The following is a 112406-nucleotide window of genomic DNA, read 5'->3' as shown; positions in this document are numbered from 1 at the left end:
CCCGCACTCGACGGGTGCGCGCCCCGAGGCGGCCCGCGTGCACCTGAACCTGCGGCCGGGGCTGGTGACGGTGGAGCAGGTGCTCGAGGTCCTGCTCGACGCCGTGCCGCTGGAGAGTGCGGCGGTCATGGTCCCGGGCGGGGTCGCGGGCGACGTCGTCGCGGCGGACGAGGAGATCCCGGTGCACGCGGTCTACCGGGCCGCCCTGGGGGACGGCGTGGCCTGGGAGGCGATGGACCGGTTCGCCTTCTACGCGGCGGCCCGCGCCGACGACGTCGCGCTGGTCGTCGCCACCGGTGAGCAGCGGGTGTACGCCAACCTGCTGCTGACGATCGGGGTGCGGCAGGCCGTGGGAGTCATCTGATCTATCATCGCCGGACGGCGGCCGGGCGGCACTGTTCGGTGACGATGTGGCCCTAGATCTTGAGATGCATCCGATGTCTGCGGTATGAATGCGACTACACGGAGGCAAGGGAGCATCACGTGTCGGAGAGCCCAGCCCTACTGAGCGCCACGGGGGTCAGCAAGTCCTTCCCCGGCGTGCTCGCGCTCGACGACGTCCACCTCGACCTGCGGCACGGTGAGGTGCTGGCGCTCGTCGGCGAGAACGGGGCGGGCAAGTCGACCTTCATGAACCTGTTCTCCGGCGTCCTCCAGCCGGACGCGGGGACGATGGAGCTCGAGGGGGTGCCGATGAGCCCCGCCGGCCCCCGACAGGCGAACGAGCTCGGCATCAGCGTGATCCACCAGGAGTTCCACCTGATGCCCGACCTGACGGTCGCGCAGAACATCTTCATCGGCCGCGAGCCCCGGCGGGCCGCCCTCATCCGGGACGACGTGCTCGAACGCCGGGCGGCCGTCCTCTTCGACCGGCTCGGGATCCCGCTGGACCCGCGGCAGCCGGTGTCGCACCTGAGCGTGGCCGGCCAGCAGATGGTCGAGATCGCCAAGGCGCTCTCGTTCGACGCGCGGGTGCTCATCATGGACGAGCCGACGGCGGCGCTGACGGAGACCGAGGTCGCCACGCTGTTCCGGATCGTCCGCGACTTCGTCTCCCCGCGCACCGGCGTCATCTACGTCTCGCACCGCATGGACGAGGTCAAGGAGATCTCCGACCGGATCACCGTCCTGCGGGACGGCCGCTACGTGGACACACTGCCCACCGCGCAGACCGCCACCCGGGAGGTCATCGCGGCGATGGTGGGCCGGCAGCTCGAGACCGACGTGCGGCCCGAACCCGTCGCGCCCGACGCCGCGGAGCGCGACGTCGTGCTCTCCGTACGCGGGCTGAGCACCCGGAAGCTCCTCAAGGACGTGTCCTTCGACCTGCACCGTGGCGAGATCCTCGGCTTCGCGGGCCTCATGGGCGCCGGGCGCACGGAGGTGGCTCGGGCCATCATCGGGGCGGACAGGTCGACCGGCGTCGTCGAGGTGAACGGGCGGCCCGTCTCGGTGCGCAACCCCGCCGATGCGGTGCGGCACGGCATCGGCTACCTCTCGGAGGACCGCAAGCGCTACGGCCTGCTCCTGGACCAGGACGTGGTGCGCAACGTCATGCTGTCCTCGCTGCCCGGCATGACCCGTGCGGGCTTCGTCCGCGACACCGACGGGCACCGGGTGGCCACCGAGATGGTGGACCGGCTGGCGATCAGAACGCCGTCGGTCACCCAGACGACCAAGAACCTCTCGGGCGGCAACCAGCAGAAAGTGGTCCTCGCCAAGTGGCTCGTGCGCGACTGCGACGTGCTGATCGTCGACGAGCCGACGCGCGGGATCGACGTCGGTGCGAAGGACGAGATCTACGGCCTGCTCACGAGCCTGGCCGCGCAGGGCAAGTCGATCATCGTGATCTCGTCCGAGCTGCCCGAGGTGCTGCGGCTGGCCGACCGGATAGTCGTCATGTGCGAGGGCCGGGTCACCGGGACCCTCGCCAATGCCGACGCCACCCAGCACGACATCATGGAGCTCGCGACGCGGTTCGGTGCCGACCACCTCATTACGACCGGAGACGCAGAATGACGACGACGAAGCGGACCGCCAAAGGGACGAACCCGAAGCGCCCCACACGGTTCGGCAACCGGCAGCAGCTGCAGCAGCTCCTCGCCTTCGCGGGGCTGGTGGTCATCTTCGGGTTCTTCTCGCTCGCCAGCCCGTACTTCCTCGACTGGGCCAACGTGAAGGGCATCCTGCTCGCCACCGCGGTCACCGGGATCATGGCGCTGGGCGCGACGTTCGTCATCGCGACGGGCGGCATCGACCTGTCGGTGGGCACCGGCATGACCCTGTGCTCGGTGATGACCGGCGTCTTCCTCGCGAACCTGGGCCTGCCGCTCGTCGTCGGCGTGCTGGGCGGCCTTGCCGTCGGCGCCCTGATCGGCCTCCTGAACGGCCTGAACGTCTCGTACCTGCGGCTGCCACCGTTCATCGCGACGCTCGCGATGATGATGGTGGCGCAGGGGCTCTCGCTCGTGATCTCCGGGACCAAGCCCATCTACTTCAGCGACGTCGCCGGGTTCGACCAGCTCGCCGCCGGGGAGCTGATCCCCGGGCTGCCCAACGCCGTGCTGATCTTCTTCGTCGCCGCCGCGATCGCGGCCGTCGTGCTGAGCAAGACGCTCACCGGCCGCTACGCGCTCTCGATCGGCTCCAACGAGGAGGCGACGGCGATCTCCGGCGTCGACGTGCGGCGGTGGAAGGTGGTCATCTACGTCGTCGCCGGGCTGTTCACCGGCCTGGCCGGCGTCGTCATGGCCTCCCGGCTCAACTCGGCGCAGCCCGGCCTCGGGCTCGGGTACGAGCTGGAGGCCATCGCCGCCGTCGTCATCGGGGGCACCTCCCTGCGGGGCGGCAAGGCGACGATCCTCGGCACCGTGATCGGCGCGCTGATCATGGCGACGCTCACCAACGGCCTGCGGATCATGTCGATCCCGCAGGAGTGGCAGAAGGTCGCCGTCGGCATCGTGATCGTGCTCGCCGTCTACGCCGACATCCTGCGCCGCGGCAAGGACGCCTGACCCGACCACGCCTGACCCGACGACACCTGAACTGACCAGGCCTGACCCGACCATCGAAGGAGCTGGACCGGTATGAACGTCAACAGCACCAAGCGCAGGCGGTTCGCCGCGGTAGCGGCGGCCACAACATCCGTCGTCGCGATGCTCGCGCTCGCGGCGTGCGGCTCGGGCGGCTCGGGCGGCGGCGAGACAGGGGCAGGGGACAAGCCCTACGTCGCCCTGGTCTCCAAGGGCTTCCAGCACCAGTTCTGGCAGGCCGTCAAGCAGGGGGCCGACGACGCCGCGGCCGAGCTCGACGTCGAGGTCACGTTCGAGGGGCCCGAGACGGAGACCGAGGTCGAGAAGCAGCTCACCATGCTCCAGACGGCCCTGGACAAGAACCCGGACGCCATCGGCTACGCGGCCCTCGACTCCGAGGCGTCCATCCCGATGATGACCGACGCCGAGTCGCGCGGGATCCCCGTCATCGCCTTCGACTCCGGCGTCGACTCGGAGGTGCCGGTGACCACCGTGTCCACCGACAACCTGGCCGCGTCGGCCGAGGCGGCCAAGCACATGGCCGAGCTCGTCGGCAGCGGCAAGATCGCGATCGTCGGGCACGACCAGACGTCGCAGACCGGGCAGCAGCGGGTCGAGGGGTTCACCCAGTACATCCTGGAGAACGCGCCGGACATCGAGATCGTTGACACGCAGTACGCCGCGGGCGACCAGCTCAAGTCCGCCGACGCCGCGAAGGCGATCCTGCAGGCCCACCCCGACCTCAAGGGCATCTACGGCACCAACGAGGGCTCCGCCATCGGCGTGGTCAAGGCGGTGCAGGAGACCGGCAAGTCGGGCAAGCTCACGGTGATCGGCTTCGACTCCGGCAAGGCGCAGACCGACGCGATCCGCGACGGGCTCATGGCCGGGGCGATCACCCAGGACCCGATCAAGATGGGCTACGAGACCGTCAAGGCGGCAGTGGCGGCCATCAACGGCGAGGAGCTCGAGCCGGTCATCGACTCGGGCTTCTACTGGTACGACAAGACCAACATCGACGACGAGGACATCGCCGCGGTCCTCTACGAGTAGGCCTCTTGGTTGTGGGCGCGATCGTTGCGCCTAAGACGGACGCGTAGTCGCAACGATCGCGCCCACAACCAAGGCCTGCCGGGGGTTATGCGTCTTCGTCCAGGATCTCCGGGCGGGGGAGTGAGTCCTCGACGCCCAGGAGGTGGCTCGCCATCCGGATCCGGGCCGCCTCGGGGTCGTGCGCGGCGAGCGCGCGCCAGATGGCCTCGTGCTCGCCGTGCGTGCGCTGCTCGATGCCCTCGGTGTGCAGGACACGCCACAGGCGCGCCCGGACGGTGCGGCCGGCGAACGACTCGATGAGGGCCTCCAGCACCGGGTTGCCGGTGTGCGCCGCGATGACGCGGTGGAACGCGATGTCGATCTCGATGAACCTGTCGTGGTCCACGGGCGTGCCGTGCAGGACCTTGGTGACCTCGTCCAGGATGGTCCGCGCCTCGGCCACGGCGGCATCGGGCATCCGGCTGGCGGCGAGCCCGGCGGCCTCGGTCTCGAGCACGCGGCGCACGCTGTGGAACGCGGGCATGGCGCCGTCGTCCTGCAGGTCCAGGACCAGGGCCATGGGGGAGAGCAGCCGGGCCGGATCGAGGCTGGTGACGTAGGTGCCGTCACCCTGGCGGGTATGGACGACGCCGAGGATCGACAGGGCACGCACCCCCTCCCGCAGCGAGCCGCGGGAGACCTGGAGCGTGTCGGCCAGATCCTTCTCGACCGGCAGGCGGTCACCGGGCCGGAGCTGTCCGTCGAGGATCATCCTGCGGATGCCGTCGACGACCTCGTCAGTGCGGGACATGGACCGCAGTATCGCTCACCCAGTACGTCCCGTGCGGAAACCTGAACCGGTCGATGGACTCCTCGTACATCTGCGTGGAGTACCCCGGCCGGGACGGCAGCACGTACGCGGTGCCCGCGCCCCGGTCCGCGACGACGCACGGGTCGGTGAAGTGCTCGTGCAGGTGGTCCACGTACTCGGTCACGCGGCCCGTGAGGTCGCCGCCGATCGCCACGTAGTCGAGCACCGAGACGTGCTGCACCATCTCGCACAGGCCGACGCCGCCCGCGTGCGGGCACACCGGCACGCCGAACTTCGCCGCGAGCAGCAGGACGGCGACTATCTCGTTGATGCTCGCGAGCCGCCCGGTGTCGAGCTGGCAGTAGTCGATCGCCTCGGCCTGGAAGAGCTGTTTGAACATCACCCGGTTGTGGCAGTGCTCGCCCGTCGCCACCCCGACCGGTGCGACGGCGCGGCGGATGGCCGCGTGTCCCAGGATGTCGTCGGGCGACGTGGGCTCCTCGATCCACAGCGGGTCGAACCGGGCCAGCACGCCCATCCACTCGATCGCCTGCGGCACGTCCCAGACCTGGTTGGCGTCGATCATCAGCGCGCGGTCGGGGCCCAGCACCTCCCGCGCGATCGTCAGCCGGCGGACGTCCTCGGTCAGATTCGCCCCGACCTTGAGCTTCACGTGGTGGTACCCGGCGTCGACGGCCTCCTGGCACAGCCGCCGCAGCTTGTCGTCGCTGTAGCCGAGCCACCCGGCCGACGTCGTGTAGACCGGGTAGCCGGTCCGTTCCAGGTGGGCCAGCCGCTCGTGCTTGGTCGCCGCGCGGGCCCGCAGGATCTCCAGCGCCTCGTCGCGCGTCAGCGCGTCGGAGAGGTAGCGCAGGTCGGCGACGTCGACCAGCTCCTCCGGGGTCATGTCGACCAGCACGCGCCACAGCGGCTTGCCCGCGCGGCGCGCGACCAGGTCCCAGGCCGCGTTGAGCACCGCGGCCAGCGACAGGTGCACCACACCCTTCTCGGGCCCGAGCCAGCGCAGCTGGCTGTCGGCGGTCAGGTCGCGGTAGACGGCGCCCATGTCGGCGGCGAGCTCGTCCAAGTCCCGGCCGACGAGCATCGCCGCCTGCTGGCGTGCCGCCTCGGCGACTATGTCGTTGCCCCGGCCGATCGTGAACGTCAGCCCGTACCCGCCGAGGGCTGCGCCGTCGGGGTCGGCCGGGTCGGCGGCGTCCGTCTCGAGGACGACGTAGGCCGCCGAGTAGTCGGCGTCCTTGTTCATCGCGTCGGAGCCGTCGGCCGTGGCCGACGTCGGGAACCGGACGTCCTCGACACGGACACCTGTGATCGTGGGCATGCCCGCTCCTCTGCAAACATCCGATGAACTGCCAGCAATCTACGGACGAGTGGGGGGAGTGGTCAAGGTGTGGGCCGTTGGCGCGGGGGAATGGTTCGATCAATGCGGGTCGAGGGCGAGGCACCGCCGGCCGCGACCGCGGTCAGCCGCCCGCTGCTCCCACAGGCTCGTCAGCGCGGACACCTCGTCCTCGAACGACGACTCCAGGTTTTCCGAGTCCAGGTGCGGCAGGCGGAACTGTTCGCCGGCGGCGTCGCGGACGAAGACCCGCTGACCGGTCTTGGCGCTGCCCCTGATCTCGATGGCCTGGATGTCGCGCCAGGCGGTCTGCCGGGTCCTGGACAGGGTCCGCGTCTCGATGTGGTCGGGCGTCGTGATCGTCGCGATCCGCTTGGTCGAGAAATAGCCGAAGACTAACGACGCAACCACGGCGAGGCTCAGCGACTCCGAACGGGACCCCTCCCGATCAGGGCGTCTTGGCCTTGCCTTGATAGAAGATGCGGAGCTCAGCTGCGACGATGTCGTCGTTCAGGGCTTGTGCGATCTGCGTCGTGCCGTAGTCCATCACGATGGCGGGGCACGACTCCTGGGCACTTGCGCTGCCTTGCAGCGTGAGCTCGGTGATGTGCCGTCCGGTGCGCGCTTCCCTGACGACCAAGGTGTGTTCCGCCTCGACGACATCCATGGTTCCTGAGCTACCCGGTTCGTCGTACTCACAGGTTCCGATCACGTCGCCGGTTGCTACAGCGTCGTCGCAGACAACGAGCTGTATCTCGTCGTGCCGGGGATCATTGGGTTCGGCCTGGGCGTCTCCACCACCGACGGGATCCCACCGGTCCGGCAGCAGGATCGATGGCAGCTCCAGACTGTAGGCACTCGACATCGGCACGACGACGGTCATCGGATGCGGACCGTCGCCCTTGTACGGCGCACTTTCGAAGTTGTAGACCGCCTCACCCTCGCAAACCTCGGTGGACACGCTGCTGATCTGTTCGTCGGACGGGATCGGTGACGGGGACGGTGACGCTGACGGGGAGGAAGCCCCTGGGGTGACCGTGGCCATCGCTGCTGGTCCCCGCTGGACCGCGGACTGATCAGCAAAGAGAGCGGCCGCGGTGATTGCGAGCAGTGCGGCCACGACAGATGCGGCCGCGAGCAGTGAAAGACGACGAGTCAGCATGATTGCTCCAAAGCGTCTCGGAAGCAGCGGGATCACTCCGGCCACACGGATCAGATCACCTACAAGCTGGGACCCCTCCCGAGGTTGCTGGCTGCTCCACGCTCGCAGGATCGAGTACCGCTGGTTGGAGGCCTACCGGCGGCGGTGACTGTCCCCGAAGTTCTGTGGCACACAATTCCTACTTCAAGTAGGTAGGAATGGAGCATGTCCGCTGCTGCCGGCTTTAAGAAGCATTCGGTCACCATGCTCGTGACCACCTCCGAGGATGTTCGCGCCAGGGCTGGATCGTGCGGCTTTTCTGCCTACGTTGCTCGAGCGGTTGCACGACAGCTCGAACGGGACGCTCTCGACGACGTGCTCCAGAGCACGGAGACCAAGCACGGTGCGGTCGACGAGGACGAGGTCGCAGCGATCATGGCCAGGCTCGCGCGGTGATCATCGGCCCGTGCTCGATCCTGCTGGACTCCAAGGCGCTCTCCGCCCTGGCCGACGACGGGAGCAGCGTGAAGGTCGAGAGGATCGGCAAGAGTTAGGCGATCCGCTGGTTCGCGGAGGCGGGATGCGGAACGTTTAGGTCCTGCCGCCCGGTCTTCCGAGGGCTGTGCGCGCGGGATACCTTCGTTCGGAGAGCCCATCGACCTGCCGGTCCCACTCTCAGAGGACGTGGACATGCGAAGAGATCGAACGCGAAGAGTCCTTGTGCTGGTCGGCCTGGCCGTCGGTGCGCTCGCGGCCGCCGCGCTGCCGGTGGTCCCGGTCGGACCCGCGTTCGCCGAGGAGGGCCGCCAGATCGGCGGCGGCGTCGGCCGCACTGGCTCCAGCTCTGGCTCCGACGTCGGCTGGGACGCCGACATCGCCGCCGGTCGGACCACGCCGTCGGCCGATCCTGTCTCGATCATGCCGATGGGTGACTCGATCACCGGCAGCCCCGGCTGCTGGCGCGGGAACCTGTGGCAGCTGCTGGTTGACACCGGGCGCGACGTCGACTTCGTCGGGTCGCAGTCCCAGGGCTGTCTCCCGACCGGATCGGACCCGGACAACGAGGGCCACGGGGGCTACCAGGTCACCAGCTCGGTCGCGAACGGCGACACCCGGCGGTGGCTGGAGCTGAACACGCCTGAGGTGCTGCTGGTGCACTTCGGCACCAACGACGTCTGGTCGAACGTCCCGCCGGCGCAGATCCTCGACGCGTACACCTCGATCGTGACGGACCTGCGCGGCCTCAACCCGGACGCGATCATCCTGGTCGCGCAGATCATCCCGCTGGAGCCGGACGAGTCCTTCAGCTGTCCTGACTGCGGGCAGCGTGCGATCGACCTCAACTCCCAGATCCCGGCGTGGGCGGCCGGCCTGTCCACCGAGCGGTCGCCGATCGTCGTGGTCGACCAGTGGACCGGGTTCGACCCGGCGACCGACGCCTATGACGGTGTCCACCCGAACGACAGCGGCAACGTCAAGATCGCCGCGAACTGGTTCGCCGCCCTCGACCGGATACTCACGTAGCCGCGCCGCGGGCCGCGCCCCGGCCCCGAGGGCTCGGTGTGGGCCAGGTCACATTTGGACCCTGTCATCGGGCGTGCGCCGGTGGACACTGACCGCTTTGTGACTCTCCACCAAGCGAACAGTCCCTTCCGCTCCAACACCGACGCGCCCCGCCGTCGAGGCCGCGCACCCCGGGGTATCGCTGCACGCGGTGTCGCCGCTGCCGGCAGCGACCTCGTCGTCGTGCTCCTGGCGACCGCGTGCACCGCGGCCGACGCGGCTGTCTCCGGGGACCAGGAACCGTCGGCCGTGCCGTCGGCTGCCGCGGAGCCCTCGCCCGCGCCCTCGGCTCCGGATGAGGCGACGACCGAGCCCTCCGCCGAGCCGTCGCCGGTACCCAGTGCTCCTGGGGAGCCGTCGGCCGCGCCGTCGCCGGTTCCTTCCGTTCCCGGGGAGCCGTCGACCGCGCCCTCGGTCGGTAACGAGCCCAAGCCCGTGCCCTCGGTCGGCAAGGAGCCGAAGCCCGTGCCCACCGTCGACAAGAACTCCTAGCGAGCCCGCGACCGTCCGGCAGCAGGCCCGACGTCGGCGCGTCCGGCGTCGGGCCGTGCGACAGGCCGCGCGGCGGGCCGAGCGCAGCGCCCGCTCGCTTCGAGCGGGCGCCCAGGCCGCGGCCCGGCTCACTGCCCCTGCGCCTCCCGCCGACGGCGGCGCGCCTGGGCCGCGCGCTCCTCCGCGTCGCCGAGCTCGTCCTCGACGGCGGCCAGGTCCGCGCGAGCCTTTCCCGCCGCTGACCGGGCCTTGTCCAGTTCACGGCGGGCCCTGGCGTGCTCGGCGGTCAGCCGCTCGAGCTCCCGGTCCAGACGCGCCACGTCGCCCTCGCCGTGCTCGATCGCCGCGTCCGCGGTGCGTAGCCGCTCGCGCGCATCGTCCCGCCGCGCCTCCAGCCGGTCCACCTGCGCGGACGTCTCCTCGACCGCCTGCTCCGCGGCCTCCAGGCCGGGCCCGGGCGGCATGCCTTCGGCCTCAGCCCCCTCCGGCCCGACGTCGGCCCTCGCGGGGCGCAACGCGACGAGATCGGCCTCCTCGCCGAGCTCGTCAACTATCCCGAACCCGGAGTGCTGCAGCGCGCGGGAGAGGCGTCCGGCCCGAACGACGGCTGCGGCGTCCGCGTCCATGACCGCGGCGGTCAGCGTCTCGGTGAGGCGGTCCAGCACCGCCGCCGAGACCGGCCGCCCGCCCACCTCACCGGCCTCGCGCACGGCCCGGACCAGGGCATCGGTGCGCTCCCGCCGCAGGTGGTCCAGCGCCCGGATGCGGCCGCGGTCCCGGTCCTGCGTCGCCGCCCGCAGCTCGTCGCCGACGGCGGTGAGCGCCGCGACGTCCGCCCGGCGCTCCCGTGCGACGTGGTTGACCACCCAGGCCGCGACCGACGGCTTCGGCAGGCGCTTCACGCGCGCGGCGCCGAGCTGGTCGCCGCCGTCCGCCGCCTGCCGGGCCGCAGCGTCGCGGGCGGCGACGAAGCCTTCGAGCGGCGCGGCGTAGAGCGCGTCGATCGCTTCGTCGAGGTCGGTCTGGTCGGGCGCGGTCACGGTCTCACCGTGGCACGACCTCGGCGGTTAAGTCACCCGGGGGTGGCCCGACTCGTCGGCGAGCCTCGCGGCGATCACGCCGGTGATCTCGGTCAGCGCGTCGAGCTGGTCGGGCGTGAGCGCGTCGATGACGAGCCGTCGCGCCATCGCGATGTGGCCGGGGACGGAGCGGATCAGCTCGCGTCGGCCGTCGCCCGTCAGGCCCACGTTGGTGGCGCGGCCGTCCTCGGGGCAGGGGGAGCGGACGATGAGGCCGCGCTTCTCCAGGCGCCCGCACACATGGGACAGCCGCGGCAGGGTGGCGTCTGTGGCCTCGGCGAGCGCTGTCATGCGCATCGTCGGCCCCGGGGTGAGCTGGAGCGCGGACAGCACCACGAACTCGAAGTGCGTCAGCCCGGAGTCGCGCTGGAGCTGCCTGTCGAGCGCGGAGGGCAGCAGCTGGAACACGGTGGTCAGGCCCAGCCAGGCCTGGGACTCCTGCTCGTTCATCCGGGGTACGCGTCGCTTCACAGCCCTCAGCCTACCGTTTGGTTGACGCGACAAGCTATTTGGTGCGAGACTACGAGCGTTACTTGTTGCGACAACCATCTGGAGCGAACATGAGCACGGTCACCGTCATCGGAGCAGGAAACCTCGGCAGCGTCGTCGCGGGCATCGCGGCGAAGGGCGGGACGGGCGTCCAGGTCCTCGCCCGCGACGTGGAGAAGGCGCAGGCGGTCGCCGGCCCGCTGGGCGGCACGTCCGGCGCGGTCGGTGACGCGATCACGGGTGAGATCGTCGTGCTGGCCGTTCCCCACCCCGCGGTGGCGGACGTGCTGGCCACCTACCCGGGTGCGCTCGACGGCAAGGTCCTGGTGGACGTCAGCAACCCCGTCGACTTCAGCACCTTCGACAACCTCACCGTCCCCGCCGACTCCTCGGCCGCCAAGCTGCTGCAGGATGCCGTACCCGGGGCGAACGTCCTCAAGGCGTTCAACGCCAACTTCGGCGCCACCCTCGGCACCGGCACGGCCGGCCCCGTGCAGACGGCGGTGCTCGTCGCCGGCGACGACGCAGCTGCCAAGCAGACCCTCGTCGACCTCGTCACCGCGGCCGGGCTGCGCGCCGTCGACGCGGGGTCGCTCAAGCGGGCGCGGGAGCTGGAGGCCATCGGCTTCCTGCAGATCACCCTCGCGGGCGCCGAGAAGATCTCCTGGGCGGGCGGCTTCGCCCTCGTCGACTGATCCGCCGGAACCAGCTGAAAGGACGCGTCATGCCGAACACACATCAGGTCATCGCAAGGAGCGCGGCATGAGCGCGCCGAAGCCCGTCCCCGCGTGGCGTCCGGACAGCGTCGCCACCGCGGGGACGGCACCCGACGGCACCCGGATGAACACCGTGGAGCTGCTCGTGCGCGATCTGGACGCCATGACCGCGTACTACCAGGACGCGGTAACCCTCGACGTCCTCGACCAGGCCGGCGCCACCGCCACGCTCGGCCGCGGCGGTGTGCCGATCATGGTGCTCCGCCAGGAGCGGGACCTGCCGGGCGCGGATCCGCGCGGTGCCGGGCTCTATCACACCGCCATCGTCTTCGAGGACGAGCGGCGGCTGGCCGCATCGCTGGCCTCCATGGCCGAGCGGGTGCCGCAGACCTTCACCGGCAGCGCCGACCACCTGGTGAGCGAGGCGTTCTACTTCACCGACCCCGAGGGCAACGGGGTCGAGCTGTACCGCGACCGCCCCCGCGAGGACTGGACCGTGCACCCGGACGGGACGGTCGCGATGGCCAGCGAGTACCTCGACCCGAACCAGTTCCTGCGGCGCTGGCACGACCCCGACGTGCCCGACGCCGGCGCCTCCGCCGCCGTCGGGCACGTGCACCTGCAGGTCGGCGACATCGCCTCCGCGCGCCGGTTCTACGTGGACACGCTCGGGTTCGACGTCACCGCGCACATGGAGTCCGCCCTGTTCGTCTCGGCCGGCGGTTACCACCACCACATCGGCATGAACACCTGGCACAGCGCGGGCGCGGCGCCCCGCGCCGCGTCCCTCGGCCTCGGCGACGTCCGGATCCTCGTCCCAACCCGGGACGACGTCGAAGCCCTCGCGGACCGCCTCCGGTTCCACGACATCCCCACCGCTGACGACGGCGACACCCTGCGCTTCGCGGACCCCTGGAACACCCGGCTGGCGGTGTCGCCCGAGACCGGCGACTGAGCTCGTCAGCGTCTGCGACGCGGCAGGTCGTCGCCCTCGAGTCGTCGGGCACCTGCACGGTCGATGCTGGTCAGGTGCCGCCAGATAGCGCATCATGTCGGATATGCCCGAGCGAAACCGTGCGGCCGGGTCGGGCGGGGGCCTCGAGCGCTTTCGGCAGATCCCGGTCGAGATCCGGGCAGCGATCATCGGAGGGATCATCGCCGTGATCGGCGGCCTGATCACCGCCGTCGTCACGCTTGCCGCCGACGGGCCAGGACCGCTGGCCGTGCCCCCGTCCCCGACCGTCACCGTCACGGTCACAGCGTCGGAAGCGGGAGATACCGAGGACACGGGTGGTCCCAGCCCGACGCCGACGACGGAGCGGCCGGTCCCATCACCTTCCCCGACGCCATCCCCCTCGCCGACGCCGACGCCCTCACCTCCTGCTGTCCCCTCGCCGCCCGCGGCCGACGAGGCGGAGCCCGCGGGCCCGGCGCCGGGAACGCTCCGGAGGGCATCCGCGGGACCGATGAGCCTGTACTCCGGCGACTGCGTGGATCTCGACAGCACGGAGCCCGCCTGGGGCGCGCCCAGGGGCGACTTCTGCGTCGACGGCATCTACCTGATGAACGAGGAGATGAGCACGTTCGACCGGGAGCCGGAGTTCGCGGACTGCCAGGCCGCGACGGCGTCGACGAACCAGGTCAGCCCGTTCGAGGTGATGGGGCAGTGGGTGTGCGCGCGGTCCAGTGAAGGCCGGTTCGCGCGGGTGTTCGTCGTCGACTACGAGCAGACCGCCTGGAAGCTGACCTTCGAGCTGACGGTCTGGGAGTAGGCGTCAAGCCACCGGCCATAGGATCCCGGCATGGTCGAGAACGTTGCTGAACGGATCGAGGTGCGGGTCGCACGAGACGACGAGCTGGAGCAGACCGTGCGGCTGCGCTGGCTGTGGACCGCGGAGCGGGAAGGAGCCGACGCGGTGGACGACGATGCCGACTACGTCCCCCGGGCGGCCGACTGGGCCCGAGCACATCGGGACACGCACGTGCCGCACGTCGCGGTCCTCGGCGATCAGGTGATCGGGATGGCGTGGCTCGCCCTGACGCCGCGGGTGCCCAAGGTCGGGGCGATCCAGCGGTTGTCCGGCGACCTGCAGTCCTGTTACGTCATGCCCGAGCACCGCGACCGCGGGATCGGCGGGCGGCTGGTCCGTGCGGTCATGGCGACCGCCTCGCTGCACGGTGCGGAGCACATCACGGTCCACACCTCGCCGGACTCGGTGGGCATGTACTCGCGGAACGGGTTCGAGCACGAAGAGCGGCTTCTGTACGCACAGCTCGACGAAGAGCGCGGCGGGGTGGCCGCCGGCTGACCGCCGTGAGCCGAGACGCGGGCGCCCGTCCCACAGGAGATGGGACGGGCGCCCGCGCCGTCAGAGCGCGTTCGGGAGCCGCGTCGTCAGGAGGCCGACGTCGGTCAGGAACCGCTCCAGCGCGATCGTCGCGACGCCCGTCGCTACCGAGTTGCCGCGGACGGTCGAGACCTCGAGGCGCAGGTCGTCGGCGGAACGGCCGGGTGCCTGCTCGATCAGCCTGGCGCGCGTCGCGGGCAGCAGGTGCTCGCCGAGCGCCCACGTGGTCCAGCCGGTGAGCGTGACGAGCTCTGGATTGATGACCGCTACGAGGTCGGCCAGCGCCGACCCGAGGTAGTAGGCGGTGCGCTCGATGGTCTGCTGGACGGCGGAGTCGGCGTCGGGCCGTTCGGCGGCCTCGGCCATGGAGCTGATGAAGTCGCGCTGCATGGTGAGGTCGGCGAGGGGATGGAGGGGCTCGATCTCGCGGAGGGTCTGCTGGATGCCGGCAGCGCCGATGTACGCCTCGACGCAGCCGTGCCGCCCGCAGCGGCACAGGCGGCCGTCGAGGACGAGTAGGGAGTGGCCCCATTCGCCGGCGGAGTTGGTGGCGCCGCGCAGGACGTGGCCCTCGAGCACGATCCCGGCACCGACGCCGGTGCCGAGGTTGATGGTGACCATGCTGGAGCAGTACCGGCCGCGGCCGAGCCAGAGCTCGGCGGTAGCGATCACCTTGAGGGGGTTGTCGATGATGAGCGGCAGGCCCACGCGTTCCCGCAGGTGTTCGAGCTCGACCCGGTGCCAGTTCCAGTGCGGCACGACGACGGACACGCCCGACGAGCCCTGGACGAGCCCGGGGAGCGCGACGCCGACGCCGAGGATGTCGGCACGGGTGGCGCCGCCCTGCTCGAGGACCTTGTCGAGCGCGTTGCCGATCCCCTCGACGACGGTAGCCGGGTCGAGGACGTGCTCGTCCCGCGGTTCCTCGACGGAAGCGACCTCGTTGAGCGCGGCGTCGAACATGTCGGCGCGCACGTACGTCTCGGCGACGTCGATGCCGACGACGCGCCCGCGGGCGGCGTTCATCGTTAGGGTCGCGGTGGGCCGGCCCACCCGGCCGATGGTCAGCTTCGTCTCGATGACGATGCCCTCGGTGATCAGCTCACCGACGACCGTCGCGACAGTGGACGGGCTGAGCCCGGTGGTCGCGGTGATCTCGTTCCGCGTGGTCTCTCCCGCGACGAGGACCGCGTGCAGGACGTCCAGCCGGGACTCGCTGCGGATGTCGCGCGACGTCCTTCTGGGGGCAGCCATGTTCACTCCTGGACCACGGTGGCACGCACGCGCCCGAGCAGCGGGGGCACCTCCCCTCGCGTCGCGCGGACCATTAATCGGATCGTCCCAGTATTCCACGCGGCGGGCAGCCAGAGCCGGGTGGCGTCACCGCCGGTGAAGCGCGGCCGGGCGGGGTCGTCGAGCCAGGCGCGACCGAGCAGCTCGCCGCCCGCGAAGGCGCTGACGCGGACCTGCCGGCCCTCGAACCGGAGCGAGAGCCCGCCGGCCGGGACCTCGGCGTCGAACCAGGCCTCGTCGCCGGGGGAGAGGTCGAGCGGGAGGCTCACCCGCTCGCCGGTCGCGCCGGTCGCGGCGAGCTCCAGGAGGGCGTCGTCGGGCTGCGGCTCGACGTCCCAGCCGCGCACCGGCTCGAGCCGGAGCAGCTCGGCGCGCAGCCCGGCGCCCGGCCGGTGCGGCACCGTGATCGCGACGTCCGAGCCCTCGCCGGGCGCGAGGGAGAGCCACGGCTCGTCCTGCGTGACTGCGTGGGTGACGCCGTCTACGACCACCTGCGCCGAGCCCTCGACCCCGTCGAGGTGCAGCGCGTGGTGCGATCGCCCGTCGACGGGCAGGCCGCGCCGGTACGTGACCGGAGCGCCGACCCGCGTGCTGCTCCAGCCCGTCAGCGTCCGCAGGGGCGCGGGGTCGCCGGACCAGGTTCCCTCGCCCGAGACCTCCCACAGCGCGGACACGTCCTCGCGCCCGACGACGGACCACACCCGCCCGAGCCCGCGCAGCGACCCCGTCCGCAGGGCGGGGAGCCGCGCGTCGTCGAAGTTGGCGTGGCCCCAGGTCTCGACCGTGGCCTCCAGCCGGCGCGCTCCCGCGACCGGCACCAGGACCGAGGCGCCGAATCGGGCGAGGGCGGGCCGGACGTCGTCGTCCAGCGTCAGGTCCACGATGTCCGAGGCGCCCTGCAGGAGCAGCTCGGTCAGGCCCTCGACGTCGGCGCCGTAGTGCGTGCGTCCGCGGTAGACGCCGAGCGCCTCGGACGACGGCGGCAGGTCGTGCCGCGCAGTGGCGCCCGTCCGGGTGCCGAGGTCGAGGCGGGTGGCCGTCCCGATCAGCACGGGCGCACCCTCGGCGGGCGGGGCCGCAAGCGGGTCGCCGACGTCGTCGGGGTGGAGCACGACGACGTCCCACGTCGTACCGCCCGCTTCGAGCGTCGCCCGGACCGGGGCGCCCGGGGCGGGGGCGGCGAGGTCGGCGGCCGCGACGTCGCCGTCGGGCATCCCGAGGATGATCACGCTCTTGGCGCGCGCCGACAGCGTGAGGCCGTCCGGCCCGGCGCCGACGAGGTCGGCGGTGGTGAGGCGGAGCGTGCCGGGCAGGCCGTAGGACGCCAGGGGCAGGTCGCGCAGGACGAGGAGGCACGACGCCGGGGGTAGCGGGACCGTGATCTGAGCGGACGCGTCCCCGTCCCCGGGTGCCGATGCGGAGGCGGGCGCGGGCAGCGTGACCGTGCCCGCCTCCTCGGTCAGGTTCGGGATGCCGAGGAGCTCGCCGCCGCCGTCGAGCAGGAGACGGGAGGGCGACGCGCTCGTGGCGACGTCGGCGGTGAACGCGCCGGGCGCGGCCTCGGCCGAGGCCCGGGCGAGTGCCGGGCCGAGCGTGCGTAGGACCGCGGCCAGGACGCGCGCCTCCGCGTGCTCGGGGCGCGGGGCGCCGACGGGGTCGAGGTAACCGCCGAAGTCGTAGTCGTGCGACATGAAGCCGCCCGGGTCGCCCCAGTTGCCGACCGACGGCGTCCAGCCGAAGTCGTACCCCGACGCCTGGAGGTAGGGCGCGACGACCTTGGCCCCGCTGACGACCAGCCGCCGGAGCGTGGCGTGCAGCCGGTTCGTCTCGGTGACGAGGAGCGGCAGGCCGCGGCCCGCGACGAGGTCCGCGTAGCGCCGGACCTCGGGCTCGACGAACGCCGAGCGGTCGTCCGGGTAGAAGTTGAAGGCGGGCGCGACGCCGTCGACGTCGCCCGTGGCGCCCGTCAGGTCGCCCTGCCCCGCGCACGCGACGAGCGGTACGCCGATCCCGTGCCGGAGGGCGAGGTCGCGCAGCCGGCCGACGTATCCGGCGCGGTCCGCGCAGTCGAAGAAGTCGAGCTCGTTCTCGAGCTGGACCGCGACCACCGCGCCGCCGCGCCCGTGCTCGCGTGCGGCGAGCAGGGGGAGGACCTGGTCGAACCAGGCCTCCACGTGCGCGAGGTAGCGCGGCTCGGCCTGCCGGAGCCGCAGCCCCTCCTCGAGGGTGAGCCACGCGGGCAGGGCACCGCCGTCCCACTCCGAGCAGATGTACGGGCCCGGGCGGGCGATCACCCGCAGGCCGGCGGCGTGCGCGAGGTCGAGGAACGCGGCGACGTCGCGCCGCCCCTCGAAGTCCCACCGCCCGGGGGCGACCTCGTGGAAGTTCCACGGGACGTACACGTCGATGAGGTCGTAGCCCGACGCCCGCACTGCCTCGAGGCGGGCGGCCCACGACTCGCGCGGGATGCGGAAGTAGAACAGGGAGGCGCACAGGCGCACCTGCTCGCCGCCGTCGAGCACGAGCCCCGAGGGGCCGAGGGCGACGGCGGTCGCGGTCGTCTCGGTCACTGCACACCTGCGCTTTCTGCTGAGCTCTCCGGAGAGACGGTTGTCTTGGGTGCGATGTACTTGTCGAAGACGCTCGTGAACACGACCCCGTTCACGAAGGCCGTTCCCGCGAACCCGATCAGGAACCAGAGCAGGCCGTACGCCGTCGACGCCGGGTAGAAGACCGTGATGACGACGGGCAGCGCGGTGACCACGACGACGGTCAGTGACGCGGCCAGGTGCCGGGCCGACATGAGGCGCGAGTTGTTCAGCACGTCCCGCAGGCTGTTCTCGAACTTCGCCAGGTAGGGAAACGCGTACAGGGCGACCAGCACCACCCGGAAGGCCACCAGGTAGCAGATCGCCTGCAGTACGAGCTGGGCGACGGGGGAGAGGTCGAGGACCTCCACGGCCACGTACCAGGCCGCGAGGACCAGCGCGAGGAACGCCACGACCAGCCCCAGGAGGGTTGCCTGCCGGAAGTTCGCCCGGAACGACCTGAGGTAGTCGCCCGTCACGGACTCGCACTCGTTCGTCCCGATCCGCATGGCGGTGTAGTTGAGAGCGGTCAGCGATGCCCCCAGGGTCACGACCGGGACGGACGTGGCCACGAACACGAGGTTGAGGATCATCAGGTCCGCGATCCTGGTCAGGAACCGCAGGAGCGGTGAGTCCGCATCGAAGATTCCGGTTCTGCTCACGATCGCCTTGTCTCTCGGGACGGGTCTCTCGGGTCGGGACTGTCGGGACTGCCGGGTCTCTCCGGGCGTGCTGCGCGGGCCCGACGCCGCCCGCGTACGGGCCCGCACAGCACGATGGTCACGGCTGGGGACTACTCCAGGCCGCGCTCTTCCGCCCAGGCATCCATGTCGGTCTGGATCGCGGCCCGGGCGTCCTCGTAGCCCGCGTCGTTCAGCTTCTGCCGCATCTCGTCGATTGCGGCGGCCGGGTCGTCGAACTTGCCGTACTGGAGCTGCGGGATGTACTCGGAGAGCACGCCGCCCATGGCCGCCAGCGTGGGATCGATCAGGTCCTTGTTAACGACGAGCGTCGAGTACTCGTAGTCCTTCGCCGACGCGTCGAGCTCGTCGTAGATCTCCTGCTTGTTCGGCGCGTCCGTGACCCGGTCCGGCTCGAACTCGTCCATGCGGCCACCCCAGAAGTTCGACCCCAGGGCGTCGGTGGACGAGTCGTAGCCTTCGGGGTAGCCGAGCTTGCCGTCGTCGGTCATGACGTAGTCGGTGCCCTCGATGCCGAAGTTGAGCAGCTTGTAGGCCTCCTCGTCGTTGCGCAGGACGTCGTAGACCTCGAGTGCCTTCTCGGGGTTGGCCGAGTTGGCGCTGACGGCCATGGCCCCGTGCGTGAGGATGTCCCGGAAGTAGTTCCCGTTCTCCTGGCCCCAGTAGAAGAACTTCGGGTCGGACCCGGGCTGCTTCTTGGTCATGTTGTCCACGATCGAGCCGACGAACGTCTGCGTGTGGTGCTGGTCCGCGCCGGACAGGCCCGCGAAGAACTCCTCCCGCGTGTCGCCGTCGTAGTTCAGCGCGTCCTCGCGCCAGACGCCGATGTCGTTCCACTCCTTCGCCAGCTCAGCGGCCTCCAGGAGCTCGTCGCCCTCCATGTACCAGGATGACACCGTGTAGGGGTCCGACTCCGTGGTCTGGAACGGGAAGTAGATCCCGGCGCTCACCTGCTGGATCGTCTGGCCGTCGGTGTGCCCCTGGAGGTACCCGGTCAGCGCGGCGTCGTTGGGTCCCGCGATGTCCCACGGGTAGGCGTCCGGCTGGTTCTCCTTGACCCACTCGAAGTAGGTGGTGAAGTCCTCGAACTTCGTGATCGTGCCGTCCTCGAAGCCCGCCTCCGTTGCCCAGTCGCCGCGGTAGAAGAACCCGTGGTTGGTCCACTGGGTGAAGTTGTCCTCGGGGATGAAGTAGATCTGCCCGTCGTCCAGCTTGGTGAGGTCCCAGTCCCCGGCGGCGTCGACCTGGTCCCAGGTCTTCGGCGCGTTCTCCTGGAGCATCTCCTCGGACAGCGGCAGGAACGCGCCCTTCTCGGCGTTCTCCCAGGCGAAGAGCCAGTCCGTCGCGGTCGTGATCAGGTCGACGTTGTCGTCGCCGGACAGGAGCTGGACGTTGTACTGGGTCTGCCAGTCGGCCCACTCCACGTAGAACAGGTCGAGGTGGGCGTTCGCCTCCTCCTCCAGCCGCACGTTCAGCTTCTCCAGCATGGCCTCGAGGCGGCCGTTGGTGGGCTTGTCGCCGAGCACGAGCATCGTGATCTCGGTCGGCTCGCCGGATTCTTCGCCGCCGCCCGGGCCACAGGCCGCGAGGGCGGTCACGCTCATGGCCAGTGCGAGGGCCGCGGCCCCGGTCCTGACGAGAGACTTTCTCATCGTTGAGACTCCCTAGTTTTGTTGGTTCTTGCAGGTGTTTCGAATTGCAGGTGTTCTGTCTTGCAGGTGTTCCGCCCGGACGGACGATCGTCAGCCCTTCACCGCCCCCACCGTGATCCCGCTGACGAAGTACTTCTGGACGAAGGGGTAGACGAGCACGATCGGCCCGGTCGCGACGACGGCGCTCGCCATCTTCAGGGTGTTGCTCGGCAGGTCCGTGATGCTGACGTTCGAGCCGGCCACCGAATTGCGCAGTGCGTTCGCCGTGTTGATGAGGTTGTACAGGTGGTACTGGAGCGGTTTGAACTCCACGGTGCTGCCGAGATAGAGCGAGGACAGGTACCACTCGTTCCAGTAGCCGAGGGCCAGGAAAAGGCCGATGGTGGCCAGCGCGGGTTTCATCATCGGGAGCACGAGCTGGAGAAAGATCCGGAAGTCGCCCGCCCCGTCGACCTTTCCGGACTCGACGATCTCGTGAGGCACGGACCGCACGAAGTTCTTCATCAGGATGATGAGCCACGGGGTCATCAGGAGCTGGAGGAATACCGCCAGATAGCTCCCCCGCAGCTCGAGGTAGCGCGAGATCCAGATGAAGGTCGGCGCCAGCCCGGCGGAGAACAGCGTGGTGAAGTAGATGAAGAACGATATGCCGTTCCGGAACGGGAAGTCCTTGCGCTGCAAGGCATATCCCGTCATGGCGATGATGAACAGCCCGAGCGCGGTGCCCGCGACCGTCATCGTGATCGTCACGACGTAGGAGCCGATGATCTGTTGGGGCGCCTTGAATATGTACTCGTAGGCGGCGAACGTGAACTCGTTGGGCAGCAGCCCGAACCCGTCCCTCATGATCGCGGACTCGCTGGAGAGCGACGCCGAGACGATGAAGACGAAGGGCAACGCGCAGAATGCGGCGAACAGCGTGACGCCGAGGTAGGAGATACCCCGCAGCACGAGGTCGTCCTTGCCGGCCTTGACCTTGCGCGGTCGCTTCGTCGCGACGACGGCAGTCATCTCGTACCCTCTTTTCCGTCTCTTCTGTCAGAACAGCGCATAGTCTTCGTTGATCTTTCGCACGACGTAGTTGCACGTCATGACCAGGGCGAATCCGAAAAGGGACTGGTACAGCCCCACCGCCGTGGACGACGTGAAATTGTTCTGGGAGATGATCATCCGGTACACGGACGTCTCGATGATGTCGGTCGTCTGGAAGAGGGCGGCATTGTTCCCGACCAGGTTCCAGAACAGGCCGAAGTTCCCCGACATGATCCCGCCCAGCGAGAACAGGAGAAGAATGATGAACGTGGGCTTCAGGCTCGGGAGAATGATGTACCGGATGCGCTGCCAGGCCGATGCCCCGTCGATCGCCGCGGCCTCGAACAGGGAGTTGTCGATTCCCATGATCGCGGCGAAGTAGACGATGGAGCCGTATCCGGTGCTCTGCCAGAGCCAGAAGAGAATGATGATGATCGGCCAGAGGCCGGCCATGCTGTAGATCTTGAGCGGGTCCCCGCCGGACTGCTCGATCAGCGCGTTGACGACGCCGGTGTCGTAGTTCAGCAGGTTGAACGCGATGACGCCGACGAGGACCACCGAGATGAAGTACGGCAGGAACATCGCGGCCTGGCTGATCTTCTTGAAGTACTTCGACCTGATCTCGTTCAGCATGATCGCCAGCGCGATCTGCAGGATGTTCCCGAGGACGATGAAGGCCACGTTGTAGAGGATCGTGTTCTTGGTGAGCAGCCACAGCTGCCCGGACTGGATCAGGAACTCGAAGTTCCTCAGCCCCACGAACGGGCTCCCGAAGATCCCGTCCCGGTAGTTGAAGTTCGTGAACGCGATCCACACCCCTGGCATGGGGGCGTAGCTGAAGACGAGGAAGAAGACGATGGCCGGGAGGCACATGAGGAGCAGCGTCCTGTTGTCGCCGATCCGTCTCAGCAGCGACTTCCGACTTCGTGCCGGCAGGGGCTCGTACCGCCCACCGCGCACCTGCCTCGCCACGTTCGCCTGCGTCGCCACTGCAACCGCCTCTCTGCGGTCCGGGGCCAGCCTCGTCGCTGACACCGCCGGGTTGTAACGCGGCTAAACCTAACCGTCGATTTAATTCGGGCGGTACCCCCTGGGGGTCACGAAACGATCACGATGTTAGCGTTAACGTGGCGTGTGACGGGCCGCCTCGCAGGCGATCCCCGAGACACGGAGCCGGCCCGGCTCCTCCTGGAGCCGGGCCGGATCGGGGTGTGGTCAGGCGGTTCGTGCGATTGCGATGTTGGTGTTCGCGCGCTGTCCTGCCTCGTAGAACATATAGAGGCGGCCGTCTTCTTCGGCGAAGCTGGGAGCCGCGGCCCGGGTCGCGACCGGCTCGGAGTACAGGACGCCGAGGTGGTTCTCGCGGTCGAAGCTCGTGCCGACGTCGGCGACATGGATGGTGCCCGCGCCGCTGTGGTAGACCACGTGGCCGCCGCCGTTGCGCGACCAGTAGTGGGCCCCCGAGAGCTGGCCGCCCTCGCCCGCGGCCGGCGAGATCAGCGGGTCCTGCTTGAACTGCCAGCCCGAGGCCAGCCGGTTCGACCACCCGATGAAGATCTTGCGGGTCCCGGCCTGCATGCCCATGAACAGCATGATGTGGGTGTCGGACTTGGTCGGGTGCGGGAACACCCGGGCGTACGAGCTCTCAGTGACGTTCGAGGGCAGCATCCCGGTGGTGAGCACCGTGCCGCCGTAGGTGAAGTTCCGCCCGTCGGCCGACGTCGCGACCCTCGTGGTGGTGTTCTCCCCGTGGAAGTACAGGTAGATCCGGCCGTCCGCGGCGTTCCACACCGCGTGCGGGCTCGAGACGTGGCTGACCGAGTAGTGCGGCGACCAGGTGCGGGAGATGATCGGGTTGCCCGAGTACTCCCGCCACGGGCCCTCGAGGGAGTCGGCGTACGCGAGGCAGATCCCGCCGGGCGGGTCGTGCGGCGCGTAGTACATGTACCAGTTGCCCAGGGGGTTCTGGACCTTCCCGGCGACGTTTCGGATCGAGGGGAAGATGATCTCGTTGGTGGGGTTGTAGGCGAGCGCGGACTTGTCCAGGGCCGCGCCCAGGCGGGTGAAGGCCGGGAAGCCCGGCACCGCCGCGGCGGCCGGCGTCGCGCTGCCCGCCGTCGCGATGCCCAGGGCGGCGGCCGAGCCGAGGGTTGCCGCGCCGAGGATCAGGGTTCGCCGGTCCAGGACGAGCTTGCGGTCTGCTTCCATGACGACTCCAGTCCGGCCCGGGCGGCCGCCGCCGCGCTCCCGTGCGCGACGGCGCGAAGAACCGCGCCGGACCAATCGGAGTCGAATCTTTGACCTGCGATGTCCGGCCGTCAACAGGATGATATGGATCATCAACTGGGTGGCTCACGGGCGGGGCGGGCTACGACTCAGGCGCCGCGCGCCTTCACCATCCGCTCCTCGCGGAGCGCCACCTCCAGCGCCATGAAGGCCAGCACGTCCAGGAGCAGCCCGAACGCCGCCGTCCACCGCACTGCCCGGAACACCAGGAGCTGGGTGAACAGCAGGCTGATGAGCACCGCGCGGCGCACCCAGACCGCGCCGCTCAGCCGGTTCCGCCGGCCGACGACGACGCCGGTGGCCAGCAGCGCGACGGAGACCCCGACGGCCGCGAGGATCGCGAAGCCGGTCCACTCCGGCAGCCCGGGCACCAGCCCGCTCGCGACGCGCACGCCCACTGTCGCCTCGGCCGCGCACACGAGCAGGAGGGCGGAGATCACCAGCCAGGCAGCCCACGCCCGGTCCACGAGCGCGTCCAGCCACCGGACCACGCGGTCGACGGCGCTGCGGACCAGGTCGGGTACGTCCGCGTCGTCGTCGGGCACGGCCTCGACCAGCTCGGCGACCAGGCTTGCGCCGGGCTCGCCGGCGCCCTTGGCGGCGAGCGTGCGTGCCTCCTCGCGGGCGGCCGGTGTAAATCCGCCGGCCAGGCCCGCGGCGAGCCGGTCGGCCGCCACGGCGAGGTACTCGGCCGGGTGGTGCGCCCGGCGGCCGTGCAGCCCCTCGACGATCAGCACGAGCAGCACGGTGACGAAGTAGATGATCGCGGCGGTGGGCGCGTAGAAGTAGTCGTTGTCGGAGGTGACGAACTTGCCGACCTCGTCGATGAACAGTCCGAAGCCGACGCCGCCGAGCATCGCGCCGAGCGACCGCGGCACCGGGCCGACGTACGACAGCAGCAGCATCATCGCCAGCGCCATGAGGAGCCCGCCCCACAGGACGTGGGCGAGGTGCAGCCCGCCCCCGCCGATCTGCGGATAGCCCGTCGCGGCGAGGTAGGCCCGTGTGGCGAGGACGGTCACGACGCTCGCCACGAGGAAGGTCACCAGGTGCCGCACCGCCGACGTGTCGCGCGGCGCCCCGAGCCGCAGCAGGTGGTTGCGGCCGGCGAGGCCGCCTGATTCGGTCCTGAGCTCGTTCGTCATACCGTCTCCCCTCGCGCCTGCAAGCCGCGCACAAGTTTCCTGCAACCGTGCCTACCTACATTTTGTATCGGTGCTGAAAGCGTCCTCCTACCAGGAGGTTCCCCGCTTCATCAGGTACGGCAAAGGAGTCACATGATTCGCACACACGTCAGGGCTGCTGCGGTGGCAGCCATCGTTGTCCTGGGGTCCGTTCTCGCCCCGTCACTTCGGCTCAGGCAGCGGACTACGAGGTCAACTACACCGAGCCGAGGTCCTACTCCTCGCACCCGAAGGACTGTGCATCCGTCGACCGCTACACGGCATGCGTGCAACCGTACGGCGACCTCATCTGGATCAAGGACGGCCTAAAGGACGGCTCCTCACCGTTCGTGACCTGGACCGACCTGGACGGTGACCGCTCGGGTCAGTGCATCGACCAGCAGGGCTTCGATGCCGGATGGACCGCCTGCAACAAGAACTTCCCTGAGGGGCACGAGATCCGGTGGCAGTTCGTCTGGCGAAACTACGACGGCACGTGGGAGGCCTCGGCCTACCAGTACACGACCGTCTGAGTACGGCAACCGCAGGCCCGCGTCCGGAGGAGGAGCGGACCCTTATCGCAGCACGGCGGCGATCGCGCTGACCTCGATGAGTGCGCCCGGCACCCCCAGCCCGGCGACCCGCGCACCGAGCACCAGGGGCGGTTCGTCGGACGCGAGCATCGGAGCGATCGCCCCGTACGCTGCGGCGAGATCAACACCGTCGACGAAGAGCACGGTCCACTGCACGACGTCGGCGAAGGTGGCGCCGGCCGCGGCGAGCGCGGTCCCCGCGTTCTCCAGGGCACGGGCGGACTGTACGGCCACGTCGTCGACGCCGATGATCGAGCCGTCGGCGTCGACGGCGTTCTGACCGCCGACGTAGATCGTGGTGGCACCGGGCGGCACGATCGCGACGTGGCTGAAGGCCGGGCTCGAGACGAGCCCATCAGGGCGAAGGAGCTGTATGGAGTCCATACCTGATGCTTGCACGAGCCACTGACACGAGCGCCGGCCGTAGTGGGTCGACGGCGCGTCAGTCTGATTCCGCGGCTCGCTCGTTGTAGACGAACAGCAGATAGCCAGGGACGCTAGCGACGTTGAACGCGTGGAACTCAGCCGTCAGCAGCCCTCGGGAGTGATGGCGCAGCAGCTTGGTCTCGTGCGTCTTGGGGCGTACGTCGTGCTTGGCCCAGATCGCCGGGAACTCCGGGCTGCCCGCGCGCAGCTGGTCGAGCAGCTCGACCTGCCGGGCCGGCGTCGCTGCGAAGTCCGCGCTGGCCCGCAGGTTCGCCACCGTCGCCTCCGCGGACGCCTCCCAGTCGACGAAGAACCGACGGCCCTCCGGGTCGAGGAAGACCATCTCGAGCAGGTTGGACGTGTCGGCGAAACCGTCGAAGAGCTCCTCGGCCTTCTCGTTCATCGCCAGGACGTCGAGTACGGGGTCGAGCACGATCGCTCCCGCCTCGCGCCACGAGTCGAGCAGGGTGAGCAGCTCACCCGGGACGGCGCTGAGGTAGACCCGTTCGTTCAGCCGCCACGCAACTCCCGCCAGGGCGTAGAGGTGTCGCTGCTCGTGGACGTCCAGCCGGAGCGTCCGGGTCAGTGCGGACAGCACACGCTCGGAAGGATGCGGTTCGCGGCCCTGCTCAAGACGCCGGTAGAAGTCGACGCTGAGGCCCGCGTCGATCGCGACCTCCTCGCGGCGCAGACCGGGCACCCTCCGGTGCTCTCCCGGCGGTAGCCCGAGCTCCTGCGGCCGCAGCTTCGACCGTCGGGTCCGCAAGAAGTCGCCCAGCTCGCTTCCTCCCATGTCACGAAGTGTAGAAGTGGATGCGGCGGGCCCGACGGCGGTGCTTCCCACGAGGGGGGCCGTCTCGCGGCCTCCCTCATTCTCCAGGACGGGGTGAGTGTTGCTGCCATGAACACCACACAGAACAACACAGCCCAGATCCTCACCGGCACCCCGCTGGCCGGCCGCGTCGCGGTCGTCACGGGCGCTTCGAGCGGCATCGGGGAGGCGACGGCGCTCCGGTTCGCGCAGCTCGGCGCCTCCGTCGCTCTCATCGCCCGCCGCGGCGAGCGGCTCGACGCCCTGGAGGACCGCATCCGGGCCGCCGGCGGCACCGCCCTGGCGATCCCGACCGACGTGACCGACCGCGCCGCCGTCCTCCGGGCCGCCGAGCGCATCGAGCAGGAGCTCGGCCAGGTCGACCTGGTCTTCGCCAACGCGGGGGTCCAGCTCATCGCGGGGATCACCGACCTCGCGGTGGACGACTGGGACACCCAGCTGAGCACGAACGTCGGCGGGGTCATGAACACCGTCCAGGCGTTCGTCCGCCCGCTCGAGGCCGCTGCCGCCGCCGGTCGCCCGGCTGACCTGATCACCACGTCCTCTATCGCGGCCGTCCGGATCCTCGAGGGGTTCCAGGTGTACTCGGCCACGAAGGCGTACGTCACGCAGCTCTCGAAGCTGCTGCGCACGGAGCTCGGCCGCAAGAAGGTCCGGGTCGCGACCATCGAGCCCGGCATGGTCGACACGGAGCTGCCGGACCACGTGACCGACCCGGCGGCCAGCAAGCTGATGGCCGACCTCATCACGCAGATCGACGTCCTGCAGTCGGCGGACGTCGCCGAGACGGTCGCATTCATGGCCGCCGTGCCGAAGCACGTCAACCTGACCGAGATCACCATCCTGCCCACCGAACAGTCGATCTGACGCCGGAGACGAGGCGCGACCCCCGGGCCTCCGCCCGGGGGTCGCGCCGTCGTGGCTGCGATCAGTCGAACAGGCGCCGGAAGACGTTGGTGTCTGCGAGGTCGACGAGCTCGTCGCCGCGCCCCGACATGATCGTGCGGATCGCGTACAGCGTGAAGCCCTTGACCTGCTGGGCCGAGATCGCCGGCGGGATCGACAGCTCCTGGCGGGCCGTCACGACGTCCACCAGCGCCGGGCCGTCGTGCTCGAACGCCGCACGCAGGGCACCCTCGAGGTCGTCGGGCTTCTCGACCCGCCGGCCGTGGATCCCCATCGCGTTCGCGACGTCCGCGAAGTTCGGGTTGTCGAGCTGGGTGCCGAAGTTCACGAAGCCGGCGGCCTTCATCTCCACCTCGACGAAGTTCAGCGAGGAGTTGTTGAAAACGACCACCTTCACGGGCAGCTTGTTCTGCCGGATGGTCAGCAGCTCGCCCAGCAGCATCCCGAGCCCGCCGTCGCCCGCGAGCGCGACCACCTGCCGGGACGGGAACGCCGACTGGGCGCCGATGGCGTGGGGGAGAGCGTTCGCCATCGTTCCGTGGTTGAACGACCCGATCAGCCGGCGCCTGCCGTTCATCGTCAGATAGCGGGCCGCCCAGATCACGGGGGAGCCGACGTCGGGGATGAACACCGCGTCGTCGCTCGCCAGCTCGCTCACCAGCCGCGCGACGTACTGAGGGTGGATCGGCTCGCGGTTGCGGTCGTTGTCGGCGAGCTCGTCGAGGTCCTTGCGCGCCTTCGCGTAGTGCTTGAGCGAGGTGTCGAGGTGCCTGCGGTTTCTCCGGTCGTCCAGCCGGGGCAGCAGCGCCTCGACGGTGTCGCCGACGTCGCCCACCAGGCCGAGGTCGATCGGCGTACGCCGGCCGAGCTGCTCGCCGCGGACGTCGACCTGCACGATCTGCGCCTTCGACGGATAGAACTGCTGGTAGGGAAAGTCGGTACCGAGCATGAGCAGCGCGTCGCAGCTCTCCATGGCACGGTAGCCCGAGGCGAAGCCGAGCAGCCCGGTCATACCGACGTCGTAGGGGTTGTCGTACTCCAGGAACTCCTTGCCGCGCATCGCGTGCACGATCGGCGCCTTCAGCTTCTCGGCGATCCGGAGCACCTGCTCGTGGGCACCCTCGGTGCCCGCGCCGCCCAGGATCGTCACCTTCTTCGCCGAGTTCAGGATCTGTGCCGCGATCCCCAGCTCGTGCTCGCCCGGGACGACGACGCTCTGCGTCGCCCGGATCGGCGTCGACCTCCTGCGCCCCGCGCTCTCGGCCAGGAACACCTCGCCCGGGACGACGACGACGGCGACGCCGCGCCTCTCCACTGCCGTGCGCATCGCGATCTCCAGCACGCGCGGCAGCTGCTCGGGAATGCTCACCATCTCGCTGTAGACGCTGCACTCGCGGAAGAGCTCCTGCGGGTGCGTCTCCTGGAAGTAGGTGCTGCCGATCTCGGCCGTCGGGATGTGCGCGGCGATCGCGAGCACGGGCACCCGGCTCCGGTTGGCGTCGTAGAGCCCGTTGATCAGGTGCAGGTTGCCCGGCCCGCAGCTCCCCGCGCAGACCGTGAGCTCACCGGTCAGCGCGCTCTCCGCGGCCGCCGCGAACGCCGCCGCCTCCTCGTGCCGCACGTGCTGCCAGGTGACCTCGTCGCTGCGCCGGATGGCGTCGGTGAACCCGTTCAGCGAGTCGCCCGGCAGGCCGTAGACCCGCTCGACCCCCGCGTCCTGGATGATCTCGACGATGGTCTCGGCAACATTGGTCATGGCATGCGCCCCTCAGAGCTCGGGTCGACCGGCGGTCCTCCTTTCGACCCTAACCGCACACCGCCGATGCCCACCCGGCGGGGTCGTTCTCGCCCGGGATCGCGTGCAGGCCGTGCCACAGCACCAGGATCTCGAACCAGCGCGCCTCGGCACGGCCGAGCGGTCGCACGGACTCGTACCCGGCCCGTAGTGCCCGCCGTGCCTCCGCCGACGTCGGCCGCCAGGCGGTGAACCGCGTGCCGAGATAGACGCTGGCCTTGGCCAGGTCGCTCACCCGGTGCTTGACCGTGACCTCGTCGAGGTCGAGCACACCGACGACAGTCGAGTCGCGCGTCAGGATGTTGGCCGCTCGGAAGTCGTTGTGTACCAGCTGGGGCTCGTCGTCCAGCTCGGGCGCTCCGGGCAGCAGGTCCGCGAGCCGCCGGGAGCCCTCCGGCGCCAGCCCGGGGTCGTCGTCTGCCAGCCACTGCTCGATCCGCCCCAGCAACCCGGCGTCGTCCGACGGCGGAGCGTCGTCCTCCCGGATCGTCCCCAGCACCTGGTGCAGCCGTGCCAGGGCGGCCCCCGCGGAACGGACCGCCGCCTCGTCCGTCACGTCCAGCCAGTCGCCCACGAGCTCCGGCAGCACGGTCACCGAGAGCGCGCCGGCGGGGCCGTCCAGGACGACCCGGTCCAGCCCGTCCACCGCCGCGAGCGGCGCCGCCACCGGGACTCCCTGGTCGGCGAGCGCGCGCAGCAGACGCGTCGAGGCGTCCAGGCGCGCGAAGCGCTCGCGGGCACGGGACCACTTCACCACCAGGTCGCCCTGGCCGCCGGTCACCCAGAGGATCGCGTTCTGGTCGCTGATCACCATCCGGGGGCACGCGCTGACGGTGACGCCCCAGGTCTCGTCGAGCGCCGCCGACGCCCAGCCCGAGACCTCGTCGAGGCTGCCGAACCCGAACCGCTCCTTGAGCGCGACCTCCGGCTCCACCGACTCCCACAGCATGGACAACCCCAGCGGCAACATGCCCCGACGATAGCGGCGGCCGGTCGGGGACGTCGGCCGGGCCGGCCCGGCGCCCTGGAACGGACGGGTGCCGCGTCCTACGCTCGGGATCGTGACCTCCTCGCAGGTGTCCGACGGCGTGATGGCGTGGCTGCTCGACAGCGACCCGGCTCTGCGCTGGCAGGTCGAGAGGGACCTGCTGCGCGCGCCCGACGCCGTCTGGCGGGCCACCCGTGCCCGCGTCGCCACGGAGGGTCTCGGGGCCCGCCTGCTGGCTCTGCAGGACGAGGCCGGTACGTGGGCCGGCGGGGCGTTCTTTCCCGAGGGCTTCGACTTCGACGGCCCGGAGGCCCAGCCCGGCGCGGGGCAGCCGTGGACCGCCACGACCTGGTCGCTCAACACCCTGCGGGAGTGGGGCCTGGACGCCGCGGTGCTGCGCGAGCGGGACACCGCCGAGCTGATCGCGGCCAACGCCCGGTGGGAGTACGACGACCTGCCGTACTGGGGCGGCGAGGTGGACGCGTGCATCAACGGCTTCACGCTGGCCAACGGCGTGTGGCTCGGGGCGGACGTCGACGGGATCGCCCGCTGGTTCGTGGAGCACCAGATGGACGAGGGCGGCTGGAACTGCGAGTGGGTCGAGGGATCGACCCGTGCCTCGGTCCGGTCCACGCTCAACTCCCTCAAGGGCCTGCTCGCCCACGAGGAGGCCACCGGTGGCACGGACGCCGTCCCCCACGCGCAGGCGCGGGCCGAGGAGTACCTGCTGGAGCGGCACCTGATCCGGCGGCTGACCACCGGCGAGCCGGTGGCCGACTGGGTGTTCCGGCTCGCCTACCCGTTCCGGTCGTTCTACGACGTGCTCAGCGCCACCGACTACTTCCGCGCGGCCTCCGTGCTGCGCGACACGCCGCCCGACGCGCGCCTCGCCGAGGCGGTCGAGCTGGTCCGCGCACAGCGGCAGCCCGACGGCACCTGGGTGCAGGCCCGGCGCCACCCCGGCCGCGTGTGGTTCGAGGTCGATGTCGACGCGGGGCAGCCGTCGAAGTGGCTGACGTTCCACGCGGCGCGGGTGCTGGGCTGGTGGGACGACGCGACGCATGGGAGCTGCTGAGGCGCCCCTGAGCTACCGCAGCCCGCGGCGCCGATTCGATCATTATCGATCAGAATGTTGACCTCGTCGGGTGCCCCGACCTACGTTCGGGCTGAGCAAGGCGCGGAGGGGTCGCGGAAAGCGATCATAAACGATCATCAGTGATCGTCGTCTCGCGTGCCGGACCAGTCAACGACGACGGAGAGTGCCCCATGCCACGACCCCACCGCCGCACGGCCAGATCCACTGCGGTCGCCGCGGTCCTCGTCCTCGCCGCCGGCGGCCTCCTGGCGCCGTCGGCCACCGCGAGCGCTCCGCTCGACCCGGCCATGGCGCCGCCGTCGGCCACCACATCGGCGGACGGCGCGGACGCCCTGCCGGAGCTCCGGCTCGACGACCCGTCGATCGACTGGCGGGAGCTAGTGGTCGACGGCGACGACGTCGAGCGACGGGCCGACGGCAGCGCGTACAACACGTTCGGCGGGTTCGGCTCGGTCTCCTGCAACAACACCTCGAACCTCCTGCTCGACTACAAGGAGGAGCAGCCGGAGGCGTACTGGGAGATCATGCGGATGCTCTTCGACCCGGTCACGGGCGCGGGGCTCAAGCACATCAAGGTGGAGCTGGGTGCGGACAGCAACAGCTCGTCGGGCGCGGAGCCGGCCACGAAGCGCAGCGCCGACGAGCCCGCGAACGTGCTGCGTGGCGCGGGCTTCCACTTCATCGCGGACGCGCTGTCGATCAACCCCGACATCGAGACCGAGGCGCTGCGCTGGGGCGAGCCGTCCTGGACCGGGAACGACCCGGTGAAGCGGTACCAGTGGTACAAGGAGACGATCGACGCCGCGTACGACACGTTCGGGGTCGAGCTCGACTGGATGAGCCCGTCGCAGAACGAGGTGCGCGGCGCCACCTACCAGGCGTCCGAGCTGGCGTGGACCGTGCGGTTCGCGCAGTGGCTCGAACGGGACGCCACGGCGCCGGACGCCCGCTACGACTACTCGAAGATCAAGATCGTGGCGCTGGACTCCTATCGCGAGGGTGACGCGGTCGCGGCCCGCATCCTGGCCGACCCGGCGGCCCTGGAGCAGGTGGACGCGCTCGGCTTCCACTACGACATAGTGGGCGGGCCGAACGTCACGCGGCTCAACAAGGAGTTCGGCAAGGAGATCCTCTACTCCGAGGGCGTCGCGCCGATGATCGATCCCCAGTACCGGGTAGCCGCCGACCCGAGTCGCGGCGGCGTCGGGGGCACGGTCTCGGCCGCCGACATCGCGGACCGGTTCATCAACGCCTACCGCTGGAGCGGCGCGGGCGCCGACCCGGCGCACATGACGACGTTCCTGTTCCAGCCCGCGGTCAGCGCAATGTACGAGGGCACGCAGTACTCGCCCAAGCACCTGGTCCGGGCCTCCGACCCGTGGTCGGGGTACTGGGAGGGCGACGTCGGCCTGGTCGCCGTGCGGCACTTCCACCAGTTCGTCGGTGACGGCTGGGAGTACGTCGAGGGCGCCACGGGCGGCGACGGCACCAAGGGCGACGGCGGTACCAACGTCGACACGTCGACCCGCACGGTCCTGACCGCCCGCACGCCCGCGGACGCCGACGGCGAGGCGCAGTGGTCGCAGGTGCACGCGAACAACACCCGCACCGACCGGTACTTCGAGGTGAAGGTCGCGGACCTGGGCCCGGCCGACCGGCCGCTGTACGCGTGGGAGACGCGCGGGCCGGATGCCGGCCAGGAGTACGACGAGAACTACTTCCAGAACACTGGCGTCTACGAGCCGGTCCGCACGGAGACGATCGACGGCGTCGAGCACGACGTCTACCGCGTCAAGGTCCCGGCGTACTCGATCGTCACGCTGTCGACGCTCGCGCACGGTGCCTCCGGTACGACGGCGGAGTACGTGCCGGGAGACTTCGCGCCCGACGTCGAGGACACGATCCTGCCGCTGCCCTACCGCGACGACTTCGAGTACGACGAGTACCCGGTCACGACGGTCGGGGGTGAGCCGATGACCTACCTGGAGCGCCGCGGCGGCACCCCGCGCTATACGGCCGACCAGGACGGCGCGTTCGAGGTGGTCCGCGGCGACCGGCGCGGGCACGTGCTGCAGCAGCAGATCCACGCGAACAACCGCGGGTTCACCTGGAACGTGTGGGGCAACGGGCGTCAGGATGTGCTGCAGACCGCGTCGCCGTCGACAGTGCTGGGCGACCACCGGTGGGCCGACTACACGGCGGCTACCGACTTCCGGCTCGACGACGTGGACCGGGACGCAAGCTTGGCGAACTTCGCGGGCCTCGGCGTGCGGCAGACGTACGCGCGCGGTGGCGACCAGGCCACCTACGCGATCCGCGTCTACGAGGACGGCCGGTGGCAGCTGCGCAAGCTCGACCAGGTGGTGGCCTCGGGCACGGTGGCCGGGTTCGACGGCGCCGCGTGGCACCGGCTGGCGGTCGAGGCCCGGGAGAACGTCGTGACGGCGACCCTCGACGGCGTCCGCCTCGCGCGGTACACGGACGCGTCGGCGAACCCGGTGCTGGCGGGCCGGATCGCCCTGACCAGCGGGTTCTACAACACCCGGTACGACAACCTCGCGATCACCCCGCTGCGCGGGCAGGCGTGGGCGTCGGAGAAGATCGACGACGCCGATGCGCGGCTGACCTACCCGGACGGGTTCACCTTCACCCAGGCCGGCTTCGCCCACTTCAACCGGACGCAGCACGTGCTCCGGGCGGGCCAGTCGGTGAGCGTGCCGTTCACGGGTACCGGCCTGAACCTGTTCGGCGCAACGGGTGCCGCGACGCTGGAGGTGAGCGTCGACGGCGGCGCGCCGCGGACCGTGCAGGTCGGGCCCGTGGGCACGCGCGAGACGTCGTACTGGTTGCGCGGCCTGGGAAACCGGCCGCACACCGTCACGGTCCGCGTGGTCGTCGGCACCTTCACGCTGGACGGCGTCGACGCGCTGACCCAGGGCCGTTCGTCCGGGACGTGACCGGCCGGGACGACGGCGGCCGTGGCGGCCGTCGTCGTCCTGAGCCCTACGGGAGCGGGGCCGCGGAGACGGATGCCCGCTCGCCCAGGCCCGCTGCCGTCTCCACCAGGTCGTCCAGCGCCGCGGACCGGACGCCGGCGGGCCAGGCGAGCAGCGTCGTCACCGGCGGGGCGTCGTCGACGGGCACCGCCACGTGCTCCGGCCACTGCCAGGCGCGGCTGGACCCCGGGATGACCAGGAGCGTCCGGCCGAGCGCGACGAGCTGGGCGAGCTGGGACTGGCTGCGGACCTCGGGGCCGGGGCCGGGCGGGTAGGTGCCGTCGTGCAGCGGCCAGCGCGCGATGGGCAGGTCGGGGACGTCGCTCACCTCGGCCATGGTCAGGCTGGTGCGCCGGGCGAGCGGGTGCGTCGCGGGAACGATCGCCACCTGACCTTCGGTCACGACCTTCACGCTGTCCAGGCCCGTCAGCACGTCGAACGGGGCGTGCAAGATCGCGACGTCGGCGCTGCCGTTGCGCAGGAGCTGACCCTGCCCGCCGATCTCGCACAGCAGCACGTCGACCTCCACGGCGTCGGGCCGCGCGGCATACGAGTCGAGCAGCCGCTTCAGCAGCTCGTGGGAGGAGCCCGCCTTGGTGGTGAGCACCAGCCCCCGCTCCGGCGCGGCCGCGCGGCGGGTGCGGCGCACGACGGCGTCGACCGCGTCGAGCGCGAGCCGGGCCTCCGCCAGCATGGCCTGCCCCGCGGCCGTGAGCGAGACGCCCCGGCGGTCCCGGTCCAGGAGCACCACGCCCATGCGGCGCTCCAGCTGCTGGATCGCGCGCGACAGCGGCGGCTGGGCCATGGTCAGGCGCTCGGCGGCCCGGCCGAAGTGCAGTTCCTCGGCCACGGCGACGAAGTACCTGAGCTCGCGGGTCTCCAGTCCGTCCATGACCGCAGCGTATCGGTGATACCGGTGGGGTATCAGGTCTGATCGAACCGGTCTTGGACGGCGTCGTGCCGCCGGCCGCACGATCTTCTCGGGAGCCGGACGGCGGCACACCGCCGTCCGTGTCCTTCTCCCGTCCTGACGAGAGGCCTCGACCTTGAGCACTACCGTTCCTTCCCTGCCCGGCGGCACCTGGACGCTGGGCGACATGACGGTCACGCGGTTCGGCTACGGCGCCATGCAGCTCGCCGGCCCCGGCGTGCTGGGCCCGCCCGCCGACAGGGACGGCGCCCTCGCCGTCCTCCGCGAGGTCGTCGACCTCGGGATCACCACCATCGACACGGCGGGCGCCTACGGCCCGCTCGTCACCAACGAGCTCATCCGCGAGGCCCTGCACCCGTACCCCGAGTCGCTGCACGTGATCACGAAGGCCGGGGCGACCCGTGACGAGCACGGGGGATGGCCAGTGGCTCGCCGGCCCGACCAGCTGCGCCAGCAGATCGAGGCCGACCTCAAGAGCCTCGGGCTGGACACCCTGGACCTGGTCCAGCTGCGCCTCGGCAGCGGCGAGCGGCGGCTGGAGGGCTCGCTCGCCGAACCGTTCGAGACGCTCGTCGACCTGCAGCAGCAGGGGGTGATCCGGCACTTCGGTGTCAGCAACGCGACGGCGGCGCAGGTCGCGGAGGCCCAGGCGATCGCCCCCATCGTGAGCGTGCAGAACCTGTACAACCTCGCGCACCGCGACGACGACGAGCTCATCGACAAGCTCGCCGCCGAGAACATCGCCTACGTGCCGTACTCCCCGCTCGGCGGCTTCAGCCCGCTGCAGTCCACGGCGCTCTCCGCGGTGGCCGCCCGGCTGGGCTCCACCCCGAGCTCCGTCGCGCTGGCGTGGCTGCTCCACCGGTCGCCCAACATCCTGCTGATCCCCGGGACGTCGTCGGCGGCGCACCTGCGGCAGAACGTCGTCGGCGCCGGCCTCTCGCTCGGGGCGCAGGACCTTGCCGAGCTGGAGATGATCGGCGGGCGGGCCTAAGAATCGCGGTACGACTCGGCGAGCTCCGCTACCCGGTGGGCATATGGCGCCGAGCGGTTGTAGGTCGCCAGCGCCGCCGTCCATCCGTCGTCGGTGGTGACATCGCCACCGCTCCGGCACAGGTAGAGGGCAGCGGTCAGGACCGCGTCGTCGATCTGGTGCGGATCCGCTCGACCGTCGAGGTCTCCGTCCTGGGCGTACCTCGCCCAGGTGGTCGGGATGAACTGCATCGGGCCGACGGCGCGGTCCCACACCGTGTCGTCGTCGAGCTCACCGTCGTCCGTGTCGAGGATCTCCATGACTCCCTCGCTACCGTCCAGCGGCACGCCGATGATCGGCGGGCTCACCAGCCCGTCGGCCTCGGTGCGCGCTCCGAGGTAGCTGCCGTGCACCGTCTCGACGGCGCCGATACCTGCCAGTGTGTTCCACCCGAGGCCGCACTCCGGCTGGGTCTCGGCCACCCGGAGCGAGGCACCGGCGTAGGCGGCCAGTGCCCGTACCGGGATCTCCGTGCGCTCCGAGACTTCCTGGAGCCACGCCTGGCCGGCCAGGTCGGCGAGGGGAACCGAGTCGGTGACGGTGGCGCCTTCCGCGGCGGCCTCGGGCAGCTGCTGGTGCGGCGCGGGCGGATAGTCGCGCTCCAGCAGCCAAGCCCCCTCGCTCGGGCTGCAGCCGGCCAGGAGCAGTGCGGCGGCGAAGGCGGCGGCCAGGGGAACTCTTGCTGTCACAGTGATGACGCGCCTCCGTGGTTGGGGGACCGGCCGGCAGACGATGCACCACACCCCGTGCCGGCGCTCGCCGTCCTGCTGCCGAGGCTACGGCCGGCCGCCGCCGATCACGCGGTCCCCGACAAGACCTCCCACAAATGTGCGCGTTTCGGGCTGCCGACCACCCGGCTCAGCGGCGCGGGCGGCGTCTCCCGGTGGTCCTGGAGATCCACGCGATGAGTGCCGCACGTCGTGCATCGCACGTAGAGCACGTATCCCGCCGAGGTCGGATGGCGCGACTCCGTCGCCCACGAGTGCTCGTGCTGGGCCTCGCGGGCGCTGGTGCGCGGTGCGGGACGGGTGTGGATCGTGGTCATGCGCCCACGATGCTGTAATGGCCTTATGCACCTCAACCCTTACGGTGAGTACGCGGTCCTGCTTGCCGCATCCCTCGCCAACGAGTGGCCCGGCGACCGCGCGGGGATCGAGGCGCGGACGCGCGAGTTCGGCATGACTATGGAGTTCCAGGAGGAGCCGGAGGACCACGCGCGCTCACGCCTCGTCATCGACGACTGGCTGCACATCGTGGACGCGTCCGATCCCGAGGGGCGCGCCGCGCTGCTGAACGCGCAGATGGCGGCGGTCGCGGCCTATCCGCGTCTCACCGATCACGACGACGAGGGGTGGCACCTCCACTACCGGGACGACAACCAGGTGCTCTCGGAGGTCCTGCGTGCAGTGATCAGCGTTGGCACCTCGCTCCACCTCGTCACGCGCGGGATGCATCGGCTGGGGCGCTGCGCCTCCGAGCCCTGCACCAAGGTTGTGGTCGACGTCACCCGCAACGGGCGGCAGCGGTACTGCTCAGTGCGCTGCGCCAACCGCGCGGCCGTCCGAAGGCACCGCGAGCGAGCGGCTCCGTGGCCGGCTTCCCTTCCTTGAAGCACCGCGGAGGCGGGCCGTGGCCTTGTGGCCCGTCTGCTCAGAGCGGCTTGTCGAACTTCTTCGCGCGCTGCCCGTAGCCGAGCCGCTCGTAGAAGGCGTGCGCTCCCGCCCGGTGGAAGGACGACGCGACAGTGGCGCGGCAGCAGCCCGCGGCCGTAGCCCACTCCTCGAAGGCCGCAACGAGTGCCCGGCCAGATCCGGTGCCCCGGCGCTCCTCGGCGACGACGAGCGCCGTCAGCTCGGCCAACGGCGCGTCGAGCTCGTAGGGCCAGAAGAGGTGTCCAGCAGCAAACCCGAGGAGAGCTTCCTCGTCGTGCGGATCGACCGCGACCCATGCGGGGTCGTTCTCGCTGCAGGCCAGGCGCGCGAACCGGGCAGCCACCTGCTCCGCCGACGTCGGATACCCCAGCTCGCCGAGGAGCGGGGCGACGGCACGGGCGTCATCAGGGAGCGCGCGTCGGATATGCACGCTTCATCCTAGGCGCGGCCTGACCCAGGTGTTCTTGTGCGGCGGGGTACGAGTCGCTGGTCCGTCGCGTCATCGACGGCGTCGTCATACCCCTTTTGACTCAGCGGGCGTGACCCGGCCGCCGCCCGTCACGGGACGACCGCCAGCGGGTGCACCGTGCCGGTGCCCGCATCCACGAGCGCGGCCCGCGTCATCGTGCCGGTCAGCGGCAGGATCTCGTAGGCCGCCTCGAGGACCAGCGGCGTCTGCTCCAGCCGCACGCGCGGCGCCACGGTCACGTGCGGTGTCCAGATACCCGGGACGTAGTGCTTGTGCAGCTCGTCCTGTGTCGCGCCGAGTGCCTCGGCAACCCGCTCCTGGCGCGCCACGAGCGCGCGTGTCGCGGCAGGGATCAGGTTCATCCGGCCGCGCCGGAACGCCGCGACGGCGTCGAACCGGATAGTGGTCGGGCCAGCGTCGGGCAGGGCCTCCATGGCGGCGCGCACCTTGTCCAGGTCCCAGGAACGCAGCACCGCCAGGGAGAGGTGCGGCACGTGCCGGCGGTGCGTGTGCGTGGCGAGCGTGGGCACGCCGTCGGTCTCGAGCCGCTGCCACAGCCGTCGCAGGACCCGCTCAGTCGGCCCGTCGAACAGCAGGCACACCGCCAACGCCACGGTTCCAGCCTATGACGTCGGCCTCACCGGTGTGACGCGCGGGTTCCGTCGTCGCGGTGTGCGAGCGTGGCGAGCGCGTCCTTCCAGTGCCCCTCGGCGTCGATCGCATGCCGCTCGGTGTCGACGTTCTGCTGGACAACGGTGACGAGCGTGCCGCCGTCGTCGGGCTCGAGCGTGATGCGGATCTCGTGGTAGTTCTCGGGGGCGTCCTCGAGGCCGTTCAGCGGCGAGTAGTGCGTGAAGTGCAGCAGCCGCGGCCGTTCCACTGCGATGACGTGGCCCTTGTCGGCGAACACGCGGCCGAAGAAGTGGCCCTCGAACGTGATCGGGCTGCCCGGCCGGAAGTCGGTCTCGATGTTGGCGCCCAGCACCCATCGTGCCCCCGGGTGCATGAGCTCGGCCCAGACCCGTTCGGGCGGCTCGGCGATGTGCGTCGTCGCGGTGACGGTGTGGCGCGGGGTGTCGGTGCTCATCGCTGCCCTCCGTGATGCTCTCGGACACGACCGTACCGCGCCCGCGGTGAACCAGGAGGTCAGGGATACGACTATGCGCTTGTTGAGGCTGCCGGCCAGGTGCGCTTCGCCTCCATGACCCAGAACGCCGAGAACAGGAAGATCTCCCAGGCCTCGAGCACGAGCACGGTGTACTCCGACTGCATTGCCCAGAGCACCAAGGCGATCGGGATCCCGGCGAGCATCAGGAAGAATATCGTGCGGTAGTGCTTGATGCCTTGGCCGGGTCCACCGAAAGGCCGTGGCCATGCATGGCTGGCCACAGCTGCCGCGAGGCTCGCGAAGAGCAGCAGGGCCGCGGCCAGATGGACGCCTTGAAAGCTGTCGTCCGCGAATCCGCGGATGAGGACGAACGCCAGAAACGCCACGCCGAACACGTTCGTCACGATGAATACCCACTTGGTTGCCTGCCGCTCCAGCAGGCCAGGGATCGTCCATTGGCCAAATCGCCGTTCCAGGAGCACGAAGACCACGGTGATCGCGATGACAGCGCCGATGGAGATGCGAAGCGCGTCTATCGCGTCCTGGCGGTCCTCGGGCCCGAGGGAGTCGAGGGTCTCCGTGAGACCGGTCGGCACAAAGGCAACGAAGATGGCATAGAACCCGGCGACGTTGAGGGTGTAGTCCTCAAATGGCGGAAAGCCTCGATAGACGATGAGGCAGACGGCGGTGCCCACCATGGCACCCACGAAGATGTCTCGGATCGGGCCCAGATAGTAAGCGCTGATCGAGCCCTCGACCTGTCCGGTGAAGGCAAGAATCAGGATCGCAAGAAACATCAGGGCCGGCAGTGTCACAAGCATGAGTCGCAAGTGGCGGTACGTCTCGCGTGCCAAGACTCTGGCTTGATTTTCGTTTGCGGACTGAGCTGCGCCCGCCACAGCTTCGCTGCTGTCGGCCATACATTGATGTTCACCCTGCTCGGAGGCTTTGTCCAGCGTGTTCCGATTAATCACCCGTATACCTCGTAGGGCTTTTTTCGGCCCGCTGCCCACCCGCCGCGGTGTCGGTCGAGCTCGCTATGTGAGTGACGGAGTGCTTCCCGGTGCCCGACAATGGGGTCCGTGATCTCTACCGAGCTCGCCGCGAAGCTGCACGACGCCGGCCTGGTCTGGAACCCGGCCGACGGCGACCAGTTCCGTATCGCCGCACCCGACCTCGCGAGCGACGTCTTCACCGTGAGCACGATGACCATCGAGGCGCACGAGTTTCCGACGGGCACGATCCTCGGCTTCAACGGCACCACGGAGTGGGCGCTGGACTCGGTGGCGATCGAGGACGCCCTCTGGCTGCCGCGCGAGGACCAGCTCCGCGCCCTCTTGCGCTCGAGCTTCCGCGCCCTGCGTCGCACCAACGGCGCCTACGAGGTGGAGGTCGAGCTCCTCGGTCGGTCTCGCGTCTTTGCTGATCCGGAACCCGCGGACGCCTACGGGCGGGCGCTGCTCGCGCTCATCGAGCTCAGCCGCTGACGTAGCCGAAAGGCTCGTGGCCGGGGCACTCTACGCCGGCCGCAGCGAGTCCAGCTGCTGTGCGAACGGCACGACGGCGGCCTCGTCGGCCGGTCGGGCGGCGGACCCCGTGCGCCCGCGCATCAGCTCGGCCAGCTCGCCGCCCGCGCGCGCGATCCGGCGGGGCAACGTGTCGGTGAGGGGGTCGCCGTTGCCGCCCCAGTCCTCGGAGGCGGCGTACACCGCCGTAGGTACGACGATCGCGCGCAGGTAGGCGAAGAGCGGACGTAGCGCGTGCTCCAGGGCGAGCGAGTGGCGGGCCGTGCCGCCCGTCGCCGCGGCGAGCACAGCCTTGGCCGTCAGGGCGTCGTTGTCGATGACATCGAAGAACGACTTGAAGAGCCCGCTGTACGAGGCCGTGAAGACCGGGGTGACGGCGATCAGGCCGTCCGCCGAGGTGACCGCATCGATCGCTTTCGCGAGGGTGGGCGAGGGGAAGCCGGTGACCAGGTTGTTGGCGATGTCGGCGGCCAGGTCGCGCAGTTCGACGACCTGGACCTCGACCTCCCGCCCCGCGTCGGCCAGCTGCTCGCGGACCGACTCCGTGAGGCGGTCGGCCAGCAGGCGGGTGGACGAAGGGACGCTCAGACCGGCCGAGACGACCGTGAGGTGCAGCGGCTCGAGAGCGTTCGCGCTCACTTGCCCGCCTCCTCGGACTGCGTGTCGGGCTGTGCGCCGCGCCGGGCGAGCAGGGAGGCGTGGGTGGGGGCCTCCGCGACACTGCTGGGCCGCACGGCGTCGAACTCCTTGCGCAGCGCGGGCAGGACCTCCTCGCCGAGCAGGTCGAGCTGTTCGAGCACCGTCTTCAACGGCAGGCCGGCCATGTCGATGTTGAACAGCTGGCGCTGGTAGTCGCCGAAGTGGTCCCGGAAGGACAGCGTCTTGTCGATGATCTCCTGCGGGCTGCCCACGGTGAGGGAGGTCTGCGCCATGTACTGCTCTATCGACGGGCCACCGCCGTACACGGGAGAGGCGGCGAAGTAGGGGCGGTACTCGCGCACCGCGTCCTGGGAGTTGCGGCGCACGAAGACATGGCCGCCGGCTCCTACGATCGCCTGCTCGGGGGTGCCGTGGCCGTAGTGGGCGTAGCGCTCGCGGTAGAGGTTGATCAGCTTCGTGAAATGGCTCATGGGCCCGAAGAGGTTGTTCACGAAGAAGCCGTCGCCGTAGTACGCGGCCTGCTCGGCGATCTCCGGGCTGCGTACGGAGCCGTGCCACACGAAGGGCGGGACACCGTCCAGGGGACGCGGCGTCGAGGTGAACCCCTGGAGTGGCGTGCGGAAACGGCCCTCCCAGTCGACGACGTCGTCGCGCCACAGCTGGTGCAGCAGGGCGTAGTTCTCGATGGCCAGCGGGATGCCCTGGCGGACGTCCTTGCCGAACCAGGGATAGACCGGGCCGGTGTTCCCGCGGCCCATCATCAGGTCCACGCGCCCGTCGGCGAGATGCTGGAGCACCGCGTAGTCCTCGGCGACCTTCACCGGGTCGTTGGTGGTGATCAGCGTGGTCGACGTCGACAGGATGATCCGGTCGGTGCGGGCGGCGACGTGGCTGAGCAGGGTGGTCGGTGAGGAGGAGACGAACGGGGGGTTGTGGTGCTCGCCGGTCGCGAAGACGTCGAAGCCGACCTCCTCGGCCTTGACCGCCGCCGCGACCATCGACTTGAGCCGCTCGTGCTCGCTGCGGGTCCGCCCCGTGGCGGGGTCGGCCGTGACGTCACCGATGCTGAAGATGCCGAACTGCATGGAGCCCTCCTGGGCGAGATGAGTGCTGGGGTGACGCGAGGCGGGGTGTGGGGTGGGCGGTGCTCACCCCACACCCCGTCTCGTGGTCGCTGGGTCAGTTCTGGGGGAGGAGCTCCATGACGATGCCGATCATCTTGCTGCCCTTCTCGGTGGTCCAGTTCTCGGCGAGCTCTGCGAGGAGCTGGTTGGTGGAGGTGATGACGGCGCCGGCCTTGTCCATGCGCCGGATGGCGATCTCGTCGGCGATCTTGGCGGGGGAGCCGCCGGCGTCGGCGACGACCTGGACGGGGTACCCGGCCTCGAGGGCGGTGAGGGTGGGGAAGACGGTGCAGACGTCGTTGGTCACACCCGCGATGATGAGGTGGCTACGGCCGGTGGCCTTGACGGCGGCAGCGAAGTTCTCGTCGTCGAAGGCGTTGACCACGCCCTGGCGCTGGACGCGCGCGGCGAACTCGTCGGGCGCGATCTCGGCGAGCTCCGCGAGGAGGGGGCCCTGGGCGTACTCCTCCATGGAGGAGGTCAGGACGAGGGGGATGTCGAGGGCCTTGGCGGCCTTGGCGAGGGCCAGGGCGTTGGCCTTCATCTCGTCGAAGGAGATGGAGCCGACCCAGCCCATGGTGCCGACCTGGTGGTCGATCAGGAGGATGGCGGTGTTGTCGGCGGTGAACTGAGCGGTCTGTGCGGTCATGAGATGCCTTCCAGGGGGTGCTGCTGGGTGTGGTCCTGATCAGTCGATGATCCCCAGCAATTACTTGGTCGACCAATCATAACTCGTCAGCGTCGGCCGCCCTGGATCTATTCCCACCCGCCGGGTATCAGTCCGCGGAGGTGTGCGTGACGTCGCCGACGGTCCCGGACGGCGGGGTCGTGAGGTTTGCCTCGATCCGGGTCAGGACGCGCATGGCCTGGCGGTACTCCGCCTCGGTGAAGCCGGCCGCAGTCACCCCCTCCAGGGCGCGCCATGCCTGCCTGACCTGGTCGCGCAGGGCCTGGCCCGCGCGGGTGGTACCCACGACGACGGCTCGGCGGTCGTCCGGAGAGGGCCTACGGGTGACGAATCCGGACTGTTCCAGGCGCTGGAGCATCTTGGTGACGGTCGACGGGTCCAGGCCGAGCGTCTTGATCAGGTCTGCCTGGCGCTGCTCGCCGCGTTCCCACAGCTGCATCATCAGCAGCTCCTGGCCCGGGTAGAGGCCGGTGTCGTGCAGCAGGCTGCCGGCCATGATCCGGTGCACGCGGGCGGCGCGGAAGAGAGCCTCGCTCACCGGGGCGTCGGCGACGGTAGGTACTGCGCCTGCACTCTCCGGTGCTGCGTCGGGCTTGCTCGGCATGAGAGTTGATCCTCCTGGTGGACGGGGGCGCGTCCCTGGCGGTCCAGTCGGCGAGCCATCTTGTGGCCGATTATATTGGTCAGCCAACGGAATGGCCACGGCCGCGCGGGATGGCTGAGCCGGGCAACGCCGTCGGGGCTGGCCGACCGTCTTCTCGCCGCGGAACGCGAGCTCGGTCTCACCCTCCAGCAGGCCGGCGCAGCGCTTCGACTCAGCAGGCGCCCTCCTGCCGACCACCGCGGCAGAGCGAGTCACCGCCCTGGTGCAAGAGCTCGGCGACGACGCACAGGTCGGATTCCACGGACACCAGAACCTCTCGCTCGGCATCGCCAACTCCATCGCCGCGTACGAGGCCGGAGCCCGACAGATCGACGGCACGCTCTGCGCGCTCGGCGCGGGAGCCGGCAACACCCCGAGCGAGGTGCTGGTCTCCGTCCTCGGCGCGCTCGGCGTACCCACCGGCATTGACGAGGAACTGATGCTCGCCGCCGCCGAGGAAGTGCTCAAGCCGCTGGTGTCCCGGCTTCCCGTCGCCGACCGCGCCTCGATCGTCCAGGGCCGGTACGGCGTCTACAACTCCTTCCTGCTGCACGCCGAGCGCGCCGCCGAGCGCTACGACGTGCCCGCCTACCAGATCCTCAGGCGGGTAGGCGAAGCCGGGTACGTCGGAGGCCAGGAAGACATGATCATCGACGTCGCGATCGAGCTGGCGGCCTCGAGTCACGGGGCGCATCGATGAGCTGATTGCCGGCCTCGACGTCCATGAGCGCGATCTGATTCGCGCGGCGTTCTCTCGGATCGTCCTGTCCAACCAGGCCGAGACGACATGGCCGAGCGTGTCCTCCGCCGCCTGACAAGGGCCCCCGAGGCCTGCGTCCCAGGCCGCCACAGCGGATGTCAGTGTCGGGAGGCAGGATCGGGATATCGATACCGACCTGGAGGACGTCATGGCTGACACACCCACCACACCCCGGACCTACCCGCACGGCGTGCCCAGCTGGATCGACCTGGAGACACCGGACGTCGACGCGGCGCTCGGCTTCTACGGCGACCTGTTCGGCTGGAGGTTCACCGAGATGCTGCCGCCCGGCGTGCCGGGGCGCTACGTCGTCGCGTCGCTGGACGGCACGGACGCCACGTCGGTCGCCGCGATCGCCACGCCCGACCCGGGATTCGACGGCGAGGTGGCGTGGCACACCTACCTCGCCGTGGACGACGTCGACGCCGCGGCCGCACGGGTCGTCGAGCTGGGCGGCTTCGTGAGCTCCGCGCCGGAGGACGTCGGACCCCCGGGGCGGCCCGCGGGCCGGATGGCGCGGATCGTCGACCCGCAGGGGGCGCCCGGCCGGCTGTGGCAGGCGGGCACGCGCCTCGGCGCTCAGGCCGTCAACGCGCCGGGCACGTGGAACTTCAGCAACCTGTTCACGCCGGACCTGGACGTCGCGCTGCGGTTCTACGGCCCGCTGCTCGGCTGGGAGCGCAGCGACGACCTCGGCGCCGGGATGGCGCGCGTCCCCGGGTACGGCGACCACCTGGCCAGGACCACGGATCCCGGCATCCACGAGCGACAGGAGTTCGTGCCTCCCGGCTTCGCCGACGTCGCGGCCGGGATCCTGCGGGGTGACGGACCCGCCCGCTGGTCGGTGGCCTTCGCCGTCGGCGACCGGGACGAGTCCGTCGCGAGGGCGGAGCGGTCCGGCGCCACCGTGCTGGGGACGGAGGACGGCGAGTGGAGCAAGCAGGCTACGATCCGTGACCCGTTCGGCGCCGAGCTCGTGCTCGCGCAGTTCGCCCCGCCGGACTCGTTCCTCGAGGCCGAGGAGCAGGCTGGACAGGTCTGAGTACGGCTAGCGGGGTTGGGCGGGGAACGCCTTCCCAGGATTGAGGAGCCCGCGTGGGTCCAGCGCGTCCTTGATCGCCCGGTGCATCGCCAGCGTCACGGGGCTGAGCTCGGCTGCCGCACCCGCGAGCTTGAGCAGCCCGACCCCGTGCTCACCGGTGACCGTGCCACCGAGCGCCCGGCACTCGTCGACGATGCGGTCGAACGCCGTCTTCGCGCGGGCCTTCGCGTCGTCGTCGCCCTCCGGAGCGATGATGAGCGGGTGCAGGTTGCCGTCACCGGCGTGCGCGATGTTGGCGATCACGGCGTCGTTCTCCTTGGCGATGGTCTCGATGCGGGTGAGCATCAGGGGCACGGCGGCTCGTGGGACGCAGACGTCCTCCGTGAGCACGGGGCCGAGCCGTTCGAGCGCGGGGTAGGCGAGACGACGAGCGAGGAAGAGCCGATCGACCTCCTCCGGCTCGAAGGCTCGCTCCACGTGGACGCCACCGGCGTCCGCGAACAGCGCGGCGACGTGCCGTGCCAGGGCTTCGCCCGCCTCGCCGGGCTCGTCGACCTTGGCGAGGAGCAGCGCGGCCGCACCCTCGGGCAGCGTCCACTCCTGCCAGTCGGCGACGGCGTGCAGGCAGGTGCTGTCGATGAGCTCCAGCGCCGCGGGCACGATGCCCGCGGCCGAGACGGCGGCCACGGCGTTGCCGGCGTCGGCCAGGGACGCGAACCAGCCCACTATCGCCCGGTCCTCGCGGCCGCCGAGCGGGCGGAGCTTCAGCGTCACGTCGACGATGATCCCCAGCGTGCCCTCGGAGCCGACGAGGAGCCCCGCCAGGTCGTAACCAGTGACACCCTTCGCGGTGGTCCGGCCGAGCCGGGCGACGGAACCGTCGGCGAGCACCACCGTCATCCCCAGCACGTAGTCGCGGGTGACGCCGTACTTGACGCAGCAGAGCCCGCCCGCGTTCGTCGCGACGTTGCCCCCGATCGTGGAGATCGCCTGGCTCGCCGGGTCCGGGGGATACCAGAGCCCGTCCTCGGCCACGCGTCTGCGCAGGTCGTCGTTGATCACGCCGGCCTCGACGACGGCGAAGCGCTCCGCCGTGCTGACCTCGAGGACCCGGGTCATGCGTTCGAGGGACAGCACGACGGAGCCGGTTGTCGCGTTCGCTCCGCCCGACAGGCCGGTGCCGGCGCCCGGGGCACCACCGGTGCGTCGTGCGCGCCGGCGATGCGCACCGTCGTGACGACGTCGTCGAGACTCGTCGCGAGCACGACGGCGGCGGGCACCGCGTAGTCCGCCCACTCGGCGTCGTCGTGGGCGTAGCGTTCGACGTCCGCGTCGCCGGTGAGCACAGCGCCGTCGGGCAGAGCGGTCTGCAGGGCCGCGGCCAGCGCGGACGGTTCAGTACGGATCATGGCGGCTGGATCGTATCTCTCCGGCCCGAGACGTTCCGGCGACGACCCGATCGCGGACGAGATCGAGGCGAGGGCCGTCACCGGTCGTCCGGGCCGTCACGTCCGGGCGAAGTCGCCCGTCATGACGAAGTCGCCCTCGACCCAGGCCGTCGCGATCTGGAGATCCTGGGTGTCCTGCCAGCGGATCGACGTCGGCGGGTTGCGTGCCGGCGAGAGCATCGATCCGACGGAGGACGTGAGCGAGTCCGCGATCCCGCTCGCGATCGCGGGTACGACGATCCCGACGATCGCACGGACGATCGGCCCGCCGAGCCACCAGTACCAGGGGATGTCGGCGTCGTAGTCGCTCTTGGGGTTGGCGTCGGCGAGGAACGCGAGCGCCTTGGTCCCGTCGTCGTACACGATCCGGTTCACCGGCTCGATCCAGAACGTCATCGAGATGCCGGCCTTGAGGTCGCACGAGCCCTCGTAGCGTGCCCGCAGGTCCGAGCCGTCGATGCCGAGGCGGAGGCGGTCGATCTGGGGGTCGTAGTCGATTGCGCCCCAGCGCACCGAGTTCATGCCGAGCGGCTGGAGGTTGACGATCTGCCTCGCCTGCTGGTCGTAGGTGAAGCTCGCCGGTGTCGCGCCGTGGCCGAACGCCGGTGGGAGCGACGGCATGATGACGTTCTCGAGCAGGAGCGCCTGGGAGATCCCGAAGGCCGCCTGGTGGTCGCGGGCGAGGAGCGCGGGGTCGACCGACCGGGGGAGGTCGTCGATGGACCGGTCGCTGGTCACACTCAGGATCACCAGGGCCCCGCCGGTCCCGTCGCTCCGGTCGGCGTAGCTGAACGCGGACCGGACGGGCGTGAGCCAGCTGTCGGACTGCGGGGGTACCAGGTTCACCGTGGCGAACACGAACGAGATGCGGTCGGCGTGCTGGGCGATGTAGGTGGCGAGCGAGGCCAGGAGGAGCGCTTCCTGGAGCTCGTCGAGCCGTTCGTCGGGGTCGTCCATGCGGATCGGCGTGATGGCGCCGGCCACGGGCGGTTCGCCGACCTTCCCGGCGGTGGTGACGTCGAACCGGAGGTCCTCGGCGTCAGGGATCGCCGAGGGGATGAGGTCGAGCGCGACGGACGCCACGAACGTGGTGCCGGCGAGGTCGACCCAGTCGCCCTGGGTGCCCAGCTCGAGCCAGCCGTCGACGATGGGCAGGCGGACCGTGATGAACTGTCCCGACCCGCCCTCGGCGATCTGCCAGCCGCCGAACGATCCTTCGGCTCGCACCTGGAGCCCGTCGGGGTCGTCGATGGTGAAGCCGACGAGCAGCGAGCCCTGGTTGCGGGCGAGGGCGGCGTTGGCCACCGAGAGGTCGATGGCGAACGCGGTGTCCCATCCGTACAGGTTCATGGCAGTGCCTTTCTCGCGGGCTGGAGGGTGCCGCCGAGCTGCAGGGAGCCGTTGAGCTCGGCGGACAGCAGGAACAGACCTGACGACTCCGGCCAGTGGATGTCGACGGTGCACTGGGTGAGGAGGTCGCCGATGCTGGGCAGCGCGTCGGCCGCCGCACCGCCGGCCACCAGTGCGATGAGCGACGGGGTGGCCGCGGCGAGCCCGGCGACCAGGCCGATGAGGAGGACGGCGACGATCGCCGCGCCCGCCCCCGGGATCACGATGCCCGCGACGATCGCGGCTATCACGCCGATCACCCCGATGATGACCTCCGTGATCTCCACCCAGAGCTCCTTCTCGGTGTAGTCGTGGCGTTGCGTCGGTCGCGACCGCGTGAAGTCGAGGGTCTGGGCGCCGTCGGGCTGCGTGACGAGCGTGATGCGGAACCAGTCGGTGGCGACCACGAACGTCGTGATGCCCGGGCTCACCTCCGTGCGGACGGTGGTCTTCAGCTGCAGCTCGTCGCCGACGACCTGCAGCTGGAGCTCGTCGAGGACGGGCTCGTAGGTGGTGCCGCCGGAATCGATCGGGTCGAGGTCGACCGGCCGGGTGGAGCGCACCGTCCCGGCGTCGAGCACGAAGTCCGTGACTACCGTCCTCGGCAGGGCGCGGGTCAGTCCCGGGATCATCAGGTGTTGCAGGAAGGCAACCTGGGAGATCAGGGCGGAGGCCGTGCAGCCCGGCGGGACCGCCCCGGGAGCGAGCTGGTTGATCCGCCCGCCGGGATCGTTCCCCGACGTCATCGTGAGCACGCCGAAGCTGCTCGTCTCGTCGGTGGGACCGTTCGCGTAGGCGTAACCGGTCCAGGTAGGCCGGAGCCACTGGAAGTCTCCCTCGGCGGCCCGCGAGTTGAGGTCCAGCGCGCAGAAGACGTACGTGAGCAGGTCGAGGTGCGCGTTGAACCACCGGCCGATCGCCGCGCGGAACGTCGCCTTCTGCAGCTCCGTCGGCGTCCCGGTCCCGTAGCCGACGGCCTGGACCACCGCCGGCGGGTCGTCCGGGTTGGCCGACCTGGTCCGGGCGGCCAGGTACTCGCGGTCACCTTCGTCGCTGCCCGACGTCGGACGGCGTGCCGCCGTCGGCCGTGCCGCTGTCGACCGTGTCGCCGTCGGCGTGGACGGTGGCTGAGGGAGGTAGTTGAGCTTGACCGAGACCGTGACCCACCCGTCGGCGAACGACAGGTCGGGCGCGCCGGGGAAGGTCATCGACGCCGTGGCCAGCGGGGCGCGCAGGAACAGGATCGAGTTGGATCCGCCCCGGACCAGCTGCCACGCTCGGAACGTGCCGGCGACGCGCCAGCCCGGCTGGACCTCGTAGTCGAAGGCGGTGGGCCAGCGCTCGCTGGCCGCGAGCGTCGCGTTGGCCTCGGGGAGCCGCAGGGCGTGGACCACGTCCCAGCCCAGGGTGTCGGCCTCCGCGGCGAGGAGCGCCGGGGAGATGGCCGCCCGAGGCACGAAGACCTCGGGCAGCGTCTCCCCGTACCGCGGCAGTGTCGCGGCGTGGGTTGTCAGCATGGTGCGGAGCCCGTCAGGACCCGGCCGGCGAGACCGCTTCGAGGTCGCCGCCGAGCTGGAACGAGCCGTTGAGCTGGGCGGACTTGAGCCTGAACCCGGTCGACCCCGGCCACTCGACGTCGCTGGAGGCCTCCATGACCAGGTCGCCGATCGAGGGCAGCGCGTCGGCGGCCTGGCCGTCCATGACGGCCGCGATGATCGCCGGGATCGCGGCGAGGATACCGGCGACCACGATGATGATGATGACCGCGATGATCCGCATCGCGGCGGTCGTGATGACCTTGCCCGCGACCGCGGCGGCGATCGAGCCGACGAGCGCGACGATGGCCTCCGTGACGGTGACCCAGGTCGCGGTCTCCATCCAGTGGTTCCGCTTCGCCGGGCGGGACTCCGTGAAGTCGAGGGTCTGGGTGCCGTCGGGCTTGTCGACGAGCACGATCTTGTAGAACTCGGTGTCGGTGACGAACGCGACGATCCCCGGCGAGACGTTGACCTTGGTCAGGGTGTCGATCTGGATCTCGTCACCGACTATCTGCAGCCGGAACGTCTGCATCTCCGGCGTGTAGTTGATGAGACCGATCTTGACGTCGTCGAGCGTGATCGTGTTGACGCTCTCGATCACCGTGCCCAGGCTGTTGAGGACGAAGTCGCTCTCGGTCGCCTTGCTGAACGTCTTGGTCAGGCCCGGCATGATCATCTCGCGCAGGAAGAGGTTGTTCGAGACGAGGATCGATCCCTGGCACCCGGACGGGATGGCCGACGGCGGGAGCTGGTTGGTCAGGCCGTCCGGCGAGCCGCCCAGCGTGAGGTTGAGGATGCCGAAGTAGCTCTCCTCGTCCGTCGCACCGTTGAAGTAGGCGTAGCTCGTGTACGTCGGCTTGAGCCACTGGAACTCCTCCTTCGCCGCCCGGGAGTTGAGGTTGACCACCGAGAAGACGTACGTGAACGCGTCGAGGTTGTCGTTGAACCAGTCGGCGAGCGCGGCCTGGAACAGGGCCTTCTGGAGCTCCGTGGGCGGCGTGCCCGTCCCGTAGGTGACGCTCTGGATGACGACTGCCGGGTCGTCCTCGCTGCGCGCCGTCGTGTCGCTCGCGAGGAACTCCTCCGTCCCGTCCTCGTCGCCTGCCGTGGGCTGAGTGGCCGAGCCGGCGGGCGGCTGGGGGAGGTACTGCAGCTTGATCGCGACGGTCGCCCGGGCGTCGGTGAGGTCCAGGTCGGGCGTGCCGGCGAAGGTCATGTGCGCGGTGGGGATCGGCGCCCGGAGGAACACGATCGCGCCGGACCCGCCGCGGGTCAGCTGCCAAGCCCCGAACGTGCCGTTGAGCGACCATCCGGGCTGGATGGTGGTGTCGAACGTCCTCGGCGAGGCGCCGGACGCGACCATCGCCTCGTTGACCTGGGGGAGCCGGATCGCGTTCACGGCGTCCCAGCCGAGGGTGTCCGCCTCGGCGGCGAGGAGGGCCGGGGAGATCTCATGGCGGGGGACGAAGATCTCCGGCCGGGCGTCCTCGTAGCGAGGGATTTGCGCGGTGGCGAACGCTGAAGGAGCAGGGGTGGTCAAGGTCATAGCAGTCTCCGGGGCTTGGTTCGAATTGCCGGGAAATGGGGAGCCGGTAGGCTCCGTCGGCGTTTTCGACGTTCGCACGGGAAGTTTCATGACGCGCGCCGCAATCAATGATTTCACCCCATGATCGGTTTCCCTGCGCCGTTCGCGAGCCCGGTGATGCGGCGGTTGGGCTGCGGAAACGTCGGCGCGACGAGGGGTGGGGTCGACAGGGTGACAGGTGGACTAAATGGGGTGCAATCGTCGCCGCAGCCGTTCGGATATCGTGCCAAAATCATCTACATTTCGAATGACGAAAAACAAATGCATTCGAGGATCGAGGGTTTTAAGCCACAAATCCTCGCGTTTCGTGTCAGCGCCCCTTGGGCGGGCGGACGCGCGGCCTCGGGAGCCGTGCACCGCAGAATCGCAGCGGGGCTCGCGGCCCGGGGTCCACAGCAAACCCCCAGCGCTCTCGGAGAACTCATAGCCGCTCCGGGGCCTCGCCCCAGGGCGACACTGTTCCATCGGATCGCATGAGAACAACTACCCGCCCCGTGCGGCGCCGCCGCCGGATCGCGCTCGCGATCACCGCCGGGCTCCTCCTGCCGGCCGCCGGCGGCGCCGCCTGGGCCGCCGACCGGTTCCTCGTCGAGCACGTCGAGATCTCCGACGTCTCCGCCTACGAGGCCGAGCAGGGAACCGCCGCCTCGACCGACGACGGCACCGACGCGGACGCGACGGTCACCGACGACTCGTATACCTCGGACGACACCTCGGTCACCGTCAGCCAGGTCAGCACGGGCGAGGGCGACGACACGGTCACCTACTACGTGGCCGACGTCCAGGTCGACGACGCGACCCAGCTCCGCTCCGCGTTCGCCCAGGACGAGTTCGGCACCAACATCACCGACGAGACCAGCGACATCGCCGCCGACGTCGGCGCGGTGCTCGCCGTCAACGGCGACTACTACGGGTTCCGGGACACCGGCATCGTCATCCGCAACGGCGTCGTCTACCGCGACGAGGGCGCCCGCGAGGGTCTCGCGTTCTACACGGACGGCCACGTCGAGGTCTACGACGAGACCGCCACCACGGCGGACGAGCTCGTCGCCGACGGCGTGTGGAACACCGTCTCCTTCGGCCCCGCCCTCGTCGAGGACGGGACGGTCGTCGACGGGATCGAGGACGTCGAGGTCGACACCAACGTCGGCAACCACTCCATCCAGGGCGAGCAGCCGCGCACCGCCATCGGCGTGATCGACGAGAACCACTACGTGATCGTGGTGGTCGACGGGCGGCAGGAGGGGTACAGCCGCGGCGTCACCCTCACCGAGCTCGCGCAGATCATGACCGACCTCGGCGCCACCACCGCGTACAACCTCGACGGCGGGGGATCCTCCACGCTGTACTTCGACGGCGAGGTCGTCAACCAGCCGTCCAACGGCGGGGAACGTGCCACCTCCGACATCCTCTACGTGGCGGGGTGAACGCCATGACCCCCGACCCGGTGCCCCTCGTCGTCGTCCCCGCCTACCGGCCCGACGCCCGGCTGATCACCCTCCTGGACGGCCTCGCGGCCCGCGACCTCACCGACGTCCTGGTCGTCGACGACGGCTCCGGGCCCGCCTTCACCGGCGTGTTCGCCGCCGCCGAGGCTCAGGGCGCCACCGTCCTGCGGCACGACCGCAACCGCGGCAAGGGCGCGGCCCTGCGCACCGCCTTCGCCCACGCCCTCGCGGAACGGCCCGGCACGCCCGTCGTCACCGCGGACGCCGACGGCCAGCACACCCCGGCCGACGTCCGCGAGGTCGCCGACGCGCTCACGGCAGGAGCGGGCGACGTCGTCCTCGGCGTCCGTTCCTTCGACGGGCCCGACGTCCCCCTGCGCAGCCGCGTGGGCAACACCGTCAGCGCCCAGGCGTTCCGGCTCGCGACCGGCGTCCGCCTCCCCGACACCCAGACCGGACTGCGCGGTTTTACCCCCAACCTGCTGCCCCGCCTCATCGCCGTACCCGGCGACCGGTTCGAGTACGAGCAGCGCGTCCTCCTGCAGGCCGCCCGCAGGCCCGACCGCCTCGCGCAGGTGCCGATCACCACGATCTACCTCGAGCGCAACAGCTCCTCCCACTTCCGCCCCCTGCACGACTCCGCGAGCGTGCTCGGCCCCCTGGTCGCCTTCGCGGCATCCGGCCTCACCGCGTTCGCCGTCGACGCCGCGCTCCTCCTGGCCCTCCAGGCGCTCACCGGGTCGCTCCTCGTGAGCGTCGTCGGCGCACGCCTCGTCTCGGCCAGCGTCAACTACCTCGTCAATCGCCACCTCGTCTTCCGTGCCGGACGGCGCGCCCCGGTCAAGCGGTCCGCCGTGCAGTACGCGGCGCTCGCGGGCCTGCTGCTCGCCGCGAGCTACGGCATGCTCGACGCCCTCACCGGGACGATGGGCGTCCCGCTCGTCGCCGCCAAGGTCGTCACCGACGCGACCCTGTTCCTGGCCGCGTACACGGTCCAGCGGCACGTCGTGTTCGCGGGGGAGGGAGAGGGGCGGCAGGAGGGGCAGGAGGAGGGAGCAGAGGCCGTTGAGCCGGTGGGGGTGCTCGGTCGCCCGGCGTCTCACGTCTGACCCCGGCTTCGACATCGATGAGCGGGTCGAGGTTGCCGTCAGTCCTCGCGCCCGGGCTTCGACGAGCGCAGCCGCTTGGTCGCGGACTGCTGCTTCTTGGCGGTCAACCGCCGCTCGTGCGAACCGCGGGTGGCGCGCGTGGCCCGTCGCTTGCGCGGGGGCGGGGCCAGGGCTTCGGCCACGAGGGCTGCCAGGCGCCGGGCGGCGGCGTCGCGGTTGCGCCGCTGCTCCCGGTGCTCCGAGGCGACGACGGTGACAGCGCCGCCGACGAGGCGGTCGGCGAGCCGCTCCATGATGCGCTGGCGCTGCGCGTCGCTCAGGACGGCGGACCGGCCGACGTCCCAGGTCAGCTCGACGCGCGAGTCCGTCGTGTTCACGCCCTGGCCCCCAGGGCCGGAGGAGCGGGAGAACCGCTCGGTGAGCTCGGCCCGGGGGATCGTCAGCGCAGGGCTGACCGCAAGACCGGGGCGGACGGGTGCGGGCATGTGCCTATCGTCGCAGGGAGGGACACTGAGACCCATGGTGAAGACGAGTGCGGGCCTCCTGCCCTACCGGCGACTGTCTGACGGTGGGTTCGAGGTACTGCTCGGTCACATGGGCGGGCCGTTCTGGGCCCGTAAGGACGCGGGATCGTGGACGGTGCTCAAGGGCGAGCTCGAACTCGGCGAGACCCCGCACGCCGCGGCGTTGCGCGAGGCCGGCGAGGAGCTCGGGCTGGAGCTGCCGCCGCCGTCGGCCCCGGACATCGAGCTCGGCGAGGTACGCCAGCGTGCGGGCAAGCTGGTCCTCGCCTGGGCGCGCGAGTGGCCGCAGCCCGGACCCGACCTGGCCCAGGCCAGGAGCAACACGGTCGAGATCGAGTGGCCGCCGCGGTCGGGCAGGCGCATCGAGATCCCCGAGATCGACCGCGTCGCGTGGTTCGTGCCCGACGAGGCGCGGCGCGTCGTCGTCAGCGCGCAGGCGGCGTTCGTCGATCGTCTGGTCGAGGCCCTCGCCGGGTGAGTCCGGCGCGGCGCCGTTGCCGGGGGTGGCCGGCGGCGCGGCGTGGGCGGACCCGCCGGCCCGGACAGGACGAGGCGGGCCCTGGAACGGAACCAGGACCCGCCTCTGATCAGCTCGCCAGGGTCAGGGCTCGATCGTGGGAACGAAGTTGTCCAGCAGGAACTGGCCCTCCGCGCCCGCGGGCAGCTCGCCCATGAACCGGGAGACGACGCCCGTGCTCGCGGACTGGACGTAGACCTGGAAGTCGATCGTCTCGACCGACGGGTCGGCCCAGTGCCCCGTCTGCGCGGCCACGAGCACGGCCTCCGAGGCGCCCTCGATGTCGATGTACGAGGCGTAGAAGCCGACCTCGTTCAGCTCCTTCGGGTCCGGCATCTCCTGGGAGACGAAGGGCGACTGGACGAGGATCCGCCAGTGCAGGTCGCCGAACTCGTCGGAGACGGCGACCTCGGGGGACTCCCACTCGTGGCCGCTGCCGCCGTCACCCACGATCTCGCGGCCGGTCCAGTCGGCGGGGATCGCGTAGCCGACGCCGTTGGTCTCGGTGGACTGCCAGGTGTCGGTCGCGCCGTCGGTGGGCTCGCCCAGGTCGATCGGGATCCCGACCGGATCGCAGTCGGACGGACCCGCGGCGTTGCTCGGGACGTGCGCGGAGGTGGCGGCGCAGGCCACCTGTGCGGGGGCGGCGACAGCGGTCGACGTCGTACCTGCCGCGAGGCCGACGACGAGGCCGGCGGTCAGAACGATGGAACGTGCCTTCGCATGTGTGTGTCTCATGCCCTATAAGACGCAGCAGGCGACGGGATGGTTGTGCCTGATCCGGAAGTCGTCGGAAGACGTTCAAGCAGGTCGGACGCCGTTTCTGGTTACATGCGGGCGCGCAGCACGTCGACCTCGGCGCCCGGCGTGGACGGGTCGAAGCCGTGCTCGGTCAGCCACCGGATCCCCAGCAGGCTGCGCAGCGACCACCACGCGCGGATCACGTCGAGGTCGATGTCGGTGCCGTATCCGGCGACGACGTCGCCGAGGTGCTCCTCGTGCCCGAGCGTCAGCGTGGCGAGGTCGGACAGGGCGTCGCCCCGGCTCGCCTCGGACCAGTCGATCACGCCGGTGACCTCGTCACCGTCGACGAACACGTGGGCGAGCTGCAGGTCGCCGTGCGTGAACACGGGTGTCCACGGCCGGAGCGCGGCCTCGGCGACCTCGCGGTTGCGCGTGACCAGGTCGGCGGGGAGCACATCGTTCGTGAGGAGCCACGCGCACTCGCGATCGAGATCCGCCGCGAGCTCGTCGAGGCTCCGGCCGGGCCAGGGCGGCAGCGGTGCGTCGTGCAGCCTCCGTACGGCGGCACCCGCGGCCGCCCACGCCGCCGACGACGCGGGCGACGGCTCGCCGAGGCGGCCGAGCGCGGTCCCGGGGAGCGCGGCGAGCGCGAGCACGGGCGGCTTGCGCCAGAGGACCTCCGGGGTCGGGATCGGCACCATGGCCATCGCCTCGACCTCGACGTCGGTGCGCGTCTGGTCGGCGTCGATCTTCAGGAACACGTCGCCGACGCGCAGGGTCGCGCACGCCTGATGAGCGACCACTACCTCGACCTTGTCCACGCCGGCCATTGTCGCGGGGGCGACCACCGACGTCACCGGATTATCGCGGTGGCCGAGCTCGCCACCGCGCTCTCGCGCCTGACGTGCGGATCGCGCGCGCACCTTGACCACCTGCACAAGGGGTGGCAAACTCCGCAAATGGTGACGCTAACATCGGTGTGCGCGCCACTCTGAGCCAGGCCCGCCTGGGCCGGGCCCGCGACGTCTACCTGGGCCGAAGCGTCGGCCGATACATGTGCTCGATCCTGTCCGCAACGATGCGTGAGGAACCCAGACCATGAGTGTTCGACGTACCAGTCGCAAGCCGGTGGCGTCCGCCGCGATCGTCCTGTCCCTGGCCCTGGTGGCAGGTGTGGTCCCGGCCGCGGCCGCGGACGTGCCGACCGTCCCCGACCCGATCGACTACGTGGCCTACCCGGCAGTGTCCGACCCCGGTTCCTCGTCGGGCAGCTACTTCCAGCCGCACTGGTACGACACCGAAGGCCGCCACATCCAGGCCCACGGCGGTCAGATCGTCACCCGCACCTCCGACGAGCTCGGCGTCGAGGCCGGCGACACCACCGCCGTCGACCAGAACGGCACCACCGTCTACTACTGGTACGGCGAGGACCGGTCCAACGGCTACTACGAGAGCCCCGGCGTCTCGCTGTACACCTCGACCGACACCCTCAACTGGACGAACGAGGGCGTGGTGATGCGCTCGGTCACGTCGCGCGAGGAGCTGCAGTCGGAGTACTTCGACGCGCTCTACGACACGGTGGCCGACGACGGCACGCCGCGCACCGAGCGCATCGACGAGATCTTCTACTACCTCAACGTGCGGGCCACCACCGACGCGGGCGGCGCACAGCTCACCGCGATCTTCGAGCGGCCGAAGGTGCTCTACAACGAGGGCACCGGCAAGTGGGTGATGTGGTGGCACTCCGACGGGAGCATCACGCCCGGCGGCAGCACCTACGCACGGTCGTTGGCGGCAGTCGCCGTCGCGGACTCGCCCACTGGCCCCTTCGAGCTCCAGGGCGCGTACCGCCTCTACAACGAGCCGACCTACCGGACCGCCTGCAACATGCCCAGCGCCGTCCCGGGCCAGGCCCGCGACATGACGGTGTTCCAGGACACCGACGGCACCGCGTACGTCGTGTACTCCTCAGAGGAGAACCGCAGCCTCTACATCGCGCGGCTCAACGACGAGTACACGAACGTCGAGCGGACCACCACGCAGGACGAGGTCGGCGTCCAGTACTCGGCCGACGGACAGTACCCGCGGATCTGGGCGGACGGCACCGAGGGCGCCCCGGTCGCGGGTGAGGACTACAGCATCGTGCGCCGGTGCGGCATCCTGGAGGCGCCGGCGGTCTTCGTCCACGACGGCAAGTACTACACGGTCGCGTCCGGCGCCACGGGCTGGTCGCCCAACCCGGAGACGTACTACACCGCCGACTCGATGCTCGGTTCGTGGATCCGCGGGGTCGACCCGGACGACGAGTACGAGGGCGTCCCGTACAACACGATCCCGGAGGGCGGCGACGGTCTGCTGTCGGTCGGCGACTCGCGCAAGACGAGCTTCGGGTCGCAGTCCACGAACGTCTTCCCGCTCGACGCGGCGAGCGGCAAGTTCGTCTACATGGGCGACCGCTGGAACGCCGGTGCCGCCGACTCCACCTACGTCTGGCTGCCGATCACCATCGGCGAGGGCGGGCGCCTCGAGATGCGCAACCCCACAGGCGAGGACGCTCGCTGGGCGGACGGCTGGACCGACGAGTACTGGGACGACAAGGGTGCGGGCCAGTACATCTGGGAGGTCACTGACGACCGGCTCCCCGCGACCGTCCGCACCAACGACGACCTGACGGAGGCGCTGCCCGCCACCGTCGAGGTCACCGCGAACGGTGTCGCCACCGACGTCGCCGTGACGTGGAGCCCGACGGTCATCCGGTCGGCGGGTCCGCAGACGATCACGGGCACGCTCGCGGCCGACGACGAGTTCACGGCCGGCCGGACGTTCGAGCGCACCGTCGACGTCGTAGCGCACGGGGTGCACAACCTCGCGCCGTCGGCCACGGTCACGGCGTCGTCCCGGCAGGAGCTCGCGGCCAGCACCGTCGACGGAAGCCTCGGCAAGGGCTGGGACGACTGGACGGCCGGGGGCAACCACCCGCGGAACAGCACTCTCGACTACGCGTGGTCCGAGCTGCGCGCGCCGCAGGAAGTGGTGGTCCACCTGTACAAGGACGGCGCCACCGCGACCTGGCCGTCGCGGATCGCCGTCGAGTACCGGGACACCAACGGCGACTGGCAGACGACGGACGTCGCGGCCGACGTCGCGCAGGACGCCTCCGGACCCGCGCCGGCGGTCCGGCTGGACACCTCGTCCGTCCCGCCCACCACCGCCGTCCGCCTGCGCCTGACGACCGAGGCCGTCACGTGGCAGGCGGTCGCCGAGGTCGAGATCCTCGGGCTCGCGCCGACGTCGGCCACCGACCTCGCGACCTTGACCGTGGACGGCGAGCCCGTCGACGGCTTCGACCCGGCCGAGTGGGACCACACGGTCCTCACGACCGGCCCCGAACCCGTCGTCACGGGAACCGCGAGCAACTCCGCCGCCACGGTCCTGGTCGACCCGGCCACCGCGGAGCGCCCGTTCGCGTACGTGACCGTCACCGCGAGCGAGGGCGGCGACGCGGTCGCCGAACGGGTGTACCTCGTGCGTGTCCTGCACCCTGGCAGCGACGCCCGGTTGTCGGGCCTCGCGGTCGACGGCGTCCCCGTCGCCGGCTTCGACGCCGGGACCTTCGGGTACCAGGTCGGGTCCGGGCCGTGGGGACCCGTCCCCGAGGTGACCGCCGACCCGGTCCAGGGCGACGCGACCGTGGTGGTCGACGCGGACCAGACGGCCGCGCGCGTGACCGTCACCGCGCCCGACGGGCGCACGACGCGCACGTACACTCTTCGGTTCACCGCCTCCGGGTGCGCCGACGACGAGGTGGGCGCTCCGTGGTACTCGGCCGCGCTGGCGACCCGCCCCGCGTCCTTCTGCGAGGGGGACGGGGCCTCGTTCCGCATCTCCGACTCGGACGAGGGCCTGTGGACCAGCAAGGACAACCTCAGCGTCGTCTACCAGGCCGACCGGCTGCCCGTCGGCGGGTCCGTCCAGACCTATGTCGCGGACCTGGCCCGCGGGGGCAGCTCCGACCCGCGCAGCGGCCTCGTCGTCCGTAACGACCTGTCGGTCGCGGGCAAGGGCAGCGCCGACGGGTACGTCGACCTCGTGACCAGCCCGTCGGGCGCGTACCTGCAGTGGGACTCGAACGGCAACGGCTGGCTCGACAGCGAGGGCAGCAAGGTGGCGCTCGCGACGGCGCCCGTCTACCTCCGCCTCGAGCGCACCAGCGAGACCACGATGACGGGCTACTACCGCACCTCGCCCGAGCGGCCGTGGACCCAGGTCGGCACGGCGCCGCTGACCGCCCCCGACACCCGGCTGGACGCCGGCGTCACCACCACCGCGAACAGTGCCCAGGCCACGTCGACCGGGACGTTCCTGCGCACGCGGTTCTGGGACGAGCCCGACGCGGCCGACCCGGTGCGGGTCGGCACGGTGGCGGGTACGGCGCCCGCGCTGCCGGAGACGGTCGGCGTCACGCTCGTCGGGGGCGGCCGGACCACTGCCGCCGTCGACTGGGAGCCGGTCGAGCCGGCCGCGTACGCCGAGGCCGGGACGTTCACGGTGAACGGGTCGGTCGAGGGGACCGGGCTCTCCGCGGTCGCCACGGTGACGGTCGCGCCCTGGCCGGTGCACGGCGTCGTCGGGCGGGAGACGACGTTCACCGCTGGCGGCTTCGCTCCCGGCGAGACGGTGTCCGTCGAGCTGCGGCCCGGCTCGAAGACGGGGGAGCCGCTGCCGCTCGGCGAGGTGACCGCGACGGACGGGGGCACGGTCACCCCGCGCTTCGTGGTTCCCCGGGTGCGGGAGGGCAGCCACTGCCTGGTTCTGCGGGGTGCTCAGTCGGGTACCGAGCTGGTGCTCAAGATCGTGGTGCGCCGCCGCTGAGCCATGTGTGGCACCGTAGGCCCGGTGGACGATGCGGCATTGATTCTTGACGACCTGGTCGCCCTGCGGCGGCGGCTCCATCAGCACCCCGAGGTCGGCCTGCACCTGCCGCAGACGCAGGCGGCGGTCCTCGAGGCGTTGGCGGGGCTGCCGTTGGAGATCTCTACCGGTGCGGGGCTGAGTTCGGTGGTCGCCGTCCTGCGCGGGGACCTCCAGGGGCCGGACCTCCCGGGGCCGACGGTGCTGTTGCGCGGTGACATGGACGGCTTGCCCGTGGTGGAGGACTCGGGGGAGCCGTTCGCCTCGACCACGGGCACCATGCACGCGTGCGGGCACGACCTGCACGTGGCCGGCCTGGTCGGTGCCGCCCGGCTGCTGAGCGCCCGGAAGGCCGAGCTGGCGGGCAACGTGGTCTTCATGTTCCAGCCCGGCGAGGAGGGCCCCGGAGGGGCGCTGCCGATGATCGAGGAGGGCGTCCTGGAGGCGGCCGGAACGCCCGTGGACGCCGCTTTCGGCATCCACGTCACGGGCCTGTACGACAAGGGGCTGTTCGTCTCGAAGCCGGGTCCGGCATGGGCCGGCGTCAACCTCTTGCACGTGACCGTCCACGGCAAGGGCGGCCACGGCTCGTCCCCATGGATGTCGGTCGACCCGGTGACCGTCGCCGCCGAGATCGTGATGGCGCTGCAGTCCTACACGACACGGCGCATCAACGTGTTCGACCCGGTGGTGATCACCGTGGGCGAGCTGCACGCCGGCACCGCGTCCAACGTCATCCCGTCCACGGCCCGGCTCACGGCGTCCGTTCGTACCCTGTCGAGCGCTTCGCTCAAGCAGCTGACGCTCGAGCTTCCGCGGCTCGTCCAGGGCATCTCCGCCGCGCACGGCTGCACCGCCGACGTCGACGTCGAGCCCGAGTACCCCGTGACCGTCAACGACGCCGGCATGTGGGACCACGCGAAGACCGTCCTGACGGGCATGTACGGGCCCGACCGGGTCCATGAGCGGTCCGAACCGATCATGGGGGCGGAGGACTTCTCCTACGTGCTGGAGCGAGTGCCCGGGTGCTTCATCCAGCTCGGCGCCCGGCCCGACGACGTGCCCGCCGAGGGGGCGCCGTCGAACCACTCGGCCAAGGTCCGGTTCGACGACTCCGTGCTCGGCGAGCAGGCGGCGGCGCTCGCCGAGCTGGCGGTCGCTACCTTGACGAAGCTGGCGGTGCCATCACCCCAGGCCGCGGGAGTCGTTCGAGAGTGAACCCTCGGCAAGACCGAGGCTCGCCGACGCCGGCGGGCGCGGTCTCGGAGGCACTCGTGAGGTGAGTCCGGCTTGGGACCGTTGATCAGGGTGCGGGGTGGGGACCCGGGTGGGACGATCGGTTGATGGGGGGCTTGACCGTCCCGAGAGGCTGATGATCACCATGACCGCGTTCACCGTCTGGAAGTTCGACGATCCCGGGGGCGCCGAAGCGGCTGCTGAGAACCTCAAGCAGGCGGCCTCGGAGGGGCTGATCACCGTGGTCGACCACGCCGTGGTGTCCTGGCCCGTCGGGCAGGACAACCCGACGACCAAGCAGGCGCACGACAGCGAGTGGCGCGGCACCGGACTGGGCGCGTTCTGGGGGCTGCTGCTCGGCACCCTGTTCTTCGTGCCGATCATCGGCGCCGCTGCCGGCGCGGCGATCGGTGCGCTGGCCAGGCACACCGAGGCCGTCGGCATCGACCGGACGCAGCTCGAGACGATCCGGGAGCAGGTGACCGTCGGCACGTCCGCGCTGTTCGCCGTGACCCAGGACGGGGACCTCGACCGGGTCGGCGAGCGGTTCCACGGCATGCGCGGCAAGCTGATCGCGACCAACCTCACCGAGGCGGAGCGGTCCGTCCTGCTGGAGACGTTCGGTCCCTGACGCGCCCGTGCGGAGGCGCGGCCCACGGGATGGTGATCACCGTGGACCGCGGGGACGCATGATGAGTGCGGCGACGTAGTAGGCGCACTCGTCGTCGCCCGGATTGGCGTAGGCGTGCGGAACGTCGGCGGCGAAGTAGACGGAGTCCCCGGCCGAGAGTTCCGTGACCTGATCGGCGACGGAGAGCCGGAGGGTCCCGGTCTCGACGACCACGAACTCGTGCGAGCCCGGCGCGTAGGCGGGAAACTCGCCGGCGTCGCAGCCGCCCGGCAGGGTGGTCCGGATCCACTCGAAGTTCACGCCGGGCACTACCGGGGTGACGATGGTCCGGCGCCAGCCGCCGGGCTCCACGACCGCGTCCTGGTCCGCGGCACGGCGGACGATCACGCGGCGGGGTTCGGTATCGGCGATCAGCTCGGCCAGGCCGACGCCTAGCCCGTCGGCGATGCGGGACAGCATCACGACTGTGGGGGCCTTCTGCCCGCGCTCGACCGAGGACAGCATGCTCACGCTCACCTCCGCCGCGGAGGCCAGCTCGGCCAGGGTCATGCCGCGGTCGTGGCGCAGGCCCTGGACATGAGTACCCAGCTTCGCGAGGTCAAACATTCCGCTATAATAGCAGGTGTGTTTACTATAGCGGAATCGAGCTGACGTGTCCGCACTCCCACCGATCATCCGTCCGGCAGTGCCGGACTCCTCCGACCTCGTCGCGGTGACGGCGATCATGGCGCACTACGTCGAGCACACCGTCGCGACCTTCAACGAGGTCCCGCCGACCGCCGAGGAGTGGGCCCAGCGGTATGCCGAGCTGACCGCGCACGGCCTCCCGTTTCTGGTCGCCGAGACCGATGGGGAGGTGGTCGGCCTCGCTTACGTCGCGCCGTGGCGCCCCAAGTCCGCGTACCGGTACACGGTCGAGAACACTGTGTATCTCGCGCCGGGCGCGACGGGGCGCGGTATCGGCGCCGCGCTGCTCGCGGAGCTGATCGACCGGGCGGCGGCGGCCGGATGCCGGCAGATGATCGCGGTGATCGCCGACACCGGCAGCCCGGCGTCCGCCCGGCTGCATCAAAGTCTCGGCTTCGTCGACGCCGGCCGGCTGCACGCGGTCGGTTTCAAGCACGGGCGATGGGTCGACACCCGGTTGATGCAGCGTGACCTGACGGCGTCCCGTTGAGCATGAGGCTCCTCCCACCACGAGACCGAACCGGCCGATGGCGGTCCTGCTCCTCTCCTCCGGCATCGACGGGATCAGGCCGTTGACAGGGTGAACCTTCCCTGGGTTCTGGCTGTGGCGGTATCCGGCCGTCACGGCAGGCCTCTCTCCGGGTATCGGGAGTTCCCAGCTGTCGGAGGAGTCGGACATGACCACGACCACCGCCCCGCCGCCCGGTCCGGTCCCCGGTCCGGTCACCGACGACGTCGAGCGGGTGCGTGCTGCCCTCGCCGCGCAGATTCCAGCCAAGACGAAGAAGAACCTGTTGATCGGGACGTGGAACCTGCGCGCGTTCGGCGACCTCACCCACAAATGGCAGTCGACGGAGAAGGACAGCCCCAAGCGTGACTGGCACGCGCTGGCCTGCATCGCCGAGGTCGTCCAGCGGTTCGACGTGACCGCCGTCCAGGAGAGCCGGCGCAACACCACTGCCCTGTTCGCCCTGCTGCACCTGCTCGGCCCGCGCTACAAGGTCATCGCTTCCGATGTCACCGAGGGCGGTCCGGGCAACGGCGAACGCCTTGCGTACGTGTACGACGCCGAACGCGTCCAGCCATCCGGCCTGGTGGGGGAGCTCGTCCTTCCCGCAGGGGCGAGCGGCAAGGTCGACCAGTTCGCCCGCACCCCCTACGCTGCCGGCTTCGTGCGAGGCTCCACCAAGTTCATCCTGACCACCGTGCACGTGCTGTGGGGCAAGAAGCCCGCCGACCGGATCGGTGAGCTGACCGCGTTCGCCACGTGGATGCGGGGATGGGCCGACCGGCCCGACGACTGGAACCGCAACCTCCTGGTCCTGGGCGACTTCAACCTCGACCGCATCGACGACCCGCTTTTCGACGCGTTCCTCTCCACCGGGCTGTGGCCGCCTGCCGAGCTCAACGACGTCCCCCGCACGATCTTCGACGACGACAAGGACCATCACCAGTACGACCAGATCGCCTGGTTCAGCGACCCCACACAGCCCGACATCCCCTCACTCCTGGACGGACTGACCTACACCCGACGCGGCGGCAACTTCGACTTCATCCCCCACGCGCTGCGCGACCTGACCAAGTCCCAGGCCTCCTGGCGGATCAGCGACCACTACCCCCTGTGGCTGGAGTTCGTGTCCGGGTAGCCAGAGAATCGAGGCCGGCCGAGAACAGAGTTTCCGGCGGTAGACTTCAGGTTCTCCGGCGGTCAGGCGGGGCTCTGACCGCGCGCCGCTGTGATTCACGGAGGCGCCCGGCAGCATGTCACTATCGGCGTGAGCACGGGCTCGCGGGCGGTGCAGGCAGGGATGCTGCGCGGTGACCCGGCGGCCGGCCGGACCGGCTGCCGATCGGAGCGCCCTGGTCCGGGCTACCTGCCGCACGGGCCGGCTGTCCGACGTCCGACCGGGCCTCGGCGCCCGGGCGTGGCACGGCGCACAGCGCCGCTGTCGCGGTACGGATGCAGGCGAAGGAGGAGATGTGGCACGACAGGGCCAACGCCGGTCCGGTCAGGCGCGGACCGGGTCCGGCGCCCAGCGCCGCCGTGCCCCGCGGCCCGCCGAGCAAGGGATCATCCCGGTGCTCGCGGAGGTGACCCGCGAGGTCGACGGCGCCGTGCGGCGACCGCCGACGCGCCAGGCGGTGCGCACGAAGTTCCAGGTCGTCGCGCTGCTCATGCGCGAGGAGCGGGCCCGGGTGAGGGCCGACGGCGCCCTGACCGAGCCCCAGCGGGCCAAGCAGCTCAAGCGGCTCGACGGCGTGGCGACGCTGCTGGCGAGGATCGCTGCCCGGGACACCTCGCTGCTCGGGCTGCTCGCCGAGGACGCCCGGGTCTCCGACGCGGCGCGCGCCTACAAGGCGAACCTGATGCGCGCCGGCGGGCTGGAGCCGCCCGAGGAGCCCCCGCCGCCCCCGCCGGCCGCGCCGGTGCCCGGTGCCGAGAAGCGGGTGGTGCCCCGCTCGGTGATCTCCCGCCAGCTCGCGAACCCGTTCCTCGCCCCGGACTTCGAGGCCGCGGCCGAGCGCCTGGCTCCGCGCGCCCGCCGACTGGCGGGCTGGGAGCTGCTGGAGCCGCTCTTCCGGTCCTTCGAGTACGCCGACGCCGGCGCACCCGCCTGCATGCCGCTGCCCGAGCCCCGCTCGGTGTCCGCTCCCCACGGCCGGAAGCTGATGCCGCACCAGGCCCAGGTCGTCGAGGCCACGGCCCGCGGGCATCGCACCTTTCTGCTCGCCGACGAGCCCGGGCTCGGCAAGACCGCCCAGGCGCTGCTCGCCGCCCAGGCGGCCGACGCCTACCCGCTGCTGGTCGTAGCGCCCAACGTGGTGAAGACGAACTGGGCGCACGAGGTCGAGATGTGGACGCCGCGGCGTACGCCGACGGTGGTCCACGGCGACGGCGACCGGATCGACGGGTTCGCGGACGTCGTGATCGTGAACTACGAGATCCTGGACCGGCACGTCGGCTGGCTCGGCGACCTCGGCTTCCGCGGCATGGTCGTCGACGAGGCGCACTTCATCAAGAACAAGGGCTCGCAGCGCTCCCAGCACGTGCTCGCCCTCTCCGAGCGCATCCGCGCCCGGGCCGGCCGGCCCCTCCTGATGGCCCTGACCGGCACCCCGCTGATCAACGACATCGAGGACTTCCGGGCGATCTGGCAGTTCCTCGGCTGGATCGACGACGCCAAGCCGCTCGGGCCCCTGATGACCGCCCTCGAGGACGCCGGGCTGACCCCGGCCGACCTGGGGTTCTACGCGGCCGCCAGGACGAGCGTGATCGACATGGGCATCGTGCGCCGCCGCAAGGCCGACGTGGTCGCCGACATCCCCGCCCGCCGCGTGGCGGACATGCCGGTCGAGCTCGACGGCGCTGCGGGCCGCTCGATCCGGGCCGCCGAGGAAGCGCTCGCCAGCCGTCTGGTCGATCGCTACCGGTCCGCCGTGGCGGCGCGCGCGGAGAGCTCCGTCGTGGACGACGTCGTCGTGGACGGCGTCGACCTCGAGCTCGCCCGCCGGGTGGCGGCGGCCGAGCTGAAGGACTCGAGCTCGAAGGCCAAGGGCGAGAACGTGTTCACCATGGTCCGCCGGATCGGCCAGGCCAAGGCCGGGCTGGCCGCCGACTACGCCGCGCAGCTGGCCCGCAACGTCGGCAAGGTGGTGTTCTTCGCCAAGCACGTCGACGTGATGGACCAGGCCGAGAAGACCTTCGCCGACCGCGGCATCGGCTACGCCTCGATCCGCGGCGACCAGACGCCCAGGGCACGCGAGAAGAACATCGCCGCGTTCACGGGCGACCCCGACGTGCAGATCGTGGTGTGCTCCCTGACTGCCGCCGGGGTGGGGCTGAACCTTCAGGTGGCCTCCAACCTGGTGCTGGCCGAGCTGTCCTGGACCTACGCCGAGCAGACCCAGGCCATCGACCGGATCCACCGGATCGGCCAGGCCGAACCCGTCACCGCCTGGCGGATCATCGCCGCCCAGACCATCGACTCCACGATCGCCGAGCTGATCGACAGCAAGGCCGGGCTCGCCGCCAAGGCACTGGACGGGGCGGGTGACGACGACGTCGCATCATCCACGGACGTCCAGCTCGAAGCCCTGGTCGCGCTGCTCACCGACGCGCTCGCCGCCGAAGGCATCGGCTGAGCCGCCGGACCGTCGCCGCGCGATGACGATCTGCCGCCGGGCAGGGCAGGGCAGGCCGTGCCGGGTCGGCGCACGATCGGGATCGTGCGCCGACCCGGCGCGGTGCGTTCAGCGTGCCGGGGACGGTTCTGCCGGGGCGCCCAGGACGTGGCGGGTCAGGGCGTCGAGGACGGTGATGCCGTCGGCCGAGAGGACCGATTCCAGGTGGCCCTGGACCGAGGCGACACCGGGGCCGCGCAGAGCCGTGAGCACGCCGTCCGTGTCCACGGACGGTTCCAGGGCGAGCCGTGCGACGGGGTTGTCGGCGGCGGCAGCGGCGATGGTGGTCAGCCGCGCGCCGAAGGTGTTGTAGTAGCCGACGGCGGCCGTTGTGCCGAATACGTCGGCGTCGAGCCGCACGCCCTGACGCGGTGCGGGCAGCGCGCGGATCGGGAAGCCGGCTAGCCCGGCGAGCACCTGGTGGCTGAGGCAGACCGCGAGCAGCGGCCGGCCCGCGGCGACCCGCTCGTGGATCCGCCGGGTGATGGCCGCGATGCGCGGGTCGGCCTGGTCGCGTGGGTCGCCCGGCCCCGGGCCGAGGACGACGAGGTCGTCCGCGAGCACGTCGTCGACGGCGTCCCACCGGACCACGCGGGCGTGCATGCCGAGATGGCGCAGCTGATGGGCGAGCATCGTCGTGAACTGGTCCTCGTGGTCGACCACGAGGACGGTCCGGCCGGTCAGTGCAGAGGTCTCCGCGGGTTCGAGCAGCGTCGTGGACGTGCCCGCCGGTCCGGCAGGCGCTGCCTCCTGCGGACGGACCCAGAACTCGGCGAGCTGGCTGTTGCGGGCGGTCAGCGCCTCGGCGACGCCGGGCTGCGCGTTCAGGTCGACGACGGCGTCGGGCCCGGCCCCGCGCGGCACCAGCCCGAGCGACGCGAGCACCCCCGCCGCCTTGGCCCGCGTCTCCGCGACCTCGTGCTCGGGGACGGAGTGACGGACGAGGGTCGCTCCGGCCGGGACGGTCACGCGGCCGCCGTCGTGCAGGTAGGCAGTGCGGATGAGGATCGGGGCGTCGAGCGAGTAGCCCGCGGGGCTGGACGGCGTGGGCTCGGCCGGGTCGCGGGCGTCGTCGGGCTCGAACAGGGCGAGGAAGCCCGAGTAGTAGCCGCGTGGGCGCGTCTCGTGGCGGGTGATGACCGTGCAGGCGTTCTCCATGGGAGACCCGGTCACGGTGGGCGCGAACATCGTCAGGCGCAGCGCCTCGCGCGGGTCGAGGGTGGTTCGGCCCTCCAGCAGGTACTCGGTGTGGCTGAGGCGGGCCATCTGCTTGAGGTACGGGCCGACGATGCGGCCGCCGTCGGGGCAGAGCGCGCTCATCATCTTCATCTCCTCGTCGACGACCATGAAGAGCTCCTCGTTCTCCTTGGTGTCGCGCAGGAACTTGAGGACGCCGTCGCGCGTGGGGCCCGACGCCGGGTGGCGGTAGGTGCCGCTGATCGGGTTCATCCGGGCGACGCCGTCGTGGACGGTCAGGTGCCGCTCGGGGGTGGCGCCCGCCAGGGACAGCGCCTCGGACGCCGGTCGATCGGTCCCTGTCGCGGGTGCCGGGGCGTGCACCGCGAAGGTCCAGTACGAGCCGACCTCGTGCGTGAGCAGGGCACGGAACCACGAGGTCAGCGTGGGAACGGTCGCAGCGGAGGTGCGGGCCTCGAAGCGGCGCATCACGACGAAGTTGGCGCCGGCGCCCTGCCCGATCTCGTCGTCGATCACGCGGCGCACGATGCCCGCGTACTCCTCGTCGGGGATGTCGAAGCCGAGCGGTTCGGCGGCGACGGGCTCGGGAGGGAGGGCGGCGACGGCGGCGGAGAGCGAGACCCGCTCCGACTCGCGCACGACTATGCAGCGCAGCGGGGCGCCGTCGTCGTGCACGGTGAAGCCGCGCTCGACGGCCTGGCGGAACGGGACCACGGCGAGCACGGGCGCGCCGTCGAGCGGGATGTCGTGCAGGAGGTCGGCGTCGACCACGTCGCCGGTCAGGACCTCGACCTCGGTACCGCCTTCGCGGCGCAGGAGAGCGAAGGGGAGCGAGCCGTCGGAGGCCAGGACCCGGTCGAGGAGGGGATGCCGGGTGGCGGCGGAGCGAGGGGTGTGGGACATGCGTTGCCTCTCGGTTCGGGGTGCCCGCCCCGGACCGAGAGCCTCGTGGGAACACGAAACGACCGCCCCGGGAACGAGGCGGTCGTGGACGTGTGAGTGGATGCGTCGCGAGCCCGCCTAGTCGGCGGGCCACCAGTCCAGGCAGATCAGGTGCGACGTCATGGCCGGAACGTTAGCCGGGTCCGGGCGGGGTGTCCACAGGGGCCACACCGAGAGCCCCGGTCCGACGACGTAGCATGACCAGCCACAAGGACACCGAGCAGGCTCGCCAGACCACCCCGGAACCTGATCAGGGGTCGGAAACAGGAGGAAGCAGATATGCCAAGTGAATCGCTCCGGGTCCTCGTGTGGGGCGAGAACCGGCACGAGCAGGTCGAGCCGTCTGTCGCCGAGCGCTACCCGGACGGCATGCACGGCGCGATCGCCAAGGGCGTCGGCGAGTGGCTCGGGGACAAGGCCCGCATCGCCACCACCACCCTCGACGAGCCCGAGCACGGGCTGACCTCCGACGTGCTGGACGAGACCGACGTGCTCGTCTGGTGGGGACACGCTGCTCACGGCGACGTCGCCGACGAAGTGGTCGAGCGCGTCCACCGCCATGTCCTCGCCGGCATGGGCCTCGTCGTGCTCCACTCCGGACACTGGTCCAAGATCTTCGTGAAGCTCATGGGCACCACCTGCTCGCTGCGCTGGCGCAGCGAGCACGACCGCGAGCTGGTGTGGACCGTCAACCCGCAGCACCCCATCGCCCGCGGCATCCCCAACCCGATAGTCATCCCCGAGCAGGAGATGTACGGCGAGTACTTCGACGTGCCGACCCCCGACGACCTGGTCTTCATCAGCGGCTTCAGCGGCGGCGAGGTCTTCCGCAGCGGCATGACCTACCGCCGCGGGTTCGGCCGCATCTTCTACTTCAGCCCCGGCGACCAGGACTTTCCGGTCTACCACAACCGGGACGTGAACCACGTGATCGCCAACGGCATCGAATGGGCCCGGCCCGATCGGGAGCGCGAGACGCCGACGCTGCTGCGCTACGACACCGGCGACTTCTTCAACGGCGAGGGCTACCGAGGGGCGTTCGAGCGATGACGTTCCGCACCATCGAGTCCGATGGGCCCTTGCGGCTCGTCGTGGTCGGCGCCGGCGGCATGGGCCGGGCCTGGACCCGCGCGATCCAGGCAGACCCTGGCACCGAGCTCGTCGGCATCGCCGACCTGTTCTCGGCGGCGGCCGAGTCGGCCGCCGCCGAGACCGGCATCCCCGATCTTGCCGTCGGGGCCGACGCCGTCGAGCTCGTACGCCGCACCGGCGCGGACGCGATAGTCAACGCCACCGTTCCCGAAGCGCACCACCCGGTCACGACCGCCGCGCTGCTGGCCGGGATCCCGGTGCTGGGGGAGAAGCCGGTCGCCGCCAGCGTGGCCGAAGGGCTCTCGCTCGCGGCCGCGGCCGAGCACACCGGGCAGCTGTTCATGGTCAGCCAGTCCCGCCGCTACCATCGGTCGCTCTTCCAGGTGAAACGGCAGCTGGCGGCGCTCGGCGCCGTCGGCTTCGTCGCGGTCGAGTTCTTCAAGGCCCCGCACTTCGGTGGCTTCCGCGACGAGATGGCCAGTCCGCTGCTGCTGGACATGGCGATCCACCAGTTCGACATGGCCCGGTTCCTCCTCGACGCCGACCCCGTCTCGGTCTCCTGCGAGGAGTACAACCCGGCGTGGAGCTGGTACGACGGCGACGCGGCCGCCAACGCGGTCTTCGCCATGGAGGGCGGCGCCCGCTTCACGTTCAACGGCTCGTGGTGCAGCCCTGGCTTCGAGACCTCCTGGAACGGCGCCTGGCGGATCTCTGCCGAGCGCGGCACCGTGCTCTGGGACGGCGACGGCGAACCCGACAGCGACCCCGAGACGTCCGTTGCGGACGCCGAAGACCCGAGGCATGAGATCGCGGGATCCCTGCGCGAGTTCACCGCCGCCCTCCGCTTCGGCACTGAGCCGATGGGGCGCGTGCACGCCAACGTCATGAGCCTCGCCATGGTCGAGGCCGCGATCCAGAGCGCGGCGCAGGGGCGGCGGGTCGCGATCGACGACGTGCTCGAGCGCTCCTACGAGGCCGCGCTCGCGACCGAGCGGAACGCCGAGGTCCTCGGGGTCCTGAAGTCCTGGCCGTCGGTGCGGGACGCCTTGAGCCGGAAGAAGACGGAGTAAGCCCAGACGACGACTGGGACACTCAGCGCAACGTCGGCCCTTCCACGTCCACCGGCCCGTGTGCGACCGGGTGCTCGATCTGCAGGTTGAGGGTGCTGCGCGACGTCGGGATCACCGCGAGCTGGGCCTCGCTGCCGCTGGCGCCGATAGCGCGCACGTGCAGGTGCCCGTCCTTGAGGCGGATCGCGAACTGGTCGGCGCCGGCGACGAACCGCACCTCGCTGTCGTCGTTGATCACGGTGGGGCCTGTGGGCAAGGTCTTCGGCATGGGTACAGCATGCCTGGCGCGGCGAGGAGGGCCAGTCGCCGCCCACCGTGTGACACGAGCGGCTGCGCCCGGCGTGCATCAGACCGGTGAGGTCATGTTCTCCTCGACCCAGTCCCGCAGGTGGGCCAGGGGTGCGCCGGCGCTCTTGCCGAGCGGCGTCAGGGAGTACTCGACGTGCAGCGGGACCTCGGCGAAGACCGTGCGGTCCACCAGGCCGTGCTCCTCGAGCTTGCGCAGGGTCGAGGACAGCACCTTTGGGCTGATGCCTTGCAGCTGGTTCTTCAGGACGCCGAAGCGCACGGGTCCGTCCTCGAGCGCTCCGATCGCCAGGGCGCTCCACTTGTTGGCCAGCAGGTCGAGCATGTCGCGGCACGGGCACGCCGCCGCGTAGACGTCGTTGCGGTCGCAGTCGTCGGTCGTCAGGGCCTTCATCTCGCCACGCATGCGTCCATAGTACCCAATGGGTACTACTGTCCCTTGACGGTAACTAGGGTCGCTCGTTCACGCTGATGCACATGGACGAAACGATCCTCGGCGTCGGGTACCGGCGCAGCCTCCCCATCACTGATCCATCCTCCCTCCAGGACGTCGAGCTTCCCCGGCCGGTCCCGGGCCCGCACGACCTGCTGGTCGAGGTCCGCGCGGTGTCCGTCAACCCTGTCGACGTGAAGGTGCGGGCCGCCCAGGACCCGCAGGGGAGCATCAAGGTCCTCGGCTACGACGCCGCCGGCGTCGTGCGCGAGGTCGGGTCCCAGGTCACGTTGTTCGCCCCCGGCGACGAGGTCTGCTACGCAGGCAGCATCGGCCGTCAGGGCACGAACGCAGCCCTGCACGCGGTGGACGAGCGCATAGTGGGGCGCAAGCCCGCGGCTCTCGACTTCGCGCAGGCCGCCGCTCTGCCGCTGGTGGCGATCACCGCCTGGGAGGGCTTGTTCGACAAGCTCCGGATCACCGCCGAGACGCAGGGGACGCTCCTGTTGGTCGGTGCCCCGGGCGGCGTGGGGTCGATGGTTCTCCAGCTGGCCCGGGAGCTCGTCCCCGGGCTGCGGGTGATCGCCACCGCATCTCGGCCGGAGGGCGCCGAGTGGGTCCGGTCCCTGGGCGCGGCCGACGTCGTCGACCACCGTCGAGGCTTGCGGGGCGAGGTCGAACGCGTGGCGCCGGACGGGGTCGACTACATCTTCTCGATGCACTCGTCGGGCCAGGTGGCCGACTTCGTGAGCCTGCTGAAGCCGTTCGGCCAGGTCGTCGCGATCGACGATCCCCGGACGCTGGACGTGCGGCCGCTCAAGTCGAAGAGCCTGTCCTGGCACTGGGAGCTCATGTTCGCCCGGCCGCTGCACGGCGGGGCCGACATGATCCGTCAGCACGAGCTCCTGGACCAGGTCGCCGATCTCGTCGACGGCGGCCGGATCCGCCCGATCGCCACGACCGTCCTGCGCCCGATCGACGCGGCGCAGCTGCGCGAGGCCCACCGGCTTGTCGAGACCGGCCGCGTCGTCGGGAAGGTTGTCGTCACCAGCGAGCCCGCCTGACAACCCCCTGAAGTTTGTCCATCCGAACCGCACAACCACACTGACAAGGAACTTCTCATGAGCGACACCATCGCCCAGATTTCGCCGATCATCCTTCCGCTGGCCACCGCACGCTCGGCGGTTGCCGCCGCGGTTACGCGGGCCACCGAGCTCGGCACTCCGTTCACGATCAGCGTCGTCGACGGCGCCGGGCTCCTCGTCGAGGCGACCCGCATGGACGGGGCGGCACTCGCGTCGATCGACACATCGCTGGCGAAGGCCCGCACGTCGGCGTTCTTCGGCGCTCCCACGGCAGACCTCGCCGGCGCCGTCCAGAGCGGCGGCCCGTTGGCCACTATCGAGACCGCCGCCTCGTTCGCGCTCGCCTTCGTGGCGGGCGCCGTCCCCATCACGGACTCGAACGGCGTCGTCATCGGCGCGATCGGCGTCGGGGGCGGCATGCCGGACCAGGACCACGACGTCGCGTCCGCGGCGCTGGCCGCCATCTGACGCGGGCCCCGAGCCCTGCGCGGGGCTGAGCCGACGGCGTCGGTTCAGCCCCGCTTCTCTGTTCCCGAGACGCCGACGACCTCTAACCCAGGTTCCGGAAGACCTGGCACACCCCGCACGCCCGCTGGGCGAACTCATCGACGGATTCGCGCATTGAACCGCCGGATCTGACCGGTCCTGAGCGGCGGTCTGCTCTTCGACGATGGATGCTGTTGTGCACGGCGGGCCGGCATCGGCCCGCGGAGCTCTCCTCGGGGGAAGGCGGCTCCTCGCGCAGAGAATCGGGAGGGCACCATGCCGAAGGTAATCACCAGCGATGGCACCGAGATCTTCTACAAGGACTGGGGGAGTGGGCAGCCGATCGTGTTCAGTCACGGCTGGCCGCTGTCAGCGGACGACTGGGACACGCAGATGCTGTTCTTCGTCCAGCAGGGCTACCGCGTCGTCGCCCACGACCGCCGTGGCCACGGCCGGTCGACCCAGGTCGGCGACGGTCACGACATGGACCACTACGCCGACGACCTGGCCGCGGTGACCGCCCACCTCGACCTGCACGACGCCGTGCACGTCGGGCACTCCACCGGCGGTGGCGAAGTAGTCCACTACATCGCCCGGCACGGCGAGGCCCGGGTGGCCAAGGCCGCGATCATCGCCGCGGTCCCACCGCTGATGCTGCAGACCGAGGCCAACCCCGGCGGCCTGCCCAAGAGCGTCTTCGACGGCCTGCGGGCCCAGCTCGCGGCGAACCGCTCCGAGTTCTACACGGCACTGGCCTCGGGCCCGTTCTACGGCTTCAACCGACCCGGCGTCGAGCTGCGCGAGCCCCTCGTCCTGAACTGGTGGCGCCAGGGCATGACGGGCGGCGCGCAGGCCCACTACGACGGCATCGCAGCGTTCTCCGAGACCGACTTCACCGAGGACCTGCGCAAGATCACCGTGCCGGTGCTGGTCATGCACGGTGACGACGACCAGATCGTCCCGTACGCCGACGCCGGCCCGCTGTCGGCCGCGCTGCTGCAGAACGGCACGCTGAAGACGTACGAGGGGTTCCCGCACGGCATGCCGACAACTCACGCCGACGTCATCAACGCCGACCTGCTCGAGTTCATCCGGTCCTGACCCGCACCGACCTTTCAGCGCTGCGGCGACGCCGAGCGGCGCCGGCCCGGTTGGGGCCGACGCCGCTCGGCGTCTCAGGTCAGGCGCTGGCGCGCAGCCACTGCTGGTTGTTGCCTCCGTTGCAGGGGTAGATCTTCAGGATCGTGCCGTTCGACGTCGAAAATCCGGGGACGTCGACGCACTTGCCGCTGCGCCGGTCGACGATCTCGACGTAGCCGTTGCTCGTGCTCCGCAGCGTGAACTGCTGGTTGGTGCCGTCGTAGCAGTCGTACTGCTGGATCTCGGAGCCGTCAGCGGTGCCGGAGACGTCGAGACACTTGTTGGAGTGGACCGAGCGGATCCGGACGTAGCCGGAGCCGGCGTCCTCGAAGGCCCAGCGCTGCCAGTTCTCCCCGTTCCACGCGTACTGGCCGACGCGGGCGTTGTTGTTCAGGTTGGGGTTCTGGACGTCCATGACGAGGCCGCTGTGCCGGTTGGTCACGCGCTCGCCGGACGCTCCGGCGTAGGTGGTGTCGAGGATGACTGTGCCGTGCCGGCAGCCGGAGCAGCCGACCTGGGACAGGCCGCTCCAGGAGGTGAGGTCGGAGCTCGTGGAGGTCCACATGCCGCCGCTGGGGTACCGGTCGATGTAGGCGCGGTACGTGCCGTCGGCCAGCTGCACGACCGAGGGGCCCTCGTGGTACTGCTGCCACTGGTTCCCCTGGTTGGTCCAGGTGGTGAAGTTGGTCGAGGTCCACCGTTCGATCCACTTGGAGGTCTCGTTCTTCACGAACGCGTGGTAGGTGGAGCCGCGCTTCACGATGTAGGTGTCGATGTGGTTGGCGGGGATCCCGAGCCCGGTCGGACCGCTCCACGAGGTCAGCCCGCTGTTCTGGGCGGTGTACACGTACGGCGTGAACTGGTGGTCCGAGGTGCCGAGGCTGACGACGACGCGGATGGTGCCGCCCTCGACGTAGAACTCGGGCGCCCAGGTGTAGGCCGTGCCGCTGACGCCGGCCGGGACGGAAGCCACGTGCGTCCAGTTCCGCAGGTCGGTGCTGCGCGCGATGTTGAAGTGGGTGGACTGCGTGGTCCAGGATTGCACCGTGTAGGCGATGTAGTAGGTGCTGCCCGACTTGATGATGCTCGGATCACGCAGCGCGCCCGAGGGGCCGCGGAAGTTGGTGTCCGCGAGGGTGCTGAAGCTGGTTGCGTTCGAGGACGTGTAGACCCACAGCTCCTGGTCGGCGGCGGCGTCGCCCTTGAACGTGGTGTAGATGTACGCGGTCGCCGCGTGGGCCGGGGGTGCGTTCACGATCTGGGTCACGGACAGGGCGATGGCGAGTGCCGCGAGAAGCGCGAGCATTCGGTGGCGTACCGGGTGCGTGGGGACGGCGTGTGCCATGGGGACTCCTTTGTCTCGTGCCTGGCGGGGCCAGGCGCCGTCGGTCTGGCCGGAGCGTGGGGGACGTTCCCGCCCCCGCGCTCCGGCTGGTGGGAGGTCAGTCGACCAGCCGGAACGTGGCGTCCTGGCGGGCGACGTCGGTGCCGATGGTGTCGATCCGGAGCGTGTAGTCGGAGTGGCGCACGTACCGGTCGGGGAAGTTGTACGACTGGAACGAGGACCATCCGGAGCCGGCCAGCCCAGCGACCTGCTTGAACGTCGCGTCACTCCTGAACGTCGAGGAGCCGTCGTTCGGGGCGAGCCTCAGCACGTAGTTGTCGTGCCGCAGGTAGTGGCCGGGGTAGTTCTCCGACTCGAACGAGACGTACCCCGAGCCGCCGTCCGCCAGGCCGGCGACGACGCGGAACCTGCCGTCGAGCGCCGGGCTCACGTTCGGGTCGATCCGCACGGCGAAGTCCGCGTGGCGGACGTAGCGGTCCTGGAAGTTGTAGGACTGCAGACGGCGTACCGGGACGGCGCCGGCGTTGTTGTTCTCGCCGGACGGGCCGGCCAGGACGGTGGAGGTCGAGACCGGGACGCCGAGGTTAGGGGTGCCGTCCGGGTTCCAGGAGATCCGCTGTGCCCGGCTGGTGCGGGTGGTGCCGCACCCCTGGGACGACGAGGAGTTGGCGTGGTAGACGATCCAGTCCTCGGTGCCGTCGGGCGACTTGAAGAAGGAGTGGTGGGCGGGCCCGTACACCCCGTTGGCGTCGCTGCGCTGGAACAGCGGCGTGCTCTTCTTGGTCCACGAGCTCCTGCTGAGCGGGTCCGACCCGGTCAGCTCCAGCATGCCGATCTTGTAGTCCGGCGTCTGGCAGAAGCTTGCCGAGTAGGTGAGGAACGTGCGGCCGCCGCGCTGCAGCACGAACGGGCCCTCGTTGACCGGGTTGCCCTGGGTCTCCCACGAGTACGTGGGCTGGGAGATCAGCGTGCCGTGGGCGGCGACCGTCCACGGATTCGTCATCCGGGAGATGTACAGGTTCTGGGTGGCCCCCGACTCGAAGCTGCCGTTGTTCGTGAAGGCGGAGAACACGAAGTAGTTCGTGCCGCCCACGGTCATGACGCTGCCGTCGATCGCCCAGCCGTCGTTCGGCATGAGGTCGAGCTTGGCCTTGTAGGTGTACGGACCCATCGGGTCCGAACCGGCGCTCTCGAGCACGTGCTGACGCTGGCCGCCGCAGCACGAGCTGGGGCCGGCCGAGTAGTACAGGTACCACTTGCCGTTCAGCAGGTGCAGGCTCGGGGCCCACATGTTCGACGTCGCGTTGGGCTGCGACATCTGGAACACCCGGGTCTCGGCCGCGGTCTTCAGGCCGGACAGCGTGGACGACCTGCGGATGTAGATGTCCCCGGTCCACGTCGTGGCCGCGTAGTAGTAGTTGCCGTTGTAGTAGCCCAGCCACGGGTCGGCGCTGTTGGGCGTGCCGACGATCGGGTTCTGGAACGTCGGGCCGGGGGTGGCTGTGGCGACCGTGCCCGGCACGGTGAAGGGGAGCAGGATCGCAAGCGCCGCAAGAGCGGCAAGGAGCATGGTCGCGCCACGTCGCCGACGACGCGGCCGATTCAGAGGTGGATGACTCAGGCGTGGCTGACTCATAGGTGCGTTCATGTCTCTCCTCCTTGAGAGAAAATGTGAGCGCTAACATTCGACCCGGAGTCTTCCGGGCCTGCGATGGCGTGTCAATGCCTCGTGGCGAACGCACCCGCGCGACACGGGAACGCCGGCCGACAGGCCGTATGCGTTCCGGAGCTGGCCGTGCGCGGTACGTTGGCGCGATGGCAGTCGTCCTTCATCGGGCTCCGCGCACGGACCTGCTCGCGCGGGCGCTGGGGGACCTGCTGGCTGCGCCCCTGGCGGACCCGTTCGCGACCGAGGTCGTCGTGGTGCCCGCCCGCGGCGTCGAACGCTGGCTCGCGCAGCGGCTCAGCCACCACCTCGGTGCCGCTCCCGGGCGGGACGACGGTGTGTGCGCGGGCGTGGACCTGCGCTCGCCGCACTCGCTGTTCGCCGAGGCCACGGGCACGCGCGACGACGACCCGTGGGCGCCGGACGCGCTGACCTGGCCGCTGCTGGCGGCGATCGACGCGAGCCTCGACGAGCCGTGGGCGGTGCTGCTCGCGCAGCATCTCGGGCACGGGATGCCGGGGGAGGAGGGCGACCTGCGGCGCGGCCGACGGCTGTCCGTCGCCCGCCGGCTCGCGCGGCTCCTGGCGGGCTATGCCACCCAGCGCCCGGCGTTGGTCGCGGACTGGGCCGCGGGCCGCGACACCGACGGGTGCGGGCGCGCGGTCCCTGCCGATCTCGCGTGGCAGCCGCCGCTGTGGCGGGCCCTGGCCGAGCGGGTCGACGGCGAACCGCCGCACGTGCGGCAGGCCGCCGTCGTCGAGCGGCTGGGCGCAGAACCGGACGCCTTCGACCTGCCCGCGCGCCTGTCCCTGTTCGGGCATACCCGCCTGGCCGCGAGCGAGGTCGAGCTGGTCGGCGCGCTCGGCGCGCACCGGGACGTGCACCTGTGGCTGCCGCATCCCTCGGCGACCCTGTGGTCGGCGCTCAAGGATCTCGGCGGGCCGGTCGACCGGGCCGAGGACCGCTCGCACGAGTGTGTCGGACACCGGCTCCTGGCCACGCTCGGCCGCGACACGCGCGAGCTGCAGCGCACGCTGTCCGCGAGCGGAAACGGCCCCGCCTCGACCACCGGCTGGAACTGGGGCGCCGGCGTCGCGGTCGGCCTGGGCATCGGGGTGGCTTTCGGCATCGCGCTGGACAACCTCGCGATAGGCATCGCGCTCGGTGTGGCGTTCTTCCCGGTGTTCGCGATGATGCGGGGCACCACCGCGTCCGAGGACGACGCCCCCAGCGACGACGAGAAGCCGCCCCGCAGAGCGGTTCCTTGAAGTTCTCCGAACAGGCCCTGCCGCCAGGCTCCCACGCGCCCGTCCCCGCCTGGCCCTTGGTGCTCACGGACGAGTGGAGGCTCAGCGCACCAGGCTGTTGCCCTGCACGGCCGCCAGTCGCGACTTCACGCTGAGCAGGGTCTCGATGATCAGGTCCTCACGCCCGTCGCCGAGCCGGCTGATCGGCACCGCGACACTCATGGCGTCCACGGCATGGTGGCCGAAGGGGAGCGCGACGCCGAAGCAGCGCACGCCCATGCACGACTCCTCGCTCTCGGTGGCGTAGCCCTGGTAGGCCGCGCGGTCGATGATCTCGAGCACGGCGTCCTTGTCGGTGGTCGTGTTCGGTGTGATCGCGGCGATCGACTCCGGCACCAGATCGCGCCGGGACTCGACGGGCATCTCGGCGAGCAGGGCGCGCCCCAGCGAGGTGGCGTACGCCGGGAGCCGGCGGCCGACGGCCGAGTGCATGCGCAGCGGGTGCACCGACTCGCGCTTAGCGGTGTAGATGACGTCCGCACCGTCGAGGCGTCCGAGATGGACCGTCTCCTCGGTGGCAGCGGCCACCTCGTCGAGCACCGCGGTGGCACGGGCCAGCACCGGGTCGCCGTCGAGGTAGGCCGAGCTCACGACGAGCGAGTGGATGCCGAGCTGGTAGACGCTCCCGGTGGGGTCGGTCTGCAGCCAGCCTCGATCGGTCATGGTCCGCAGCAGCGCGTGGAGGCTGCTCTTGGGGATGTTGAGGCGCGTGGAGAGCTGCAGCTGGGTTCCGGGGCCGTTGGCCGCGATGTCGTCCAGCAGGTCCAGAGCACGGGCCGCGGACTTGACGGGCCCGGCGTCGTTGCTGCCGTTCGTCTCGCTGCGGAGTTCCTTCTGAAGCTGCATGAACACTCTCCTCTGGTCCTTCTGCGGGCCGCCGGGGCGAACCCGGGGTGAAACGACCTTACCGCGAGTTCGCATATATGGACAGACTTCGAGTCCTTGACCAGTGAGCGGGATCACGTCTATCGTCAGGCAAGTTCACATAGACGAACACAGTTCACAAACCAAGGGGTGACTGCGTGATCCAGGTTCGATATTCGACATCTCCGTCCAGTGCGGAGACGGCTACTACAGCGGACCTGCGAGAGAGCTTCCTCGTCGCGGACCTCTTCGAGAGCGGCGAGGTCCGGGGCACGTACACCCATGACGATCGGATGGTGATCGGCGGGGCCGTTCCCGGCACCGGCCAGGTCGGCCTGCCGGCCTGGGCGGATGTGCTGGGCACCGAGACCCACCTCGAGCGTCGCGAGCTCGGCATCATCAACGTCGGTGCCGCCGGTCACGTCGTCGTCGACGGCGAGAAGTTCGAGCTCGACCACCTCGACGGCCTCTTCGTCGGCCGGGGGAGCGAGGTGTCCTTCGTCGGCGCGGAGGCGGCCTTCTACTTCGTGTCCGCCCCGGCCCACGCGACGTACCCGACCCAGGCACTCAGCCACAGCGAGGTGGAGCCGGTCGCGCTCGGCTCAGCCGAAGCGGCCAATGAGCGCAACCTCTTCCGCTACGCCTGGGGCCAGGAGCTGAAGACCTCCGTCCTCCAGTTCGGTGTGACCGTCGTCGCGAGGGGTTCGGTCTGGAACACCGTCCCGCCGCACCTGCACGACCGCCGGACCGAGATCTACTGCTACGTCGACCTCGACGAGCAGGACCGCGTCTTCCACTTCATGGGCCAGCCCGGCGCCACCCGCCATCTTGTGCTCCGAAACCGCGAGGCCGTCATCTCCCCGCCATGGTCGGTCCACGCCGGAGCCGGCACCGGGTCGTACGCCTTCATCTGGGCGATGGCCGGCGAGAACAACGTCTACACGGACCTGAGCCCCGTGGCGCTGGGGGACCTGTGACCACCGACCCGGCCGCCACGCCCGCCGGCGAGGCGCGCTCACCCTTCGACCTGCACGGCAGGTGCGCCGCGGTGACCGGTGCGGGGCGCGGCCTCGGCCGGGCGGTCGCGCTCGGCCTCGCCCGCGCGGGGGCCGACGTCGTGCTGCTGGGCCGCCCGGGCAACCAGGACGAGACCCGCGACCAGGTCGTCGCGCTCGGTGCGAAGGCCGACGTCGTGGACCTCGACGTGAGCGACCTCGACGCGGTCGAGCGGGTCTGCGCCGAGCTGACCGGCTCGCGGCAGATCGACATCGTGGTCAACAACGCCGGGATGATCGACCGCGAGGACTCCGTCGACGTCAGCCGCGACTCCTGGCAGCGCGTGCTCGACGTCAACCTCAACGGGCTCTTCTTCCTCACCCAGCAGCTCGGTCGGCCGATGGTCGAACGAGGCCACGGCAAGATTGTCAGCATCGCCAGCCTGCTGTCCTTCCAGGGCGGGCTGCGGGTGGTGTCGTACGCCGCCAGCAAGCACGGCGTCGCCGGGGTGACCAAGGCGCTGGCCAACGAGTGGGGGCCGCACGGCGTCCAGGTCAACGCCATCGCGCCGGGCTACATCGTCACCGACAACACCACGGCGCTCCGCGAGGACGCGGACCGTTCACGCTCCATCCTCGAACGTATCCCGGCCGGACGCTGGGGCACCGCCGAGGACATCGCCGGAGCGGCAGTATTCCTCAGCTCCTCGGCCGCCGACTACGTCAACGGCCACGTCCTGGTCGTCGACGGCGGCTGGATGGCCCGCTGACCCGTCTCACAGCAGTCCCACCGCCGGAGAACCGGCATCGAACGAAATCGAGGATCGACAATGAAGTTCACCTCTCGACACTCTGCCACTCGACACACAGCCGCCGTCTTCGGCGTCGCCCTGGCGGCCGCCGCACTCACGGGCTGCACCGAAACGGCTGCCGGGGGCGACGACGCCGCCGCGGCCGGCGCCTGCGAACCCTCGGACGTCACCCTGGTGGGCCAGGTGCGCAACGAGTCCAACCCCTACGAGGCCTCGTGGCTCGACGGCGGCGACGCCTTCGCCGAGCAGGTCGGCCTCACCCAGGAGCGGCTCACCTACGACGGCGACTCGACGCGTCAGCAGGAGCAGATCAGCCAGCTCCTCGCCGGCGACACCGAGTGCCTGGTCATGAACATCCTGCCCAACGGCGACTCCGACACCCCGCCCATCGTCGAGGGTGCCGAGGGGGCCGGCGCCTACCTCGTCACCCAGTGGAACAAGCCGGCCGACCTGAACGTCACCGACTACGACTCCTGGCTGTCGCACATCACCTACAACGGCGTGGAGTCCGGCAAGCAGATCGGCGACGCGCTGGCCGAGGCGATCGGCGGATCGGGCGGCATCATCGCCCTGCAGGGCATCCTGGACACCGGTGCCGCCAAGGACCGCTTCGCCGGGCTCGAGGAGTCGCTGGCGGCCAACCCGGACGTCGAGCTGCTCGACGACCAGACCGCCAACTTCTCCCGCGCCGAGGCGCTGGAGGTCACCAAGACGCTCCTCACCAAGCACGGTGACGACGTCAAGGGCATCTGGGCCGCCAACGACGACATGGCGCTCGGCGCGCTCGAGGCGCTGCAGCAGGCCGGCCGCACGGACGTGGCAGTGGTCGGCATCGACGCCGTGCCGGACGCGCTCACCGCGATCGAGGACGGCACCATGACGGCCACTGTCTCCAGCGACGGCCCCTGGCAGGGCGGCATCGGCCTCGCCATCGGCTACTGCGTGGCCACGGGCGAGCTCGCGGTCGAGGACATCGCCTCCGATGACCGCGCCTGGTACGCGGAGCAGTTCCTCATCGAGCAGGACAACGTAGCCGACTTCGCCGCACCCGAGACCGACGAGGCCGACTTCGCTTGCGACAACCTCTTCAGCCGTTCGCAGGGCGCGATCTCGTGACCATGGCACCCCCCGCCGAAGCCGACACCGACGTCGCGCACGCAGGGCGCCCCCGGCCTCGGCGGGGGGTGTCCCTGCGGGACGCGGGCCCGCCGATCGCGCTCGTCGTCATCTTCGGGATCTTCGCGATCCTCAGCCCGGGCTTCCGGACGGTCTCCAACGTGCAGAACGTCCTGGACGCCTCAGCGGTCCTCGCGGTCGTGACCATCGGCATCAGCCTCGTGCTGATGATGGGTTCGATCGACCTGTCCGCCCCCGGGATCATGGGCGCGTCCGCCATCACGGTCGCCCTCCTGGTCGCCAACAACCGCAACGACAACGACTGGGGGCTGCTCGGGGTCGTCGTGGCCGTGCTGCTCGCGGCCGCGCTCGGCTGCCTCAGCGGGCTCGCCCTGGTCGTGCTCAAGGTGCCGTCGTTCATGGCCACCCTCGGCGTCTCCGCCGTGGGCCTGGGCGTGGCCACCCTCCTGTTCGCGGGCGTCCAGCCCAACGTCACCGACCCGATGCTGGAGGGCTGGGCCGTGGACCGGTTCCTCGGACTGGCCCACCTGACCTGGATCGCGCTCGCCTGCGTGGTCCTGGGCGCCCTGGTCCAGCGCTACTCGCGCCTGGGCCGGTACGCCTTCGCGATCGGCGGCGCCGAGGAGGTGCTGTCGCTCTCCGGCGTGCGGGTCGCGCCCTTCAAGGTGGCGGTCTTCACCATGGCGGGCGCGTTCTACGGCCTGGCCGGCGTGCTGGTCACCAGCCAGCTCAGCGCGGGTCTGGTCCAGGCCGGCAAGGGCTACGACTTCTCGGCCATCACGGCCGCCGTCGTCGGCGGAACCCTGCTCACCGGCGGCCGCGGTGGCATCCTCCACTCCACGGTCGGCGTGCTGCTGGTGACCGTCCTGACCAACGGCCTCGTCCAGGTCGGGGTGAGCCCGTACTGGCAGGGCGGTGTACAGGGCCTCATCGTCGTCGCGGCCGTCGCGGCCGCCGTCATCCCACAGCGTCGTAGGAACCAGGTGACCAAGTGACAACGAACCTGCGGACAGAGACCGCACCCCGCGTGCCGGAACCCCGGCACGCCCTCGAGGTGCGCGGACTCGTCAAGCACTACCCGGGCGTCAAGGCGCTCGACGGCGTGGACCTCGTGGTGCGCCAGAACGAGGTGCTGGGCCTGGCCGGCGAGAACGGCGCCGGCAAGTCCACGCTGCTCAAGGCGCTGGTCGGGCTCGTGCGGCCGGACGCCGGCGAGATCTGGGTGCGCGGCGAGAAGGTGCGGCTGCGGAGCGTCGTCGACGCCGCCGACCACGGCATCGGCATGGTGTTCCAGGAGCAGTCGCTCGTGCCCAACCTCACCGCCGCCGAGAACATCGTGCTCGGCAGCGAGGGGCCGGGCGTGCGCCGCGGCATCTACCGCTGGGGCACGATGCGCCGGCTCGCGCAGGAGCAGCTGGACAAGATCGGGTCGCACATCGACCCCCTCGCGCGCACCGACACCCTGAGCTTCGCCGACCGGCAGATGGTCGAGATCGCCAAGGTGCTCCGCATCGAGGAGCGCACCTCGCACCCGCCGGTGATCATCCTCGACGAGCCCACCTCGGTGCTGGAGTCCAAGGAGATCGAGACCCTCTTCACCCAGGTGCGGCGGCTGCGCGAGTTCGCGTCCGTCGTCTTCGTCTCGCACCGGCTCGACGAGGTGCTCGACGTGTGCGACCGGGTCGCCGTGCTGCGCGGCGGCCAGTCGGTGGGCGAGGTGCCCGCGGAGGGCGCGGCCCCGGCCGAGCTGCACCGCATGATGATCGGCTCGACCGGGTCCGACGACCACTACCACGACGGCGCCGCCGAGCGGTCCGACGAGCCCCGCAGGCCCCGCCTCGTGGTGCGCGGCCTGTCCGGCAGGACGTTCCAGGGCGTCGACCTGGACGTCCACGCCGGCGAGATCGTCGGCATCGTCGGCGTGCACGGCTCCGGCCGCGAGGACGTGTGCCGGGCGCTCTTCGGCGCCGAGCCCACCACGGCCGGCGAGGTGGTGCTCGACGGGAAGCGGCTCGACCTGTCCGGCACCCGCGCGGCGTGCGCCGCCGGCATCGGGTACGTCCCGGCCGAGCGCAAGACCGAGGGCATGGTGGGCCCGATGTCGGTGGCCGACAACATGACGCTCACCAAGCAGCAGGCCCGCTGCACCGGACCCGTCGTCCGGCCGCGCAAGCAGGCGACGCTGGTGGACACGTGGATCGAGCGGCTCTCGATCCGCACCCCGCACCGGGGCACCGCGATCCAGCGCCTGTCGGGCGGCAACCAGCAGAAGGTGGTGCTCGCACGGTGGCTCGTGGCGGGCGACGTCCGGCTGCTGCTGCTCGACCACCCGACCCGCGGCCTCGACGTCGGGGCGCGCTCGGAGGTGTACCGGCTCATGCGTGAGCTCGCCAACAGCGGCGTGGCCACCGTGCTGCTGGCCGACAGCCTCGAGGAGGCGATCGGCATGTCCGACCGGATCATCGTGATGAGCGACGGCCGGGCGACCACGGAGGTCGCCGCTCCCACGGGGAGCAAGCCGACTCCGCTCGACCTCGTCAAGGAGATGGTCTGAGCATGTCCACGCCCGTCCTCACCCAGCCGGCCCCCGGGCCTGCCTCCGAGCCCGCCGTCAAGGGCCGGCCGACCACGGCCCAGCGGCTCACGTCGTTCATGCCGGTCATCGCGCTCGTCGTGCTGCTGGCGGCGCTCACCATCGCCGACCCGAGCTTCCTGACCGCCAGCAGCCTCACGGCGGCGGTCCGCACGTCGGCGCCGCTCGTCGTGCTCGCTGCCGGCGCCACCCTGGTGGTCCTGTGCGGCGGCATCGACCTGTCGATCGCCGCGCTGTGCTCCCTGGCGACGGTGTTCTTCGCGCTGTGGCTGCCCGACCTCGGCGGGCTCACCACCCTGGCGATCATCGCGGCCACCGGCGCGATCGGCGCGCTTCAGGGCGTCGCCCACGTGCTGCTGCGCATCCCGTCGTTCATCGTCACGCTCGGCGGCATGAGCATCTTCACCGCGATCGCCCTGGTGATCTCCGACGCCGGGCCGATCCGGGTGGTCGACCGGGACGCCACCCACTGGCTCACGCTCTACGTGGCCGGCGTTGTGCCGATGTCCTTCTTCGTCGCGCTGCTCGTCGTGGTGGCGGTCTCCCTGGTGCTCCGGTTCACCCCGCTCGACGCCTGGATCCGCGCCACCGGCTACTCCGAGTCGGCGGCCCGCCTGGGCGGCGCCCCGGTCGACCTGGTCAAGGTCGCCGCGTTCACCGTTTCCGGCGCCTGCGCGGGCCTGGCCGCCGTCATGCTGGTCTCCCGCAACTTCAGCGGCAGCCCGACCATGGCCGACAACCTGCTGCTGCCCGCGGTGGCTGCCATCGTGGTGGGCGGCACCGCCATCACCGGCGGCCACGGCTCGCTGTGGCGCAGCCTCGCGGGGGCGCTCGTGGTGACCCTGCTGCGCGTGGGGCTGCCGATCGTCGGCGTGCCGTCGGCGTACGAGCAGATCCTCTACGGCGCGATCATCGTCGCCGCCGTCGCGCTCACCCTCGACCGGTCGAAGGTGCTGATCATCAAGTAGCCGCGGCCCACCTCGCCCCGAACCACTCCTGAGAACCCCGACACCCCGGAAGGCTCCCCATGTCCGAGAACTCCCTTCTCCTGCCCGCCGTCTCCTCGTTCCTGTCCTCGCCCAAGCAGCTGCTGATCGACGGTGAGTGGGTGGACTCCAAGGACGGCAAGACCTTCGCGACGGTGAATCCGGCGACCGAGGAGGTCCTGGTCCAGGTGGCCCAGGCGTCCGCGGTCGACGCCGACCGGGCGGTCACCGCCGCCCGCAACGCGTTCGAGTCGGGCTCACCGTGGTCGAAGATGACCCCGCGCGACCGCTCGCACCTGTTGTGGCGCATCGGCGACATGATCGACGAGCGCACCGAGGAGTTCGCCCAGCTGGAGTCGCTCGACAACGGAAAGAGCCTCGCGTCCGCCCGGGGCGACGTCGGCGTGGCCGCCGAGCTGTTCCGCTACTTCGCCGGCTGGGCCACCAAGCTGGAGGGCACGACGATCCCCATGTCGGTGCCCGGCCGGGACTTCCACGCCTACACCCGGCGTGAGGCCATCGGCGTCGTCGCCGGCATCGTGCCCTGGAACTTCCCGCTCACGATGGCCGCCTTCAAGATCATCCCGTCCATCACGGCGGGCAACACCGTGGTGCTCAAGCCGGCCGAGCAGACCCCGCTGACCGCGCTCCGGCTCGGCGAGCTGCTGCTGGAGGCCGGCGTCCCGGCCGGTGTCGTCAACGTCCTGCCCGGGTTCGGGGACGCGGGCGCCGCCCTGGTGGACCACGCCGGCGTCGACAAGGTCGCCTTCACCGGCAGCACCGAGGTGGGCAAGAAGATCGCCGCGGGCGCCTCGAAGAACCTCAAGAAGGTGTCGCTGGAGCTGGGCGGCAAGGCGCCCAACATCATCTTCGCCGATGCCGACCTCGACGCCGCGATCGCCGGTGCCGCCCTGGCGGGCTACTTCAACGAGGGCCAGTGCTGCGTCAACGGCTCGCGCCTCTACGTGCAGCGCGAGGTGTTCGACCAGGTGATCGAGGGTGTCGCCGCGGCGGCCAGGGCCATCCGGGTCGGCGACGCCTTCGACCCGGCGACCACGATGGGGCCGCTGGTCTCGCAGGAGCAGCACGAGAAGGTCATGGGCTACGTGCGGGGTGCGGTCGCCGACGGCGCCACGATCGCCGCGGGCAGCGCCGGCCCGGCCGCCGACCGCGGCTACTTCTTCTCCCCGACCCTCATCACCGACGTCACCGAGCAGATGGCGGTCCAGACCGACGAGATCTTCGGGCCCGTCATCACCGCCATCCCGTTCGACAGCGAGGACGAGGTGGTCGCGGCGGCCAACAACACGGTCTACGGCCTGGCCGCGGGCGTGTGGTCGCGCGACCTGAGCACGGCCCACCGGGTCGGCAGCAAGCTCCGGGCCGGCACGGTCTGGCTCAACACCTGGCACGCGGACGACGTCACCCTCCCGCGGGGCGGCTTCAAGCAGTCCGGCTGGGGTCGCGAGCTGGGCTCGTTCGGGCTGGACGACTACACGGAGCTCAAGACGGTCATCGCCGAGCTCCGGTGAGCCCGCGCCGCGGGCGCTGACGCCGCGCGGACCGAGCAGCACCACCGGGAACGTCCCACGAGGACCGAACCCCACCCACCCGACAACCAGCAGGAACCACACAGGAACACAGCAACACCCAGCGACAGGTCTGGGCGGCCGACCCCGGGGCGGGGGATCGGCCGTCCGGGCTGCCTTCATGTCCATGAGAACCGTGCGAAAAGGGATCAACGATGAACCTGTTACGCAGACCTGACCGGCGCCACCACGCGCGTCGCTCCCGCCGGGCACGCCTGGCGGCCGTGCTCGCCGCCTCGCTGGCGGTCGTGCCCTTCCTGGGCGGCGTCGCCCAGGCCGCCCCCGCAGCAGCGGCCCCGGCGCAGGCCGCGCCGGGGTCCGTCGACGACGGCGTGCTGCGCGTGCTGCTGTTCTACAAGTCCAACTTCCACGCCTCGCACGTCCAGGCCCGCCAGGCCATCCGTGACCTGGTCGCGGACCTGGGCGTCGAGTACGGCCAGCCGGTCGAGATCCAGGAGACCGACGACCCCGCCGCCTTCACCACGGCGAACCTCGCGACCAAGGACACGATCGCGTTCGCCCAGACCGGTGGCGTGCTGTTCAACGTGGACCAGCGCGCCGCGCTGGAGGCCTACATCCGCGGTGGCGGCGGCTACCTGGGCCTGCACTACGCGGGCTGGTCGGTCGGCCAGAGCGAGCACGACGTGAACCCGTTCTACGCCCGGCTCGTGGGCGCGGCGTCCGAGGGCCACCCGGAGAACCCGGCCGTGCGCCCGGGCCGCGTGGTGGTCAAGGACACCTCGCACCCGCTGACCCAGGGGCTGCCGGCCGAGTTCACCCGCAGCGACGAGTGGTACGACTGGCTGGTCAACCCGGCGCCCAATGTGCGCACGCTGCTCAACGCCGACGAGTCGTCCTACGGCGGGGGCAACAACGGCACGAACCACCCGATCACGTGGTGCCAGGAGATCGACTCCGGCCGGTCGTGGTACTCGGGGATGGGGCACGAGGGCACGGCGTACGCCGAGGCCCCGATCCGCACGCAGATCAAGAACGGCCTGGCCTACACCGCGGGCCTGCTCCCGGCCGACTGCTCGGCGCCGAACAAGGCCGAGCAGGGCGCCTGGAGCGGCGTCACGCCCTGGCCGCTGGTGCCGATCAACGCGGCGCTGACGTCCGACGGCAAGGTCCAGTCGTTCGGCAGCGTCTCGTCGGGCTGCACCGACAACACGCCCTACGACTTCGGCGGCAACTCGTGCGTCACGCAGGGCGGCCAGATGGAGATCGATGTCTGGGACCCGGACGAGGAGCGCACGACCGCCAACGTGAACGACAACGTCGTCTCGAACTCGACGTACACCGACCTGTTCTGCTCGATGCAGGTGCAGATGCCGCACCGGCGGGCCACCATGACGGTCGGCGGTGACGACGGCCTGGGCGGCAACGCGCCCAACGACGCGTCGCTCGGCGTCACCAGCTACACGACGAACCAGGGCCTGCGCACCGAGGCGCCGATGAACTTCCCGCGCTGGTACCCCACGGGCACCACCCTGCCGGACGGCTCCGTCGTCGTGCAGGGCGGCAGCCTCAAGGGCGGCCCGGGTGGTCCCGGCGTGCTGACGCCGGAGATCTACACGCCGGACGAGGGCAGCTCCTGGAAGCTCCTGGAGGGCGCCACGAGCGCGGCGGCGTACGGCGACGGCGGCAACGGCAACGGGCCGGACGAAAACCGCTGGTGGTACCCGCGCGCGTTCGTCGCACCGGGCAACGGCAACGTCTTCAACATCACCGGCACCCAGATGTACGAGCTCGACCCCACGGGCGACGGTGAGGTGACGCTTCGGGGCACGCTGCCTGCGGACGTCGCGAACCAGGGCGGGCTCGGCAACCCGGTCGGTGCCACGTCCACCGCGACGATGTACCGCCCCGGCAAGATCCTGCAGGTCGGCGGCGGCTGGTGGGCCAATGGCGGCGGTCCGGACGGCGCCCGCGCCGGCTTCACCGTCGACATCACCGGCGGCACCGACGCGCCCGTGGTCGAGGCGACCGAGCCGATGCAGTACGCCCGGCACTGGGCCACGTCCACGGTGCTGCCCGACGGCGACGTGATCGTCACCGGCGGCTCGCGCGACAACAACGGCAACGGTGGCTACGTCACCAGCGCCGAGATCTGGGACCCCGACACCGGCGAGTGGACCACGGTGGACGTGCCCTACGAGCACGCCCGTCTGTACCACTCGACCGCGCTGCTCCTGCCCGACGGCCGCCTGATGGTGGGCGGCGGCGGTACGCCGGGCCCGCGCAACTACACGGACGTCGAGTTCTACTCCCCGTCGTACCTCTTCGACGGCGACGAGCCGGCGGTGCGTCCGGAGGTCACGGGCGTGCCGGAGAAGGTCGGCTACGACGGCACGTTCGACGTGCAGGCCGACGTCGACGTCTCCCGGGTCACCCTGGTCCGCAACGGCTCGGTGACGCACGGGTTCAACAACGACCAGAACTTCCAGGACCTGGCGTTCGCCCAGGACGGTGGCACCCTCACCGTCGAGAGCCCGGTGGACGGCACGTACGCCCCGCCCGGTGCGTACATGCTCTTCGTCTTCGACGAGGACGGCACGCCGTCGGTGGCCGACATCTTCCAGATCGACCCCGAGGTCGAGATGGACGCCCCGGCGCCACACCTGGTCGACCAGCTCGAGTACCCGCGCCTGCCCGCGGAGTGGCGTTCCGCCAACCCGCCGGCCGTCGTGGACGTCGCGCCGGGCAACGGCCGCATGTCCCCCTGGGAGGTCGACAGCGAGGTCCAGCTGGTCCGTGCTGCGGCGTCCAGCCAGGGCGGCCTCGGCGCCACGGGCTACCACCTCGCCGTGGGCAGCGAGGGCAGCCTGACCCGCACGGTCAAGGGTCTCGACCCGGGCCGCGAGTACCGGGTCTCGCTGCGCTACGCCCGCGACAGCCGGTCCGCCGGCACGGCACCCGGCACCGCCGACCTCTCGGTCGGTGACCTCTCGACCACGCTGTCGGCGGGGGCGAACCTTTCGTCGCAGAGCGCGTTCGGCAAGTACGTCGGAACCTTCGTCGCCGGGGCACGGTCGCAGGACCTGACCATCACCGCCGGTGACTCCGGCGCGGGCGTCATGATCGACGACCTGGTGATCGTGGGCTCCGACGCAGGTGCCTCCGACGTCCCGGTCCACTACGCCTTCGAGGAGGGCTCCGGCACCAGGGCCGCCAGCACCGGCACGGACGGTTCCGTGGGTGCTGCCACGCTCACGGGTGCGACCGGTTGGAGCGAGAACGGCGTGTTCGGCGGCGCGCTCGACCTCACCGGCGGGACCAACGCCAACGCGGTGGACCTGCCCGACAACCTGCTCCAGGGCGAGGAGAGCTTCACCACCTCGTTCTGGGTACGGCCCGACACCAAGGCGGACTGGATCGGCCTGTTCCACATCGGGGACGGGCTGGAGGGAGCGGGCAGCTTCTTCCAGATCCAGATGCAGACCAACGCCGCCGGTGCCACCGGGCTCGCGGCGACGTTCAAGGCCAAGGGCGCCGCGCTGCAGGAACGGGTCTACGCCACACCGACCCGGGACGTCGTGGCGAACGAGTGGAACCACGTCGCGTTCACCCGGCAGGGTGCGACCGGCACGCTCTACCTCAACGGCGAACCGATCGCGTCCCGCGACGACCTGACGATCGACATGACCGACGTCGGGCCGACGGCCAACAACTGGCTGGGCCGCAACGGCTACCCGGACCCGGCCTACGACGGCCTCATGGACGACGTCCGCGTCTACACCTCGACGCTGACCGGTGCCGACGTCGCGGCCCTGTACGCCGACGGCAGCGCGCTCGCCACGACCACCACGGTCACGGTCGAGCCGGGCTCCCCGTCGCCGTTCGGCGAGCCGGTCACCGTCTCGGGCGCGATCGCGGCCGAGAGCGGCGGGGCCCCCACGGGCGCCGCCGAGCTGTGGGTCGACGGGTCCCGCGTGGGCGGGCAGGTCGACGTCGCGGCCGGCGCGGTGCGGTTCACGGACGTGGCGCTCTCGCCGGGTGACCACGAGGTGCAGATCCGCTTCCTCGCCGACGACGGGTGGCGCGACTCCGCGCAGACCGTGGAGCACACGGTCGAGCGGCCGCCGCCTGGCGAGGGCACTCCGATCCACTACACCTTCGACGAGGGTCAGGGCTCGACGGCGGCCAACACCGGCCTGGACAGCTCGGTCGGGGCGGCGACGCTCACCGGGTCGACAGGCTGGTCCGGTGCCGGAAGGTTCGGCGGGGCGCTCAACCTGCCGGGCGGTGCGTCGGGCACGGGCAACCAGGTCGAGCTGCCGGACAACATCGAGGCCGGGATGGAGGACGAGTTCAGCGTCTCGATCTGGGCTCGCCCCGACGCCCTGCCCACGTGGGTGCCGCTGCTGCAGATCGGCAGCAGCACCGACACGTTCTTCCTGCTCCAGTCCAACACCCAGACCAGCGGGGCCACCGGCTTCGCGGCGACGTTCAAGGCGCCGGGCACCCCGGGCAGCGCCCAGGAGCGTCTGGTGCTGGGCCAGGGCAACGACCTGCCGCTCAACGAGTGGACGCACGTGGTGTTCACCCAGAGCGGCTCGGTCGGGAAGATCTACTTCGACGGCGAGCTCCAGGCCACGCGCAACGACTTCACCGTCACCATCGGTGACGTCGGGGTGGGCGGCCAGACGACGACCAACCTCATCGGCGGCACGAGCTGGCCCGACGGCCGCTGGGACGGCCTGGTCGACGACTTCCGGATGTTCGGTTACGAGCTGACCGCCGAGCAGGTGGGCGACCTCCACGCCGGGACGGCGTCGAACACGACCCCGGTGGGTGCCGCCGACGCCTACGGCACCGTCGAGGACGAGCCGCTGGAGGTGGCGGCGCCGGGGCTCCTGGCGAACGACACCGACATCGACGGCGACGACCTGACCGCGACCGGGCTCACCCAGCCGGCGCACGGCGACGTCGTCCTGCAGGCGGACGGGTCCTTCACGTACACGCCCGACAGCGGGTACTTCGGGACGGACACGTTCACCTACAAGGCCTCCGACGGCGCGGCGACGTCCGCGGCGACGACGGTGACCATCACGGTGGAGGAGGGCGAGCAGCCGCCCGTCAACACGGCTCCGGTGGCGGGCAACGACGCCTACTCGGCCGTGGGCGGTCAGCCGCTGACCCTCCCGGCGCCGGGTGTGCTGGCCAACGACACCGACGCCGACGGCAACGTCCTGACCGCGACCGCGGTGACCCAGCCGGCCAACGGACGGGTCACGCTGGAGGCGGACGGTTCCTTCACCTACACGTCCGACGACGGGTTCTCCGGCAAGGATGTCTTCACCTACAAGGCCGACGACGGCGAGGACCTCTCCGCGCCGGCCACGGTGACCATCACGGTGAAGTCGCCGGCGGTGACGGCGGTAGCCGGGGTGGCCCTGCCCATCACCTACGGCACGGCGGGCACGGTCTCGGTGGCGGTCTCGCCGGACACGGCCACGGGTGCGGTCGAGCTGCGCGACGGTGACACCACCCTCGCGACGGCCACGATCGCGGACGGGCGAGGAACCCTCGTCCTGCCGGCTACCTCGCTCCGGCCGGGGGTCTACGACCTCACCCTGCGCTACGGGGGCGACGCCGATCACCGGGCGTCGTCGTCGAGGGTCCGGGTCGTGGTGGAGAAGGTGGTGCCCACCATGGAGATCTCGGCGAAGAAGGCCTCGGGAAACCGGGCCGTCATCGACGTGTCGCTCATCGCGGCGAACGAGGTCCCGGTGACCGGGCAGGTGCGGGTCGCGATCCAGGGTGGTCAGACGCTCCTCCGGACCATCGAGAACGGTCGAGCCCGCTTCGAGGTGCCCAGGCCCAAGAACGGTGACCTGACGCTGACGGTGTCCTACCTCGGCAGCGACCTTGCCCTCGCGGCGGAGACCAGGGTGACGATCAGAGTGCGATAGGAAAACGGCGTGGGCCCGGAGACGGATCCTCCGGGCCCACGCCGTGTGTCGGTGACCTGCTCGGGCTCTACTTTCTGATTCCTGAGCCTGCGGTTCAGTCGTCGGCCAGTGCCGCGACCACGCCGGCGCGGCTCTCGTCCTCGCTGGCGAGCACGCCGCCGTTGGCGACGATGTCGGGGGTGATCTCGCTGAAGACCATGCGGACGTCCTGGCGTCGGGCGCCCAGGATCTCGACGGCGCTGTCGGCTACGGCCTTGGCGAAGTCGCGACGCTGCTCGACGGTGCGGCCGCGCAGCAGCTCGACGGTGATGTTGGGCATGTCTCTCCTCCGGAGGCGGCCGCTCCGCAACCCACTCTGGTTCACGGGTGCGACCTCGATTCATTGACGTGAACCACCGTACGCGGGCCGGGCGACAACGTCCATGGTTTCGGGCCTCGCAGTTCACACTCTTGACAGCGGTTCGGCATGCTGATTTGGTGTGCTGGCCATCTCCAAAGGCGGGGAGCCATCATGAATCGCACGACCATCGTCCGCCGCGTGACCCTGTCCGGGTTCGCGGCAGCCGGCCTCGTGGCCCTCGGGGCGATGACGGCGGCGGCCCACGTGACCATCACGCCGTCCACCACAGCGGCGGGCGCAACGGCCGTCCTCCGGGTCGAGATCCCCCACGGGTGCGTCGGATCGGCAACGACCGCGATCTCCATCCGGATGCCCGAGGATGCCGCCGACGTGACCGCCTCCGGCACGGACCGCTGGGCGGTCGACCAGGCCGCGGACGGCCTGACCTGGACGACCGACCAACCGCTCCCGGACGGGGAGCACGCCGAGGTCGAGTTCTCCGTGCGTCTGCCCGACGACGTCGGCGCGACGCTCGTCTTCCCGGTCGTCCAGCAGTGCGAAGAGGGAGAGGCGGCCTGGACCGAGGTGGCCGAGCACGAGGAGAGCGACGAAGCCCTCGACAGGCCGGCGCCGGTCATCGTCGTGACCTCCGGTGACACCTCGGGCGACCCCGAGGCGGCGAGCGCGGCGGTCGGTGCCGAGAGCGCGGCCGCCGGCCCAGAGGAGCGAGACCCCCTGATCACCTACGGTGCGGCCGGCGCCCTGGTCGCAGGCGTGCTGACGGGCGGGGCGGTCCTGCTGCGGCGCCGCCGACGCCAGTGACGCGCCGGAGCGCGGGGAAGCGCACCGGCAGCTGGTTGCTCCTGTTCGCCGTCGTCTGCGTGCTCCTCCTCGGCCCGGCGGGCAGCGCCGCGGCCCACGCGACCCTCGTCAGCACCGACCCGGCAGAAGGTGCGGTGCTCGGCGCTGCCCCCGAGAGAGTCACGTTCACCTTCAACGAGTCCGTGATCGGCGTCCCGGCGGGCATCAAGGTGTTCGACGCGACCGGGACGGAGGTGGCCTCCTCGGCCTCGGTGCGCGAGTCGCAGCTCCTCGTCGACCTCGACGAGGAGGTCCCGGACGGCACGATCGTGGTCGTGTGGCGACTCGTGTCGGAGGACGGGCACCCGATCGGCGGCTCGCTGAGCTTCGCCGTCGGCGCGCCCAGCGACGTGGTGGACGTACCGACGACCAGCGCGGACGCAGGCACCGACGCGCCTCTCCTGCTCGGCCTGGTCCGCGGGGTGGGCTACGTGGGCCTTCTCCTGGCTGCCGGAGTGACGGCCTTCTCGGTCCTGTTCCTTCCGCGGGATCGCGTCGCCGACCGCGCACGCGCCCGGCTCCGTCCGGTCGCTCGCGGGGCGGCCGGCGTCGCCGCACTCGGCTGGTGGCTGGCCGTGCCGCTGGTCGCGCTCTACCAGCTCGGCCTGCCGGCCTCGGCGATCACCGAGAGCTCGACCTGGTCGTCCCTGGCGCCGGCCGAGTACGTCGTCCCTGCTGCCGTGGTCGTGGGGCTCGCGCTGGCCGTAGCCTCACTCCCGGCGGCGGCGGCCCCCGATCGGACGAGAGCCGCCGTGGTGCTGGTCGGCTGCGTCCTGGCGGTCGTCGCGCCGACCTTCACCGGCCACACGAGGGCCGCGACGCCCGAGGCGCTCGTGGTCGGCGTGGACGTGCTGCACCTGGCCGCGGGAACCGTGTGGCTCGGCGGCCTGGTGGCGATCGCCCTCGTGCTCGGGGACCTCGCACGCGGCGACTCCGGCGCCGTCGTGCTCGGCCGCTTCTCGACCTGGGCTGCCGGCCTGCTGGCGGTGCTGGTGATCGCTGGGTCATTCCTGGCCTGGCGGGTCGCCGGGAGCTGGGGTGCGCTCCTCGACTCCGGCTACGGCAGCCTCCTCCTCGTCAAGGTCCTCGCCGCGCTGGTCGCGACCGGCCTCGCCGCGTGGAACCGGTTCTCTCTGACGCCGCGCCTCCGTAACGCTCCCCGGCGCCGCGGCCACGGGTCCCCGACCAAGATGCTGGTCCGCACGGCGCTCGCGGAGGCGGGCGTGCTGGTCGTGGTCCTGTTCATCACCGGTTTCCTGGTGGACAAGAGCCCCGAGACCGAGGCGGCCGCCACCTCCGTCGAAGGGTCGGGGGAGGGCATCGAGGAGTCGGTGCAGCTGGACGACATCTCGGCGCAGATCACCCTGGATCCGCTGGACGTCGGGCCGTCCACCCTCACCATCACGATGACCGACGACGCCGGGGAGCCCGCAGAGGGCTACGAGGCCCCGCAGCTCAGCCTGACGACCGACGACGTAGACCTCGGAGCGGTGGAGGTCAGCTCGCTCGGTCCGGGCGTCTACGCCGGCGACGTCGTGCTGCCGACCGGGGGCGACTGGGAGGTGCAGGTGTCGCTGCGCACCACGGAGTTCGACAACCCGGTGCGAACGGTGACGTTTCGCGTCCCCTGACGGGACCAACGTGCCGCGATGGCCATCGGCACTGCATATCCCGCGACAGAACCTGGCCAAGGCGGCGTAGCCGCCGAATGATGCTCCACCACAGCGTCTCGATCAATCACAAATCATGATCAGCGGCAGTTTCTCCTGACGGAAAACTGGGGGAGCGAGCTCCTTTGAGTTCTTGCGCCCGTCGAACGACCATAGGGTGGTCGCGATCTCACCACAGGACCGCGCTCGCAACCACACCCAGGACCGCCCGGCCCGGCCACCACACGCAAGGCTTCGCCCCCTTGGTCGGCTCTGAACACGATACTTCTGCAGCTATGGGAGCGCTCCCCCCGTCCTGTAAGGGCTACGGCATGTACCAAGACCATGAACACCCCGCTCCAGATGGGATCGGCATGCTGATCCGCAGTGCCCGTCGGCGACGTGGATGGAGTCAGGACAACCTGGCCCTTCGGCTGGTCATGGTGGGCCTGGACAGCGTCGATCGGACCCAGGTCTCCCGCTGGGAACGCGACGAGCGCACTCCCGGTCCTCACTCTCGCGAGAGGTTGGCCCTCGTGCTGGACCTGCCGGCCGATCGGCTCGATCAAGCCGCGCGTGTCAGCCGCGCGCGCCGGCGCGCTCTGAACCGCAAGTAGAAGACCCTCAGCGGCCGATGCCGCCCGGCGCGCCCTCATCGGCGAGCTGCCGGGGGCCGGTCGGTCAAATCGCGAAGACGGTCACGCTCCCATGCGGTGGGGACATATCCGGCCTGGTCGATCAAGCGACGCAGCCAGGATCGATCGTCGTCGTTCCAAGCTCCGTGAGCCCTCACGGCGAGCTCGCTGCGGGCGAGCGCGAGGGCATGGGCGGCGTGGACTCTGAGCGCCCACCGGCCACCGCGGACCTGCTGCCACCAGGGTTGCGCGGGGAGATCCGCGGCAGGTCCGATTTGGAGGGCGAGCAGCCAGCGGCGGGCCAGGTGCCGCGACTCGGCGTCGGCGCTGTCGACGTACGCATCGACGATGTCGGCGGCGGCCTCATCGAGCCGCGGCGCGGCGGATGCCATGATGATCGCGGCCTGTTCGCGGGCACGCGTGACAATCAGTCGGGGCGGAGTGCCAGCTGGGGCCTGTCGGCTCTGAGGCGCGGGACTGGTTTGCGAGCGCGCGGCTGCGGTGTAGTACTCGAGCTCGCCGTCGCCGTTTACGGCGGCGACCAGCACGCCCCCGCTTCGCGCGGCCTCGATGTCGACGGAGCTGTCGAGGCGATGTCTGGGAGCGTCGGGTCCGAAGACTTCGGTCGGATCGATGAGTTCGGTTCCGGTGTCTGCTGCCCGGGCGATAGAAGCTGCCCGCAGGGTCTTGTAGGCATGGCGGGCGGTGTACTCGTCGACTGCGCGGTCGATGGTGGTGATCCAACGGTCAGGTCCGGCGTCGACAAGGAGACGCCAGACGCCGAGCATCGCTTCGTGCCCGGCGAGTTCGACCAGCCGAAGTCCATCCTGGATTGCCAGTTCTCCGGAGTCGATACGGGACTGGAGCTCGGCAGGCAGCTTCATCAGGGCCAGGCGCCGGGAGACGTGCGGCTGGCTGCACCCACTCTGGCGAGCGATCTGGCGCTGCGACAGGCCTGTCTTCAGGGCCTGCTGGAAGGATCGGGCCTCGTCCATCGGAGTCAGCGGGGCCCGGGCGACGTTATCGGTCCGCATGAACGTCAGCTGGGCGGCCGGGTCGTACGCCAGACCGTCGCGGCGGACCGTTACGGCAACCGTGGTGTCGCCGTCGTCGTTCGCGGCCTGGGTGAGGGCGGCCATGCGCCGGTGTCCCGAGAGGAGCACCCAGTCCTTTCCGGCCAGCGCGCCCGCGTGATCGGGCCAGAGCGCCACCACCGGCTCTGCCGGGATGACGACGGGAGCGATCAGGACGCCCAGGGCCTCGATCGAAGGCGTCAGCTCGTCTATGTCGCCCGGGTTGGTGCGCGGATGGGCCGGGTGTGAGGCGACCTGAGTAATCGGGACGATCCGGTATTCGAGTTCGGGGTCCGCCTTCAACTGCGTAGTCCCTTCGCTTGCCCACCGAGCGACGGAAGCGACGTCAGCGGGACGTCGACGTCGAGTGCCTGAAACCAGGGTGAGCCTTGAGCGCAAGGCCATCTTCGCTCGTTCGGGCCGTGAGCGACAGTAGCCAGTTCCGCAACGGAAACGGGCGGCCCGGGCCTGGTGCAGCGCGCGCAGAAGGTGTCAAGGCGATACCGCAGTATCACTCCGACCGTCGCTCGAGAGTCAGGCTCAACGCGCCGTTGACAACGTGCCTTGTGATTCCAAGGAGGTGGTGAGGGTCGGTCCTGCCGGCGTGAGCCGGCGGCTAGAACTGGCCACTACCACCGGACGCGGACCGGCCTGATTCTGGAGCCAGGCCGCCCAGGCCGTGCCTGACGACGAATGATGTGCGATTTGCGTGAGGCAACAGAGCCGAGGGGATTACTCATGAATCATCAGTCCAGTGTCACGGTGACCGGCATGCTCGCGGCCAGGGCGCAGGAGAGGCCCGACGCGACCGCGATCGAGCTTGTTGGTGTGGGAGGGCTCAGTTATGCGGCGTGGAATCAGCGGGCTCGCGCGGTCGGCCACGGCCTGATCAGCAGGGGTGTCCAGCCTGGTGACCGCGTAGTGGTCCGCGCTTCCAGTGACTGGATCGCGTTCGCGATCGGATACGTCGGGGTGCAAGCCGCTGGGGCGATCGCTGTGCCGGTGCTGGCGTCCAGTAGCGATGAGCACATCGCTCGCGTCTGTGCGGAGGCAGGGGCGGTCGGTGTCATCGGGGATGTTCCCGTGGGCGGGTGCCCAGGCTGGTCCGAGACGATCCACCAGATTGAGGCACACCAGCCGACCGGCCCGACCGGGGTGGAGGTAACTGGGGCGCACGACGCTGAGATCCTCTTTACCTCTGGAACGACCGGACGGCCCAAGGGTGTCGTGTCTACGCACGACAACCTCACGTACGCGATCCGGCAGCGTGGTGAAGACGTGTCCGTTGCGGAGGCGCCGGTGCGTACCGTCTTGCATGCGCTGCCGCCAGCGACGAACGCGGGGCAGAGCCTCATGGTGCAGACGCTCAGCCCGATGCCGCACACCATGATCGTGCTCGAGAAGTTCGACGCCGACGGCTTTCTGGGCATCGCACAGAAGGCCAGGCCGGACGATGTGGTGCTGGTCCCCGCCTTCGCGCTCGCGTTGCTCCGTGTCAAGGCGCGGTTCGACCTGAGCGGCGTGAGGCAGGTGCGAACCACGAGCGCGTCCATCTCGGCCGCGACGCTGGCCAGGCTCGCTGAGCTGTTCCCGGACGCGAGCGTCGTCAACATGTACACCTCGACCGAGAGCTGGCCCGCGCGCCTGCGGATGCGCTTCGATCCGGCTCGGCCGTTCTCGCTCGGCCGGGCCGGCGGCGGCAGTGAGGTGCGCATCGTCGACGAGCTCGGCGAGCCGGTCCCCTCAGGCGTGTCGGGGTCCGTGCAGCTCCGGGTGGACGGCGTGCGTCCGCGCCGGTACTGGAACGACACGGATGCGAGCGCGAGCGTCTTCCGGTCGGATCTGTGGGTCAGTACTGGCGACGTGGGTCGTCTGGACGATGAGGGGTACTTCTACCTGGAGGACCGCAGCGCCGACACGGTGAACGTCGGCGGGCGCAACGTGTCTACCCTCGCCGCGGAGGGCGTCCTCGAGGAACATCCTGACGTGGAAGAGGCGGCGGCGTTCGGTCTGCCGCATCCGACGCTCGGACAGTACCTGGTTGCCACGGTGATCGGCTCCGACGATCTCGACTCCGACCAGATTCGCTCCTTCGCCGCTGCGCGGTTGGGGGAGGCAGAGGCGCCCAAGCGTGTGGTCCGCGTCGAGCGGTTCCCCCGCAACGCCCTGGGCAAGGTCGTCAAGCGGGAGCTGATCGAGACCGTGTCCGTGCTGCTTGCGCAAGACAGCGGGCACGGCGAGCTGGCGACCGATACGGAACGCGCGGTGGCGGCTGTCTGGGGGCGGGTGCTGGATGCGGCTCCCGCCACGATCGGCCCGGACGCCGAGTGGCTGTCGCTCGGCGGATCGTCGCTCGAGGCGGCCGAGGTCGCGTTGCTCGTCGGTGACGAGCTCGGGCGCGACGTCCCCGAGCGAGTGCTGCACACGAACCCGACCCTGCGCGCCTACGCCGCGGCGGTGGACGCGGCGCCGCTCGCGAACGAGGGCCGCCTGCGGCCCATCAGCCGCGTCTCCCGCGGGGTAGCAGGATGAGCGAGCTGCACACCGCGACGCACTATCAACGTTCCCTCTACGACGCGACCGGCGGGCAGGCGTCCGGCGTCAACGTCGGCGCGGCCGTCCGGATGCGCGGCCCTGTCGACCCCGAACGCATCCGTATCGCGCTGGACGCGCTGACCGCCCGGCACGAGGCCTTGCGTACGACACTGACGCGGCAGGACATCACCGGCGCCCCACATCAGGTCATCGGCAGCCAACCTCCGTTGGAGCTTCGCGAGGTCAGCGTCCTCGACGCCGACGAGGATCAGCGGGAGCCGGCATGTGCCGCGCTCCTGCAGGCGGAGCTGCGGCGGCCGTTCGTGCTGAAGGACAGCCCCCTCGCTCGGGCACTGCTGGTGACCCTCGCTGACGACGACCGCGTGTTCGCCATGATCGCGCACCACGCGATCATGGACGGCTGGTCCGCCGGCGTGATTCGCGACGAGTTCCCCCACCTGTACGAGTACGGCACGAGCGCGACGCTTCCCCCGCCGGTGCTCCATCTCGCCGACTACGCCGCCTGGGAGGCCGAGCTGGCCGGCGACCCGGCAACACAGGAGCACTGGCGCGCGGCCCTGGCCGGCGCCCGCCCCCGCCTCGCCTTCGCGTCCGACGTGCCGGCGGTCGGCGCTGTCGCCCGCACCACACCACATCCGCTCCAGCTCGACCGCGGTCCGACGCTCGGCGCGTTGCACCCGCTCATGGTCGAGGAACAGGCGAGCCCGACTGCCGCCCTGCTGGCCGCGCTCGCGGCGTCCCTGAGCGATCACGTGACGAACGAGCGGATCACGTTCGGCGTCATGCGGTCGAACCGCCAACAGCGCGACGTCCGCGGCACCGTCGGGTTCCTCGCCGGCCACGTCCCGGTCACGGTGGACCTGTCCGGCGACCCCACGTGCGCGACGCTCGTCGGCCGTACGGCCGACGCCTACGACCGCGCGATATCGCGCCCGGCACCGGTCAGCGTGCTCCGCGCTGCACTGCCCGTCACCGGCCGTGGGCCCCTGTTCGACGTGTCGCTGAACTATGGCCACCAGCAGGCCCGCCACCAGGCGGGCGTGGTCGTCGAGGGTGCCGGGGTGACGTTCTCCCCGTTCGACCTCGCCCATGAGGAGCCAACGGACCACCCCTGGTGGGACGGGGCTTCGCTGCTGGACTTCCAGATCAGCTCCGATCCGGCCGGGAGGCTGTCGGGCACTCTGGTGGCCGATGCCCACATGTTTGGCGACTCGGAAGCGTCCGGGTTCGCCGGGCGTTTCGCCGCCGCACTGCGCAGGTTCGCCGATCGCCCCCGGGATCGCCTCAGTGATCTCGTCGCTGCGAAGGACCCAGCCCCGTGAGCGCGGGGACCACAGCGGCTGAGACGAGTGTGCTGCCGGTCACCTATCTCCAGCAGGAGTGGGTTGCGGCAGTCGGCGGGGACGAGTCCAACCACAACATCCCGCACGCGATCGAGATCACGGGACCGTTGGACCTCAATGATCTGTCCGCCGTACTGACGGCGCTGGTGCAACGCCACGAGACGATGCGCATGTCCTTCACCCGCACCAAGGGCAGGATCGCGCAGCAGGTCATCGCGCCGTTCGATCCCGAGTGGGGGTTCGAAGACCTCTCGCACCTGCCGCGACCGGCGCAGCGCGCCGCGCTCGAACAGCTCGCAGCAGAACGTTGCGAGCTGATGATCGACCTGTTCACACCGCCGCTGTGGTCGGCGGTCGTGGTCCGGATGGCCCCTGAACGCCACGTCTTGCTGACCATCTGGCACCATGCCGTGTTCGACGGATGGTCCAACGCGGTGCTCTTCCGCGACTTCCACCAGCTCTATCGCGCCCGGCTGGACCCCGGATACCCGCCTCCGCCCGCAGCGAAGATCCAAGCCGGCGACTACGCCGCACACGAGCGCGCCATCGGGCTCGGGAAGCATGCCGAGTTCTGGCGCGAGCAGTTCCCGGCCGATCCGCCGCGCCTCCCCGCCGAGCGCACCGCCCAGGGCGACCCGCTGTGGCTGCGGGCGCACCCGCTCCCGCGCGTAGGAGCGGACGCTGTCGGCCCGCTCCTCCGGCTCGGCGCGCAGCACGGCGCCAAACCCGGCAGTGCGATACGCGCCCTGGTCCTGGCGTCGCTCGCGCCCTACCTGGACGACGGCGTGATGATCGGGAGCGTCACCGCCAACCGGGATGCACCCGAGCTGACACATACGATCGGTCTCCTGAGCGACCACGTGCCCGTTCGGGTCGACCTGCGGGGCAACCCATCGTTCGGGGAGCTCGCGGCCCGCGTTCACGAGGCGACCAGACAGGCGCACATGCACCGCGTTCCGGTCGGGGTGCTGCGCCAAGAACTGCCCGTGGCGCTCCCGGGGGACCGCTCGTTGTTCGACCTGTCGATCAACTACATGCCGCATGCCCCCGCCAGAGCCGCGACGATCACGGCAGAGGACGGCGGCCACATCGGGATGCGGCTGCAGACGCTGCCCACCAACATGCTCCGGCCGAGGATGAGGTCGGCATTCAGCGGGGCCGTGAGTCTCGGCTTCCAGATCCGCCATTCGCACGACGGCCACGTCTCCGGCGACCTGTGGGCACATTCCCCGGCATTCACCACGAGCACAGTCGACCGGCTGTGCCGAGACCTCGGCCGTACCGCGCGGGAAGTGCTCTCCTTTCCTCAGCGCCGAATCCGGGACCTTGGCGTCCATGGGAGGGCCGAGGACTAGGGCCTGTCTGGGATTGGGTCAGCGTCGGCCGCTCCGGTCCAGGACGTCGAAGGGTGGCGGTCTCGTCCCGGCAAGCCTTTCGGGACGAGACCGCACGCTCAGGCCGGCCTGGAGGTCAGGTCATCCGGCGAGCTGTCGGCGCAGCACCTCGGCATCGTGCAGTGCGGACATGTGGATGAACCGTCCGTCACGCACCTGGTAGATGGCGTACTCGACGATCTCGAACGATGCCCCGGTGGGCGCGACCCCGAGCCACTCCTTGACGGGGGTGCCGGTGTTGATCAGGCGGGCGCCGATGCGGTCGCCGTCGAAGGCGAGCTCCTGCAGGTCCCAGTGGAAGTCGGGCACGGCCTCCGCGTCGGCGGTCAGGACGGCGACCACGTCGTCCCTGGCGCCGGGCTCGCTGTTCAGCGTGACCTTGTCGTTGATGAACTCGTCCATCCGGTCGAACTGGTGGGCGTTGAGCGCTTCGATGTAGCGCTCGTAGAACTCGCGCAGATCGATGTCAGACATGGGTGTCCTTTCCTGGTGCCACCCGAGCGGGCGGCGTTCGTATCTCGTGTGTCCGGCCTCCGCGCGTTGTGCCGGTGGCCGTGACACGTGCACCAACATCGACTGTCCGACTTTCATTCCGATCGGTACACAAGTGCGCCGGGACGTGCGCCGGCACCGACGAGGATCGAGTACCACGGGTGTGTCTCAGCCCGTACCAGGGAGTGATGCCGAACCGGGATCCGGCGTCCCACGATGACCGCGCACTGATCGGACCCGCGTCCGGCGGGCGCCGGCCACGTGGTCGGCGCGTACATCGACTCCTGGAGGAACTCCCATGTCCGACACCCTCGAATCCACACCGCAGCGCCGCTGGGGTCGGCGCCTGCTCGCTGTCGTCGCGGCGGTTCTCGCCGTCGCCCTGCTCGTCAGCGTCACGGTGCTGATGAAGGCATTCATCTTCAAGCCGGCCAACGGCCCGGACGCGTTCCGCGACGCTCCGGCGTCGGCCTCGTTGATGGTCGTCGCCGGCGCGAGCACGGTGCAGGGCACCATCAGCGCCGACTGGGTCAGCGGCCTGTACGAGCCCGGCACCGACGTCGTCAACGCCGGTATCAACGGGCACACCACCGCCGATCTCCTGGAGCGCCTGGACCGGGACGTCATCGAGCTGGACCCCGAGCGAGTGATCACCCTGGTCGGCACCAACGACATCCGGAACGATGTCGACCCCGCGCAGTCGCAGGAGAACATCTCCAAGATCCTGGACAAGCTGACCTCGGAGACGACGGCAGACATCGCTGTGATGTCGCTGCAGCCGCTGGGGGAGCAGCCCGACAGCGATCAGAACAGGCGAGTCCGGGAGTACAACGCGATGCTCAAGGGCGAGGCCGAGGAACGCGGGGTGGACTACCTCCCGCTGTTCGAGTCGCTGGAGCCGCTGCTCGACGGCGATGCGCCCGAGTTCTCGTTCCCGATCATCCAGACCGCCTTCGACAAGTTCCTGTTCGGCAAGACGTTCAACGAGATGTCGGCGAGCCACGACCTGCAGGTCACCGCCGACAACGTGCACCTCAACGAGCGGGGTGCCGCCGTCGCAGGCCGCCTCGCCGCCGGCTGGATGGAGCAGACCCGATGAGCGCCTCGGCCGTCACTGTCGCCGTGCGAGCCACTGCGGGCGTCCCGCCCGAGATCGCGTTTGAGCGGACCCGGGCGATCGACCCCGCCACCGTGTTCACCGGTCGTGGCGTCCTGCCCGCGGTTGTCGCCACCACCGAGGGACCCGGGCGCTGGTCGCGCACGGGGGCCACACGCGAGCTGGCCTTCTCCGACGGCGGCACGGCGCGTGAAGAGCTCACGACCTACCAGGCGGGCAGCCGCTACGCCTACGACGTCGCTCAGTTCACCAACGTGGTGCGGCTGCTGCTGTCCGGGATGCGGTGCGAGTGGCGCTTCACCGAGGACACGTCCGGGGTGACGGTCGTCGAGTGGGAGGTTGCTCTCCACCCGCTGTCGTATCGACACGGCATCGTGCGGCGGTTCTTCGCGCCTGCTTGGCGTCGCTACATGGACGACATCCTGGGCAGGACCATCGCCCGAATCGACAGCACTTCCGCCGGGAACGAGCACGTCCCGGACTGAGTCCGGCCCGAATGGCGGCTGCGCGCAGCGGCGGGTAGCCGCCATTCGGCGGCTGGACGGGTACGCGGCGGGGGCACCCGCGCTCGCCCCATACCGCGGTACTGGCCGCGATCAACCCAGGGGTGACGACCGCTTCACGGCGCGGACCATACGCTCAGGTCATGTCGCACGAACAGCCGAACGGAACAACGAAGCGCGCGCCGCTGCCTTTCTGGGCGCGGTGCGTCGTCGCCCTGTTCTGCTCCGCCCTGTACGCGATGGCGGTGCCCTACACGTCGGCGGTCTACGAGCTCGACCTCGCCGTAGCGTTCGGCATCGCGACGGTGCAGTGCGGGTCCCTCGTACTGGCCGTCCCGCGTCCACGCCTCGGCGCGGTCGTGCACCTGGCGTCCATCGCGGCGCTCGTGCTCGCCACCCGCGACAGCGACGCGGACCTGTGGCCGCTGCCCATCAGCGGCCTGGTCTCCCTCGGTGCCCTGGTGCTGCTGCTCGGCGTCCGGGAGAGGTGGACGGTCTCGTTCGGTACCTGGTGGGCGAGCGTCGCGCTGCTGGTGGCGCTCATCGTGCTGACGCCCGACCGCTACGCGGACCCCGACCAGTGGGGTACCAACCTCACGATCTACACGAGCTACACCATCCTGGTCCTCGGCGCCGCGATCGCCGTCGGACAGCGGCATCGGATCCGGGCAGAGCTGGCCAAGGCACGCAAGGACGTCGAGCAGGCCGAGGCGCAGCGCCTGCTGTTCGAGGAGCGGGCGCGGATCGCCCGGGAGCTGCACGACGTCGTCGCGCACAGCATGTCCCTCGTACACATTCAGGCCCTCTCCGCGCCTGCCCGGCTCGGCCCCACGCGCCCCGAGGTGGAGCGCGACTTCGAGGACATCGCCCGCTCCGCGGGCACCGCGCTCGCCGAGATGCGCCAGCTCCTCGGTGCCCTCCGACCCGGCGACGGCCGCGCCGACCTCGCCCCGCAACCGCAGATCCAGGACATCACCGACCTCGCGGCCGGGGCCGTTCGCGCCGGGATCCCGGTCCGCACCGACATCACGCCCGGTACCGCCGCGGCGTCACCGATTGCGCAGCTCACCGCGTACCGGATCGTCCAGGAGGCCCTGAGCAACGTCGCCCGGCACGCCCCCTCGGCATCGACAGAGGTACTGATCGAGGTGCGTGGCACGGCCCTGCACGTCACCGTACGCAATGGTCCGCCAACGGCCCAGGCCGGTGACACCCCGGCGAGCCCGGACCGCGGCGGGCACGGCCTTCGCGGAATGCGGGAACGGGTCAGCCTCCTCGGGGGCAGCCTGGAGACCGGCCCGGACCGGTCCGGCGGTTACTCGGTCGAGGCGATCCTGCCGTCCGCGATCATCGAACAGGCCGTCGGCCGGCCCGCCGAAGCTGAGGAGTCACGATGAGCATCCGTGTCCTGGTCGTCGATGACCAGCCGATGTTCCGGGCCGGCATGACCGCCCTGCTGGGCGCCGAGGACGGGATCTCTGTCGTCGGCGAGGCCGGCGACGGCGAGGAGGCCCTTGCCCGCAACCGGGTGCTCCACCCCGACGTGGTGCTCATGGACGTCCGCATGCCGAAGATGAACGGCATCGACGCGGCCCGCAAGCTGACCCGCCCGGCCGGCGCCGCGAACGTCCCCCGGGTGATCATGCTGACCACCTTCGACATCGACGAGTACGTCTACGCGGCCCTGGAAGCGGGGGCCAGCGGGTTCCTCCTCAAGGACGCCGGGGTCCGCGAGCTCGCCACCGCCGTCCAGGTCGTGGCGCGAGGGGACTCGCTGCTCGCACCGCAGGTCACCCGCCGGCTCATCGAGCAGTTCGTCGCGAGGAAACCTGACGGTCTGGTGCCGATGACGGTGTTCAACAGCCTCACTGATCGTGAGCGAGAGGTGTTCCTGCTCATCGCGACCGGCAGGTCGAACGCCGAGATCGGCCAGATCCTCTACATGGCCGAGCAGACCGCCAAGAGTCACGTCAGCCGCATCATGAGCAAGCTCCACCTCCGCGACCGCGTGCACGCGGTGATGCTCGGCTACGAGACGGGACTTGTCACACCGGGGTCCTCGGGACTCGCGGGCGACACGGCCTGAGCGCCTCCTCACCCGCACTCGCGGGGGAGGAGGCGCCGTTCGTCCGAGGGCGCTCGCGGCTGTCGATATCGCCAGTACCTGCGTACGGGGCACGTGCACCGGATGGGTGATGATCCGGGCCGGCCTGCCTTCCTACGTTCGGGCCACCGCCGGAACACGGCACAACCCGAACGAGGAGAATCATCATGCGCACCACGTCCCGCCGCCGGAAGGCGGCCACGATCAGCGTCAGCGTCGTGGCAGGCCTGGCCGTCGCCGCCGTCGGCTCCTACGCCGTCGTCCGGGCGATCCCCGCCGAGTTCCCGCTCGTCTACTCCGAGAAGATCGAGCCCGGCGTCACCCAGGGCGTCGACATCGCCGACCCGGCCACCGCCCTCACCTTCGCGCGGGTCGACGCCGGGTCAGGCCCGACCGTCCTGGCCGTCACCGAGTACTCGGGCGACAAGATCACCGGGGTCGACGTCAACGCGGCGGCCGGCACCACCTTCACCGAGCCGATCGCGGCCTTCAACGAGCTCGGCTACCGGGCGCTGCAGGACATCGCGACGAACGCCGCGCTGCCGCCGGTCACCGTGCCCGCCTCCGAGGTGCTCACGGCCATCGACACCCACACCGACCACATCGGCACGGGCACCAACTACGTCGAGCACCAGACCGAGGCGACGATCGAGGAGCCCTACCTGTTCCCGAAGATCGGCGCCCTCACCGACTCGAACGAGCCGCTGCCGGCCGGTGCGGGCGGCCTGCTGGACTACGAGGTCGAGCTCGGCCTGGTCGCGCTGAACGACATCACCGCCGAGACCGGTACGCCCGAGCACATGGGGCTGGTGCTCAGCAACGACTGGACCGACAGGGAGCTGCTCGTCAGCCAGATCGACGTCGACGACCTGGCCAGCGGCGCGGGCTTCACCAACGCCAAGAGCCAGCCCGGGTTCTTCAGCAGCGGCGACCTGTTCGTGATCCCCGCCGACTGGCAGTCGTACTACAAGGACCTGGAGCTCGACCTCTTCGTCAACGGCGACCTGCGCCAGCGCGCGCACCCTGCCGAGATGGTCTGGGACGCCCCGACCGTTATCGAAAAGGTCCTCACGATCGGCGGCCGCACCTGGGACAGCGACGGCCAGCAGATCCCGTTGACCCGCGAGGCCGGCGTGATCTCACAGGGCACCGTCATCCAGAGCGGCACCCCGGAGGGCGTGATCTATCGCGCCCCGGACACCCGGCAGCGGTTCCTCGGCTTCATGGAGTGGGCCGGCAGCCTCGGCACCAACGCCGAGAGCGTCGTCGCGTCCGCCCTGGACGTCTATGTGCGGGACGCGCACGAGGCAGGCGTCTACCTCCAGCCGGGGGACGAGATCGTCACCCGTGCCGAGGGCCTCGGCCAGATCTTCACCACCATCGTCCCTGGACCGCGCTCCGAGACCGAGTGAAGGCTCGCCACACCGGCACAGCCATGGCCCTTCCCAGCTTCGGCGGGGAAGGGCCATGGCCATGTGGCCAAGCGGCGGCGACGCTCGCTGCGCCGACGGCGGGGCGGGCTCGCCGAGCACATCTGTACCGGATGGTATGCTAGTGGAATGGGTGGTACACGTGGTGCTGTCATGGGACGTCCGCGAGAGTTCGACATCGACGTTGCCCTGGATCGCGCGCTGCGAGTGTTCTGGGCCCACGGTTACGAGGGGTCAAGTCTCATGGACCTCACCGGAGCCATGGGAATCACAAAGACGAGCATGTACGCCGCTTTCGGTAACAAGGAGCAGCTGTTCCGAAAGGCCTTGGACCTTTACACCGCTGGGCCCGCGTCCTATGCGTCGAGGGCCCTGGCGGAGCCGACCGCACGAGCGGTGGTCGACGCGTGGCTTCATGGAGCTGCCCGAGCCACGACCCTTCCAGACAGCCCGCACGGATGCCTGGGAGTACAGGCTGCGCTCGTGTCCGGTGAGGGCGGTCGGGGTGCGCATGATGTGCTCGTGGCTTGGCGTCAGGCCGGCGGCAGGATGCTCGAGGAGCGCTTTCGGCGGGCTGTCGAGGAGGGTGACCTTCCGGGTGGTGCGGATCCCGGGCGGCTTGCCCGTTACGTCATGTCCGTGGCGTTTGGCATCGCTGTCCAGGCTGCCACCGGCGTTGATCACGAACAGCTCGACGAAGTGGCCGACATGGCGCTTGAAGGTTGGCGCCCCTAGCAGAGCTGCCATGGCTACGTCGTCATCGCGAGCCGCTGCTGGGTTGCCCAGGCTTTCGCGGTCATGGCTACCGGGATCTCGGGGTCGAGCAGCCAGGCAGTCTCCAGGCCGTTGATGAAGGCGATGATCTCGATCGCCTTGAGGTGGGTATCGACGTCTCCGCGGATCTCGCCGCGATCTTGAGCGGCTGTGAGGACCGAACTGATCCGGTCAGCGGTCAGGTGGTACCGGCGGGCCAGCCGAGGGTGGAGGGCGCCGTCGTCGCCAAGGTTCTCGACAACCAGCACGGTATGCATGCCTACCGCGTGCGAATGGCTGGCCCAGCGGGTGACGTTGTATGCGATGGTATCGAGTATGCCGAGGCCTGAGTCGGCGTCTTGCCAAAGAACCGCGTCTTCTGCCTCGTCGCGCTGATCCAGCACCGCGTTGAGCAGTTCCTCCTTGCTCGGGTAGTGATAGAGAAGGCCGCTTTGTGATACTCCGGCCTCGGCGGCGATCTCCGCAAGATTGGTGCCGCGAGACCCGTTGTGCGCCACAAGTCGAGTAGCGGCATCGACGATCAGCTTCTTCCGGGCCTCGCCTTTTGCCGATACAGATTTCTTGACGCCGTCGGGCCTCTTTGCGACCTGGTGGTCGTCTCGTCGTCCCATACCTTTATCCTAACGTGGTTACTTGACGGCTCCTTGGAGGAGGGCTCTGACGAAGTGGCGCTGAAAGAAGAGAAATACGATCAGGGAAGGGGCGATGATGAGCAATGAACCGGCGCACAACAGTGCGATGTTGGTACCGTGTTCACCTTGGAAAGCGCCCAGGCCGCCGGCGACAGTACGCATCGTCGGATCATCGATGAGCACAAGCGGCAGCAGGTATTGATTCCAGGTCGCCAGAAAGAACAATATGGTGAGCGCCGACACGGCAGGCACTGCGAGCGGCAGCTGGATCTGCCGGAAGATCTGCCATGGGTTGGCGCCGTCGATCTTGGCCGCCTCTGTCAGGGCTGTCTCTGCCGTGAGAAAGCTTGATCGCATCCAGAACACTCCGAACGGCATGAGCAGCCCGATGAGAGGCAGGATGACGGCCCAGCGAGTGCCCAGCAGCCCCATGCTGCGAATGTTGTAGTAGAGGGGCGTGATGAGCGCCTCGAACGGGAGCGTCAGGCCGACGAGCAAGAGAGCGTTGACGAGTTTGCCGCCAGGTATGTTGAGCTGCGCGAGCCCGT

Annotated in this window: 104 protein-coding genes and 1 pseudogene (2 of these 105 running past the window's edge); 56 read left to right on the top strand and 49 right to left on the bottom strand. The window is 70.5% G+C overall.

Features of this window, described 5'->3' with window-relative positions; translation table 11 throughout:
- The 4 genes from C8K30_RS25170 to C8K30_RS25155 form a co-directional block, all read left to right on the top strand.
- On the top strand, window positions 1–364 hold the 3' portion of the coding sequence (locus C8K30_RS25170) for an RbsD/FucU domain-containing protein (protein WP_108495639.1). Its footprint begins 92 nt before the window's first position; 364 of the gene's 456 nt are visible here — the last part of the coding sequence; its start codon lies off the left edge, out of view; the stop codon is at window positions 362–364.
- A 119-nt stretch (window positions 365–483) separates the two neighbouring features.
- On the top strand, window positions 484–2019 hold the full coding sequence (locus C8K30_RS25165) for a sugar ABC transporter ATP-binding protein (protein WP_108495638.1): 1536 nt from the start codon (window positions 484–486) through the stop codon (window positions 2017–2019).
- Window positions 2016–3014 carry an ABC transporter permease gene (locus tag C8K30_RS25160; protein ID WP_199230693.1) on the top strand — a complete coding sequence of 333 codons (999 nt, stop codon included), beginning with the start codon at window positions 2016–2018 and terminating at the stop codon, window positions 3012–3014. The genes C8K30_RS25165 and C8K30_RS25160 overlap by 4 nt, the downstream gene beginning before the upstream one ends.
- A 72-nt stretch (window positions 3015–3086) precedes the next feature.
- Entirely contained in the window at window positions 3087–4085 is a 999-nt protein-coding gene (locus C8K30_RS25155) for an ABC transporter substrate-binding protein (protein WP_108495637.1), read from the top strand.
- 85 nt (window positions 4086–4170) lie between these two features.
- On the opposite strand, the gene C8K30_RS25150 is transcribed toward C8K30_RS25155, so the two are convergent.
- The 4 genes from C8K30_RS25150 to C8K30_RS25135 all read right to left on the bottom strand — a co-directional run bounded on the left by C8K30_RS25150 (window position 4171) and on the right by C8K30_RS25135 (window position 7397).
- Window positions 4171–4875 (bottom strand): FadR/GntR family transcriptional regulator, encoded by a 705-nt coding sequence (locus C8K30_RS25150; protein WP_108495636.1) that lies wholly within the window; start codon window positions 4873–4875, stop codon window positions 4171–4173.
- Window positions 4862–6217 carry an enolase C-terminal domain-like protein gene (locus C8K30_RS25145; RefSeq protein ID WP_108495635.1) on the bottom strand — a complete coding sequence of 452 codons (1356 nt, stop codon included), beginning with the start codon at window positions 6215–6217 and terminating at the stop codon, window positions 4862–4864. Before C8K30_RS25145 ends, C8K30_RS25150 begins: the two co-directional genes overlap by 14 nt.
- A gap of 99 nt (window positions 6218–6316) precedes the next feature.
- A complete protein-coding gene (locus C8K30_RS25140) occupies window positions 6317–6646 on the bottom strand; it encodes a PH domain-containing protein (protein WP_108495634.1) in 330 nt (109 codons plus the stop codon).
- Window positions 6647–6683: 37 nt separating this feature from the next.
- Complete coding sequence (locus C8K30_RS25135; protein WP_146197593.1) at window positions 6684–7397, bottom strand: hypothetical protein; 714 nt, start codon at window positions 7395–7397, stop codon at window positions 6684–6686.
- A 204-nt stretch (window positions 7398–7601) separates the two neighbouring features.
- Between C8K30_RS25135 and C8K30_RS25130 the strand changes: the two genes are divergently transcribed.
- The 3 genes from C8K30_RS25130 (at window position 7602) to C8K30_RS25120 (ending at window position 9431) form a co-directional block, all read left to right on the top strand.
- A complete protein-coding gene (locus C8K30_RS25130) occupies window positions 7602–7832 on the top strand; it encodes a CopG family transcriptional regulator (RefSeq protein WP_108495632.1) in 231 nt (76 codons plus the stop codon).
- Between the two features lie 234 nt (window positions 7833–8066).
- Entirely contained in the window at window positions 8067–8900 is an 834-nt protein-coding gene (locus tag C8K30_RS25125; protein ID WP_108495631.1) for an SGNH/GDSL hydrolase family protein, read from the top strand.
- A 99-nt stretch (window positions 8901–8999) separates the two neighbouring features.
- Window positions 9000–9431: a hypothetical protein gene (locus tag C8K30_RS25120; protein ID WP_108495630.1), complete on the top strand. Its 432-nt coding sequence runs from the start codon at window positions 9000–9002 to the stop codon at window positions 9429–9431.
- Window positions 9432–9559: 128 nt separating this feature from the next.
- On the opposite strand, the gene C8K30_RS25115 is transcribed toward C8K30_RS25120, so the two are convergent.
- The gene (locus tag C8K30_RS25115) at window positions 9560–10471 is read right to left on the bottom strand and encodes a hypothetical protein (RefSeq protein WP_108495629.1); all 912 of its coding nucleotides are present in this window, start codon (window positions 10469–10471) and stop codon (window positions 9560–9562) included.
- A 27-nt stretch (window positions 10472–10498) separates the two neighbouring features.
- A complete protein-coding gene (locus C8K30_RS25110) occupies window positions 10499–10981 on the bottom strand; it encodes a MarR family winged helix-turn-helix transcriptional regulator (protein WP_233257435.1) in 483 nt (160 codons plus the stop codon).
- A gap of 89 nt (window positions 10982–11070) precedes the next feature.
- Between C8K30_RS25110 and C8K30_RS25105 the strand changes: the two genes are divergently transcribed.
- The 4 genes from C8K30_RS25105 to C8K30_RS25090 all read left to right on the top strand — a co-directional run bounded on the left by C8K30_RS25105 (window position 11071) and on the right by C8K30_RS25090 (window position 14024).
- Window positions 11071–11694, top strand: coding sequence for an NADPH-dependent F420 reductase (locus tag C8K30_RS25105; RefSeq protein WP_108495627.1), 624 nt, complete (start codon window positions 11071–11073; stop codon window positions 11692–11694).
- Window positions 11695–11761: 67 nt separating this feature from the next.
- The gene (locus C8K30_RS25100; RefSeq protein WP_108495626.1) at window positions 11762–12670 is read left to right on the top strand and encodes a VOC family protein; all 909 of its coding nucleotides are present in this window, start codon (window positions 11762–11764) and stop codon (window positions 12668–12670) included.
- 103 nt (window positions 12671–12773) lie between these two features.
- Window positions 12774–13487 (top strand): hypothetical protein, encoded by a 714-nt coding sequence (locus C8K30_RS31050; RefSeq protein WP_199230692.1) that lies wholly within the window; start codon window positions 12774–12776, stop codon window positions 13485–13487.
- Between the two features lie 30 nt (window positions 13488–13517).
- Window positions 13518–14024 (top strand): GNAT family N-acetyltransferase, encoded by a 507-nt coding sequence (locus C8K30_RS25090; RefSeq protein WP_108495625.1) that lies wholly within the window; start codon window positions 13518–13520, stop codon window positions 14022–14024.
- A gap of 60 nt (window positions 14025–14084) precedes the next feature.
- On the opposite strand, the gene C8K30_RS25085 is transcribed toward C8K30_RS25090, so the two are convergent.
- The 8 genes from C8K30_RS25085 to C8K30_RS25055 all read right to left on the bottom strand — a co-directional run bounded on the left by C8K30_RS25085 (window position 14085) and on the right by C8K30_RS25055 (window position 24760).
- Window positions 14085–15317, bottom strand: coding sequence for an ROK family transcriptional regulator (locus tag C8K30_RS25085; RefSeq protein WP_108495624.1), 1233 nt, complete (start codon window positions 15315–15317; stop codon window positions 14085–14087).
- Between the two features lie 2 nt (window positions 15318–15319).
- Window positions 15320–17926, bottom strand: coding sequence for a beta-galactosidase (locus C8K30_RS25080; protein WP_158281125.1), 2607 nt, complete (start codon window positions 17924–17926; stop codon window positions 15320–15322).
- Window positions 17923–18606 carry a YesL family protein gene (locus tag C8K30_RS30500; protein ID WP_146197592.1) on the bottom strand — a complete coding sequence of 228 codons (684 nt, stop codon included), beginning with the start codon at window positions 18604–18606 and terminating at the stop codon, window positions 17923–17925. The genes C8K30_RS25080 and C8K30_RS30500 overlap by 4 nt, the downstream gene beginning before the upstream one ends.
- A 131-nt stretch (window positions 18607–18737) precedes the next feature.
- The gene (locus C8K30_RS25075; protein WP_108495622.1) at window positions 18738–20297 is read right to left on the bottom strand and encodes a DUF3502 domain-containing protein; all 1560 of its coding nucleotides are present in this window, start codon (window positions 20295–20297) and stop codon (window positions 18738–18740) included.
- 90 nt (window positions 20298–20387) lie between these two features.
- Complete coding sequence (locus C8K30_RS25070; protein ID WP_108495621.1) at window positions 20388–21308, bottom strand: carbohydrate ABC transporter permease; 921 nt, start codon at window positions 21306–21308, stop codon at window positions 20388–20390.
- A 27-nt stretch (window positions 21309–21335) separates the two neighbouring features.
- Entirely contained in the window at window positions 21336–22319 is a 984-nt protein-coding gene (locus C8K30_RS25065) for a sugar ABC transporter permease (protein WP_233257434.1), read from the bottom strand.
- Window positions 22320–22544: 225 nt separating this feature from the next.
- Window positions 22545–23537 carry a hypothetical protein gene (locus C8K30_RS25060; RefSeq protein ID WP_108495620.1) on the bottom strand — a complete coding sequence of 331 codons (993 nt, stop codon included), beginning with the start codon at window positions 23535–23537 and terminating at the stop codon, window positions 22545–22547.
- Window positions 23538–23704: 167 nt separating this feature from the next.
- On the bottom strand, window positions 23705–24760 hold the full coding sequence (locus C8K30_RS25055) for a hypothetical protein (RefSeq protein WP_108495619.1): 1056 nt from the start codon (window positions 24758–24760) through the stop codon (window positions 23705–23707).
- A 305-nt stretch (window positions 24761–25065) separates the two neighbouring features.
- Here C8K30_RS25055 and C8K30_RS25050 point away from each other — a divergent pair, with 305 nt between their 5' ends.
- Window positions 25066–25311, top strand: coding sequence for a hypothetical protein (locus C8K30_RS25050; RefSeq protein WP_108495618.1), 246 nt, complete (start codon window positions 25066–25068; stop codon window positions 25309–25311).
- 42 nt (window positions 25312–25353) lie between these two features.
- On the opposite strand, the gene C8K30_RS25045 is transcribed toward C8K30_RS25050, so the two are convergent.
- On the bottom strand, window positions 25354–25755 hold the full coding sequence (locus tag C8K30_RS25045; RefSeq protein WP_108495617.1) for a RidA family protein: 402 nt from the start codon (window positions 25753–25755) through the stop codon (window positions 25354–25356).
- Between the two features lie 58 nt (window positions 25756–25813).
- On the bottom strand, window positions 25814–26590 hold the full coding sequence (locus tag C8K30_RS25040; RefSeq protein ID WP_108495616.1) for a helix-turn-helix transcriptional regulator: 777 nt from the start codon (window positions 26588–26590) through the stop codon (window positions 25814–25816).
- Window positions 26591–26698: 108 nt separating this feature from the next.
- Here C8K30_RS25040 and C8K30_RS25035 point away from each other — a divergent pair, with 108 nt between their 5' ends.
- Window positions 26699–27496 carry an SDR family oxidoreductase gene (locus C8K30_RS25035; protein ID WP_108495615.1) on the top strand — a complete coding sequence of 266 codons (798 nt, stop codon included), beginning with the start codon at window positions 26699–26701 and terminating at the stop codon, window positions 27494–27496.
- 61 nt (window positions 27497–27557) lie between these two features.
- On the opposite strand, the gene poxB is transcribed toward C8K30_RS25035, so the two are convergent.
- Window positions 27558–29291, bottom strand: a complete 1734-nt coding sequence (gene poxB / locus C8K30_RS25030) for a ubiquinone-dependent pyruvate dehydrogenase (RefSeq protein WP_108495614.1) — start codon at window positions 29289–29291, stop codon at window positions 27558–27560.
- 49 nt (window positions 29292–29340) lie between these two features.
- Complete coding sequence (locus C8K30_RS25025; protein WP_108495613.1) at window positions 29341–30300, bottom strand: phosphotransferase; 960 nt, start codon at window positions 30298–30300, stop codon at window positions 29341–29343.
- Window positions 30301–30421: 121 nt separating this feature from the next.
- Here C8K30_RS25025 and C8K30_RS25020 point away from each other — a divergent pair, with 121 nt between their 5' ends.
- Together C8K30_RS25020 and C8K30_RS25015 are read left to right on the top strand one after the other, a co-directional pair.
- A complete protein-coding gene (locus C8K30_RS25020) occupies window positions 30422–31393 on the top strand; it encodes a squalene cyclase (protein WP_108495728.1) in 972 nt (323 codons plus the stop codon).
- Between the two features lie 191 nt (window positions 31394–31584).
- Entirely contained in the window at window positions 31585–34371 is a 2787-nt protein-coding gene (locus C8K30_RS25015; RefSeq protein ID WP_108495727.1) for a hypothetical protein, read from the top strand.
- A gap of 46 nt (window positions 34372–34417) precedes the next feature.
- Here C8K30_RS25015 and C8K30_RS25010 read toward each other — a convergent pair whose 3' ends face one another.
- On the bottom strand, window positions 34418–35302 hold the full coding sequence (locus C8K30_RS25010; protein WP_108495612.1) for a LysR family transcriptional regulator: 885 nt from the start codon (window positions 35300–35302) through the stop codon (window positions 34418–34420).
- A gap of 154 nt (window positions 35303–35456) precedes the next feature.
- Between C8K30_RS25010 and C8K30_RS25005 the strand changes: the two genes are divergently transcribed.
- Window positions 35457–36335, top strand: a complete 879-nt coding sequence (locus C8K30_RS25005; RefSeq protein WP_108495611.1) for an oxidoreductase — start codon at window positions 35457–35459, stop codon at window positions 36333–36335.
- On the opposite strand, the gene C8K30_RS25000 is transcribed toward C8K30_RS25005, so the two are convergent.
- Entirely contained in the window at window positions 36332–37063 is a 732-nt protein-coding gene (locus C8K30_RS25000) for a lytic transglycosylase domain-containing protein (RefSeq protein ID WP_233257433.1), read from the bottom strand. The genes C8K30_RS25005 and C8K30_RS25000 overlap by 4 nt on opposite strands.
- A 107-nt stretch (window positions 37064–37170) precedes the next feature.
- The gene (locus C8K30_RS24995; protein ID WP_108495610.1) at window positions 37171–37419 is read right to left on the bottom strand and encodes a hypothetical protein; all 249 of its coding nucleotides are present in this window, start codon (window positions 37417–37419) and stop codon (window positions 37171–37173) included.
- Between the two features lie 25 nt (window positions 37420–37444).
- On the opposite strand from C8K30_RS24995, the gene C8K30_RS24990 reads away from it, so the two are divergent.
- On the top strand, window positions 37445–37984 hold the full coding sequence (locus tag C8K30_RS24990) for a CGNR zinc finger domain-containing protein (RefSeq protein WP_108495609.1): 540 nt from the start codon (window positions 37445–37447) through the stop codon (window positions 37982–37984).
- Between the two features lie 40 nt (window positions 37985–38024).
- On the opposite strand, the gene C8K30_RS24985 is transcribed toward C8K30_RS24990, so the two are convergent.
- From C8K30_RS24985 to C8K30_RS24970, 4 genes are all read right to left on the bottom strand, one after another.
- Complete coding sequence (locus C8K30_RS24985) at window positions 38025–38456, bottom strand: GNAT family N-acetyltransferase (protein WP_108495608.1); 432 nt, start codon at window positions 38454–38456, stop codon at window positions 38025–38027.
- Window positions 38457–38584: 128 nt separating this feature from the next.
- On the bottom strand, window positions 38585–39109 hold the full coding sequence (locus C8K30_RS24980; RefSeq protein ID WP_108495607.1) for a 2'-5' RNA ligase family protein: 525 nt from the start codon (window positions 39107–39109) through the stop codon (window positions 38585–38587).
- Between the two features lie 23 nt (window positions 39110–39132).
- Window positions 39133–39582 carry an SRPBCC domain-containing protein gene (locus C8K30_RS24975; RefSeq protein ID WP_108495606.1) on the bottom strand — a complete coding sequence of 150 codons (450 nt, stop codon included), beginning with the start codon at window positions 39580–39582 and terminating at the stop codon, window positions 39133–39135.
- 71 nt (window positions 39583–39653) lie between these two features.
- Complete coding sequence (locus C8K30_RS24970) at window positions 39654–40523, bottom strand: hypothetical protein (RefSeq protein ID WP_146197591.1); 870 nt, start codon at window positions 40521–40523, stop codon at window positions 39654–39656.
- 162 nt (window positions 40524–40685) lie between these two features.
- Between C8K30_RS24970 and C8K30_RS24965 the strand changes: the two genes are divergently transcribed.
- Window positions 40686–41090: a pilus assembly protein CpaE gene (locus tag C8K30_RS24965; protein WP_108495725.1), complete on the top strand. Its 405-nt coding sequence runs from the start codon at window positions 40686–40688 to the stop codon at window positions 41088–41090.
- A 30-nt stretch (window positions 41091–41120) separates the two neighbouring features.
- Here the strand turns inward: C8K30_RS24965 and C8K30_RS24960 are convergent, their stop codons facing one another.
- The 4 genes from C8K30_RS24960 to C8K30_RS24945 all read right to left on the bottom strand — a co-directional run bounded on the left by C8K30_RS24960 (window position 41121) and on the right by C8K30_RS24945 (window position 44205).
- Window positions 41121–41768: an FMN reductase gene (locus C8K30_RS24960; protein ID WP_108495604.1), complete on the bottom strand. Its 648-nt coding sequence runs from the start codon at window positions 41766–41768 to the stop codon at window positions 41121–41123.
- Window positions 41765–42874, bottom strand: a complete 1110-nt coding sequence (locus C8K30_RS24955) for an LLM class flavin-dependent oxidoreductase (RefSeq protein WP_108495603.1) — start codon at window positions 42872–42874, stop codon at window positions 41765–41767. The genes C8K30_RS24960 and C8K30_RS24955 overlap by 4 nt, the downstream gene beginning before the upstream one ends.
- A 94-nt stretch (window positions 42875–42968) precedes the next feature.
- Complete coding sequence (locus tag C8K30_RS24950; RefSeq protein ID WP_108495602.1) at window positions 42969–43562, bottom strand: isochorismatase family protein; 594 nt, start codon at window positions 43560–43562, stop codon at window positions 42969–42971.
- 127 nt (window positions 43563–43689) lie between these two features.
- Entirely contained in the window at window positions 43690–44205 is a 516-nt protein-coding gene (locus tag C8K30_RS24945; RefSeq protein ID WP_108495601.1) for a MarR family winged helix-turn-helix transcriptional regulator, read from the bottom strand.
- A gap of 220 nt (window positions 44206–44425) precedes the next feature.
- On the opposite strand from C8K30_RS24945, the pseudogene C8K30_RS31635 reads away from it, so the two are divergent.
- The 3 genes and pseudogenes from C8K30_RS31635 to C8K30_RS24935 all read left to right on the top strand — a co-directional run.
- A pseudogene (locus tag C8K30_RS31635) lies at window positions 44426–44686 on the top strand (4-hydroxy-2-oxovalerate aldolase); the annotation flags it as partial.
- Window positions 44684–44944, top strand: a complete 261-nt coding sequence (locus C8K30_RS31630; RefSeq protein ID WP_255415787.1) for a hypothetical protein — start codon at window positions 44684–44686, stop codon at window positions 44942–44944. The pseudogene C8K30_RS31635 and the gene C8K30_RS31630, both read left to right, overlap by 3 nt.
- Before the next feature lie 208 nt (window positions 44945–45152).
- Entirely contained in the window at window positions 45153–46046 is an 894-nt protein-coding gene (locus tag C8K30_RS24935) for a VOC family protein (protein ID WP_108495599.1), read from the top strand.
- A 6-nt stretch (window positions 46047–46052) separates the two neighbouring features.
- On the opposite strand, the gene C8K30_RS24930 is transcribed toward C8K30_RS24935, so the two are convergent.
- From C8K30_RS24930 to C8K30_RS24915, 5 genes are all read right to left on the bottom strand, one after another.
- Complete coding sequence (locus C8K30_RS24930) at window positions 46053–47183, bottom strand: FAD-binding oxidoreductase (RefSeq protein WP_233257431.1); 1131 nt, start codon at window positions 47181–47183, stop codon at window positions 46053–46055.
- The gene (locus C8K30_RS31415; protein WP_233257430.1) at window positions 47162–47455 is read right to left on the bottom strand and encodes a hypothetical protein; all 294 of its coding nucleotides are present in this window, start codon (window positions 47453–47455) and stop codon (window positions 47162–47164) included. Before C8K30_RS31415 ends, C8K30_RS24930 begins: the two co-directional genes overlap by 22 nt.
- A 96-nt stretch (window positions 47456–47551) precedes the next feature.
- Window positions 47552–48844: a TULIP family P47-like protein gene (locus tag C8K30_RS24925; protein ID WP_108495598.1), complete on the bottom strand. Its 1293-nt coding sequence runs from the start codon at window positions 48842–48844 to the stop codon at window positions 47552–47554.
- Window positions 48841–50400, bottom strand: a complete 1560-nt coding sequence (locus C8K30_RS24920) for a TULIP family P47-like protein (RefSeq protein ID WP_108495597.1) — start codon at window positions 50398–50400, stop codon at window positions 48841–48843. The genes C8K30_RS24925 and C8K30_RS24920 overlap by 4 nt, the downstream gene beginning before the upstream one ends.
- Before the next feature lie 13 nt (window positions 50401–50413).
- Window positions 50414–51967: a TULIP family P47-like protein gene (locus C8K30_RS24915; protein ID WP_158281124.1), complete on the bottom strand. Its 1554-nt coding sequence runs from the start codon at window positions 51965–51967 to the stop codon at window positions 50414–50416.
- Window positions 51968–52479: 512 nt separating this feature from the next.
- Between C8K30_RS24915 and C8K30_RS24910 the strand changes: the two genes are divergently transcribed.
- Together C8K30_RS24910 and C8K30_RS24905 are read left to right on the top strand one after the other, a co-directional pair.
- Window positions 52480–53433 carry a phosphodiester glycosidase family protein gene (locus C8K30_RS24910; protein ID WP_108495595.1) on the top strand — a complete coding sequence of 318 codons (954 nt, stop codon included), beginning with the start codon at window positions 52480–52482 and terminating at the stop codon, window positions 53431–53433.
- Window positions 53434–53438: 5 nt separating this feature from the next.
- Window positions 53439–54563 carry a glycosyltransferase gene (locus C8K30_RS24905; protein ID WP_146197590.1) on the top strand — a complete coding sequence of 375 codons (1125 nt, stop codon included), beginning with the start codon at window positions 53439–53441 and terminating at the stop codon, window positions 54561–54563.
- A 38-nt stretch (window positions 54564–54601) separates the two neighbouring features.
- On the opposite strand, the gene arfB is transcribed toward C8K30_RS24905, so the two are convergent.
- Window positions 54602–55048 (bottom strand): alternative ribosome rescue aminoacyl-tRNA hydrolase ArfB, encoded by a 447-nt coding sequence (arfB, locus tag C8K30_RS24900; RefSeq protein WP_108495593.1) that lies wholly within the window; start codon window positions 55046–55048, stop codon window positions 54602–54604.
- A gap of 34 nt (window positions 55049–55082) precedes the next feature.
- On the opposite strand from arfB, the gene C8K30_RS24895 reads away from it, so the two are divergent.
- Window positions 55083–55565, top strand: coding sequence for an NUDIX domain-containing protein (locus C8K30_RS24895; protein WP_108495592.1), 483 nt, complete (start codon window positions 55083–55085; stop codon window positions 55563–55565).
- 123 nt (window positions 55566–55688) lie between these two features.
- Here the strand turns inward: C8K30_RS24895 and C8K30_RS24890 are convergent, their stop codons facing one another.
- Window positions 55689–56342: a hypothetical protein gene (locus C8K30_RS24890; RefSeq protein WP_108495591.1), complete on the bottom strand. Its 654-nt coding sequence runs from the start codon at window positions 56340–56342 to the stop codon at window positions 55689–55691.
- An 89-nt stretch (window positions 56343–56431) separates the two neighbouring features.
- Window positions 56432–57271: a phosphotransferase family protein gene (locus C8K30_RS24885; protein ID WP_233257429.1), complete on the bottom strand. Its 840-nt coding sequence runs from the start codon at window positions 57269–57271 to the stop codon at window positions 56432–56434.
- Window positions 57272–57446: 175 nt separating this feature from the next.
- Here C8K30_RS24885 and C8K30_RS24880 point away from each other — a divergent pair, with 175 nt between their 5' ends.
- The 3 genes from C8K30_RS24880 (at window position 57447) to C8K30_RS24870 (ending at window position 63126) form a co-directional block, all read left to right on the top strand.
- Window positions 57447–61220: an Ig-like domain-containing protein gene (locus C8K30_RS24880; RefSeq protein ID WP_108495590.1), complete on the top strand. Its 3774-nt coding sequence runs from the start codon at window positions 57447–57449 to the stop codon at window positions 61218–61220.
- A gap of 24 nt (window positions 61221–61244) precedes the next feature.
- Window positions 61245–62477 carry a M20 family metallopeptidase gene (locus C8K30_RS24875; protein ID WP_369941148.1) on the top strand — a complete coding sequence of 411 codons (1233 nt, stop codon included), beginning with the start codon at window positions 61245–61247 and terminating at the stop codon, window positions 62475–62477.
- Between the two features lie 154 nt (window positions 62478–62631).
- The gene (locus tag C8K30_RS24870; protein ID WP_233257428.1) at window positions 62632–63126 is read left to right on the top strand and encodes a DUF1269 domain-containing protein; all 495 of its coding nucleotides are present in this window, start codon (window positions 62632–62634) and stop codon (window positions 63124–63126) included.
- Window positions 63127–63162: 36 nt separating this feature from the next.
- On the opposite strand, the gene C8K30_RS24865 is transcribed toward C8K30_RS24870, so the two are convergent.
- On the bottom strand, window positions 63163–63732 hold the full coding sequence (locus C8K30_RS24865) for a helix-turn-helix domain-containing protein (RefSeq protein WP_108495588.1): 570 nt from the start codon (window positions 63730–63732) through the stop codon (window positions 63163–63165).
- A gap of 46 nt (window positions 63733–63778) precedes the next feature.
- On the opposite strand from C8K30_RS24865, the gene C8K30_RS24860 reads away from it, so the two are divergent.
- The 3 genes from C8K30_RS24860 (at window position 63779) to C8K30_RS24850 (ending at window position 67956) form a co-directional block, all read left to right on the top strand.
- Window positions 63779–64303: a GNAT family N-acetyltransferase gene (locus tag C8K30_RS24860; protein WP_108495587.1), complete on the top strand. Its 525-nt coding sequence runs from the start codon at window positions 63779–63781 to the stop codon at window positions 64301–64303.
- A 187-nt stretch (window positions 64304–64490) separates the two neighbouring features.
- Complete coding sequence (locus tag C8K30_RS24855; RefSeq protein ID WP_108495586.1) at window positions 64491–65459, top strand: endonuclease/exonuclease/phosphatase family protein; 969 nt, start codon at window positions 64491–64493, stop codon at window positions 65457–65459.
- Window positions 65460–65793: 334 nt separating this feature from the next.
- Complete coding sequence (locus C8K30_RS24850; protein ID WP_108495585.1) at window positions 65794–67956, top strand: DEAD/DEAH box helicase; 2163 nt, start codon at window positions 65794–65796, stop codon at window positions 67954–67956.
- Between the two features lie 108 nt (window positions 67957–68064).
- On the opposite strand, the gene C8K30_RS24845 is transcribed toward C8K30_RS24850, so the two are convergent.
- A complete protein-coding gene (locus C8K30_RS24845; protein WP_108495584.1) occupies window positions 68065–70095 on the bottom strand; it encodes a chorismate-binding protein in 2031 nt (676 codons plus the stop codon).
- Window positions 70096–70413: 318 nt separating this feature from the next.
- Here C8K30_RS24845 and C8K30_RS24840 point away from each other — a divergent pair, with 318 nt between their 5' ends.
- Both C8K30_RS24840 and C8K30_RS24835 read left to right on the top strand, forming a co-directional pair.
- Window positions 70414–71184 carry a ThuA domain-containing protein gene (locus C8K30_RS24840; RefSeq protein WP_108495583.1) on the top strand — a complete coding sequence of 257 codons (771 nt, stop codon included), beginning with the start codon at window positions 70414–70416 and terminating at the stop codon, window positions 71182–71184.
- Entirely contained in the window at window positions 71181–72296 is a 1116-nt protein-coding gene (locus C8K30_RS24835) for a Gfo/Idh/MocA family protein (protein WP_108495582.1), read from the top strand. The genes C8K30_RS24840 and C8K30_RS24835 overlap by 4 nt, the downstream gene beginning before the upstream one ends.
- A 22-nt stretch (window positions 72297–72318) precedes the next feature.
- On the opposite strand, the gene C8K30_RS24830 is transcribed toward C8K30_RS24835, so the two are convergent.
- Both C8K30_RS24830 and C8K30_RS24825 read right to left on the bottom strand, forming a co-directional pair.
- Window positions 72319–72564: a hypothetical protein gene (locus C8K30_RS24830; RefSeq protein WP_108495581.1), complete on the bottom strand. Its 246-nt coding sequence runs from the start codon at window positions 72562–72564 to the stop codon at window positions 72319–72321.
- Window positions 72565–72642: 78 nt separating this feature from the next.
- Window positions 72643–73008, bottom strand: coding sequence for a helix-turn-helix domain-containing protein (locus tag C8K30_RS24825; protein WP_233257427.1), 366 nt, complete (start codon window positions 73006–73008; stop codon window positions 72643–72645).
- A 71-nt stretch (window positions 73009–73079) separates the two neighbouring features.
- On the opposite strand from C8K30_RS24825, the gene C8K30_RS24820 reads away from it, so the two are divergent.
- The 3 genes from C8K30_RS24820 (at window position 73080) to C8K30_RS24810 (ending at window position 75707) form a co-directional block, all read left to right on the top strand.
- Entirely contained in the window at window positions 73080–74099 is a 1020-nt protein-coding gene (locus tag C8K30_RS24820; RefSeq protein ID WP_233257426.1) for a zinc-binding alcohol dehydrogenase family protein, read from the top strand.
- A 57-nt stretch (window positions 74100–74156) separates the two neighbouring features.
- Window positions 74157–74588: a heme-binding protein gene (locus C8K30_RS24815; protein WP_108495579.1), complete on the top strand. Its 432-nt coding sequence runs from the start codon at window positions 74157–74159 to the stop codon at window positions 74586–74588.
- Between the two features lie 294 nt (window positions 74589–74882).
- Complete coding sequence (locus C8K30_RS24810) at window positions 74883–75707, top strand: alpha/beta fold hydrolase (RefSeq protein ID WP_108495578.1); 825 nt, start codon at window positions 74883–74885, stop codon at window positions 75705–75707.
- Between the two features lie 79 nt (window positions 75708–75786).
- On the opposite strand, the gene C8K30_RS30800 is transcribed toward C8K30_RS24810, so the two are convergent.
- A complete protein-coding gene (locus C8K30_RS30800; RefSeq protein WP_158281123.1) occupies window positions 75787–77091 on the bottom strand; it encodes an RICIN domain-containing protein in 1305 nt (434 codons plus the stop codon).
- 97 nt (window positions 77092–77188) lie between these two features.
- Window positions 77189–78661 (bottom strand): family 43 glycosylhydrolase, encoded by a 1473-nt coding sequence (locus C8K30_RS24800; protein WP_158281122.1) that lies wholly within the window; start codon window positions 78659–78661, stop codon window positions 77189–77191.
- A gap of 245 nt (window positions 78662–78906) precedes the next feature.
- Here C8K30_RS24800 and C8K30_RS24795 point away from each other — a divergent pair, with 245 nt between their 5' ends.
- Window positions 78907–80025 carry an exodeoxyribonuclease V subunit gamma gene (locus tag C8K30_RS24795; RefSeq protein WP_108495577.1) on the top strand — a complete coding sequence of 373 codons (1119 nt, stop codon included), beginning with the start codon at window positions 78907–78909 and terminating at the stop codon, window positions 80023–80025.
- Window positions 80026–80106: 81 nt separating this feature from the next.
- Here C8K30_RS24795 and C8K30_RS24790 read toward each other — a convergent pair whose 3' ends face one another.
- Window positions 80107–80910 (bottom strand): IclR family transcriptional regulator, encoded by an 804-nt coding sequence (locus C8K30_RS24790; RefSeq protein ID WP_108495576.1) that lies wholly within the window; start codon window positions 80908–80910, stop codon window positions 80107–80109.
- 176 nt (window positions 80911–81086) lie between these two features.
- On the opposite strand from C8K30_RS24790, the gene kduI reads away from it, so the two are divergent.
- The 8 genes from kduI (at window position 81087) to C8K30_RS24750 (ending at window position 94955) form a co-directional block, all read left to right on the top strand.
- On the top strand, window positions 81087–81905 hold the full coding sequence (gene kduI, locus C8K30_RS24785) for a 5-dehydro-4-deoxy-D-glucuronate isomerase (RefSeq protein ID WP_108495575.1): 819 nt from the start codon (window positions 81087–81089) through the stop codon (window positions 81903–81905).
- Window positions 81902–82693: a 2-dehydro-3-deoxy-D-gluconate 5-dehydrogenase KduD gene (kduD, locus tag C8K30_RS24780; protein WP_108495574.1), complete on the top strand. Its 792-nt coding sequence runs from the start codon at window positions 81902–81904 to the stop codon at window positions 82691–82693. The genes kduI and kduD overlap by 4 nt, the downstream gene beginning before the upstream one ends.
- Window positions 82694–82753: 60 nt before the next feature.
- The gene (locus tag C8K30_RS24775) at window positions 82754–83851 is read left to right on the top strand and encodes a sugar ABC transporter substrate-binding protein (protein ID WP_108495573.1); all 1098 of its coding nucleotides are present in this window, start codon (window positions 82754–82756) and stop codon (window positions 83849–83851) included.
- Between the two features lie 2 nt (window positions 83852–83853).
- Window positions 83854–84867 carry an ABC transporter permease gene (locus C8K30_RS24770; protein ID WP_233257453.1) on the top strand — a complete coding sequence of 338 codons (1014 nt, stop codon included), beginning with the start codon at window positions 83854–83856 and terminating at the stop codon, window positions 84865–84867.
- The gene (locus C8K30_RS24765; RefSeq protein ID WP_108495572.1) at window positions 84864–86426 is read left to right on the top strand and encodes a sugar ABC transporter ATP-binding protein; all 1563 of its coding nucleotides are present in this window, start codon (window positions 84864–84866) and stop codon (window positions 86424–86426) included. The genes C8K30_RS24770 and C8K30_RS24765 overlap by 4 nt, the downstream gene beginning before the upstream one ends.
- Before the next feature lie 2 nt (window positions 86427–86428).
- Window positions 86429–87433: an ABC transporter permease gene (locus tag C8K30_RS24760; RefSeq protein WP_108495571.1), complete on the top strand. Its 1005-nt coding sequence runs from the start codon at window positions 86429–86431 to the stop codon at window positions 87431–87433.
- Between the two features lie 59 nt (window positions 87434–87492).
- The gene (locus C8K30_RS24755) at window positions 87493–88983 is read left to right on the top strand and encodes an aldehyde dehydrogenase family protein (RefSeq protein WP_108495570.1); all 1491 of its coding nucleotides are present in this window, start codon (window positions 87493–87495) and stop codon (window positions 88981–88983) included.
- A gap of 212 nt (window positions 88984–89195) precedes the next feature.
- The gene (locus tag C8K30_RS24750) at window positions 89196–94955 is read left to right on the top strand and encodes a LamG-like jellyroll fold domain-containing protein (protein WP_233257425.1); all 5760 of its coding nucleotides are present in this window, start codon (window positions 89196–89198) and stop codon (window positions 94953–94955) included.
- A 94-nt stretch (window positions 94956–95049) separates the two neighbouring features.
- Here the strand turns inward: C8K30_RS24750 and C8K30_RS24745 are convergent, their stop codons facing one another.
- Entirely contained in the window at window positions 95050–95274 is a 225-nt protein-coding gene (locus tag C8K30_RS24745) for a tautomerase family protein (RefSeq protein ID WP_108495568.1), read from the bottom strand.
- A gap of 192 nt (window positions 95275–95466) precedes the next feature.
- Between C8K30_RS24745 and C8K30_RS24740 the strand changes: the two genes are divergently transcribed.
- The 3 genes from C8K30_RS24740 (at window position 95467) to C8K30_RS31850 (ending at window position 98422) form a co-directional block, all read left to right on the top strand.
- Window positions 95467–96117, top strand: a complete 651-nt coding sequence (locus tag C8K30_RS24740; protein ID WP_158281121.1) for a YcnI family protein — start codon at window positions 95467–95469, stop codon at window positions 96115–96117.
- Window positions 96114–97787 (top strand): copper resistance protein CopC, encoded by a 1674-nt coding sequence (locus C8K30_RS24735; protein ID WP_108495566.1) that lies wholly within the window; start codon window positions 96114–96116, stop codon window positions 97785–97787. Before C8K30_RS24740 ends, C8K30_RS24735 begins: the two co-directional genes overlap by 4 nt.
- Window positions 97788–98101: 314 nt before the next feature.
- Complete coding sequence (locus tag C8K30_RS31850) at window positions 98102–98422, top strand: helix-turn-helix domain-containing protein (protein WP_369941129.1); 321 nt, start codon at window positions 98102–98104, stop codon at window positions 98420–98422.
- Window positions 98423–98457: 35 nt separating this feature from the next.
- On the opposite strand, the gene C8K30_RS24725 is transcribed toward C8K30_RS31850, so the two are convergent.
- Entirely contained in the window at window positions 98458–99816 is a 1359-nt protein-coding gene (locus C8K30_RS24725) for a ParB N-terminal domain-containing protein (protein ID WP_158281120.1), read from the bottom strand.
- A 390-nt stretch (window positions 99817–100206) separates the two neighbouring features.
- On the opposite strand from C8K30_RS24725, the gene C8K30_RS24720 reads away from it, so the two are divergent.
- From C8K30_RS24720 to C8K30_RS24710, 3 genes are read left to right on the top strand one after another with little or no spacing between them, the layout of a single operon-like run.
- Window positions 100207–102045, top strand: coding sequence for an AMP-binding protein (locus C8K30_RS24720; RefSeq protein WP_108495564.1), 1839 nt, complete (start codon window positions 100207–100209; stop codon window positions 102043–102045).
- Window positions 102042–103391, top strand: coding sequence for a condensation domain-containing protein (locus C8K30_RS24715; RefSeq protein ID WP_108495563.1), 1350 nt, complete (start codon window positions 102042–102044; stop codon window positions 103389–103391). The genes C8K30_RS24720 and C8K30_RS24715 overlap by 4 nt, the downstream gene beginning before the upstream one ends.
- A complete protein-coding gene (locus tag C8K30_RS24710; RefSeq protein WP_108495562.1) occupies window positions 103388–104767 on the top strand; it encodes a condensation domain-containing protein in 1380 nt (459 codons plus the stop codon). Before C8K30_RS24715 ends, C8K30_RS24710 begins: the two co-directional genes overlap by 4 nt.
- A gap of 120 nt (window positions 104768–104887) precedes the next feature.
- On the opposite strand, the gene C8K30_RS24705 is transcribed toward C8K30_RS24710, so the two are convergent.
- Entirely contained in the window at window positions 104888–105280 is a 393-nt protein-coding gene (locus C8K30_RS24705; protein ID WP_108495561.1) for an ester cyclase, read from the bottom strand.
- A 316-nt stretch (window positions 105281–105596) separates the two neighbouring features.
- Here C8K30_RS24705 and C8K30_RS24700 point away from each other — a divergent pair, with 316 nt between their 5' ends.
- From C8K30_RS24700 to C8K30_RS31705, 6 genes are all read left to right on the top strand, one after another.
- Window positions 105597–106397 carry a GDSL-type esterase/lipase family protein gene (locus C8K30_RS24700; protein WP_108495560.1) on the top strand — a complete coding sequence of 267 codons (801 nt, stop codon included), beginning with the start codon at window positions 105597–105599 and terminating at the stop codon, window positions 106395–106397.
- Window positions 106394–106900, top strand: a complete 507-nt coding sequence (locus C8K30_RS24695) for an SRPBCC family protein (protein ID WP_108495559.1) — start codon at window positions 106394–106396, stop codon at window positions 106898–106900. Before C8K30_RS24700 ends, C8K30_RS24695 begins: the two co-directional genes overlap by 4 nt.
- A gap of 161 nt (window positions 106901–107061) precedes the next feature.
- The gene (locus C8K30_RS24690; protein ID WP_108495558.1) at window positions 107062–108315 is read left to right on the top strand and encodes a sensor histidine kinase; all 1254 of its coding nucleotides are present in this window, start codon (window positions 107062–107064) and stop codon (window positions 108313–108315) included.
- The gene (locus C8K30_RS24685; protein ID WP_108495557.1) at window positions 108312–109004 is read left to right on the top strand and encodes a response regulator transcription factor; all 693 of its coding nucleotides are present in this window, start codon (window positions 108312–108314) and stop codon (window positions 109002–109004) included. The genes C8K30_RS24690 and C8K30_RS24685 overlap by 4 nt, the downstream gene beginning before the upstream one ends.
- A 185-nt stretch (window positions 109005–109189) precedes the next feature.
- Window positions 109190–110434, top strand: coding sequence for a fumarylacetoacetate hydrolase family protein (locus C8K30_RS24680; protein ID WP_108495556.1), 1245 nt, complete (start codon window positions 109190–109192; stop codon window positions 110432–110434).
- A 147-nt stretch (window positions 110435–110581) separates the two neighbouring features.
- Window positions 110582–111187, top strand: a complete 606-nt coding sequence (locus C8K30_RS31705; RefSeq protein WP_108495555.1) for a TetR/AcrR family transcriptional regulator — start codon at window positions 110582–110584, stop codon at window positions 111185–111187.
- A gap of 14 nt (window positions 111188–111201) precedes the next feature.
- Here C8K30_RS31705 and C8K30_RS24670 read toward each other — a convergent pair whose 3' ends face one another.
- Both C8K30_RS24670 and C8K30_RS24665 read right to left on the bottom strand, forming a co-directional pair.
- Window positions 111202–111837 carry a TetR/AcrR family transcriptional regulator gene (locus C8K30_RS24670; RefSeq protein WP_108495554.1) on the bottom strand — a complete coding sequence of 212 codons (636 nt, stop codon included), beginning with the start codon at window positions 111835–111837 and terminating at the stop codon, window positions 111202–111204.
- Window positions 111838–111855: 18 nt separating this feature from the next.
- Window positions 111856–112406: the 3' portion of a carbohydrate ABC transporter permease gene (locus tag C8K30_RS24665; RefSeq protein WP_108495553.1), read on the bottom strand. The gene runs 280 nt beyond the window's last position; the window shows 551 of its 831 coding nt (coding positions 281–831); the start codon falls outside the window, past its right edge; the stop codon is at window positions 111856–111858.

Source organism: Promicromonospora sp. AC04, assembly GCF_003058225.1.
Lineage (GTDB): Bacteria > Actinomycetota > Actinomycetes > Actinomycetales > Cellulomonadaceae > Promicromonospora.
The sequence above is the reverse complement of the archived record's forward strand: the minus strand, read 5'-3'. Positions and strand labels throughout refer to the sequence as shown.

What these genes read in the sequence shown, in the direction of transcription:
- C8K30_RS24750 (WP_233257425.1), top strand. Translation starts at nt 89,196, where the DNA reads ATGAACCTGTTACGCAGACCTGACCGGCGCCACCACGCGCGTCGCTCC.
- C8K30_RS24820 (WP_233257426.1), top strand. Translation starts at nt 73,080, where the DNA reads ATGGACGAAACGATCCTCGGCGTCGGGTACCGGCGCAGCCTCCCCATC.
- C8K30_RS24995 (WP_108495610.1), bottom strand. Translation starts at nt 37,419, where the DNA reads ATGACCACGATCCACACCCGTCCCGCACCGCGCACCAGCGCCCGCGAG.
- C8K30_RS24810 (WP_108495578.1), top strand. Translation starts at nt 74,883, where the DNA reads ATGCCGAAGGTAATCACCAGCGATGGCACCGAGATCTTCTACAAGGAC.
- C8K30_RS25150 (WP_108495636.1), bottom strand. Translation starts at nt 4,875, where the DNA reads ATGTCCCGCACTGACGAGGTCGTCGACGGCATCCGCAGGATGATCCTC.
- C8K30_RS24935 (WP_108495599.1), top strand. Translation starts at nt 45,153, where the DNA reads ATGGCTGACACACCCACCACACCCCGGACCTACCCGCACGGCGTGCCC.
- C8K30_RS24955 (WP_108495603.1), bottom strand. Translation starts at nt 42,874, where the DNA reads ATGCAGTTCGGCATCTTCAGCATCGGTGACGTCACGGCCGACCCCGCC.
- C8K30_RS24855 (WP_108495586.1), top strand. Translation starts at nt 64,491, where the DNA reads ATGACCACGACCACCGCCCCGCCGCCCGGTCCGGTCCCCGGTCCGGTC.
- C8K30_RS24950 (WP_108495602.1), bottom strand. Translation starts at nt 43,562, where the DNA reads ATGACCGCACAGACCGCTCAGTTCACCGCCGACAACACCGCCATCCTC.
- C8K30_RS31630 (WP_255415787.1), top strand. Translation starts at nt 44,684, where the DNA reads ATGCTCGCCGCCGCCGAGGAAGTGCTCAAGCCGCTGGTGTCCCGGCTT.
- C8K30_RS25020 (WP_108495728.1), top strand. Translation starts at nt 30,422, where the DNA reads ATGGCGTGGCTGCTCGACAGCGACCCGGCTCTGCGCTGGCAGGTCGAG.
- C8K30_RS24925 (WP_108495598.1), bottom strand. Translation starts at nt 48,844, where the DNA reads ATGAACCTGTACGGATGGGACACCGCGTTCGCCATCGACCTCTCGGTG.
- C8K30_RS24685 (WP_108495557.1), top strand. Translation starts at nt 108,312, where the DNA reads ATGAGCATCCGTGTCCTGGTCGTCGATGACCAGCCGATGTTCCGGGCC.
- C8K30_RS24700 (WP_108495560.1), top strand. Translation starts at nt 105,597, where the DNA reads ATGTCCGACACCCTCGAATCCACACCGCAGCGCCGCTGGGGTCGGCGC.
- C8K30_RS24690 (WP_108495558.1), top strand. Translation starts at nt 107,062, where the DNA reads ATGTCGCACGAACAGCCGAACGGAACAACGAAGCGCGCGCCGCTGCCT.
- C8K30_RS25100 (WP_108495626.1), top strand. Translation starts at nt 11,762, where the DNA reads ATGAGCGCGCCGAAGCCCGTCCCCGCGTGGCGTCCGGACAGCGTCGCC.
- C8K30_RS31050 (WP_199230692.1), top strand. Translation starts at nt 12,774, where the DNA reads ATGCCCGAGCGAAACCGTGCGGCCGGGTCGGGCGGGGGCCTCGAGCGC.
- C8K30_RS24775 (WP_108495573.1), top strand. Translation starts at nt 82,754, where the DNA reads ATGAAGTTCACCTCTCGACACTCTGCCACTCGACACACAGCCGCCGTC.
- C8K30_RS24915 (WP_158281124.1), bottom strand. Translation starts at nt 51,967, where the DNA reads ATGACCTTGACCACCCCTGCTCCTTCAGCGTTCGCCACCGCGCAAATC.
- C8K30_RS25125 (WP_108495631.1), top strand. Translation starts at nt 8,067, where the DNA reads ATGCGAAGAGATCGAACGCGAAGAGTCCTTGTGCTGGTCGGCCTGGCC.
- C8K30_RS24800 (WP_158281122.1), bottom strand. Translation starts at nt 78,661, where the DNA reads ATGCTCCTTGCCGCTCTTGCGGCGCTTGCGATCCTGCTCCCCTTCACC.
- C8K30_RS25010 (WP_108495612.1), bottom strand. Translation starts at nt 35,302, where the DNA reads ATGGACGGACTGGAGACCCGCGAGCTCAGGTACTTCGTCGCCGTGGCC.
- C8K30_RS25045 (WP_108495617.1), bottom strand. Translation starts at nt 25,755, where the DNA reads ATGGACTCCATACAGCTCCTTCGCCCTGATGGGCTCGTCTCGAGCCCG.
- C8K30_RS30800 (WP_158281123.1), bottom strand. Translation starts at nt 77,091, where the DNA reads ATGGCACACGCCGTCCCCACGCACCCGGTACGCCACCGAATGCTCGCG.
- C8K30_RS31705 (WP_108495555.1), top strand. Translation starts at nt 110,582, where the DNA reads ATGGGTGGTACACGTGGTGCTGTCATGGGACGTCCGCGAGAGTTCGAC.
- C8K30_RS25090 (WP_108495625.1), top strand. Translation starts at nt 13,518, where the DNA reads ATGGTCGAGAACGTTGCTGAACGGATCGAGGTGCGGGTCGCACGAGAC.
- C8K30_RS24760 (WP_108495571.1), top strand. Translation starts at nt 86,429, where the DNA reads ATGTCCACGCCCGTCCTCACCCAGCCGGCCCCCGGGCCTGCCTCCGAG.
- C8K30_RS24695 (WP_108495559.1), top strand. Translation starts at nt 106,394, where the DNA reads ATGAGCGCCTCGGCCGTCACTGTCGCCGTGCGAGCCACTGCGGGCGTC.
- C8K30_RS25015 (WP_108495727.1), top strand. Translation starts at nt 31,585, where the DNA reads ATGCCACGACCCCACCGCCGCACGGCCAGATCCACTGCGGTCGCCGCG.
- C8K30_RS24880 (WP_108495590.1), top strand. Translation starts at nt 57,447, where the DNA reads ATGAGTGTTCGACGTACCAGTCGCAAGCCGGTGGCGTCCGCCGCGATC.
- C8K30_RS25070 (WP_108495621.1), bottom strand. Translation starts at nt 21,308, where the DNA reads ATGACTGCCGTCGTCGCGACGAAGCGACCGCGCAAGGTCAAGGCCGGC.
- C8K30_RS24825 (WP_233257427.1), bottom strand. Translation starts at nt 73,008, where the DNA reads ATGCGTGGCGAGATGAAGGCCCTGACGACCGACGACTGCGACCGCAAC.
- C8K30_RS24990 (WP_108495609.1), top strand. Translation starts at nt 37,445, where the DNA reads ATGCACCTCAACCCTTACGGTGAGTACGCGGTCCTGCTTGCCGCATCC.
- C8K30_RS25035 (WP_108495615.1), top strand. Translation starts at nt 26,699, where the DNA reads ATGAACACCACACAGAACAACACAGCCCAGATCCTCACCGGCACCCCG.
- C8K30_RS25075 (WP_108495622.1), bottom strand. Translation starts at nt 20,297, where the DNA reads ATGAGAAAGTCTCTCGTCAGGACCGGGGCCGCGGCCCTCGCACTGGCC.
- C8K30_RS24790 (WP_108495576.1), bottom strand. Translation starts at nt 80,910, where the DNA reads ATGCAGCTTCAGAAGGAACTCCGCAGCGAGACGAACGGCAGCAACGAC.
- C8K30_RS25105 (WP_108495627.1), top strand. Translation starts at nt 11,071, where the DNA reads ATGAGCACGGTCACCGTCATCGGAGCAGGAAACCTCGGCAGCGTCGTC.
- C8K30_RS25135 (WP_146197593.1), bottom strand. Translation starts at nt 7,397, where the DNA reads ATGCTGACTCGTCGTCTTTCACTGCTCGCGGCCGCATCTGTCGTGGCC.
- C8K30_RS24835 (WP_108495582.1), top strand. Translation starts at nt 71,181, where the DNA reads ATGACGTTCCGCACCATCGAGTCCGATGGGCCCTTGCGGCTCGTCGTG.
- C8K30_RS24890 (WP_108495591.1), bottom strand. Translation starts at nt 56,342, where the DNA reads ATGAGACACACACATGCGAAGGCACGTTCCATCGTTCTGACCGCCGGC.
- C8K30_RS24975 (WP_108495606.1), bottom strand. Translation starts at nt 39,582, where the DNA reads ATGAGCACCGACACCCCGCGCCACACCGTCACCGCGACGACGCACATC.
- C8K30_RS25040 (WP_108495616.1), bottom strand. Translation starts at nt 26,590, where the DNA reads ATGGGAGGAAGCGAGCTGGGCGACTTCTTGCGGACCCGACGGTCGAAG.
- C8K30_RS24745 (WP_108495568.1), bottom strand. Translation starts at nt 95,274, where the DNA reads ATGCCCAACATCACCGTCGAGCTGCTGCGCGGCCGCACCGTCGAGCAG.
- C8K30_RS24905 (WP_146197590.1), top strand. Translation starts at nt 53,439, where the DNA reads ATGACCCCCGACCCGGTGCCCCTCGTCGTCGTCCCCGCCTACCGGCCC.
- C8K30_RS24970 (WP_146197591.1), bottom strand. Translation starts at nt 40,523, where the DNA reads ATGGCCGACAGCAGCGAAGCTGTGGCGGGCGCAGCTCAGTCCGCAAAC.
- C8K30_RS25060 (WP_108495620.1), bottom strand. Translation starts at nt 23,537, where the DNA reads ATGGAAGCAGACCGCAAGCTCGTCCTGGACCGGCGAACCCTGATCCTC.
- C8K30_RS24910 (WP_108495595.1), top strand. Translation starts at nt 52,480, where the DNA reads ATGAGAACAACTACCCGCCCCGTGCGGCGCCGCCGCCGGATCGCGCTC.
- C8K30_RS25055 (WP_108495619.1), bottom strand. Translation starts at nt 24,760, where the DNA reads ATGACGAACGAGCTCAGGACCGAATCAGGCGGCCTCGCCGGCCGCAAC.
- poxB (WP_108495614.1), bottom strand. Translation starts at nt 29,291, where the DNA reads ATGACCAATGTTGCCGAGACCATCGTCGAGATCATCCAGGACGCGGGG.
- C8K30_RS24945 (WP_108495601.1), bottom strand. Translation starts at nt 44,205, where the DNA reads ATGCCGAGCAAGCCCGACGCAGCACCGGAGAGTGCAGGCGCAGTACCT.
- C8K30_RS24705 (WP_108495561.1), bottom strand. Translation starts at nt 105,280, where the DNA reads ATGTCTGACATCGATCTGCGCGAGTTCTACGAGCGCTACATCGAAGCG.
- C8K30_RS25145 (WP_108495635.1), bottom strand. Translation starts at nt 6,217, where the DNA reads ATGCCCACGATCACAGGTGTCCGTGTCGAGGACGTCCGGTTCCCGACG.
- C8K30_RS25085 (WP_108495624.1), bottom strand. Translation starts at nt 15,317, where the DNA reads ATGGCTGCCCCCAGAAGGACGTCGCGCGACATCCGCAGCGAGTCCCGG.
- C8K30_RS24795 (WP_108495577.1), top strand. Translation starts at nt 78,907, where the DNA reads ATGGCAGTCGTCCTTCATCGGGCTCCGCGCACGGACCTGCTCGCGCGG.
- C8K30_RS24755 (WP_108495570.1), top strand. Translation starts at nt 87,493, where the DNA reads ATGTCCGAGAACTCCCTTCTCCTGCCCGCCGTCTCCTCGTTCCTGTCC.
- C8K30_RS24715 (WP_108495563.1), top strand. Translation starts at nt 102,042, where the DNA reads ATGAGCGAGCTGCACACCGCGACGCACTATCAACGTTCCCTCTACGAC.
- C8K30_RS24840 (WP_108495583.1), top strand. Translation starts at nt 70,414, where the DNA reads ATGCCAAGTGAATCGCTCCGGGTCCTCGTGTGGGGCGAGAACCGGCAC.
- C8K30_RS25155 (WP_108495637.1), top strand. Translation starts at nt 3,087, where the DNA reads ATGAACGTCAACAGCACCAAGCGCAGGCGGTTCGCCGCGGTAGCGGCG.
- C8K30_RS24770 (WP_233257453.1), top strand. Translation starts at nt 83,854, where the DNA reads ATGGCACCCCCCGCCGAAGCCGACACCGACGTCGCGCACGCAGGGCGC.
- C8K30_RS25130 (WP_108495632.1), top strand. Translation starts at nt 7,602, where the DNA reads ATGTCCGCTGCTGCCGGCTTTAAGAAGCATTCGGTCACCATGCTCGTG.
- C8K30_RS24870 (WP_233257428.1), top strand. Translation starts at nt 62,632, where the DNA reads ATGATCACCATGACCGCGTTCACCGTCTGGAAGTTCGACGATCCCGGG.
- C8K30_RS24895 (WP_108495592.1), top strand. Translation starts at nt 55,083, where the DNA reads ATGGTGAAGACGAGTGCGGGCCTCCTGCCCTACCGGCGACTGTCTGAC.
- C8K30_RS24920 (WP_108495597.1), bottom strand. Translation starts at nt 50,400, where the DNA reads ATGCTGACAACCCACGCCGCGACACTGCCGCGGTACGGGGAGACGCTG.
- C8K30_RS24720 (WP_108495564.1), top strand. Translation starts at nt 100,207, where the DNA reads ATGATGTGCGATTTGCGTGAGGCAACAGAGCCGAGGGGATTACTCATG.
- C8K30_RS25160 (WP_199230693.1), top strand. Translation starts at nt 2,016, where the DNA reads ATGACGACGACGAAGCGGACCGCCAAAGGGACGAACCCGAAGCGCCCC.
- C8K30_RS24740 (WP_158281121.1), top strand. Translation starts at nt 95,467, where the DNA reads ATGAATCGCACGACCATCGTCCGCCGCGTGACCCTGTCCGGGTTCGCG.
- C8K30_RS31850 (WP_369941129.1), top strand. Translation starts at nt 98,102, where the DNA reads ATGGGAGCGCTCCCCCCGTCCTGTAAGGGCTACGGCATGTACCAAGAC.
- arfB (WP_108495593.1), bottom strand. Translation starts at nt 55,048, where the DNA reads ATGCCCGCACCCGTCCGCCCCGGTCTTGCGGTCAGCCCTGCGCTGACG.
- C8K30_RS24830 (WP_108495581.1), bottom strand. Translation starts at nt 72,564, where the DNA reads ATGCCGAAGACCTTGCCCACAGGCCCCACCGTGATCAACGACGACAGC.
- C8K30_RS25025 (WP_108495613.1), bottom strand. Translation starts at nt 30,300, where the DNA reads ATGTTGCCGCTGGGGTTGTCCATGCTGTGGGAGTCGGTGGAGCCGGAG.
- C8K30_RS24815 (WP_108495579.1), top strand. Translation starts at nt 74,157, where the DNA reads ATGAGCGACACCATCGCCCAGATTTCGCCGATCATCCTTCCGCTGGCC.
- C8K30_RS31415 (WP_233257430.1), bottom strand. Translation starts at nt 47,455, where the DNA reads ATGATCCGTACTGAACCGTCCGCGCTGGCCGCGGCCCTGCAGACCGCT.
- C8K30_RS24865 (WP_108495588.1), bottom strand. Translation starts at nt 63,732, where the DNA reads ATGTTTGACCTCGCGAAGCTGGGTACTCATGTCCAGGGCCTGCGCCAC.
- C8K30_RS24670 (WP_108495554.1), bottom strand. Translation starts at nt 111,837, where the DNA reads ATGGGACGACGAGACGACCACCAGGTCGCAAAGAGGCCCGACGGCGTC.
- C8K30_RS24680 (WP_108495556.1), top strand. Translation starts at nt 109,190, where the DNA reads ATGCGCACCACGTCCCGCCGCCGGAAGGCGGCCACGATCAGCGTCAGC.
- C8K30_RS24845 (WP_108495584.1), bottom strand. Translation starts at nt 70,095, where the DNA reads ATGTCCCACACCCCTCGCTCCGCCGCCACCCGGCATCCCCTCCTCGAC.